Below are 112,005 nucleotides of genomic sequence, written 5' to 3'. Positions count from 1 at the left end.
GGTGGGGACGTCGTCGTTCTCGACGGAGTGAAGATCGTCGGGAACATCGGCGCGATAGTGCGGACGTCGCTCGCGCTCGGCGCTTCGGGGATCATACTTGTCGACAGCGATCTCACCAGCATCGCCGACCGGCGTTTGCTGAGGGCCAGCCGAGGCTATGTCTTTTCACTTCCCATAGTCCTCTCCAGCCGCGAGGAAGCGATCGCCTTCATGCGAGACCGCGGCATGCCGTTGATGGTGTTCGATGCCGAAGGCGAGCTCGAGGTGAATGACCTCGGCGCCAACGAGGACCAGCTGGCTCTGGTGTTCGGCAGCGAAAAAGGCGGGCCTTCCGACCTGTTCAGTGAAGCGTCTTCTGCTTCGGTCTCGATTCCGATGATCAGCTCCACCGAGTCCCTCAATGTTTCGGTTTCGGTGGGGATTGCGCTACATGCCAGGATTCGCCGAAATTTCGCAGCCAATCGGTGAGTAACTCGCGCATCAGGCGGTGACGCGCGGCTGAAACGCCTTGATCACCTCGGACTCCGAGGTGAAGGAACCGCCGAACCTGTCGACCTGCCAGGCGTCGAGGGACTCCTGGTCCGCTTCGCCGTGGGCGATGAACTCGGCCAGCACCCTGGCATACCCCGGTCCGAAAGTGATGCCCGCCTCGTTGTCGCCGGTCAGCACGTGCAGTCCGGTGAGACCCGGGACCTGGCCGACGAGCGCGCGCCCGTCCGGGGTGTAGCAGGGCGCGCCGTGCTTGAGCCGGATGCTCGTGGCCTGCCCCAGGACCGGGATGAAGCTCGCCGCCTGCTCTCCGACCCGCCGCACCTGCATCACGCCGTCGAGGGGGATCTCGTCGAGACGGTCGGGGACCTCGGCGTCGAGGAGGATGTCCCGTGGATAGCTCCGGTACGTGCCGCCCCACAGCAGTGCGCCGTCCTGACCGCGGAGCCAGAGCGGGATGTCCTCCGCGGGATTGCCGGGAATCACGCCCATGACGATGAGCGTGGGCAGAGATTCGGGAATCCCGATCGGCCCGGTGGTGATGCGCGAAGTGAGCCGCGGAGCCAGGGGCAGGAAGGCGCCCAACGGTTCGAGCAGCCGGTTGCTCCAAGCTCCGGTCGCCAGGACCACGTCATCGCATTCCACGAGCCCTGTAGGGGTGTCGACGGCCACGACGCGTTCACCGTTGAGGCGCAGGCCGGTAACGGGTCTGCGGGTGTCGATCACGCCACCCCGCGCGAGGAAGAGTTCGGCCAGAGCCGCGCCCAGCAAAGGAGGATGAACATGGGCGCCGTTCGGGTCGAGCAGACCGCCGACGACCCTGTCGCCGGCCACGAGGTCGTTCGTCAATTCCGCGATTCGCGCCGGATCGACGAGCACGTTGCCCTCGGCTCCCATCCGGAGTCCCTGCCACGACCGCTCATCCGCGGCCACGTAGAGCGTGCCGTTCCGCCGGAAGCCGATGTCGTGACCGGCCGCCTGCGTCTTCTCGTAGAAGTCCAGGGCATAACCGGCGGAGGCCGTCTCCGGCGGGTACGCCGCCCAGCCCGAGAGAAAGCCTCCGCCCGCGGCACTGGTGCCCTGAAACACGCCGTCCCGCTCCAGTAACCGGACCCGCTCCACGCCCTGCTCGACAAGGTGGAGTGCGAGCAGGCAGCCCATGACCCCACCACCTACGACAACGACATCGGCCCTGTCGGACATCGGCCTACTTCCTTCCCACGGTCCACTTGGTTGGCGCGCAAGGGGCGCATGACCGGCATGCGCTCTGCGGCTGAATGGGCATTCCTGCAGTTCGCTCACCCGGCACGGGACCGCTCCCCGTGGTCGGAGATCTGGTCGGTCAGCTCGGCCCGTCGCACCAGCAGCTGTCCGACGGAGGCATCCCCGCCGACCGGAGTCGCGGACGTGACCAGGCCCGTGAAGTGCCGGAGAATGTTCTCCCACTGTTCGTCCGGTGCGACCGTCCTCCGCTCCAGCCGCCCCTTGCTCTCCAGCAGAATCACCGGCCGGTGCTCGGACGGAGTGGTGAACACGTGCTCCACGGTGAGCGATCCCCGGCTGCCCAGGAACTGGTACCCGGAGGCGTATCGCGTCGTCATGCCGAACAGCAGCCGTACGTCGACATCGTCCGGTGCGGCCAGCCGCGCAGCGCCGATCAGGTCCACCCCGACAGCGTGGTCGTACCTCAGCACGGCGTCGGTCACCTTCAGGTCCGTGCCGAGGAAGTGAAGTGCCGCACGGAGGGGATAAACGCCGACGTCGAGCAGTGCGCCTCCGCCGAGTTCGGGCTTGAGCCGGATGTCCCCGGGAGGGCGGGGCGGCACCGCGAAGGCGGCTGTGAACCCGCGTAGCTCGCCGATCTCGCCCCCGGCCAGCAACTGACGCACTGCGGCATGCTGCGAGTGGTGAACGAAGGCGAAGTTCTCCATGAGCGTCAGCTTCCTGGCCCGTGCCAGTTTGACCAGCCGGTGAACCTCCTCGCCGCCAGTGGCCAGGGGCTTCTCGGCGAAGACGTGCTTGCCCGCCAGCAGGGCACGCTCGATCCACCGGGCGCGCAGCCCCGCGGGCACGGGCACGTAGACGGCGTCCACGTCGTCCCGCTCCAGCAGCCGCTCGTACCCCGTGACCGGCGTGCCCCCGAAGCGTTCGGCGAACGCCCGCGCTCTGGAGGGCGATCGGCTGGCCAGCGCCACCAGCTCGGCGCCCGCCACGCTGGCCAGCGCGGGCAGGAACCGGCGATCGGCGATGTCGGCGCAGCCGAGCACCCCGAAGCGCACGCTGTCAGACAATGTGTACCCCGGGCACGTACATGATCCACTGGCCGCCGTGTTGCCTGAATGCCTGCTCCTTGGCCATGATCTCCTCGGCGTGGTTCCAGGCGAAGAGCAGGGCGTAGTCCGGGTAGGGGTCGGCGAAGCTCTCCGGAGCGAGCACGGGGATGTGAGAGCCGGGAGTGAGCCGTCCCTGCTTGCCCGGTGTCGAATCGCAGATGTACGGGATCAGGTCGGGCCCGATGCCGCAGTAGTTCAGGATGGTCGCGCTCTTGGCTGTCGCGCCGTAGCCGACCACCCGGCGGCCCTCCTCACGGAGCCGGGTGAGCAGCGTCACCAACTCGTCGCGGATGTCCGCGGCCCGCCGCGCGAAGTCATCGAAGACGGAGAAGTCGACGGGCTCCGACGCGCGCAGCCTGCCCACCTCCGGGCCGATCACACGCCGGCCCGGGCGGCTGATCGTGTAGCGGATCGTGCCACCGTGCACGGGCAGGTGCTCGATGTCGGACAGCTCCAGGCCGTGCAGCTGCACCAGCGCCTGCACCGACCGGACCGAGAACAGGTAGAAGTGCTCGTCGTAGATCTGGTCGAAGGCGGTCTGCTCGAGGATGTCGCCCAGGTACCGGTCCTCGATCACGAAGACTCCGTCCTCGGCCAGGAGCTTGTCCACGCCGCGGAAGACGGAGTCGAGATACGAGATGTGGCTCACCGTGTTGGCCGAGTAGATGACATCTGCCTGCCCGTCCCTGGCGAGGATGGTCCCGGCCGTCGTCTCGTCGAAGAAGTCGACCTGGACCCGCACTCCGGACTCGGCGGACGCCTCGGCGGCGCCGCCGGACGGATCGACTCCGAGGTGCCGGATCCCGGCCTCGCTGATCGTCTTCAGCATGACGCCGTCGTTGCTGCCGATCTCCACGATGAACGGATCGCGGCCGGACAGCTCGGTTGCCAGAAAGCGCCGGGCGACCGCCTCGAAATGCTGGCGCATCAGCGCCGAGCCGGAGGATCGGTAGGGATAGTCGGCGTGGAACATCTTCTGCCGCGGGATCTCCTCCGCCTGCTGAACCATCATGCAGGACTCGCAGACCCCCACCTGTAGCCGATAGAGGAACTCGTTCTCACGCGCGGCCGGTAGGAGGAAGGCGTCAGAGATGGGCTGAGGCCCCAAGTCAAAGAATTTGCGGACATTTCCGGAACAGATGCGGCATTTCACGACTGTCTCCTAGGAAAGCGCGAAGAGGTTGAGCTTGTAGCTGTCACGGTTCCTTCCGCCTCCCGCCAGCCCCCACCCGACCCGGTACAGCGTCGGCAGCCTCTTGCTGACGGCCGGGGGCAACTGGGCCAGGTTGCACGACTCCAGCAGCGTGGCGCCCACATCCCACCGCTCCACCTCGGCGGGGTCGTCGCACACCCAGCTCATCGTGACGTTGGCCCGCCTGGCCACGTCGCGGGCGCCGAGGAACTCGACCATGGTGCGCCCGAACGTGTCCAGGGCGAACCGGGCGCCGGGAAAGCGCTCGCTCATCCGCCGCACCAGCGCGCGGACCTGCTCCTCTTCCAGGTAGACGAGCACCGCTTCCGAGACGAAGAAGTACGGCCCAGGCCGCTTCGCCACCTCCGCCGGCCACGAGTCGTCCAGCACGGAGGCGGCCACGAGCGCGCGCCGGTCGGACTCCTCGAAGAAGCGGCGGCGCAACGCCATCGAGTCGGGCAGGTCCAGGTCGATCCAGTGCACGCTGCCGTTGTCCACCCGCTCGAAGCGGGTGTTCAACCCGGCGCCGATCTCGACCACGGTGCCGGAGGGGTGCTCCTTGAGGAAGCCTCCCACCCACTCGTCCAGGACGGCGGTACGGAGCGCGCAGGCGAACAGAGAGTGGGGATTGGCATCCAGACTGGCGAAGTCGTAGTCGATTGCCGCGACCATCTCCACCGCCTTGGGGTCGTGCAGAACACCGCGGGGTTTCGCGGTCTCCACGGCCCTGCCGTACAGGGGGATGAGCATGGTCTCCTGGATCGTGCTCAGCTTCACCAAGGTGTTCTCAGACATGGGAGAGCCTTTCGACGGAGCCCGACAGGCTGTGCAGGCATGCGACCAGACTGCGCGACTGGATGTTGAGGTAGTTGCTGTGCCGGAGGAGATCGACCAGTTGCGCCAGCGTCATCCAGCGGAAGGCCGGCCCTTCGAGGCCCTCGGCCGACGGCACCTCGACGACGAGGTAGCGCGTGCGGGTCTGGTAGAAGCGCCCACCCTCCTCCGACAGCGTCACGTCGAGCCTGATCTGGTCGGGGTGGGCCGACAGCACCTCGGCGACGAACGGCGGCAGCCGCTCGTGGTTCCTGGGCGTGCATTGCACGGTCGGCGCCAGCTCGATCACGTCCACGTACCCGGGCTCGACCCGGGCCTGCATGAGGGCGTGCAGCACGCCGTCGATCCTGGTGACGACCAGCGCCGCCAGCCCCGGCTCGGCAGCCGAGATCATGGGCTGCATCCACCGATCCACTTCGCGGCCGGCCGCGGTGACGTTCACCCCGACCACCTCGAAGAACAGTCCGCGCTCATGGGAGATCCGCCCGTCGGCGCGGCGCCATTGCGTCAGCCGGTTGATGGGCACACGCCTCGCGGTGATCCGGGTGAGGGAGCGGAGCTCGGTGATCCAGCTCAGGATCGCGTTCGTGCCGTGCCGGCTGCGGGGGTCGCCGTCGTAGGAGCGGATCAGGGCATCCTGGAAGCTGTCCGCGGGCGGAGCGAACGAGGGCAGCAGGCCGGTTCCGGCGAACGGCAGGCAGGACAGCACCGTCCGCGTGTCCATGTTCACCAGATCATCTCTTGCGAGCAGCTGGTGCAGGTCGCCCAGGGTGAGCCAGTGGAACCCGTCCAGGAGCTCGACGTCCTCGCGGACCTCCACCACCATGTTGCGGTTGCGCTTGTGGTAGAACCAGGCGCCCTGCTCGGACTGCCGGACGTCGGAGATGACGACGTGACCCTCGGTCCTGCGGAAGTAGTCCAGGTACGGCACCTCCCGCCCGCCGTGTAACCGCGTGTAGTTGCTCCGGGTGGCCTGGACCGTGGGGGAGAGCTGGGTTCCGTTGTGGTTGCCCGGCTCGGCCTTGGCCTGCATCAGGCAGTGCAGGACCCCGTCGAACTCCTTGACCAGGATGCCGAGCACGCCGATCTCCGGCTGGTGGATGATCGGCTGGTCCCAGTGAGAGATCGGGCGATCGGGCACGTGGACGTCGAGGCCCTCGATGGTGTAGAAGCCGCCGCTCTCATGCCCGATGTTGCCGGTGACCGGATCGGTGTGCCACCCCTTCAGCTCTTCCAGCGGGACCGGCTCCACGTGCATGAAGCCGGTCCGGTGGCTGGCTTCGTACCAGCTGTGGAAGTCCTCCAGGTCCGAGCGGGTGAGGACGGACTCGGCTATCCGCCGCGATATCACCGCGACCTCCTGGCGATGGATTCCCGCAGCGCGGTGACGACCGTCTTCAGGTCCGTGTCGCTCAGGGCCTGGTGCAGCGGCAGGCAGAGGGTCCGGGCCGCGGCCTGCTCGGCCCCGGGCAGCGGCCCGTCGGCGCCGTAGATCGCGACCTTGTGCAGCAGCGGGTAGCGGAACGTCGTGTACACGCCCTGCTCGTACAGGTCGCGGGCGACGGCGTCACGCAGCTCCGCGGGCAGTTGTACCCAGTAGAAGTAGTGGGAGCCCTCGTGCCCGGCCGGCAGCGGCGGGGGCAGCTCCAGCCCGTCGATCCCGGCCAGCTCGCGGTCGTAGTAGTCGACCACGAATCGGCGGCGGCGCAGGAAGTCGGGCAGTCTGCCCAGCTGGACCCCGCCGATCGCGGCCAGCACGTCGTTCATGATCGAACGACGGGAGAAGGAAGAGACCTCGATCTCCCACCAGCGGTTGGCGCTCTTCTCCGCCTGGGAGAAGCCGGTGAAGTGCTCCAATCCGAGATAGGCCAGTTTCGCGGCGCGTTCGGCGAGCTCGGCGTCCCTCGCGTAGAGCATTCCGCCGTCCACCGCCACAGCGATCTTCCCGTGATCGAAGCTCCACAGCCCGATGTCGCCGAAGGTTCCGCAGGCTCGGCCGTCCACTCGGGAGGCGACGGCGTTGGCGGCGTCTTCGATGAGGTGGATTCCGCGCCGTCGGCACAGCTCGGCGATCGCCGCGATCTCGCCGGGATATCCGCCGAAGTGCAGCACCAGTACGGCCTTGGTGGCCGGGGTCAGTGCCGCTTCGATGTCCGCCACCGTCGGGTTGAGCGTCCTCTCCGCGACGTCGCAGAAGACCGGACGGGCGCCGTGGGCGGCGATCGCGTTGGCCGCGCTGACGAAGCTCACCGTCGGCAGCACCACGTCGTCACCGGGGCCGAGCCCCAGCAGCTGCACGGCCAGGAAGGTCGCCTCGGTGCAGGAATTGACCGAGGTCACGTGTTCGGTGCCGACACCGATGTGTTCGGCGAAGGCCTGCTCGAACTGCTCCACTCTCCGGCCCTTGCCGATCCAGTTGCTCTCGAAGACCTCCTTGACCGCCGCGAGCTCCGCCTCGCCCAGCATCGGCTGAAAGACGTTGATCATTTTGCCTCCGCGAGCACCTTCTCGATCTGGTCGGCGGCGAGCTCACCGCCACCGGAGTCATGCAGGGCCTGCCGCATCGCCGCGGCACGTGCCGTGGTCTCCTCGTCGCCGAGCAGCCGCTCCACCGCCTTTCGCAGCAGGTCGCCCCGGATCTCCTCGGGCTCGAGCACGTAGCCGAGGCCCATCTCCTTGACCCGCTGGTGGATGTCCACCAGTGGGGTGACGGGCGCTACCACGATCGGCCGTCCCCAGTGGAAGGCCTCCATCACGCTGCCCAGCCCGCCGTGGGTGACCAGCACGCGGGCGTGTTCCAGCACCCGCAGGTGCGGAACCCAGCGGTGCACCTCGACATTGGGCGGCAGCGGCCCGAGGGTGGCAGGGTCCACCCCTTCCCCCAGCGAGATCACCACGTGCAGCGGGGCGTCGGCGAACGCCTCGACGCAACCGCGGAAGAAGCCGGGGTGGGCGTTGTAGACGGTGCCGAGCGAGATCAGGATCACGGGCAGCCCGGTGCCTGGAGGCTGCCAATCGCCGAGGAAGGACCGTGTGCCCAGGCACGGCCCCACGAAAACGTAGCGACGGTCCGCCTCGCCCTTGTGGAAGGAGCGGGGCAGGAAGACCAGGTTGTGCTCCTCCACCGGGGTCCTGAGGTAGTCCTCGATCGCCAGGTCGATCCCGTGGGCCCGCAACACCTCGGTCATCTTCGCCCGTGTGTCGGCGAAGGCCGAGGGCGCCGCCTGCCGGGTGCGGGGCCTGCCGCCGCTGGTGTTCTGCGCCCAGAACTGCCTGGCGTAGACGGGGGTGGGGATCGTCTGCACGGCGGGCACCGCCCAGGTCCCGGCCAGCATCCGGCCGGGACCTGAGGCCATCTGGTCGTAGACCACCGCGTCCGGCGGGCCGCCGGGCAGCCCTTCCCGCGCCGCGGCCACGATGGCCGCGGTCTCCGAGACCATCAGCTCGAAACCCTTCATGGGGTCGGACTTGGCCAGCATCGCGGACAGGTCGCTGGCGGCCATCTCCGAGGGATAGCGGATGGGGTGTCCGCCCGCGCCCCGCACCGCCTCGGCGTACTTGTCGGCGATCAGATAGCTGACCCGGTGCCCCCGCCGGGCCAGCTCCTCCACCACTCCCAAGGTGGGAAGGACGTGGCCGTGCACAGGCATGGCCACGAAGGCGATGTGATGCCCCATCGGACTCTGTCTCCCTACCACGTGACCAACAGCTCGCGCGGGTACTGGTTGAAAAGGTTGGCGTTCATCGGCACCTGCCCGACGTCCACGGCGGGGGCGAGGCCCGGCCATCGCGCCAGCAACCGCCCGAAGCCCTCCTGCAGCTCCACCCGCGCCAGCGGGGCGCCCAGGCAGAAGTGCCGTCCGTAACCGAAGCTCAGGTGGTGCCGGGCCGCGCCGCGGCTGAGGTCGAACTCCTCCGGCCGTTCGAGGTGCGCCTCGTCACGGCCGGCGGAGTCGACCGAGATCAGTACGGCGGAGCCGGCCGGAATGGTGACTCCGCCCAGCTCGACGTCGGCGGTGGTGTACGTCTTGCCGGCGAACCCGGTCCCGGACTGGGCGTAGCGGAGGATCTCCTCCACCGCCGGCACGATGAGCGCGGGATCCTTGGCCAGCTTCGCCAGCTCGTCCGGATGCTGGAACAGCGCCAGGAACCCGTTGCCGAACTGGACGGCCGCGGTCTCGTAGCCGGCGACGGTCATGAGCATGACGGTGGTGCACCGTTCCTTCTCGGACAGACCGGCCTGCCGCAGGTCGGCGAGCGGGCCCTCGTCGACTCGCGCGACCAGTTCCGACGCGGTGTCGTACAGGTGCCGCATCGCCTCGCCGAAGGCGGCCATGGACCCTCCTGCTCCCCGCAGCGCGCGGGCCCAGGACTCGAATCCCGGCCGCAGGTCGGGCGGCACCCGGAACAGCCGCAGGATGACCTTGAGCGGCAGGTTGAAGGCGAACGCCGCCATCAGGTCCACGGGCGCGGGCAGCCCCGCCATCTCGTCGAGCACGTCCTCGACCAGCTCGCCGATGGGACCTCGCATGGTCTCGGCCTGTCCCGGGCTGAAGACGGCCCCGACTGTGCGCCGCCAGCGCAGGTGCGCCTCCGGGTCGGCGATGGACAGGCCGAAGTCGAACGGCCCGTCGCCGGCGGCCCGCTCGCGGACCTCCCGGCGGCTGAAGCGCTCGTCGGCGAAGACCTGGCGCACGTCGTCGTGGCGGGTCACCAGCCAGGCGGTGGCGCCGTTCCGCAAGGCCACCTGGCTGACCGGCGCGTTGCGGCGCAGCCACGCGAACTCCTCTGGCAGCTCGAAGGGGCATTTCCTGGCGAAGGGATAAGCACGCATCAAGTCCTCCCGTGGTACTGCGTGTAGGGCAATCCGCTGACCGTCTGGGAGAAGGGGTCGCTGGTGACCCGCATCGCCGCGGCGTCGACGCGGAGAGGGTCGGCCGCCAGCGCGCCGAGCGCCTCCGCGATCTGATAGCGCGCGCTGGTCGCGCCGAGGCAATAGTGCGCGCCCTTGCCGAAGGTGAACGTGGTGGTCCTGCCGCGGGCCGGGCAGAAGCTCTCGGGGTCGTCCACGCGGGCGGGGTCGTTGTTGACGGCTTGAACGTCCACCACGATCGCGGTGCCGGGCTCGAGCCGTACGCCGAGGCAGTCGCAGCCCTCGGTGGTCCAGCCATGGATCGTCAGGAAGGGCGGGTGGATCCGCATCGCCTCCTCGGCCACCTGCTCGACCGTGACCTCGCCCCGCGTGACGCTGTCCAGCACCTCGGGCCGGCCGAGCAGCGCGTGGCAGCCGACTGCGAGGCCGGTCGTCACCTGGGGCACCCCGGCCGCCAGCAGCTGGCCGACGAGGGCGACGTCCGCCCACGGATGCGCGGCGGGCGCGCGCAGGACCTGCATGAGGGGCACGTCCTGCGCTCGGCCAAGGGCGGACCGCAGGAACACCAGGGCGCTCTCGAACGCCTGCCCGGCCCGTTCCCCCAGCTCCCGCTCGCCGCGGAACCGCTTCCGCACGGCGAACATGAGCACGTGGTAGACCTTGGTCAGCGTCGCCCAGTCCTCCTCGGCGAAGCCCATGAGGGCGAAGGTGCTGTCCAGGCAGTAGGGCGCCACGAAATCCTCGACCAGGTTCCCGCTGCCGAGCAGCCGGGCACGCCTTTCGGCGGCGAGCTTGCCGAGGACCGGGCGGAAGCCGGCCAGCGGACCGGCGTTGTAGACCCTGCGGAGATCTGGGGCGACTTCGGGGTGATTGGCCCCGCGCAGGTACCACAGATTGAAGAACCGCGACACGGACGGGACCTCGTCCGTGTGATCGGTGTCCGCGACCCCGTTGGCGGGCAGCGTGCCGACGTGTGGATCTCGCAGCACGATGTCCGCGAGCGCCTGCGTGCGCACCAGCCAATGCCGGGTTTCCGGGTTCCACTCCAGCCCATCAGGCAGCGCCATCGCTCACGGCCTCCGCAGTTCTGCGGGCAACGCGGTGAATCCTCTCGTCATGAACTCGGGGAACGCCTCGGCAGGCCCAGCGGGCGCCCACTCGGCCACCGCCTCGACCAGGGCAGCCAGCATGTACGTCAGCGCCTTGCGCGACATGGCCGCGCCCAGGCACGAGGTGGCGCCGTGGCCGAAGCCCAGATGCCTGGAAGCGCTGCGCTGCTCCCTGGTGACGTCGAAGGTGGCGGCGTCCGGCCACTGCCGCTCGTCCCGGTTGGCCGACCCGACCATGAGCACCAGCAGGCTTCCGGCCGGGACGCGGGCGGCGCCGATCGTGGCCTCCTCCCTGACCAGCCGGCCCAGTGCCTGGGTGGAGGAGTCGTAGCGCAGTCCCTCCTCGACGGCCCGCGGCACCAGGTCGCTCTCCTTGCGCAGGAGCGCGTACTGGTCCGGCCGGGTGAGCAGGGCGTTGGCCAGGGTGGAGAAGCTCAGCACGAGCCCCTGGTGGGGCACCATCGAGATCATCAGCGCCGCGCCGAGCACGGACTCCAGATGGCGCTTGACGTCTTCGCGCATGGGGTTGGCGGCGAGATACCCCAGGAAGTCGTCCTTCGGCTCCCGCAGCCGGTCCACGGCACGCTGGGCGAACAGCCGGCGGATGTCCATGGCGACGACGCGCCGCCGTTCCTCGTCGAGGTCCTGCTCGTAGCCGCTGTCCACCCAGGCGCTGAAGACGGGCAGTTCCTGCGGGCTCACCCCCATCAGGCCGGCCAGCAGGCCGGTGACGACGGGCTTGGCGTAGTCGCCCACCAGATCGACGGGGCCGCCTCTGCCGGCCAGCGCCGCGGCGGTCTCCCGGCAGGAAGCCGCGAAACCGGGCCAGAGCGTGTCGACGAACTCCGTGCTCAGCGCGCGGCCGTTGACCCGGCGGCCGGCCGCGCGCTGGTCCTCGTATCCCTCGGGCAGGGCGGGAGCTTCGGGCACCCGCCAGGAGCCGGCGCCCCGCCGTACCTCCGCCTGCAGCATGCGCAGGTACGGCTGGCCGAGCGAGTCACGGTTGACCGCTGAGGAGAAGACCTGCTGGCAGTGGTCGTATCCGGGCACGAGCCAGACGTCCCATTGCTCCGAGTACTGCGGCCCGCCCTTGGCTCGGAGCCCGGCATATGTCGGGTAGGGGTCGGTCACGAGTTCGGGGGCCGACAGGTCCAGCGGATCGGCGGCGACGGCCATGTCAGCTCCTGCGTACCATGCGGTACCACGTGGGTCCCGCGTCCGGGGTGCGCCGCACGCTGCCGGGGACGGCTGAGATCAGCTCCCAGTACGGCGAGAAACACGTGTCGATCTCTTCCCTGCGCACGCTCAGCGGCCCCTTGGTGAACGCGTACAGGTAGAGGGTCGCGCCCGGTTTGGCCAGCTTCGCGACGGCCGCCGCGTAGGGGCCCTTGGCCTCGTCGCGGAGGCTGTGCGAGCATCCGAAGTCGAGCAGGAAGTCGAAGCCGTCCTCGATGCCTTCCTCCGGGAGGTTCAGCAGGTCGTACCGGACGAAGTCGACCTCGACCCCGCTCGCCTCGGCGCGTTTCCTGGCCTTCTTGATGGCTTCGGGCGAGAGGTCGACACCGGTGACCCGCCACCCCTGCTGAGCCATGTAGACCGCGTCGCGGCCGGTGCCGCAGCCGAGGTCGATGGCCCGTCCAGGGGTGAACTCCTTGAGGATCTCGATGAGCTCGTCCATGGGCGGGCCGTTGTCCCACGGGGCCAGGCCCAGCTTGTACGCGGTGTTGTACGTGGCCGAGACCAGCTTGGATGACTTGGCGGTCATGCCCCGGCGCCCCCGTCGGACGCGCGGACGCTGTCCTTCAGCTCGGTCCAGGTCCGCGCCCGGTCAGCGACTGTGGTCAGCACGACCACGTACCCGTCGGGGTCGGTCGCCTCGACGTCCACCGTGTTCCACGGAGTCGCCAGCGGGCCCTTGACGGTGCCCTGGGGCAGCTTCTCCAGCCGCTCGGCGATCTCCTGCATGGACGCCTCGGTCTCGGCGTTGACCGTGAAGCTGAGGCGGACGCCGCGCCCGAGCGGCCCCTCCAGCGGCTCCCTGGCAGGGCGCAGCAGCATGTCCCGATACTGCGCGCGACGCAGGTGAACCACCGCGAGCTGCCCGTCGGGGCCTTCCAGCTGCTTCTCGACCCAGAAGCCCAGGCCGTCGACGTACCACTCCAGCGACTTGCTCAGGTCGCTGACCACGAGGATGGCGAAGTTGGGCATGTCCGGGATCTCATCCGGGTCCACGCCGGTGGGCTGTCCCTGGTGGCTGGGGTGGTTGGGGTGGCTCATCGGCCGTCCTTTCACGTAGGGGAGAGAGCGCACTTCTTTGAGGTTGTTCATCGTGTCGATGACCATCCCGTCCGCATTGACGGCGATCGCGGGCTCGGCGGTCACGAGCCGGTGGACGGCGATGGAGATCTGCAGCCGGGCGCTGTTGGCGCCCAGGCAGTAGTGGAGGCCCTTGCCGAAAGTCAGCACGTCGCTGGAGCGCAGCGGGCAGCCCTGGCCGAGGGGGCGAGGAGGCACGCGCTCCTGGTTGATCGCGGCGATGTCGATGGCGAGGACCGTGCCGGGCGAGAGCGGCACGCCGAGGCAGTCACAGGGTTCTGCGACGAAACGGAAGATGTTCCCGAAGGGCGGGTGGTGCCGCATGACCTCCTCGGCCACCTCCCCCGGATCGAGGGCACCCGTGCGCAGCCCGTCCAGCAGGTCCGGATCGGACCAGATCCGCCGGCAGGTGACGCTCGCTCCCGTGATCATCGGTTCGATGCCCGCCATCAGCAGCTGGCCTATCAGCGCGGCGATCGGCCAGTTCCCGTCCTCCGCCCGCACCAGCCTTCTCGCCGCCTGCACGAAGGGGGTGTCGGCGGGCCCGGCCAGGAGCTCGTCGGTCAGCGCCTTGAGATAGGTCATCGCGATGGCGAACGCGGACCGCTCCTTCTCGGAAGGTTCCGTGTAGCCGCGAAGCTGCTGTTTGAACAGGTGGATGACCAGTTGGGAGACCTTGGCGAGCCGCGGCCACTCCTCTTCCGGCACGCCCAGCAGCAGGAAGGTGCTGTCCATGATGTACGGGCCGAGGTAGTCGGCCGCGAGATCGCCCTCGCCCGGGAGCCCGTCCAGACGCGAGTCGGCCAGCCTGGCCATACCGTCGGCGAACCTCTCCACGGCCCGCGTGGTGAAAGCCTTGCGCAGCTCACTGTTGAAGCGCGCATAGTCGTCGCCCACCGTGTACCACATCTCGAAGAAGCCGGCCACATCGGGCGTCTCGCCTTCCCCCGGCAGCCGCCCGATGCCCTCGCCACGGCCGTGGCTTACCCCGGTGACGATGTGCGGATCCTTCAGCGCGACCTCGGCGAGCTCGGGGGAGAGCACCATCAGGCGGTCACGCGCGGAGTCCCAGCGAATCCCGTCCATCACCAGGCGACCATCAGCTCGCGTGGGTAGTAGGTGAACAGGTTGCTGGCCAGTACGACGTCCTCCAACGAGCCGGCGGGCCGCAGCCCGGGGAAACGGGCCAGGAGCCGGGAGATCCCCTCCTGGAGCTCGATCCGGGCGAGGGCCGCGCCCAGGCAGTAGTGCGGGCCCGCGCTGAAGGCGAGTTGCCGCTGGGCCGAGCGCCGCCCCAGGTCCAGCACCTCGGAGTCGGAGCCGAACAACTCCTCGTCCCGGTTGGCCGAGCCCAGCGAGATGAAGACCGTCGAGCCCTCGGGGATCGTGGTCCCGGACAGCTCGATGTCCGCGGTGGCGAACTTCGCCACCGCGAAGCCGGTGCCCATCTGCGCGTACCGGAGAATCTCCTCGACCGCCGTCTCGATCAGCTCCGGCTCGCTCTTCAGCCGCTCCAACTGCCCGGGATTGTGGAACAGGGCGAAGAAAGCGTTGCCGAACTGCACCGCCGTGCTCTCGTAACCTGCGGTGAGCAGCAGGATCACGGTGGCCACGAGCTCCTCGTTCGACAGGGTGCTCTCGTCTTCGTCGTGCAGATCGATGAGCGTGCTGAGGAGGTCGTCGCCGCGGTTGCGGCGCTTGCGGGAGATCAGCGTGGCCGCGTACCGGCCGATGCCCTGCAGTGCCTCGCCGAAGGCCGCGTGTCCCGTCTTGAAGTCGCGGCGGGTCAGCTTGCTCGCCAAGGCGATGAACTCGTCATGTCCGTCCCGCGGGATCCCCAGCAAGTCGCAGATGACCCGGATCGGCAGCAGATAGGCGTAGTCGGCCATGAGGTCGGCCGGCGCGCCCTTGGCCGCCAGGTCCTCCAGGACCTCGTCGGCGTGCGCCGCGATGCTCTCCCGCATCCCGTCTGCCTGGCGCTGGGTGAAGGCCTTGTTCACGATGCGCCGCCAGCGCGTGTGGCCGGGGGGCATGGAGATCGAGCCGCCGAAGTTGAAGACCGGGCTGGATCTTCCCACGTTGAAGCCGGTGTTGACCCGGGCCGCGCCCTCCCTGTTGATCGTGCGGCTGAACCTCGGGTCGGCGAGCGCGGCCCGCACGTCCTCGTACCTGGTCACCAGCCAGGCGGGGTCCCCGCTGGCCAGCTTCACCTGGCTCACCGGGGCGTTCGACCGGAGCCAGCCGAACTCCTCCGGCATGTCGAAGGGGCGGTGCCGTTGGAAGGGGTAGGTCTTGGCCGTCACATCCATGTCAACCTCCACTGGTCAGTAGCTCGCGTACGCGCCCAGGCGGGACTCGCGGTGCCTGCGGACGCTCTCGATCAGGTCGCTCACCGGCGGCCGGCCGGCACACTCGCTGAGCACGTGGTGTCCCAGGAAGCCGAGGAACGCCTCCTGCTCCGGGATGAGCCCCAGCCGGTTGTTGTGGGTGTGCAGGTAGCTCGCCATGAGCACGCGCTCGCGGCGCTCTCTCGACGCGTCGGCCCCGGCCAGTACGACCTGGGGCAGCACGACCTCCGCCGCGTCCGTCACGCCGGCCCACGCGGTGGCGACCGCGGCGCCGAACGGATCGCCGCGCAGCTCTCCGGCGTGCGAGAGCAAGGTCTCCACATGCGCGCGCGTCGCGTCGTGGCGCTCCTTCAGCAGGTCAGGCCAGGCCTCCAGGAACCGGGTGAAGACGTAGGGCGACCACAGGACGCAGTAATGGGCGAAGAAGCCGGCCATCGCCTCGGCGGTGAAGCCCGCGGCGCACATCCCGCGGACCATCATGGACAGCCCGGCGCCCAGGCGGGCCGGTGATCTGCCGCCGACGTCGCCCAGCAGGTCGAGCACGATCCTGCTGCTCGCGGCGAACAGCCGCTCGGCGATCGCCACTCCTTCGGGACCGCCGTACTTGTCATATTCCGGCTCGTACGGCACGCGGCGGATGGTGTCGCCGGGGTAGACCTCCTCGGTGCCGGCGCTCTCCAGATCGGCCATGGTGGCCTGGGCCTGGCGGAATCCCTCGACGTCGAAATCGCCGACGGGCCGGGAGGCCAGGAAGCCGGCCAGCCGCTCGGTGAGCCGGCCGAGCGCCGGCTCGGCGAGGTCGGAGTGGAGCTTCACCCGGACCCGGATGTGCGGGCCGCCCTGCCAGTAGCGCAGGAAGAAGAAGTCCTCGATGGAGGTCAGCGCGGGCGCCAGCCCGTCGACCAGGAGTTCGTCCTGGCGCTCGTGCCTGTACACGTGCAGCGCGTGCCACTCACCCGATGACATGGCCGGCTCCTCCCAGCGTGTATTCGATGAAGAACTCCTCGGCGCTGTGCGGCCCGTCCTGTCCGTACTCGGCCAGGGCGGGCAGGCACTCGTGGATCACGAGCGTGCCGCCGGGCGCCGCGGTGGCCTGCTTCGCGAGCACGTGCAGCAGTAGCGGTTGCCGGGCGTCCAGGAAGTGTGGTTTGTGCAGTCGTGCGCTCCTGGCCTCAAGGGCCCAGCGCCTGGTCTCCTCCAGGAAGTCGCCGGGCTCGACCGGCGGCTTGACCGGCCGCAGGATCCGGAAGAAGCCGTAGCGCGGGATGCCCGCCTCGCGCCGCCAGCGGTCGAAGCGCTCGAGCGCCGCCGGCTCCCCGCGTTCGAGCCCGTCGAGCGCGGGCACCTCAGCCAAGGGGACACACCACGAACGCCGGTCGAGGACGAGATCGCCGAGCACCACCCGGGGCCGGCCGGTCGGCGGGCCGAACCGGTCGCGCTGCTCCCACAGCCCGCCCCGGTAGGTCCTCGTCGGCGCGAAGGCGCACAGGAAGCGATAGAGCGGCGGCGCGGCCGCGGGATAGAGGAAGTTGAGCGGGACCAGGTCCAACGTCTCGCCGTCGATCTTGGAGACCAGGCGCAGGCGCCTCGTCGTCGCGTCGGCCCGCACGGCGACGTCGGCGAGGGTGAGCGAGGGCCGGCCGTCATCACGCGCGATCGCGCCGGGATAGACGAGTTCAAGATCTGTCAGCCGGGGATGCAGATTGAAGTTCAACGCGAGCACGGCGTTGAGATCGACCTGGCGCGGGTTGGTCTCGGCGATCGTCCGGGCCAGCTCTTCCCCGAGATCCCAGCCGCCCGGCTCGGCGAGCAGATGGCAATAACGCGAGAAGAACACACCGTGACCCGTCGTGACCCCGTTGACCACGGCCAGGCGGCGTCCCGCCGTACGGCTGAACTGCACCCGGTACGCGGCCGACCGCCAGGGCGGGAGCACGGCCGTGACCTCGTCGGCGAAGGCGCGCAGCCGGTCGGGATCGATCCTGACCTCTTCGCGGGCGGGATCGTCGTCCAGCAGGTCGAAGAAGCGTTGACGCAGGTGCAGAACCTGGCGTGCCTCGGGGGAGCCGACGCCGCTCATGAGCTCGCCCGCCTGCTGGGGCGGCAGCGCGGCGAAGGCCGCGTAGAAGTCGATGAGGTCCGCCTGTCCCTGATACCGCTCGGTGAAGAAGCGGTAGAGCGCCTCCTTCTCCAGAGTCGCGCTGTCGAGGACGGGCAGGATCCGCTGGAACAACTCCAGGTGTTCGCCATTGGCCTCCAGCAGGTCCGGCTGCCAGACGGCCGGAGCCGATCCGGTGCCGACGTCCTCGTAGACGACGGCACGCAGCGCCTCCTCGCCGGGCGCCCGGCAGCCGAGGGTGGCGGCGTAGTTCCGCACCAGGTCACGCAGTTCGGCCAGGAGCCCGGCGCGCTCTTCGGCCGTGGCCCGGCCGAACGAGTCCTCGATCCGCTGCAGCGACTCGAAGGTCTCGGCCAACGCGCTGCCCGCCTGCCTCAACAGCGCGGCCACTTCGCCGGCGAACCCGATCGTCTGGTCGGGCAATCCGATGCCGCGGTGGCACAGACCCAGCCGGACGAGCTGATCGATCGTCGTGGTGGCCTGCTCGGGGGTGAGCCCGGCCTCGACGAGCCGCTCGCACAGCGCCCGCTGAGTCACCTCGCCCGCGCCCAGGGTCTCGACCAGCAGCCGTACGAGATCCGTCTCTTTGGCGTTGACGACCTGGTCCTGGGCGAAGGAGAAGACGTCCTCCTCGCCCTCCAGCGGCCTGCGGATGAAGACCGCGCGCTCGCCGTCGGTGCGCAGGCTGTTGTTCAGCCGCACCTTGAGCAGGTCCTGCCAGCCCTCCGTCAGGTGGAGCCGATGTGTCATCCAGGCCAGCAACCCGGTGCTCAACCGCACCAGAGATCGGCGCCGGTCCGCACCCGTGCCGGTGGCCGACTCCCACGGTCCCGCCCCGATCTCCGTGAACGCGCCGAAGGGCGAGGGCTTGAAGACCACCCGGTAGGCGTAGCTGGTGATCGTGCTCTCCACGCGCCGGCGCTTGCTGGGCTTGCGCCCGTAGCCGAGCGGGTCGGCGGCGTAGGCCATGACCTCGCGGTAGACGTCCTCGCCGGACATCTGGATGCCCCGCTGCATGTTCTCGTCCCTGGCCACCTCGGCGAGCGTCTTCCGCGCGGCCTCCGACTCGGCTGCCAGCGTCTCCTCGACCTCGGCCAGGAGCGCCGCCTCCGCCTCGTGCTCCCGCTCCCACTCGGCCAGCAGGTCCCGGCAGTGCCCGGGCAGCCTCCCGTGGTCGAGCCGGGCGCGCGGACGGCGGCCGTTGTGCAGGTCTCTGCGCATCCGGAGCAGCTCACGGCGGTCCTCGGCGGGCATCGAGGGGATCACCTGGTAGAGCTCGTCGGCGAGCCGCTCGCCGACCGCGGCACGGCGGGCACTGACGTGTTCGGCCTGCTCCAGCAGAGCCCAGGTCCGGACGGGGACCAGACCGTCAAGGGCGGAAATCCCCAGGGTGCCCCTGCGGAACAGGACGTATGGACTGAATCTGTTCATCGCTGGGTCACCGAGATCTCCCACGTGACGGTGCGCCGTGTCGGCCCGGCGCATACCTGTGCCTGTACGGCCCGGTCATCCGGCAGGTCGTAGTGCTCGGCCACGCGGGTCACGTCGAAGCCGAGCAGAGTGTGGCTGCCGAGTCCGGCACTCGTCGCCGCCAGCGTCAGAGCATCGACGGCCACGCCCACACCCAGCTGCAGCTGCCGGTGGGCCCGGGCGCCGCCGAGCGGCCGGACGTCGCCGGGCGCGGCGACGTGCACGGTGAACGCGGCCAGCTCGACGTTGATGTTGTCGGCGAACACCGCCCGCTGCAGTTCGCGTGCGGGGTCGCCGCCCTCGGCGAGCGTGAGGCGCCCCTGGCGGTAGTGGTACCACCCGGGGGCCACCTCCTCGACCGCGCGCACGGCGCAGTGCAGCGTCACCAGGTCCGGCACGTCGCTGACGGCCCGCAGCTCCGCCAGCGCCTGCTCCGCCCGCAGCAACACGGTCAGCAGCGCCGCCCGCCCCGCGGTCCGGCCGTTGAACAGGCTGCCGTTCGAGGTGCGCCGCACCATGTCGGCCGGCGACGGAGCGGCGGACCGGCCCGCGCTCTCCTCGCTGAAGTCCCTCGGGCTCGGCGGCTCCCGCCGCCGCGCCGCCGCCTGGATCGCCTCGAACACCGGCGACCTCTTGATCCGCCGGGAGCGCTCGATCAGTACGGGAGGCCGCTCCTGGTTCACGGCGGTGACGGGCGAGTCCTGGGCGGGACCCAGTCCGATCACGGCGTAGGCGCTCTCATCGCGGCCGTCCAGCCCGAGGCCGTCGTTGAGCACGGCGTCGGCGAACTCGGTACGCACGTCCACCTTGCCGTATTCGGCCCGGCCCAGCGTGACCAGCCTGCCCAGGGCCACCCCCGCGTCGATCCCGCCCAGCCGGTAGGCGAACTCCCCGTACTTGTAGAAGTTCTTCCAGAACCGGCTGGTCAGGATGAGCACCGTCGTGGGCAGGAGTGCGCGGTCGTCCAGTCCCAGCGAGCGCCGGAGCGCGGTCGCCGCCTCCGGTCGCCCCAGGCCGGTGAGCTCGTGACGGTAGGGGTCGTAGTGCCAGGCGCGAGAGCCGGACTCGAGCACGTAGCACTCGGTCGGGTACATCGAGCCGCCGGAAGGGATAGGCCGGCGCATGACCAGCCGCGGACCCTGGGGCGCGGTACTGCGGCCTGAGGGCGTCGGCGCGAGCCCGCCCGGGGCGAAGCGGACGCGGGCCACGGCCAGGCTCAGGTTGAGCAGCTTGCTCAGCGGTCCCGGCTTGAGCGGCACGCGCTCTCCCCGTGCGTACACCTTGATCGGCCAGGGACCGTCGGCCCAGTCGATCCGCCAGTCCGGCGGATTCACCGAGGTGGGCTCGCGCAGGAGGGCGGTGAGATGCTCGTGGGCCTCGTCCGCGGTGAAGGTCAGGGGAACGGATGGGGAACGCATCCCACCTCCTCGTCCGGTTCCAGCCGGCCGGGGTAGGGCAGACCGGCGCCCTCCGTCAGCCGGGGCAGGTGGCGGGTCCGCCTGTTGCGGTGTCCGAAGGTCATCGGCACCAGGCCGGGGACGATCACCCGTACGCAGGTGAGCCCGTTGCGCCGCAACTCCGGCATGGTCTGGTCGACGACCAGCACGTCCATGCCGGCCTTGCGCAGCCCGCCCACCGCGACGTCGAGGTCCGCGCGCAGATCGGGTTCGTCCCGGCGGATCGTCGCGCGGACCTCCTCCAGGGGGATCCGCTCCCGCTGCTGCAGGAACGCGAAGCGCTCCCGCGCCTCGGGCAGTGCGGCGACCAGCGAATGGTCCTCCATCCGCCGGATCAGCGCCGGGTCCTCCAGCATGCGCAGCGCCTCTGGCCTGCGCTCCTCGTAGGAGTGCCGGGTCGCCAGGATGATGCCGACGAGCTCGTGCAGGCCGCCGATGAGCGCCTGGACGGGATCGGGGTGGGCGCCCGATCCCGCGAAGGTCGCCGGCCCCAGGCCGGTGCGGTTCTCCGCCAGCAGCCAGAAGGACGGCATGCCGTACTCCATCGTGGTGGCGAAGGCGCGCAGGTCGAAGCCGGTGAACAGGCTCGCCTTACGCAGCAGGTCACCCAGCGGTCCGGTGGCCTGGGTCAGATCGACCTCCGGCACGGCCAGCCGCCGGTACCAGGTGAGCAGGAACGAGTCGCGCTCGGCGACCTCTCGCAGGCCGTGCAGGACCGCTTCCTCCACGGAGGAGCCCAGGGCGCAGCCGTTGGAGGTGTCGTAGAAGAAGGAGGTCTCGCCATCGTGCCTGGGCCCCCAGAACGCCGCCCGTTCCGGCACCAGGACCGGGCCGTCCCGCTCGAACGAGTAGGCCTCCACCCAGTCCACCACCGTGTCGGGGTGGAACTCGCGATACCTGAACCCCTCGCTCCGGTAGCACTCCTCGGGGTGAACGCCCAGCTCCAGCGGGTTGAGCGCACGATCGGCGAGCTCCGCGTAGCTGGCGCGGACCGTCCGCCGCCCGCCGCCCCTGTGCAGCCCGGCGTAGCGTTCCAGGCCTTCGAGCACGGCGATGGACCGGCTGTCGCGGTAGGTCGTGGCCCGGCCGATCGCGGGCTCCCGCCGGCCCCATTGGGTGGGCAGCTCGACCGAGCAGGCGCCGAACGGACTCTGCAGGTCCTGCTTGAGCTCCTTGAACAGGCCGAGCCCTGGGAAGAGGTAGTCCCGCGTGATCATGTCGGGGTCGATCCGCCTGACGCGCAGCGTGCCCGGGTCGCTCTTGGGCAAGGGATCGCCGGTCAGCTCCGGCACGCTTCCCGCGCCGGTTCCGCCGCAGGTGGGACAGGTCGAGTCGGGAAGCAGGACCTGGAGCTCGGCGGTGCCCGCCGAGCCGTCCACCACCAGGACCTGCCCGTCGTCCAGCAACTGGCCGGCCAGCCCGCCGCGGACGCTGAGCAGGATCTGGTGGAACAGGCCCGGCCCGAGCACGGACGCGCCACGTCCCGGTCGTGCCGGCCGGCTGAAGTCGTCTCCCGACCTGTCCGGGCCGTAGGCGGAGTTGGCCACCCTGCTGACCAGGCACATCGGGCAGCCCGCGGTGCCCGGCCGCCAGAAGGGGCCCACGTAGACGATGGAGCGCCAGGTGCCGACGAAGCACACCGGGCGGCCGTCTCGCGTCGACTCCTCCAGCAGCGGCGTGAGATCGCCCAGCTCGGCCACCATGACCGTGGCGTCCGTGTCCAGCTCGCGGGCGAGGTGATCGGCGAGCAGGCCCGTTCCCCGCACGCTCATCCGGCCTCCCCTGCGGGCACGACCGCGATCAGGTGTGCCCGGCCGTCGAGGAAGGGCAGCAGAGCCCCGGCATCCAGGACGCGCAGGCCGGAGAGGTCCGCCTGCTTGGCGATGGCGGCGACCGCGTCGCTCCAAGTGGCCGCCGGTGGTGCGAGGTGCGCGGCCTCCTCCTCCGCCACGGCCCGCAGCAGCGCGTTGTCCACGGCGTGCTCCTCATCGACGCCCAGGCCCCGTACGGTCGCGTCGCCCGTGCGCACGTGTGCGGAGAACAGCCCGGTGGGCAGCCGCTCCACTGCCGTCGCCGACCACGGGCGGCCACCGTCGCGCAGGGTGTCGGCGAGGAAGCGACGTACGGTGGCCTCTGCCGGCTGGGCGGCGGGCTCCCAGACGCGTACGTCACCGTCCAGGGCCTCGGAGGCGGCCAGCAACGCGCGGTAGGCGGCCTCGGCCGGGGTCCATCCGGCGCCGAAGAACGCCTTCCCCGGCCTGTCCGCGTCCCCGTACCGTCCGGCCAGCCACTCCAGCGCGATCAGCGCCACCTGGTTGCGTGCCTCGCGCGCCGAGATCGCCCGGCACACCACGTCCCTGGCGACGCTCCCGTCGGAGACGCGGCACGTGCTGGCGGCCAGCGGCAGCTGCTGCTCGTCCTCCTCGCCCAGGGCCAGGAAGGGGCCGGTGACCCGGTCCACCCACGAGGTGGTCACCGCGACGATCCGGTCATTGATCGCGACCAGGTCTTCGGGATCGTGGGAGGCGGGTATGTCGGGCCTGACCAGCTCTCCGTCGAGCGACTCCAGGTCGCCCGCCTCGCGTGGCGCGCCGTACTCGTGCCGGCGGCAGCCGGGGTGGCGCCGCCTGGCGTGTGAGCGCACCACGGGGGCGAGCGGTTCGACGGAGGTGATGGTGTCGCGGCCCCCCAGCTCGACCTCGGCGGCCCGGGTGAAGGCGTTCTGAACCAGGTGGAGCGCGGCGATCGTGGCGGGGGCCGCGGCAGGCGGGAGCCCGGTCGGCTGGCCCGTGACGGGGGCGGAGAACCATCCCGTCACGCACTCCCAGCACCAGTCGGAGACCGAGGTCACGAACTCGCCGCACCGGCCCAGCACGCCCACGCTCTGCCCGCGGGCCGACAACAGCTCCTGCGCGTCGGCCACATCAGCCACGTCGTCCCCGTCCACGGCCAGCAGGACCTGTGCGGCCCGCCTGACCTCGGGATGCCGGGCCGCGGCGCTCAGGCCGGACTCTTCCAGGGCGAGTGTCCGCCACCCGTCCTCCAGCAGGCCGGAGAGCTCCGCCAGGTCCTCGGCGGCGCCGGCGACCAGCACGTCCGCGAAGCCGAACTCGGACAGGGCGCCGACCACCGCACGCAGCGCGGCGCCCTCGCCGACGCAGGCGACGGGGGTGGAACGGGCCCGGAGGAACCGTGCGACGGGCCGGTCGGCGTGATGGTCCAGGTAGGCCAGATGTGCCTGGTACCGCTCGGCCATCCACCCGGGGACCTCTTCGGGATCGTGCTCGACCTTCCTGATGAACCCATTGGCCTGAAGCTTCTCGATCAGCTGCGACACCGCGCGCTTGGCGCCGTCCGGCAGCGGTTCCAGGATCTCCTCGGCGTCGCGTCCCTCCTCAAGGGAGGTGAGCAGGGTGTGGACCAGCTCGTAGCTGCCCGCGCCGCGGACGGAGAACGAGCCGGTGTTGTTTCGCAGCCACACCCCTTCCTCGGTCCGTACGTAGAAGGCGTCAGCGGTGATCTTGAACATGCTCAGAGCTTTCCGTTGGCGCTGTAGACGGTCGCGGCCTGCTGTTCGGAGACGCATTCGATGCGGGTGGGGCGTTCGATCTCCGCCAGCGCGAGGCAGTGCTCACGGACCGCCGCCTCGGCGACCTCGCCCACCACCTTCGCCAGCAGATGCTCCAGGCCGGCCTCGGTCCGCTGGACCAGCACCCGGGCGTCGGCCACCCCGTCCAGAGTGAGGAGATGCCGCTCGATGGCACGCGGGTAGACGAGGATCCCCCTCAGCTTCTCTCCTCCGTCGACCCGGCCCTCCAGGCACAGGTTGCCCTCGTCGTCGAAGCGCCCGTAGTCGGTGCTCGCCACGCGGCCCGCGGTGGGCACGGGATCGTGCCCAGGAGTCCAGATGAACTGGCAGCAGTCGGGCGCGGCCACCGTGACCTTGCCCACCCCGTGCTCGCTGACCTCTTCGAGCCAGACGGCCTTGCCGGGAATGGGCCGGCCGACGTGCCGGTTGTGCCCCGGCCGGTAGTCGACGCTGATCGCGCCGGTCTCGGCCGTGCCGTACAGGTTGGCGATGGAGATCCCGGTGAAGTGCCGCTCGATGAGCCGGACCCGGCTCTCGCTGACGTGCCCGCCGCCGAGGAACAGCGCCGCCCTGGACATGTCCACCGGCTCGTCGGTGTTCAGGCACGCCGCGGCGGCGAGCGCGGGGACGCCGAGGACGAACACCTCGTGCTCCGACGCGACCTGCTGGACCGGGCGCCAGTTGTGCGCGGGGAAGATCAGCAGGTCCCGCTGGAGGAACATCGCGGGCAGGACGGTCATGAAGAACGCCGCGGAGAACTGCAGGGGCAGGCACGTGGCCAGCGTCGTGGGAGTGCCGCCGCCGAACGCCGGCCGGAACATGGCGCTCTCGTAGTGGAGCGCGATCAGTTCCCACACGTCCGCGTGGCCGATGGCCAGTTTGGGCGTGCCGGAGCTGCCGGAGGTGGCCACTCCCCACATGGGCCGGTCGATGGGCCCGGGCAGCGGCGAGTCCACTTCGTACAGACCGGGGGCCAGCTCCTTGCGGGGGATGCCGTCGGCCGCCGACCACAGAAGAATCGTGTCGGGCACGGTCGCCACCGCGAACAGGGAGATCAGCGCCTCCATGCCGACGCTGGGGTCGACGAGATAGCTGCCCTGCGGGCGCACCTGGCGGGAACGCTCCTGGCCCTGCGCCAGCAGCGTGCGCCAGGAAGCGGTCCGCTCGCCCCAGCGAACCGAGCCTTCGCGGTCTGTCGTCAGGAATCTGGTGAATGCCGGGCGACCCATGCAACCCACCCTTCGATCGTCTGGGGGCGGTCGGCGGCATCGGCGCCGACGTCCAGCCGGTTCTTGTCGAGGTAGCTCAGGACCACGACGGTCTCCAGGGAGTCCAGAGGACGCTGCGGGTCGCTCTCCTGGAGCAGCTCGTGCAGGTCCTGGCGGACCTTCGTGGTGTCGGGGAACGGCTTCACCGTTCGGGGTCCTCCATCCAGAACGCCTTCACCGCCGCGTTGAACGCCTCCGGAGCGTCGTGACCGGCGATGTGGCCCGCGCCTTCGAGCACGAGGCCGCGGATCTGGTCACCGAAGTCGGCCGCCTGCTCGGCGGTGGCGCGCTCGATCGACTTGAGAGAGCCGTTGATGATGAAGGTCGGAACGCTGAGCTTGCCGAGTTGCTCCGCGCTCACTCCTATCCATTCGTCGTAGGCCAGAGCCGTGTGTGCTGTGAACGCGGCCAGCGTGTCCCTCCAGCGGGGGGTGTGCAGGCGCTCGAACTCCGCGACGAGCTCAGGGTTGTCCCTGGTCAGCCGGTGGAATCCCTCGACCTGGCCGAGGAACGCCTCTTTGTCCATCCCAGTGCCGAATCCGGTGAGGACCAGGGAGGAGACCAGGTCTGGCCGCTCGGCCGCGCAGCGCACCGCGAGCGGCCCGCCCAGGTAGGAGGCGGCGACGAGCCGCCCCCTGCCGAAGCGCTCCATCAACGCCAGGACGTAGGCGTAGGCGTCGTCGAAATAGTCCTCGCTCGCATGGATCGGGCAGCGCCCGTGCCCCGGCAGATCGATGGGCACCAGATTGTGGTCCTGCCCCCATGCCTTGATCTGCTGGCCGAAGTGTCCGTATGCGGTGCCGAGCAATCCGTGCAGGATGTAGACGGGACGCTTGGGGAGCATGGCGGGTCAGCCGACGGGAGCGTTGACCGGGGCGTCGAAGTGGGCGACCTTCGTCCCGCGCTCCTCGATCCTGCTGAGGATGTGCCGCGGCCTGCGCAGGTCGGCGATGAGGAACTGGGAGCTCTTCTCGTCGTTGCGCGCCTGAGCGTCGCGGCGGTACGGCGCCACGTCCGGACTGCCCGGGCTGATGACGCCGGCCAGGCCGATCGCCTGGTCCTGGAACTCCTGTGGCTCCCTGGTGGTCAGCACCAGGCGCTGCTCGGGACAGGTGAAGGCGATGACCGCCATCATCCGCAGGTAGTCGTCGTCCTTGACCCGCGTGGTGTCCTTGGACGACATCGCCGGTCGCATCCTGGGCAGGGACAGGTCGACGACGGCTCCGCGCTCGCGCAGGTGGGCCCCGTGCGCCACCAGCCGGACGATCTCCAGCTCCACCTCCTCGTGCAGCCCCACGAGCACGCCGGGGTTGACATACCGGTAACCGGCGTCCAGCCAGCGGTCGAAGGAGACGATCCGGCGGTCGTAGTCGGCCTTGGGCACGCCCATCGAGGTCTTGCCCATGAACTTGCGGTAGGACTCGCGGTGGTAGGTCTCCTGGAAGACGCACATCGTGACCGGCTCTTCCTTGCCGATCCAGTCGCCGAGCACGTCGATCTCGTCCGGCTCCATGCTGCCGATGTTGAAGTAGACCCGCTCGAAGCCCATGTCCAGCGCGGTGCGGATCGCCCAGCCGATGCGGAAGGCGGTGGTCTGGCGAACGTACTTGTCCTCGTACTCGCCGGTCAGGAAGCCGACGCCGCGTACGCCCTCGTGGTGGTAGAGGATTTCGAGCTGCTCCTCGAGCTCGCGCTTGCCGGCGAACTTGCGCTCCAGGCGCGCGTTCCCCTTGCGCATCGAGCACATCTTGCACTCGGAGTCACAGTGGTTGGTCGTGTACAGCGGCACGAACGTGTGCAGCCGGGGCATCCGCGTGGCGATTCGCTGCTCGGCCGCGGCCTGCAGCTCCGCGGTGCTGATCTCGCGGTCCTGCCACAGTGCGAGGGCGATGGCCGGCCTGGAGTGGGACGGTTCCTCGTCCGCCGCCGCGGCCAGCACGGCACGAGTGTCGATCGTGCTCGCTTCGGCCTGGATGTCCGCCAGCTCGGGCAGCACGAAATCGGTCGATCCTGTCATGGAGCGGCCCCTTCCAGAGGGAATGGCGCTGATCGATGAAGGGAGCCGACGGAAATTCGTCGACCGCAGGCTCACGGCCTCATTTCTACCTGCCCCGGCAAAGCAATGACAAGGAATTCAAGGCAACTCGGAAAACGCGCTCGACCTGCATTTTTGCGACGTTCCTTAGCGGTGCGCGAGCGGTTCTCTAGTCGCTTTATAGTGACTTTTGAGCGTTCTTCTAGCACTTCTCTGGCGCTTCTATGGCGCTTGTCCACTCAATTTCCTTGACCTCAACTCGGTCCTTCATTAATTTCATCCCTCGGGGCCGCCGAGGAATAATAAGGGGAAAGAAGGTGTTCCATGGCTTCCAACCTGGCCAGCCTGAACATTGAGGCGCTCGAGATCTCGGAGTTCCTGAACGACAACCACCTGCAGGACGGGGAGGTCGTCGCCAAGGTCATGTCAGCCTCCTGCACGACCTGCGAGTGCTGCTGCAGCTGCTCCTCCTGAGCATGGACCGCCGTAGCGCGGTCACCCACTGAGTAGTAAACAGCTCCACTGCGAAGACGCCTCTCGGCCTGAACGGCCCCCTGGCAAGAGGCGTCTTCGCGCGCTGCACCATTTCTGACACGCGCCTGCTGGGAGGACCACAATGCCCGCGACAGTTGACGTGCAACGGCTTGATCTGCCATCGAGCACGCCAGAGCAGCGCGCGCTCATGATTTACGTCCACGTGCCGTTCTGCCATTCCAAGTGCACTTTCTGTGACTGGGTCCAGGCCATCCCGACTGCTGATCTGCTGCGCAAGCCGGAAGATTCGGTGCGGCAGAACTACATTCGCGCCCTCTGCTCGGAAATCGAACTCCGCGGGGCCGAGCTCGCGGCGGCCGGCAGCCACGTTCCGTACGTGGTGTACTGGGGCGGCGGCACCGCGAGCAGCCTGAACGAGGACGAGTCGGCCGCGATCATGACGGCGCTGCGCGAGTCCTTCGACCTGAGCACGGTCAGGGAAGCGACGATCGAGTGCAGCCCCGACACCTTGGACGAGCGTAAGCTGCGCTTCTATCGAGAGCTCGGATTCAACCGCGTGTCCAGCGGTGTGCAGTCCTTCGACGACACCCGGCTGCGGCGGCTCGGCCGACGTCACAATTCCGGCCAGGCCGAGCGGGTGGTCCACGCGGCGCGCGAGGCCGGCTTCGACGAGGTCTCCATCGACATCATGTCCGGCTTCCCCGACCAGGAGCTGGACGAGCTCAACCACACGGTGGAACGGGCCCTCGCGTTGCCGCTCAGCCATCTGTCCCTCTACTCCTTCCGCCCCACGCCCGGCACCTTCATGCGTCGCAAGGTGGATGCCGCGGAGAAACGCGAGTACCTCAAGCGGCAGAAGATCCTGTTCACGGTCGCCAGGCGGCGTATCGAGGAGTCGGGACTCAGCGAATACGCCTCGGGCTATTTCGGCAAGGTCTCCCCGTTCGCGGCCATGTACTTCCAGCTGCGCGCCGACACCGTCGGCCTGGGCTCAGGCGCGATCTCCGTGGTGAACAAGCGCTTCCTCTCGCACACGAAGGGGCGTCTCCATGACTACATCGCCCGTCCGACGGGCTTCGACATCTCGGTCGACGCCGGGCAGGACCGGGTGCTCGTCTCCTTCCTGCAGGCCGGGCTGGCGATGTTCGACGGGATCCTGCGGACGGAATGGCAGATCACGACGGGAACCGAGCTGGGGGAGGTGCTCACCCGTCCGGCCATCGCCCCGCTCGCGGACTTCCTGCGCACCCGGGGCCTCGTCGAGGACGAGCGCGGCATCCGGCTGGACCCCAAGAGCGCCGGCCTGACCCTGATCGAGCTCGCCTTCGAGATGGCGATGTCGCAGCCGGAGCTGGCATGACCTGGGTCGAGTTCGAGCTGGAGGCGCCCGCGGCGCTCCACGACCGGGTCCTGATCGACGTCGTCGCCTCCCTGCCCGGCGCGGGGTTCTTTCTGCGCAAGGACAACGCGGTGGCAGTCCAGGTCCAGGACCCGGGCGAAGAGATCAGAGCCCGGCTGAGGACGGCGGGCTTCAAGGAGTCCTCCTCGCCTGCCGGCGATCCGGTGACCGGACCGGTGTTCGGCGGCGAGCACCTGGCTCCGGTCACGCGCAGGTTCCTGTCCGAGGTCAGCCCCGCGCTCCTGGACCTGCTCCGCGCATCGACCGCCAACCGGTCCGACCGGCTGGCCGCCGCGCTTGACCTGATGGCCGCGCACCTCATGGCCGTCAGCGGCGCGCTGCGCATCGACGGGATACCCCCCGAGGTCCCCCTGGGCTTCCTCAGCTTCCGTTCGCACGCCGAGGCGTTCTTCGCGACGAGTGCGAATCCCGGGCTGACACGGGTGCGGATGGACGAACGCTTCGAAGCGAACCGCTCCGCCATACAGGACCGGATCCTTGCCGTCTTTCAGCAGCTCAAGGGGGAGGGGCCGGAGGTCTCGGCCGAGGCCGGCGCGTGGTACGGGGCCGCGCGCGACACCAAACCCGTCATCGCCGAGCACATCAGGACCGGCGGGATCACCGCGGACACCGCCTACGTGGATGACCATCTGAGAGAGCGGGACGACTTCGCGGACAGCGCCTTCCACACGGCGGCCGGGTCATCCACGGAGTTGCAGCGCTTCCTCCGCCACGACCCGGCATTTCTCGCCGGCCGACTGCTCACCAGCATGCTCTATCTCAGCCTGCACGGCATGGGCGTCACCCTGGTGGAACGCTACTTCCTCTGTCACGCGATGAGCAGGGCCTGCGAATTGATCTTCGAAGTGGACGCCATGGCGGTGCTCGGCAAGATCGCCGACCACGGCGTCTGAGGGGGAGGAACGACAGGGTGAGCTACAGCAACGAGCACGCGGAGCTTTACGACATCGTTTTCCTGAGCCGGGGGAAGAGCTGGGAAAAGGAGGCGGAGCTGCTCGGCCAGATGATCAAGTCACGGAACCCTGCGGCGGCGTCTCTGCTTGACGTGGCCTGCGGTACGGGAGCTCATCTGGAGCACTTCGTCAAGGCGTTCGCGCACGTGGAGGGGGTGGAGCCGGCCGAGGCGATGCGGGAGGAGGCCGAAGCGAGGCTGTCCGGCCCCTCGGTGCACGCGGGCGACATGCGCACGTTCGACCTGGGTCGCACCTTCGACGCGGTGACCTGTCTGGGATTCGCCGTGGGCTACATGACCTCCCAGGACGAACTGGACACCGCCATCTCCCGGATGGCCGCCCACCTGTCGCGGGACGGCGTGCTGATCGTCGAGCCGTGGTGGTCCCCCGAGCGCTTCATCGAGGGGTACGTCGGCGGCCACATGGTCCACGAGCCGAACCGGGTGATCTCCCGGATCACCCACTCCACCAGGCAGGGCAACGCCACCAAGATGACCATTCACTTCGTGGTGGCGGAGGCCTCGGGCATCCGCGAGTTCTCCGAGGTGGAGGTCGTCACCCTGTTCACCGACGATGAGTACACAGCCGCGTTCGAGCGAGCGGGCCTCGACGCCGAACGGCTGCCCGGTCCGGCGAACCACCCGGGCTACCTCGTCGGAAGGCGACGTTGACCATGCGCGTACTGTTCTGCTGCACTCCCGGGACCAGCAAGCTGTTCTCGCTGGTCCCGCTCGCCTGGGCGGCACAGAGCGCCGGCCACGACGTTCTGGTGACCTTCGCCCAGCAGACCGACGTCGCCGCGACGACGGGTCTCCAGGTCGTCGACGTCGCTCCCGGATACGACTGGGCGGCCATGTTCCGCGGGCCCAAGGGCAGCGTCCCGCGCGAGAGCGTGACGTCCGCGCACGCGCCCATGGACCAGAACACCGCCTACGCGATGACGGTGGCCGCGATGAACCGGCCGCTCGTCGACCGCGCTGTGGAAACCGCCCGGCAATGGCGCCCTGACCTCGTCGTCTACGAGCAGACCGCGACGTACGGGCTCGTTGTGGCGGCCCATGTCGGAGTGCCCGCGGTGCAGCGCAACCTCGGCATCATCCGGACGAACGACCTGCATGCCACGACGGGTGAGCTGCTCGGCGCTCCCGCATTGCCGCGGCCCGGGCTGATCCTTGAGTACGTTCCTCCCAGCATGCTGCCCCACTCCGAGCCCGAGGGCGTCTTCATGCGATACCTGCCCTACGTCGGCGGTGGCATGACGGACCTGCCCGAACCGCACCCCGACCGGCCGCGCGTCGTCATCACGATGGGCGCGACCAAATCGGTGGCACACCGTCTCCACGGGCTCTCGAAGACCCTCACCGCCGCAGCCGAACTGGACGCCGAGTTCCTGCTCGCACTCGGCGGCGTCGACCCCGGCCAGTTGCCGCCGAATGTCCTTCCGATCGGCTGGACGCCGATGAACCTCCTGCTCAGAACGTCCACGGCGGTCATCCACCACGGCGGCGGAGGCACCACGATGGCGGCTGTGGCAGCGGGGACACCTCAGTTGCTCGCGGGCGATCCCCGCTTCCTGGACCACCAGACCATGGGCGCCGCCGTACAGTCATGCGGCATCGGCATTGTGGCGTCGCAGGACGAGGTCACGCCGGAAATGCTGACGCGGCTCATCACTGACGAGAAACTACGCAAGGCCACCATGGAAGTGCGTGAAGAGTGGGCGTCCCTGCCCTCTCCCGCGGAATTGCTCCCCCGACTGCTCGAACTCGCCCAGCCGGGCGGATGAGCCTGCTCTCTGCGCCATCGGAGGCTGCCGCCCATTCACCGCGGTGGTGGCTGACCGCCACCAGTTCGGCACTCCGCGTTGACCGACATCTCTCGTCAGACTGAACCTCATTCCGTCGCCGCCGGTCACATCGCCCGAGCCATTTGCGCATTGCCCGCGATGCCGGCTCTGACCCCAAGATTCTTCACTTGTTGATATAGCCGAAAAATCGGACAAAACTTGAAATTTCGGATCTTGGCTGCGAAGGACCTTGTAGGCTGAACTCAACGCCGCCCCTCGGGGTGTAGATGGGGGCGCGGCGCGAAGCACGGGGGCTTCGGATGGTGCGCAGGCATCTGGTAACGGGGCGGAGTCATTTGGTCTGCGTTTTGTATCCGAGATATCCCTCGGTGTCGATTGACAAGGTGGACATTTCGGCTGACGATCAGTTAGCCTCATCCGAGACTCCGCTGAGGGCAAGAGGAACGGAATCGTTGGATATTAAACTACTCGGGCCGCTATCAGTGGCGCACAACGGGGAATCCATAACTCCTACCGCAGCAAAACCGCGTACCGTGCTCGCAATGCTCGCAATGAATGCCGGTAAAGTAGTCCCCCTGGAATTGCTCTCCGAAGAACTGTGGCACCGCAATCCGCCGAAAAGTGCCAAGACCACGATTCAAACCTACGTCATGCAGGTGCGCAAACTCGCCGAGTGTGCCATTCGGCGATGTCCGGAGGGGGCCGGACAGGCCAAGGATATTCTGGTCACCCTGCCTGGCGGCTACCTGCTCAACGCCGAAACACACGATGTCGACATGTGGGAGTTCGAAAGACTGGCGGAAGAGGGGCATCGCGCTCTGGAGGCGGGGAATCTGCAGCTCGCGGCGGCAAAGTTCGCCGGCGCGCTGGACAAGTGGCGCGGTCCTGTCCTCATGGACGTCCAACTCGGGCGACACCTCAAAGTCCACGTCCAACGGTTGCAGGAGGGGCTGCTCAGCGTGCTGCAGTGCCGCATCGACGCGGATCTGCGGCTGGGTCGGCATCACGAACTCATCGGCGAGCTGATGCAGCTGGTCCAGGAATGCCCCACCCATGAGGGTTTCTACAAGAGTCTCATCATCGCTCTGCATCGATCCGGGCGTCGCCGGGAAGCCCTGAGCGCTTATCGGGAGCTGCACACCGCGCTGACCAGAGAGCTCGGTCTCGAACCATCACTCACGCTCCAGCGGCTGCACCAGTCCATCCTCCTGGCCGACCGGGAAACGGAAGAACTGGTGGACACCGCGTATTGGCTCAACACCGCGATGGCGTCCAAATAAACATATCACTCGCGGCCTGTCACTTCATCACGCTTTATCTGCCCGGCCTGCGGTAATCACTTGGTGCAGCAGTCCCGTTTCTTTTCGGGATCTCGTACGGCGTGATCGCCGCCGGGGGACCAACAGGGGGCACCATGAAGGGAATCGTCCTGGCGGGCGGTAGCGGAACACGCATGCAACCGCTCACGCTGGCCACGTCGAAGCAGTTGTTGCCGGTTTATGACAAGCCGATGATCTATTATCCCCTGGCCACGCTCATGCTGGCCGGCGTCCGGGACATCCTGGTCATCTCCACGCCCGCGTCGTTGCCGGACATCCAACGTCTCTTCGGCGACGGCTCACGCCTGGGCTTGTCGCTCAGTTACCGGGCACAAGCAGAGCCCCGAGGCATCGCCGACGCCTACATCCTGGGAGCCTCACATGTGGCGGGAGAACGCTCCGCGCTCATCCTGGGCGACAACTTCTTCCACGGCTCGGGGTTCCGCAGCCTGCTCCGGAGAGGCTGGGAGATTCTCGACGGATGCACGCTGTTCAGCTATCCCGTCACCGATCCCGAGCGTTACGCGGTTTGCGAGTTGGACGAGCACGGCAACCTGGTCGCCATCGAGGAGAAACCGGCGCGACCCCTGTCCAAAAATGCTGTCACCGGATTGTACTTCTATGATTCCGACGTCACGGAGATCGCCCGGCTCCTGCAACCTTCGGAGCGTGGGGAGCTGGAGATCACCGATATCAACCAGACGTACCTCAAAGAAGGCCGGGCGAAGGTGATCGAACTGGGCAGGGGTTTCACGTGGCTGGACACGGGGACCCATCAGTCATTGCTGGAGGCGAGTGAATACGTCCGTATGCTGGAAAACAGGCAGGGCGTCCGGGTGGCCTGCATCGAGGAAATCGCGTTGCGAATGAATCTGATCGACGCCGACGCCTGTTATCGGCTGGGCGCGGAGATGAGTAATTCAGAGTACGGAAAATACGTCATGAGCATCGCCGGCTCTTTCACCTGAGGCGGCACTTTCGCCTGAGGCCGCACTTTCCCTGAGGGCACTTTCGCCTGAGGCGAAGCTGGCCGTCCGTCCGTCCGGACAAGCGCTCCGTCCGGCGCCGTTACACCGGCGCCGGACCCCAGCTGCCCGGGCCACCGCCCGGATGCCGTCATGTCCCAGCACCCGGGCGTCGGCCCCGTCAGCAACCTCCGCCACCGCTCGTTCGAGCCCTCAGTCCTTGGACCGGCTCGGGCGCAGGAGGGCCTCGGCCAGGGCCAGCATGGTCTCCTCCAGGGCGCCCAGGCGCTTGGTGAGGTCGTCGGTCGCGGGCTGCACGATGCCGGTGACCGTCTCGGCCAGCTGGTCGCGGTCGGGGCGGGACGTGACGAGCTCCGTGAGGGCGTTCGTGGCGGCGGCGAGGCGTTCTGCCTGGTCTCCCGTGTGCGTCTGGAGCAGCTCGCCCTGGGTGGCCAGGGTGGTGGGGAGCTGTCCCACGCGCTCGCTGACGGCCTCGATGCGGTCGTCCACGGACTCCAGGTGGGCGCCGGCCTGCTCGGCGCGGGCGGCCAGGCCGTTCATGTGCGTGTCGAGCCCGTTGAAGCGGGTGTCGATGCTGTCGAAGCGGCTGCTCAGGTGCTCCTCGGCCTCGATCAGGCGCTCGTCGATGGCGTCGATCTGGGTGTCGAGCTTGTTGAAGCGGCCCTCGTTGCGGGTGGCCGTGTCGTTGAGGCGCTGGTCGGTCGTCGCCATGCGCTCGTCGAGCGAGGCGAAGCGGGCGTCGATGCGTACGTCGAGCGCGTCGAACCTGTCGTCGTGGCGGCCCAGATGGCCGTCCATCGTGCCCAGCCGCTTGTCGACCCCGCTGAGCTGGCTGTCCACGGATGTGAGCCGCTTGTCGACGCCGCCCATCCTGCCGTCGATCCCGTCGAGCCTGGTGTCGATGTCGGCCAGGCACTCGTCGGCGGACTCCAGCCGGCTGTCGAACCCGGTGAGCCTGGAGTCGAGGCCCATGAGCTTGCCCTCCACCCGGTCGAGCCGGGAGTCCACGCCGCTGAGCCTGGCGCTCAGGCGCTGCTCGCTCTCGCCGAGCTGCACGGCGAGGTGCTGGTCGGCCTCGTCGAGCCTGGTGGTGAGCCGCAGCTCGACGTCGGACAGGAGGCTGGAGAGCTGGTCGTCGGACTCCTTGAGGCGGCTGGCGAGCCGCTCGTCCGCCTCGACGAGGCTGGTGGCCAGGCGCTGGTCGGTCTCGTCCATCCGGGTGGTGAGGCGCTGGTCGGTCTGGTCGAGCCGCGCGGTGAGCCGCTGGTCGGTCTCGCCGAGTCTCTTGCTGAGGCGCTGGTCCGTTTCATCGAGCCGCGTGCTGAGGCGCTGGTCCGTTTCATCGAGCCGCGTGCTGAGGTGCTGGTCGGTCTCGTCGAGCCGCGTGGTGAGGCGCTGGTCACTCTCGTCGAGCCGCGTGCTCAGGCGCTGGTCGCTCTCGTCCAGGCGGGTGGCGAGATGCTGGTCCTGCTCGTCCAGCCGGGCCGTCAGCTGCTCCGACAGGTCGCCGACCACGACCTCGACCCGGTCCGTACGGGTGGTCAGCTCGGCCATCGACTTGTCGAGCCGGGTGAAGCGGCTGGCGGCGGCCTCCATGCTGGTGTTGAGAGTGGCCAGCTTGGCGGCGAAGTCGGACATTCCCTTCGTGATGCCATCGGTGGTGTCGAGCACCGATTGCAGGCGGTTGAGGGCTTCCTCCACGCTGTCGCCCACCGTGCCCAGGTCTGCCCACAGGCTCGGCAACTCGCTCACCGGGGCGACGCGGGCGTCCACGTGGCCCACTCTCTCCCCGACGGCGTCCACGTGGTCGCGCACCGCCTCCACGTGCTGGGCCAGCCCCTCGGCCCACATCGGCGGCTTGGAGGTGATGTCGTCGAGCCGCCCGCTGACCGCATGCAGCGTGCCGCTGAGGCCGCCGAGCTCGCGCTCGCGCACCTCACGCAGGAGCCACTCCATGCCTTCGAGTCGCTGGCGGATCTCGTCCAGCACTGCCCCCTGAGTGCGCTGCTCGTACACATGATCCTGCGCGGCACGCGCGAGCAGATCCCGCATCCTCTCGGAGATGCCGGATTGGCCTCCTGCCTGGAGAAGGGTGGTGTGGTTGGAATGGTCCACCGAAAGCTCCTTTGGCTCGCCGACGATCTGCCGCGCAGCGGTGGGGATAGGTCCGATTTGCAGATGAAAGAGCGAGAACGCGGTTAACCGCATCAGGGGGAGAACTCCCGCCCGCCCACCTTAGTCCTTCGATCAAGGTCCGGAAGCCGCGAATTGAAAGATCGTTGTTAACGGACGAATGCCCGGTTTATGCAGGTAGGCCGGTGTCGCAGATGATGACCGATGGCTTGTCGAGGATCCTGGTAAGGATGATTACCGCGGATTTTTCGCCGTTCAGTCGTAGGTCGGACCTGAGGCGCTCGATGTCGACGGCGGAGCCGCGCTTCTTGATGGTGACATTGCCGATTTTCCGCTCGCGGAGCAACGCGCGCAGCTTTTTCAGCGAGAACGGGAGGACGTCGGATATTTCGTATCTGGTCGCCCAGGGGGTGTCGATCGCATCGTCACCGGTGATGTATGCGATCAACGGGTCGGGCAGGCGTCCGCCCACGATCTCGCACACCTCGCCCACGAGGTGCGCCCGGATGGCCGCGCCGTCCGGCTCGTACACGTACCTGCCGATCGGGCCGACCGGGGCCTCGGCTCCCGTGGCGGTCAACGTGTGCCCGCCGGGCAGCAGGGTGGCGCGCCGCGCCGCCCCCTGGAGGCCGGTCCAGAGCGCGGCCTCCTTGACCTCGCCCTTGTACGAGACCCACTCGGCCTCGGCGCCGCCCGGGATGAACTCGTACGGGATGCCGGGGGCGACCTTGACGCACGCGCGGGCGGCCCTGGAGACCAGGTCGAGCACCACCGGCCAGGGCGGGGAGTAGGCCATGGGGTCGAACGTCCTGCCCCTGCTCGTCCGCCTGGCCGGGTCGGCGAACAGCACGTCGTGGTCCTCCGGCCTGACCTCGGCCGCGTCCGCCACGGACACCGTCACCCGGTCGCCCAGCCCGAGCGCCTCGGCGTTGGCCCTGGCCACGGCGGCGGTCAGCGGGTCGGTGTCCACAGCGGTCACGGTGCAGCCGGCGCGGGCCAGCGCGAGGAAGTCGCCGCCGATGCCGCAGCAGGCGTCCACCACGCGGGGCGGACTCGGCTGTGACCCGGTCAGGCGGCGGGCGCGGTGCTCGGCGACCTCCACCCGGGTGGACTGCTCCAGCCCGTGCGGTGTGAAGTACATCCGCTCCGCGTCCGCGCCGAACTTGGCCTTGGCGCGCTCCCTCAGCCCTGCCTGGGTCAGCGCGGCGGAGGTGAGGGCGGCGTCGTACGTCCTGCGAAGCTTTGTGGCGGCCGCGACCGGATCGGCGCCCACCAGCCCCCCGGCCTCCGACAGGGCTCGCTGCCCGCGCGGGGTCAGCAGCTCGTTGAAGGCGTCGAGGTCCACATAACCTGACGTTAGCGCCACGCCCGGGCAGGTCGAGCCGAGGACGTACTGTGGAGTGGGCAGTCGGAGGTCTGATCGCTCTCAGCAGACGCGTTCGTGTTGACTGTCAAGCCCCTCTTGCATATGTTTCCTGTTGGCACTCTCCCCTTGAGAGTGCCAACGTGCGACGAGGCAGGTCTGACACCCGCGACGGCAGGCCCAGCTGGTCGCCTCTTCTAGATCATTCAAATCTGAAGGGGAGGTCCGATCGTGACGACCGCCACTAAGGTTCCCGTTAAGCCGCTCGGCGACCGCATCGTGGTTCAGCCGCTTGAGGCTGAGCAGACGACCGCTTCCGGCCTGGTCATCCCAGACACCGCCAAGGAGAAGCCGCAGGAGGGCAGGGTCCTCGCGGTGGGCCCGGGCAACTGGGACGAGGACGGCGACAAGCGGATTCCGCTCGACGTCTCTGAGGGCGACATCGTCCTCTACAGCAAGTACGGCGGTACCGAGGTCAAGTACGGCGGCGAGGAGTACCTCGTGCTCTCCGCCCGCGACGTTCTCGCGATCATCGAGAAGTAAGCCGGATGTGTCGGGCCCCGGGCGCTCTTCAGGGCGGCCGGGGCTTTCGACGCTAGGAGAGGACTTTCAGCAATGGCGAAGATCCTGGAGTTCGACGAGGGCGCCCGCCGCGCGCTCGAGCGCGGTGTGAACGCCCTCGCGGACGCCGTGAAGGTAACCCTCGGCCCGCGTGGCCGCAACGTCGTCATCGACAAGAAGTTCGGTGCGCCGACGATCACGAACGACGGTGTGACCATCGCTCGTGAGATCGAGCTGGAGGAGCGCTACGAAAACCTCGGCGCCCAGCTCGCCAAGGAAGTTGCCACCAAGACCAACGACATCGCGGGTGACGGCACCACCACCGCGACCGTCCTGGCCCAGGCCATGGTCCGAGAGGGCCTGCGCAACGTGGCCGCCGGCGCCTCGCCGCTGTCGCTCAAGCGCGGCATCGACAAGGCCGCCAGGGAGATCAGCGACAAGCTGCTCGCCAGCGCCCGCCCGGTCGAGGACAAGAAGGAGATCGCAAACGTCGCCACGATCTCCGCTCAGGACGCCCAGATCGGCGACCTGATCGCCGAGGCGTTCGACAAGGTGGGCAAGGACGGTGTGCTCACCGTCGAAGAGTCCAACGCCATGGGCATGGAGCTCGAGTTCACCGAGGGCATGCAGTTCGACAAGGGCTACGTGTCCCAGTACATGGTGACCGACCCCGAGCGGATGGAGTCCGTCCTCGAGGACGCCTACATCCTGCTCACCCAGGGCAAGATCTCCTCCATCGCGGACTTCCTGCCGCTGCTGGAGAAGATCGCCCAGACGAAGAAGCCGCTGCTCGTGGTCGCCGAGGACGTCGAGGGCGAGGCCCTGGCCGTCCTGGTCACCAACAAGATCCGCGGCACCTTCACCTCCGTGGCCGTCAAGGCCCCGGGCTTCGGCGACCGCCGCAAGGCGATGCTGCAGGACATGGCCATCCTCACCGGCGGCCAGGTCGTCAGCGAGGAGGTCGGCCTCAAGCTGGAGCACGTCGGTCTCGAGGTGCTCGGCCAGGCCCGCCGCGTCGTCGTCACGAAGGACAACACGACCATCGTCGACGGCGCCGGTGACCAGGCGGCCATCGAGGACCGCGTCAAGGAGATCAGGCTCGCCATCGAGCAGTCCGACTCCGACTGGGACCGCGAGAAGCTGCAGGAGCGCCTCGCCAAGCTCGCCGGCGGTGTGTGCGTGCTGCGCGTCGGCGCCGCCACCGAGGTGGAGCTGAAGGAGAAGAAGCACCGCCTCGAGGACGCGATCTCCGCGACGCGCGCCGCGATCGAGGAGGGCATCGTCTCCGGCGGTGGCTCCGCGCTGATCCACGTCTCCAAGAGTCTCGACGACCTCGGCCTGTCGGGCGACGAGGCCACGGGTGTCGGCGTCGTCCGCCGCGCCCTGGTGGAGCCGGCCCGCTGGATCGCCGAGAACGCCGGTCTCGAGGGCTACGTGGTCACCCACAAGGTCGCCGAGCTGGAGGCCGGCCACGGCCTCAACGCCGCGACCGGCGAGTACGGCGACCTGATCGCGCAGGGTGTCATCGACCCGGTGAAGGTCACGCGCTCCGCCGTCCAGAACGCGGCGTCGATCGCGGGCATGCTGCTCACGACCGAGGCGCTCGTGGTCGACAAGCCCGAGGAGGAGGCCCCGGCCGCCGGCCAGGGTCACGGTCACGGCCACGGCCACTGACTCGTCCCCCTTCGCTCGTCACGGCCCGCACCCTCAGGGGGCGCGGGCCGTTCGGCTTTCGGCGGGATTCACCGGACGATCGATTGCCCCCTGCATATGATGAACATATGAGCACCAAGCCGATCACCATCACGGTGGATGAGAGCCTGCACGCATACGTGCAGGAGCAAGTCGAGGCAGGGCGGGTCCGCTCCGTGTCCGCTTACTTCAACCACGCCGCACGCCACCAGATGGAAACCGAACGGCACGCCGACCTGGCCTGGCGAGCCGCCGTCGAGAAGGCCCGACAGGATCCGGCCGTTGTGGAACGTGCCCAGCGCCGAGCCCGCAAGGCGCAGGAGATCCTGAATGGCCGCTGACGGCTACGTCCTTGACGCCGCCCTGCTGGCCGAGGTCGGCCGCGGTGACAATGACGTGATCGCGCTGCTTCAGCAACTCGACGCAGCGAACATCTCGATTATTGTGCCTGCGCTGGCCGTCACCGGCGCCACCGTCGAAACGGTCGCCACCAATGAGCAACTTGCCGTCATACGCGGTGTAGGCCGGCTCGATTCGACAACTTTTGCGGCGCTGGTGGCCTTTGATGATGTGACGGATCTGGCGCGGATGCGGCTGGAAGTGCGCTCGCCCGAGGAACTGTGGGACGTCCAGACGGCGCTCCACGCCGTGCTCAGAAACTGCCCGATCTTGACTACTGACGCCAAGAGATGGCAGGCCACACTTGACGAAATGGCTGGTCAGCTCTTGGTAGTCGAGGTGTCCCTACTCGACGACTAGGTGTCCGGCGTGGTCGAGGCGCAGTTCTGTCCGGCTTCCCGACGAAGCGCACGCAGCTCAGTCCCGCACCCGGCCCAGTCGAGGCTGCGTGTGGGACTTGCTGTTCGGGGCGCCAGATGGGCTGTACGAGCTTGGCCTGCTCACAGGAGTGCCATCGGAGAGCATCCGGCCAGGCGGTAATCGGGGTCGCGTCCGAGGGGTGTGGGGACCGGCAGGTCCCCGTCCGGGGGTGTGGGGGCTTGCCCCCACAGGGCGCTGCCCGGAGCCCCGTCCGCGCGAAGCGCGCCCCTGCGGAGGACCATGCCGTTCCCCTGGGGCCTACTGGAGCCGTCTTGGGGCCTCCTGGGGCCGCCTCGGGTCTCCAGGGATCCCCCCTTGGAGTGTCGGGATTCGTCCTGGCGGCTTGGGGAGAAGTGGGGGAAAAGGTGGATTATTGGAGTAAACCGGAAGTAGGGGATAAGCGTCTGGGGTCTGACAATTGACGCGCATTTCGGGTTATGTGGTGAAACATTATGTCAGTTGATAAGGCTTAGTGTGGTCAATTGATTACTGCTGGTTATCGTCGCTTCAATGTGACCAATCCGTAGCCGTTCGCCATGACGACAGGCCGGATCAGTGCGGGCATCATGCCTATCGTGAGCGAGGGAAGCGTCGCCGACGCCAAAATTGGGGTAAGGCTCGCGTCGAGACTTCCGGCACGGACGGATGACTCCGACCTTAGGGAACTGACGAGCCTCGCCGTGCAGGGGGATCGCACTGCGATCGAATCCCTGCTCGGTGAGTTGCGTCCGATGGTGGTGCGGTATTGCCGCGCCCGGCTGGGCAGGGTTTCTGGGCAATATCACATTGCCGATGACGTAGCCCAGGAGGTGTGCATCGCGGTCCTGTCCGCGCTGCCGCGATACCGCGACATGGGGCGGCCGTTCGCCTCCTTCGTGTTCGGGATCGCCTCGCACAAAGTGGCCGACGCGCTGCGGAGTTCAGTGCGTTCGGCCGTACCGACTCAGGATCTGCCTGACGGCCCGGACGACGGGCCGGGGCCCGAGGAGACGGTGGTCCGCTACATCGAGGTGGAGCACGCGCGCAGGCTGCTGGCCAGGCTGCCCGACAATCAGCGCGAGTTGCTGCTGTTGCGAGTGGTGTCTGGGTTGTCTGCGGAGGAGACCGGTAATGTACTCGGTATGTCACCGGGTGCGGTCCGCGTCGCCCAGCATCGGGCGCTGGCCAGGTTGCGGCAGATGGCCGAGCTGGAGTCGGCTTGACGCCAGCAGAGGAGGAGACCGACGCGCTGCTCGATGCGCTCGGTCGTGGAGAGATGCCTGACTCAGGCGATCCAGCAGTGCGGTTGCTGGCCGCGCTGCTCGATGATGTCGGTCAGCGGCGCTCCTCCGTGTCGATGACGCCGTCGACATAGCCTCTGGCGTACTCCCAGCTGACGTAGTCTGCCGGGTCAGGGTGAAAGGCCGGCTCGTGGACCTGCGGCTGGCCTTTCTCGATCATTTGTCGTAGGTTGCCGCGCAGCAGCTCCCAATCGAAGAAGTGCTGCTCGCCGCATTCGGGGCAATCGAGTACGAGACCCAGCACTCCCTGTGGTTCGAGCAGGGAGCGAAAGACCTCGACGTCGGCGAGGTCCGTGATGGCCTCGTCACGCTCGGCCGCGGTGAGCGGCTCGGCGTCGTCGAGCGCGCCCATCGCCGAGGAAGGGTCGTTCGGGTCGTCCGCGAACGGGTCGCGGGGGACGTCTTCCAGCACCTTCCCACCATATGACCGAAGCGGCCCGAGCGGTGGACATTACCTCAGCCATCCGCGCCTGGCGGCCTCCACGCCGGCGTGGAAACGCGATTGAGCACCCAACTCGGTCATGGCGTCCGCGAACCTCGCCCTGACCGTTCGGACCGAAACCCCTAGCTGGCGGGCTATGGAGTCGTCGCACATCCCCTGAGCCGCCAGGCGGAGGACCTGGACCATCCCCTCGCTCCTGCGGCCGCCCCACGGCAGCGGCACGGCCCTGGCCCACAGCTCCTTGAACAGCGCCTGGAGCAGGCCCACGACGACGGGCGTGCGTACGAGATAGAAGTTGTACGCGTGATCGGGCAGGTTGCCGCCCCAGAACGGGGGCAGGCCCGCCACCTCCGACCCCACGGTCATGAACCAGCTCGGCACCCGGTCCAGCGTGCGTACCTTGCCGCCGGCCTCGAGCAGTCGGGTGAGCTGGTCGCGGACGCCCGGCAGAACCAGGGTCGTCACCGGGACGATCGCATGAACCGCGAGAAGTTTTCGTTTCTGCGCATCAATCCATGGATCCGCAAATTTCCGGGCAAAATCTGTCATGGTGCGCTCGTCGGGAAGCGCGGTCATTAATGCCATTGGCGGGGACTGTACGGCTATGCCGACCACGCTCTCGTACAGCACGTCCGCCCCGTTCACCAACTCCACGGTGAAGGTGCCGCTCTGGTAGTCGCGCCCGGCGTCGTAGTCGCGGATCAGCGACCGGATCGAGCCGAGCGCGGTGTCGATCCTGCGGCTCTCCTCCGCCAGCCGGTCGAGCCGCTCGGCGATCACCCGGCCAAGGGCCGCTGCTGGGTGTCTGGCCAGGTATTCGCCTGACTGCTCGTCGACCACGCCCAGCTTGACGAGGTCGTCGAGCTGGCGGCCGACCTTGTCGACGGGACCGTCCATGGCCTGGGCGAGATCGGTGAGTGTCGCTCGATGCAGGCGCAGCACCGCGGAGTACAGCGCGGTCTGCGCCGGGTCGAGGCCCAGAGTCTCAAAGGGATCAGACACTGTACGGGACTGATTGCGCATTACGGGCGGCTCCGTCGGGGGGACACGGGCGTGCCGTGAGAATAACCCCGCAATACGCTCGTGTCCCCCCATTGCCGGGACTGGACGGAGGCGGTGTGCAACTTCGTGCACTTGCACGTTTTCACATTGCATTGCTCCGTTGAGTAACGCAGGCTTTACCTAGCGTCGGCATCCTGCAAGGGCTGTGGTGGCACCGGCCATCAGGACGCGGAGGGGGGTTCGGTGGCGCGGGGCGCTGCCTCACCCGGATGCCGGTGGCCGGGGGATGGGACGGATCACCGACCGGCCCATCCCCCGGCACTTTTCATGCCGGGGGTACGACGGGCCGTGGGGGTCATCGTGCTCCCGGCATCCCTTTCCCCGCCATGGCGAGGCACGGCCGGCGCGCGGCGTGTCCAGGGCGTGGGCGCTGGGGCGCGGTTTGGAGGCAGGGCCTAGACTTGGCTCAATCAGAGCAACGGCAGGAGGGGGCCGCAGCATGTCCAAGTTCACCGAGAAGGGTTTGACCTTCGATGACGTGCTGTTGGTGCCCGCATATTCAGACCTGCAGCCGGGCGAGGCCGACACCAGTTCGCGCCTGTCCCGCAACATCACGCTGTCCATCCCGCTGGTCTCGGCGGCCATGGACACCGTCACCGAGGCCCGCATGGCGGTCGCCATGGCCCGCCAGGGCGGCATCGGCATCCTGCACCGCAACCTGTCGGTAGAGGAGCAGGCCCAGCAGGTCGACCTGGTCAAGCGGTCCGAGGCCGGCATGGTGACCAACCCCGTGACCTGCAGCCCCGACGACACGCTTGCCGACGTCGAGCGGCTCTGCGGCACGTACCGGATCTCGGGTGTGCCCGTCACGGACGTGGACGGCACGCTGCTCGGGATCGTGACAAATCGCGACATGCGCTTCGAGACGGACCACTCCCGCCTCGTACGCGAGGTCATGACCAAGATGCCACTCGTCACCGCCCCGGTGGGCGTGTCGCGCGACGAGGCGTTCGCGCGGCTCCGGCAGAACAAGATCGAAAAGCTGCCCCTGGTCGACTCCGACGGCAGGCTGCGCGGCCTGATCACGGTCAAGGACTTCACCAAGAGCGAGCAGTACCCGCTGTCCACCAAGGACGCCGACGGCCGGCTTGTCGTGGGGGCGGCCGTCGGCGTCGGCGGCGACGCCGAGCTGCGGGCCAAGGCGCTGATCGAGGCCGGGGTCGATGTGGTGGTCATCGACGTGGCCCACGGTCACTCCAAGGGCCTGGCCGACATGGTCGGCAAGATCAAGGCCAACAGCAAGATCGAGGTCGTCGCGGGCAACATCGCGACCAGGGCCGGGGCGCAGATGCTGGTCGACGCGGGCGCCGACGCGGTCAAGGTGGGCGTCGGGCCGGGCTCGATCTGCACCACGCGGGTGGTGGCCGGGGTCGGCGCGCCGCAGGTCACGGCCATCTACGAGGCCTCCAGGGCGTGCGGGCCCGCGGGCGTGCCGGTCATCGGCGACGGCGGCCTGCAATACTCCGGCGACATCGTCAAGGCCATCGCGGCCGGCGCGGACACGGTGATGCTGGGCTCGCTGCTCGCCGGGTGCGAGGAGTCGCCGGGTGAGCTGATCTTCATCAACGGCAAGCAGTTCAAGTCGTATCGCGGCATGGGCTCGCTCGGCGCGGTGCGCAACCGCGAGCGCGGCGGCACCTCCTTCAGCAAGGACCGCTACGCCCAGGCCGACGTCGGTGGCGACGACAAGTACATCCCCGAGGGCATCGAGGGCCAGGTGCCCTACCGCGGCCCGGTCGCGGCCGTCGCCCACCAGCTCATCGGGGGCCTGCGCCAGGGCATGTGGTACGCCGGCTGCCGCACGATCGAGCAGATGCACACCGACTGCGAGCTCATGCCGATCACGTCGGCGGGCCTCAAGGAGAGCCACCCCCACGACATCCAGATGACCGTGGAAGCTCCGAACTATCACAGAAGGTAAGTTCATGACTCAGCAGGTGGAGATCGGCCGGGGCAAGGCCGGGCGGCGGGCATACTCGCTTGACGAGATCGGCCTGGTTCCCTCACGGCGCACCCGGGACCCGGAGGAGGTCTCGATCGCCTGGCAGATCGACGCCTACCGGTTCGAGCTGCCGGTAGTGGTCGCCCCCATGGACAGCGTGGTGTCGCCGGTCACCGCGATCGAGATCGGCAGGCTCGGCGGTCTCGCGCCGCTCGACCTCGAAGGGCTCTGGACGCGGTACGAGGACCCGTCTTCGCTGCTGGAGGAGTGCGCCGCCCTCGACGCGGCGGCGGCCACCAAGCGGCTCCAGGAGATCTACGCCGCGCCCATCCAGGAGGAGCTGATCGGCCGGCGGATCGAGGAGATCCGGGCCGCCGGCGTGACCACCGCTGTGCGGCTGTCCCCGCAGCGCACGGTCCAGTACCACAAGGCCGTGATCGACGCGGGCATCGACATCTTCGTCATCCGCGGCACCACCGTGTCGGCCGAGCACGTGTCGGGCCGGGCCGAGCCGCTCAACCTCAAGCAGTTCATCTACGAGCTCGACGTGCCGGTCATCGTGGGCGGCTGCGCGACCTACACCGCGGCCCTGCACCTGATGCGCACGGGCGCGGCGGGCGTGCTGGTGGGCTTCGGCGGCGGCGCCTCGCACACGACCCGCAACGTGCTGGGGGTGGCCGTGCCGATGGCCACCGCGATCTCGGACGTGGCGGCGGCGCGGCGCGACTACATGGACGAGTCGGGCGGCCGCTACGTGCACGTGATCGCCGACGGCGGCATGGGCACCTCCGGCGACATCGCCAAGGCCATCGCCTGCGGGGCCGACGCCGTGATGGTGGGCTCGCCGCTGGCCCGGGCGGCCGAGGCGCCCGGCCACGGGTTCCACTGGGGCTCCGAGGCACACCACCCGGACCTGCCCCGTGGGCGGCGGGTCGAGTTCGGCACGGTCGGCACGCTCGAGCAGATCCTGCACGGGCCGTCGAGCGTGGCGGACGGCTCGATGAACCTGATGGGCGCTCTCAAGCGGACCATGGCCTCCACCGGCTACTCGGACATCAAGGAGTTCCAGCGCGTCGAGGTCGTGGTGGCCCCGATCCAGCGCTGACGCCCATGCCGGAGGCCGCGCCCGATCCAGCGCTGACGCCCATGCCGGAGACCGCGGTAGAGCAGGTGTTCCGCGAGGAGTACGGCAGGGCGGTCGCCGTCCTCGTGCGGGTCTTCGGCGACATCGACATCGCCGAGGAGGCGGTGCAGGAGGCGTTCAGTGTGGCGGTGCGGCAGTGGCCGTCCGCCGGGGTGCCGCCCAGCCCGGCGGGGTGGATCATCACGACCGCGCGTAACCGGGCCATCGACCGGTTGCGCAGGGAGTCGGCGCGGCCTGGCAAACATGCCCAGGCCGCGCTGCTGCAGGCCGTCGGCGAGCCCCAGGACGTGGGGCCCGTACACGACGACCGGCTGCGGCTGATCTTCACCTGCTGTCACCCCGCGCTCGCCATGCACGCGCGGGTCGCTCTCACGCTCCGGCTGCTCGGCGGGCTGACGACGGCGGAGATCGCGCGCGCGTTCCTGGTGCCGGAGCCGACCATGGCGCAGCGCCTGGTGCGGGCGAAGAGCAAGATCCGCGCCGCCCGGATCCCGTACCGGGTCCCGGAGCAGGCCGATCTGCCAGAACGGCTGCGGGCGGTGCTGGCGGTGGTCTACCTGATCTTCAACGAGGGCTATACGGCCAGCTCCGGCGATCGGCTGGTCCGGGAGGAGCTGTGTGCCGAGGCCGTCCGGCTCGGCCGGCTGCTGGCCGCGCTCATGCCGGACGAACCCGAGGTCATGGGGCTGCTCGCGCTCATGCTGCTGACCGAGTCGCGCCGTGCGGCCCGTACCTCCGGGGACGGCGGGCTGGTGCCGCTCGCCGAGCAGGACCGGGGGCTGTGGGACCGCGCGCTCATCGCGGAGGGGCAGGAGATCGTACGGCGGTGCCTGCGGCGCGACGAGCCCGGCCCGTACCAGATCCAGGCCGCGATCAACGCCGTGCACAGCGACGCGACGGCGGCCAAGGACACGGACTGGCGGCAGATCGTGCAGCTGTACGACCTGCTGGCGGCGTTCGATCCCGGGCCGGTCGTGGCGGTGCACCGGGCGGTGGCCGTGGCCGAGGTGGAGGGTCCTGAAGCGGCGCTGGGGCTGCTCGAAGGGCCCGACGACTACTACCTGTTCCATGCCGTGCGGGCCGATCTGCTGCGGCGGCTGGGGCGCGAGCAGGAGGCCGTGGCGGCGTACGAGGCGGCGATCGCGCGGGCGGGTAATGAGGTGGAACGGGAGTTTCTCCGCAGACGGGGGGAATCATGACGAGGGTCTGTGTGGTCACGGGGGCCAATCGGGGGATCGGGCTCGAGGTGGCCCGGCAGCTCGCCCTGGCCGGCGACACCGTGGTGCTGACGGCCAGGGATCCGCGCAAGGCCGAGAAGGCCGCCGCCGGGCTGAGCGGGGCGGTGGAGCCCAGGCAGCTCGACGTGTCCGATCCCGGGTCCGTCGAGAGCTTCGCCCACGAGCTGGCTCATGAGCGGGTGGACGTGCTGGTCAACAACGCGGCCATTCACTACGACACCTGGCAGCGGGCCTGCAGTGCCGATCTGGGCGTCGTCCAGGAGGCGCTGGACACGAATCTGTTCGGGGCGTGGCGGCTGACGCAGGCGCTGCTGCCGCTGCTGCGGGCGAGCGGGCACGGCCGGGTGGTGAACGTCTCCAGCGAGATCGGATCGCTGGCCTCCATGGGCGCAGGGACGCCGGCTTACGCGGTCTCCAAGGTCGCGCTCAACGCGCTCACCAAGATGCTCGCCGCCGAGCTGCGCGGCGAGGGGATCCTGGTCAACGCGGTCTGCCCCGGGTGGGTCGCGACCGACATGGGCGGCCTCGGCGGGCGGCCGGTCGCGGAGGGCGCGAAGAGCGTGTTGTGGGCGGCCGACCTGCCGGACGGCGGTCCGACCGGCGGGTTCTTCCGCGACGGGCACGCGCTGCCCTGGTGATCACTGCTGGGTTGGGCGGGGAAGAGATCCACAAGCGCCTGACCTGCGCTGTTGAGAGGTCGGTGGCCTAGCATGCGGGCATGGCCGACCTTCGCCACACGCACGAGCTGGCCTTCGCCGGCGACGTGGTCATCAAGCGCTACATGGACAGCAAGCCCGGCGCGGCCGAGCGCGAGTGGCGCGCGCTGAACCTGCTGGCCGAGTACGCCCCGGGCCTGGCCCCCGAGCCGATCGGCTACGAGGCGGGCGTGGTGACGATGTCCCGGATCGAGGGGGTGTCGCTGCGCGGGCTGTTCGCGAAGGCCACGCACGTCGCGGCGCTGGTCGAGGCGCTCACCGAGCTGCACACGGCGGTGCCGCCCCAGGTGCTCGAGACCGTCCCGCTGCGCCCGTGGCAGCTCGAGGCGATCGCCGAGTGGGTGCGGCGGCGCGGCGCGAGGTGGGAGGCCAGGGACCCGCTGGCGGACCGGGCGGTGAAGGAGGGCCTGCGGTGGCTGGGGAGCTGGTCGCCGGGGGAGTCGGGGATCACGCCCGTGTTCGGGGCGGGTGACGGCAACCTGGCGAACTTCCTGTGGGACGGCGTACGCGTCCGCATCGTCGACTACGAGGACTCGGGGCGCAGCGACCTGGCCTTCGAGCTGGCGGAGATGGCCGAGCACGTGTCGATGTGGGTGGACGGCGAGGTGGAGATCGCCCACCGGTTCGAGCTGGACCCGCGCGAGGAGCGGCGGCTGCGCGAGTGCCGAAAGGTGCACGCCCTGGCCTGGTTGTTCCTGCTCTCGCACGAGCACCCACGCAATCCGCCGGGCACCTTCCGGCGGCAGGTCGAACGCGTGCTGGCAACATTGGGCGCATGAGACTGGCCGGAGCCGCCGACAAGGCCGCCGTGGAACGCCTGGTGCACGACGCCTACTCGCCGTGGATCGAGGTCGTCGGCATGCGGCCGCTGCCGATGGAGGCCGACTACGCCGCGCTCATCGACGCGGGCCTGGTGCACGTCACAGACGAGCTCGACGGGCTCATCGTGCTTGTCCTCGAGGACGGCGTCCTGCTGGTGGAGAACGTCGCGGTGCGCCCCGGCCGCCAGGGCAAGGGCCTCGGCCGCGCGCTCATGGCCTACGCCGAGGAGGAGGCGCGCAGGCTGGGGCTGCCCGCGCTGCGCCTCTACACGAACGTCAAGATGGCCGCCAACATCGCCCTGTACGAGTCGCTCGGCTACGTCGAGACCGGCCGCCAGGGGATCGAGGGCCGCTCCGCGGTGATGATGCGCAAGCAGCTCAACCGGTGAGGACCCCCAGGAGGTGGCTGACCTCCCTGGCCACCGCGTCCCGCCCCGCCTTGAGGTATTTGCGGGAGTCGACCACGCGCTCGTCGTGGGCCAGGTAGTCGCGCACCGCGCCGGTGAACGCCTTGTTCAGGTGCGTCGCGATGTTGATCTTCTTCATGCCGTTCCGCACGGCCTCGCGGAGCACGTCGTCGGGCACCCCTGACGAGCCGTGCAGCACCAGCGGCACCGGCACCGCGGCCCGCAGCTCGGCGATGAGCTCCAGGTCCAGCACCGCGTCCTTGGTCGTCATGGCGTGGGAGGTGCCCACGGCCACGGCGAGCGCGTCCACGCCGGTCCTGGCCACGTAGTCGACCGCCTCGTGCGGCTTGGTACGCGCGCCGGGGGCGTGCACGCCGTCCTTGCCCCCGACCTCGCCCAGCTCGGCCTCCACCCACACGCCCCGCTCGTGGCACCAGGCGGCGACCTCGGCGGTCGTGCGGACGTTCTCCTCGTCGGGCAGCGCCGAGGCGTCGTACATGACCGAGCCCAGGCCCAGCGCCACCGCCTCCTCGACGAGCGCCCGGTCGGTGGCGTGGTCGAGGTGGACCGCGACCGGCACCTCGGCACGCCTGGCGACCGCCAGGGCGGCCAGCGCGACGGGCTCCAGCGCGCCGTGGTAGCGGACGCAGTTTTCGCTGATCTGCAGGACGACCGGCAGGCTCAGGGCCTCGGCGCCGGCCACGATGGCGGTGGCGTGTTCGAGCTGGATCACGTTGAACGCGCCCACCCCTGCGGGCGACTGGCGGACGATGTCGCCGATGGCGGCGAGGGGCATGCCGGGCTCCTTACGTGATGATGATCTGGGGGTGTATGTCGGCGTACACGTCGGGGTCGAAGTCGCCTGCCACGGGCGCGGCCACGGCGGCCGCGCCCAGCGCCGCGGCCCGCCTGAGGCGGTCGGGCCACGGCGCCGACTCCACCAGGCCCAGCGCCAGCCCGGCGACGAGCGAGTCGCCCGCCCCCGTCGGGTTGCCCTGCACGGTGTACGGCATGCGTGCCGTGAACGTCCCCTCACCGGTGACCGCGAGCAGCCCTTCGGCGCCCATGGACACCACCACGGCCTCGGCACCCTGGCTGCGCAGCGCCTGAGCCCCCTCGGCCGGCGTGCCGCCGGGCACGGCCCTGGCCAGCTCTTCCTTGTTGGGCTTGACCACGGAGGGGCGGCCCTTGGGGGCGTGGCGCAGGGGGTCGCCGTCGGCGTCCACGATGGCGGGCACCGCCCTGTCGGCCGCGATGGCCGCCAGGGCGGCGTAGGTGTCGGCGGGGACGCCCCGGGGGAGGCTGCCCGAGATGACGACCGCGTCGGCGGTGGCGAGGAGCGATTCGTAGCGCCGCACGAAGCCCGCCAGCTCGGCGGTGGTGACCTCGGGACCGGGCTCGTTGAAGAGCGCGGTGCGCGTCCCCTGCTGCTCCGAGACGGCCAGCGTGGTGCGGGATTCGGTGGCGATGGGGTGCAGCGCGCTTGGCAGGCCCGCCGCCCGCAGGTCGTCCTCGATCGCCTGGCCGGTGGGCCCGCCCGCCAGACCGGTGACCAGCACGTCGTGGCCGAGCGCGGCCAGCACGCGGGCCACGTTGACGCCCTTGCCGCCCGCCCGCCTGTGGACCGCGCCGACCCGGTTGACCCCGTCCCAGTCCACCTCCGGAACCTGGTAGGTCACGTCGAGCGCGGCGTTGAGCGTCACGGTGAGGATCATCGGGGCTCCGTGACCCAGACGCCGTCCTTCATCACCCCGGCCACCTCCAGCGAGTCGGACAGCACCACCAGGTCGGCCGCCTTGCCCACGGCGATCGAGCCGATCCTGTCGGCCAGCCCCAGCACCCGCGCGGGCGTCAGGGACGCCACCTGGACAGCGTCGGGCAGCGACATCCCGACCTCCTGGACGCTGCGCCGGAACGCGACGTCCATGGTCAGCGTGGAGCCCGCGATCGAGCCGCCCTCGACCAGCCTGGCCACGCCGCCGTCCACCCGCACCCGCATGGAGCCGAGCAGGTAGTCGCCGTCGCCGAGCCCGGTGGCCGACATCGCGTCCGTGATCAGCGCCGTCCTGCCAGGCCCCGCCACCTCGTACGCCAGGCGCAACATGGCCGGATGCACGTGCACGCCGTCGTTGATCAGCTCGACCGTCACCCGCTCGTCGTCGAGCAGCGCGGCCACCGGGCCGGGCGCGCGGTGACCGAGCGGCGGCATCGCGTTGTAGAGGTGGGTGGCCACGCTCGCGCCCGCCTCGATGCCTTCCAGCGTCGTGTCGTAGTCGGCGTCGCTGTGGCCGAGCGCCGCGATCACGCCTTCGGCGGCGGCCATGCGGATCGTGTCGAGCGCGCCGGGCAGCTCAGCCGCGATGGTCACCATGCGTACGTGCCCGCGCCCCGCCTTGAGCAGCCCCGCGAACTCCCGCGGCGACGGCTCCCGCAGCAGCGTCGGGTCGTGCGCGCCGCAGCGGGCCTTGGCGATGTACGGGCCCTCGAAGTGGATGCCGGCCAGCAGCCCTTCCTCGCACAGCTCGGCCAGCGCCGAAGCGGCCTTGGTCAGGCCGTCGAGCGAGTCGGTGACGAGGCTGGCCATCGTCGTGGTAGTGCCGTGGCGCCGGTGCAGCTCGACGGCCTCACGTGCCTTGTCCTGCTCGCCGGTCGGGAACGAGCCGCCCGCCCCGCCGTGGTTGTGGATGTCCACGAACCCCGGTATGACGTGCCGCCCGCCCACGCTCAGGCCCTGACCTGGGGCGGATCCGCGGCCGACATGCGTGATGCGGCCGTCTTCGATGGTCAGCCACCCCTCGTGAACTCCCTCGGGAGTCACGATCCTGGCGTCGGCAAGAGTAAGGCTCATGAAGAAAGGATCACAGATCGCGTGAGGTGCATGGGCTCGTCCGGGTTCAGCCCTTGGGCGAACGCCCTGGCGACGGCCACCCGCTGCGCCCTGATCAGCTCGGCCATCGGGTCGAGCGTGGTCTCGAAGAACGTCCCGCCGGTCTCCTCGACCTGTGCGCGCAGGCCCTCGGGCGCGGCGCCGAGCATCCACGTCACGCGCCCGGGGGCGGCGATGCTGATCGGGCCGTGCCGGTATTCCATCGCCGGGTACGCCTCCGTCCACGAGCGGGACGCCTCGCGCATCTTCAGCGCGGCCTCCTGAGCCAGCCCGACCGACCAGCCGGTGCCGAGGAAACTGAACTGCTCGGCCTTGACCAGCTCGTCAGGCAGCGGCGCGGCCAGGGCCGCCTCGGCGTCCTCGATGGCCTGCGTGAGGTCCTCGCCGAGGCTGGCGCGCAGCAGGGCGAGCTGCGTGGTCGCGAACCTGGTCTGCACGACCGACCGCTCGTCGGCGTAATCGAGCACGACGACCTCTTCGGCGGCCTCCATGATCGGCGTGTTGGGGTCGGCGGTGATGGCCGTGGTCTTCGTGGCGGTCCTGGCCAGTAGCTCCAGCACCTCGGTCGTGGTGCCGGACCGGGTCAGGGCGAGCACGCGGTCGTACGAGCGGTCGATCGGCGCCTCGGAGGCGGCGAAGGCGTCGGTCTCGCCGTGCCCCGCCCGCTCGCGCAGCGTGGCGTACGCCATCGCGATGAACCACGACGTGCCGCAGCCGACGACGGCGACCCGCTCGCCCCGGCGCGGCAGCGCGTCGGAGTGAACGCCCGCGACGGCGCGGCGCCAGCACGACGGCTGCGACGCGATCTCGGCCTCGGTGTTGGTGGTCACCACTTGCCTCCCCGCAGATTGATTGTTTCTGCTGGTTTTATACCAGGAAAGTGCAGTAATGAACACTGGTGGCTCTGTCCTGTGCCGTTGTGCCACGCTTGCCCTTGTCCCCATTGCCTAGGAGGCCTCGTGTCCCGCTACGACCGCTGGAACGCCATCCTTGAGCTGCTGGCCCAGGAGGGCAGGCTGTCGGTGGAGGAGGCCGCCCAGGCGCTCGACGTCTCCACCGCGACGATCAGGCGGGACTTCGATCAGCTCGCGCAGCAGCAGATGCTCATGCGCACGCGGGGCGGGGCGGTCGCGCAGAGCGTGAGCTACGACCTGCCGCTGCGCTACAAGACGGCCAGGCATGCCGACGAGAAGCACCGCATCGCCAACGCGGCGGCAGAGCTGGTGACGCCCGGGGCAGTGGTGGGGCTCAACGGCGGCACCACCACGTCGGAGCTGGCGCGCACGCTCGCGACGATGTCGACGCTGGAGAGCGGGTTCACGGTCGTCACGAACGCGCTGAACATCGCGGCAGAGCTGACCGTCCGGCAGCACGTCAAGATCGTCGTGACGGGTGGGGTGGCCAGGCAGCAGTCGTACGAGCTCATCGGGCCGCTGGCGACCGGGGTGCTGGAGCAGGTGACGCTGGATGTGGCGTTCCTGGGGGTTGATGCGCTGGACGTCGAGGTGGGGGCCTCGGCGCACCACGAGGGCGAGGCCAGCGTCAACCACCTGCTGATCAGCCGGGCGGCGCAGGTCGTCGTGGTGGCGGACTCCTCCAAGATCGGCAAGCGGGCCTTCTCGCGGATCTGCCCGATCGGCCAGATCGACACACTGGTCACGGACGCCCGGCTCTCGGATGCGCTGGCCGGGGAGCTCGCCGACGCGGGCGTGAAGGTCATCCGCGCCTGACCCCTGGCGGGGTGAAGGCCGCACGCGAGCTGTCCCGCCGACGTCCCTTCTGTCCCCTTGGCGGAGAGGGGGGAGGGCGGCGGTGGGCGGGCGGCTGCGACCAACCGTCCCTCTCCTCCCACCTGAAGGGACCAGCCGTCCCTCTCCTCCCACCCGAAGGGACCAGCCGTCCCTCTCCTCCCACCCGAAGGACGGAAGGGACGACGGCGGGCTGGACGCGTGCGGCGGTTCGCGCGGCGCTGGGGCGGGGGCGGGTCCGCACTTGGGCGGTGGCGTTACAGGGCGAGGGGCCCGAGGGTAGGTATGGAGCGCAGGCGACAAAGCCGTACCAGGGGGAAATATGACACCGGGAAGGTGTGTGGCTCGGCTCGGGCCCGCGGAGCGGACCGAGGCGCTGGAGCGCATGGCCGCGCAGGACTTCGACGTGGTCGTGGTGGGCGGCGGTGTCGTGGGGGCGGGGATCGCGCTGGACGCCGCGACCCGGGGGCTCGACGTGGCGCTGGTCGAGGCCAGGGACTTCGCCTCCGGCACGTCGTCTCGCTCGTCCAAGCTCATCCACGGCGGCCTGCGTTACCTGGAGCAGCTCAACTTCGAGCTGGTGCGCGAGGCCCTGCAGGAGCGCGCGCTGCTGCTGCAGCGGATCGCGCCGCACCTGGTCAGGCCGGTGCCCTTCCTCTTCCCGCTGACCCACTTCGTGTGGGAGCGGCCGTACGTCGGCGCGGGCGTGGCGCTCTATGACACGCTCGGCATCGCGACCGGGATCACCCGCGGCGTGCCGGGGCACCGGCACCTGTCCAGGTCGCGGGCGCTGCGGCTGGCCCCGGCGCTGAAGAAGACCGCCTTCACGGGCGCCGTGCAGTACTGGGACGCGCAGGTGGACGACGCGCGTTACGTGACGACCCTGCTGCGCACCGCCGCGACCTACGGCGCCCGCATCGCGCCGCGGGCGCAGGTGGTGGGGTTCCTGCGGGAAGGCGAGCGGGTCACCGGCGTACGCGTGCGCGACCTGGAGCTGGGCGACGAGCTGGAGGTACGCGCCCAGCAGGTGGTGAACGCCACCGGCATCTGGACCGACGACATCCAGCAGCTCGTCGGCGGCCGCGGCCAGATCCACGTACGCGCCTCCAAGGGCATCCACCTCGTGGTGCCCAGGGACCGGATCCACTCGCTGACCGGGATCATCCTGCGTACGGAGAAGTCGGTGCTCTTCGTGATCCCCTGGGGCCGGCACTGGATCATCGGCACCACCGACACCGAGTGGACGCTCGACAAGGTCCACCCGGCCGCCTCCCGCCTTGACATCGACTACCTGCTCGACCACGTCAACGCCGTCCTGTCCGTCCCCCTGACCAGGGACGACGTCGAAGGCGTCTACGCGGGGCTGCGGCCGCTGCTGTCCGGCGAGTCCGACGACACGTCCAAGCTGTCCAGGGAGCACGTGGTGACGCACCCGGTGCCGGGCCTGGTGATGATCGCCGGGGGGAAGTACACGACGTACCGGGTCATGGCCAAGGACGCGGTGGACACGGTGGTGCACGGGCTCGACCAGCGGGTGCCGGGCTCGTGCACGGACCGCATCCCGCTCGCCGGCGCCGAGGGCTACCAGGCGCTGTGGAACTCCAGGCACCGCCTCGCCCAGACCTCGGGACTGCACGTGGCCAGGATCGAGCACCTGCTGCAGCGCTACGGCTCGCTGATCGACGAGGTGCTGGAGCTGATCGAGCGCGACCCGTCGCTGGGCAGGCCGCTGTCGGGGGCCGACGACTACCTGCGCGCCGAGATCGTCTACGCCGCCACCCACGAGGGGGCCAGGCACCTCAACGACGTGCTGACCCGGCGTACGCGCATCTCCATCGAGACCTTCCACCGCGGCCTGGCAGTGGCGCAGGAGGCGGCCGAACTGCTGGCCGGGCCGCTCGACTGGGACGGCGAGCAGGTGAAGAGGGAGGTGGAATACTACGCCAAGCGTGTCGAGGCCGAGCGGCGCTCGCAGGAGCAGGACTCCGACCAGGAGGCTGACGCGATCAGGCTCGGCGCGCCGGAGATCGTCCCCGTCGTCCTTCCGGAGCATTCATGAGTGAACCGTCGAAGAAGTTGTCCGACCCCCGCCAGTTGCTGGAGGGCTATCTCGACCACTACCGCGAGGAGATCCTGCGCAAGCTGGACGGGTTCCCCGAGCCCGAGGTGAGCCGGGTGCCCACGGGGTGGACGCCTGCCGCGATGCTCAAGCACCTCGCGTACGTGGAGCGGCGCTGGTTCCAGTGGGACTTCGCGGGCGAGCAGGTGGCAGATCATATGGGAGACCGTGACGAGGAGGGCGCGCTCGTCGCGACCGAGTCGCTGGCGGAACTCAAGGACGTCTACCTGGCGGCGTGCGAGCGGTCCAGGCAGATCGTGGCGGAGGCGCAGCTGTCCGACGTGGCCTCGCAGATCGGCAGGTTCCAGCCGCCCAAGGAGCCTCCGACGCTGGGGTGGATCATGTTCCACGTCCTGGAGGAGTACATGCGGCACGCCGGGCACCTCGACATCGCCCGCGAGCTGGCCGAGAACTGAAGGGGGGCGGGCGGCACGCGGTGCTGCGGGATCCGCGTACCGCCCTTCCGGGATGGTCCTCTAGTACTGCGTGGAGTCGTGCACGTCGAGCAGCGGCTCCTTGACGCCGTCGCCGGAGTCGTCGGTCCAGTTGGAGTTGCCGGTGGAGATGAGCTTGGTGCGTACGGCCAGTGCGCCCGTCCTGGTCGTCGGCTTGCGGGCGCCCGACGTCAGGATGCCGGCCGCGCCCGCCACGTGGGGGCTGGCCATCGAGGTGCCGCTGATCGTGTTGTAGCCGCCGTTCCTCCACGTCGAGTAGATGCAGGTGCCCGGTGCGGTGATCTCGACGGTGGCGCCGAAGTTGGAGTAGAACGCCGAGGTGTCGTCCTGGTCGGTCTCGCTGCGGCACGAGAGCGTGCTGCCGCCCGCGCCGCCGGGCAGGCCGTCGTTGTCGGTCAGGGCCGAGACGGTGACCACGTCCGGGTGGTTGGCGGGGAAGAACCCGGAGGTGTTCGCGTGGCTGTTGCCAGCGGCCACGACGACCACGATGCCGCGGTTGACGGCGTTCGTGATCGCGCTGCTGATGGCGCTGCTCGAGCAGCCGTTGCAGCCCAGGCTCAGGTTGATGACCTCGATGGTGGACGAGCGCGCCACGACCCAGTCGATGCCGGCGGCGATGCCGGACAGGGTGCCGGAGCCGGCCGCGTTGAGCACCTTCACGCCGTGGATGCGGGCGCCGGGCGCGACGCCGACCGAGCCGGCGGTGTTGTCCTTGGCGCCGACGATGCCCGCGACGTGAGAGCCGTGGCCGTTGTCGTCGGTGCCGCTGTTGTTCAGGCAGATGCCGGTCACGCAGTTGGCGCGGGCGACCACGTTCAGGTCGGGGTGGGTGTGGTCCACGCCGGTGTCGACGACCGCGACGTCCACGTCGACACGCACGTCATCGACGCCGTCGATGTCCAGGTTCGGGTTGCTGGGGGCGAAGATGCGCTTGACGCCCGTGGGCGTGGTCTGGGCGAATGTCGTCACCACGGCGTCGGGCTCGACGCTGAGCACGTTCGGGTTCTGCTTGAGCTGCTCGGCGGCGGTGGCGCTGAGGCGGGCGGTGTAGCCCTTGAACGCGTGCTCGTAGACGCCGACGAGCTCGCCGCCGTGCTGGGACACCTGGTCCTGGGCGGCGGAGCGGGGCGCCGCCCGCAGTGTCGGCTTGAGCTGGACGATGTAGGTCTCCTGTGCGGCCTGGGTCTCTTGGGCGGCGGCGGAGGCGGCGGGCGGCGTCAGGGCTAACGCCAGCGCGCTGACGAGCAATGCGAGCAGGGGGGTGCGTGATCGCATGGCAGCGTGGGCCCTTCCTGGTGATGGGGCTGGAGAGGTCTGCGGAGTGACAAACCTGACCAATCCGACATTACATGGTTAGTAAAGTTTTCATCACGTGTCGAGGGCTGTCCATGGAGAAAAGTGCCAATTTCGTACGAAATCAGCACCTTTTCTTGCTTAACGCAGCGGGATCCAGGCCTGTTGCGCCAGCGTGGCGGCGTCGTTGACCTGGACGCCGTCGTACGAGAGCGTCCAAAGCGTGTCGCCGATGACGATCGTGCGCTCGATCCCCGACTGGTTCGCCGGATGCTTGATCATGCCCACCTTCGACACGCCCGAGTCGTCGATCTTCAGCACGAGCGCGCCCGACTCGGTCCGCTGGAACAGCGGGATCACCGCCAGGCCGGTCTTGGGCCAGTACAGGAACGCGTGCGGGTCCCACTCGGCCGTCGAGCCCGAGTCCTTCTGAAACAACTGCGACAGCCTGCGGGGACTGGCCGGGTCGCTGACGTCGAACAACGAGACCTGCGTGCCCAGCGTCCTGCCCTTCTCGCTGGCCTCCTGGCCGATCCCGATCAGCCGGCCCTCGGCGCCGGGGTGCAGGTACGCGGAGTAGCCGGTGATCTTCAGCTCGCCCGTCACCTTGGGCGCCGCCGGGTCGCGCAGGTCCAGCGTGTAGAGCGGGTCTACCTGCTTGAACGTGACGCAGTAGCCGACCGGCCCCATGAACCTGACCGAGTAGATGCGCTCGCCCCGGCCGAGGCCGCCGACCTCGCCCGTCTTGGCCAAGGTGTCGGCCTTGAGCACGTACACGGCGCTGGAGCTGTTCTGGCCGTCCTGGGTGCTGAGCGTGGTCGCGACGCGGAGGTGGCCGTCGTACTCCGACAGCGAGTACTGGTTCAGCAGCCGCCCGGGAACCTTGCCCGAGGCCACGTAGGAGGGAGGGCCGGGCGAGACGATGTCGAACCGGTGGACCTCCGTCTCCTCCGGCGGGACGGTGGGCGTCGGGCTGGGCTCGGTGGAGGCGGATGCGGACACAGAGGGATCCGTGGGCGTGGGCTCCTCGGCCGGGGCCACGCTCGACGAGGTCGGCGTGGTCGCCGGGGTGTCCTCCACCGGCTGGGGCGCCGGCATCCACCAGCGCGGGTTGCTGGCGACGTAGAGGCTGCCGCCGGTGCCGTACACGGTGTCGCCGTCGGCCGCCAGGCTGATCGGGTCGGTGCCGGCCGCGGTGACGCCCTGCGCGAGGTCGAGGGTGTGCACGGTGAGCAGCGACGTGCCGGTGTAGTCGGCGGGGTGGCTGATCCGCTCGCACTTCACGGAGTCCTTCTTGACGGTCCCCGACGCGTCCGTGATCTCGATCTTGGGGAGCCAGGCGTCGGCCGGGGCCTTGCGTACCGCCTCCTGGTTGCGCTTGACGCGCTCGGCCTCCGGGACATCTTCTTTGATCTCGGGGAAGGCGATGTCCGGCTGGCTGCGGGTGACCAGCCTGACCGTGGAGCCGACCATCCGGGCGTCCACGTACGAGCCCTGCGGCTTGATCGTGCTCAGCACCTTGGGCTGCCCCGAGAGATCGACCAGCACGTATCTCGTCTCGCCTGGCTGGACGAAGCTCCTCGCCTTGTACATGATGTCGCCGCCGCGCATGAACACCAGCGCGCGGTCACCCGAGACCAGCAGGTCGGCGGCCAGGCCGGGCTGGTCCTTCTCCGTCAGCTTGAGCGATCCGGTGACCTTCCTGGTGGCGGTGTCGATGATCCGCAGGATGCCGTTCGAGACGGTGATGACCCGGTTGCCGTCGGTCTTGACCATGTCGGGTTCGTCCACGCCGGCCTCGTGCACGTTCGTCGTGGAGTGCTCTGGCGTGTCCGCCTTCGCGACGGACGAGCGGGCGGAGTCCTCCACCGCGTAGGGCATGATGCCGCCGCCGAAGCCGTACGCGGAGACGTTCCTGGCGGCGTGCTCGCGCAGCCCGGACAGCAGGTCGTCGCAGCTGGTGTAGGCCACCAGGCGGATCGCGCCGAGCGGGCTCGTCTTCGGCTCAGTAGGCGGTCCTGCGGCCGTGGAGGTGCAGGCGGCCGTTACCGTCGCGAGCGCCGCGGCGGTCGCGGCCGTACGGATCAGCGTCTTCATGCCCTCATTGACGGCTGCCTCGCCCGGATGGTTCAGGAGCCCCCGTCGGGATTGACGGTGAAGACCGGGCTGAAGTCGATCTCGTCGGGCACTTCCAGCAGCTTGCGCACCAGCTTTCCGTTGAAGCCGACGACCTGGATCTCGTCGTTGGCGCCGTTGTCCTGCTCCCAGCAGTAGAGGTGGGTCTCGTCGTAGAAGCCGAGGGCCTTGTCGCAGTCGGAGGAGAACTTGCGCAGGCGGTCGCCCGACTGTGAGTCCCAGATGCAGTGGTCGCCGTCGCCGCCGTTGGGGCAGTTGGTGACGAACGTCTTGCCCGAGGGCGAGAAGATGTCCTGCGTGCCGGCGGACAGGGTGCCGATGCCCGTGGCGGAGCGCGTGGCCTTGCCCTCGGAGTTGAAGAAGCGCAGGCTGCGGTTCTTCTCGTCGCCGTAGGCGTTCACCGTGCCCTCGTCGTCGTCGTCGAAGCCGAAGGCCGTCTGGCGGATGGAGGTGTCGGAGACGTTCACGGTTTCGGCTTGCTTCTTGGCCACGTCGACCAGCACGAACCCCACGTAGATCCAGTCCTTGCCGTTCTTCTTCTCGACGTTGAGCAGGATCTTGGAGCCGTCCCTCGACCATGCCCTGATGCTGCTGATCAGGGGTTCCTTGACGGTCTTGATCGTCGTACGCTCGTCGGTCTGCCTGTCGGTGACGACGATGAAGTCGAAGTCGTCCGAGCTGTAGCTCCGGCCCCTGGTCGCGAGGTAGCGGCCGTCGGGGGAGACCATGGACTCCCAGTTGGCGGCGTACTTCGTGAACGTGCCGCGCAGCGAGCCCCTGGCGTAGTCGATCCAGTCGTCCTTCTTCTTGTCGTAGACCTCGTAGGACGTCAGGACGACCGCGTCGCGCGGGTTCTCGTAGAGGTACATGCCGCTCGCGCCGGGGATCGACACCCTGGCGCCCGTCGTCGGCACGGGCGGCGGGCTGGGGGTCTGGCTGGTGCTCGTCCTGGACCTGGTCGGGCTGGGCGTCGGAGTGCGCTGAGGGTCGGCCAGCGTGCCCTTGTCGACCCGGATGATCACGACCACGCCGGCCAGGATCAGTAGCGCGATCGCCACCGTGATGCCGGCGATGAGCGGGGCCCTGCTCTTCTTCTGCGGTGGGTGCGGCTGGTTCATCCAGCTCGGGTGGGTGGGCTGTTGCCCGTAGGGGCCCGGAGGATGCCAGGAGGGCTGAGGGGACGGCGCGACCGAGCCCGTGTGCGGGACCGGGCCCGAGTACGGGGCGGGGCCGGACGGCGGGCCCGCGTACGGTCCTGATGCGGGCCCCGGCATAGGTCCCGACGGGGGCCCTGACAGAGGTCCCGACGGGGGCCCTGACGGGGATCCCGAGGGCGATGCGAAGGGGGAGGCGGGCGCGGGCGTGGGGGCGGCCTCGGCGGCGGCCTGCGCGAGGATGCCGGGGGTCGGCGCGGAGCCGGGCGCGGGGTGCCGCAGCAGGCGCATGATGACCTGCTCGGCCGTCGGCCGCTGCGCCGGGTCCTTGGCCAGGCACGCGGCCACCACGTCACGCAGCTGAGCGTCCAGCACGCCCAGGTCGGGATGGTTGTTGAGGACGCGGTTGATCACCGCGGGCATCGTGTCGCTGCCGAACGGCGCCTGGCCGGAGGCGGCGAAGATCATCGTGCTGGCCCAGGCGAACATGTCGGAGGCCGGGCCGACCGTGTGGCCCATGATCTGCTCGGGCGACATGTACGCGGGCGTGCCCACGACCATGCTGCTGATCGTCGCGGTGGCGTTCAGTGCCCGCGCGATGCCGAAGTCGATCACCCGGGGCCCGTCGGCGCCGATGATCACGTTGGCCGGCTTGAAGTCGCGGTGCACGATCCCCGCCTGGTGGATCGCGGCCAGCGCGGTGGCTGTGCCGATGGCCAGCCGGTGCAGGACGGAGCCGGTGCGCGGCCCCTCCTCCTGCACCACCCGGTGTAACGAGGGCCCCTCGATGAACTCGCTGATGATGTACGGCCGATCCTGCTCGACCCCGGTGCCGAGGACGGCCGCGGTGCAGAACGGCGCCACCTGCTGGGCCACCTGGACCTCGCGCAGGAACCTCTCGGCACTCACCTGGTCGCCCGACAGGTCGGGCCGCAGCCACTTGACGGCCACGCGCGCGTCATTGTGGCCTTGGGCGAGGTAGACGACGCCTTGACCGCCCTCGCCCAGCCGGCCGAGGAGATCCAGGCCCGCCAGCCGCTGTGGATCTCCGGGGCGCAGCGGAGCGAAGGTTGCCATGAAAGGGATTCTGGCCCTATGCCGCGCATCCGCAAAAACTACCCGCCGGTAGCTCGGCGGAATATCCTTCTGTCATGCACGTGACGTCCAGCGGTAGGACACGGCACATCATCGCCCCGTTTACCGGCGAAACCCTCGCCGAGCTGCCCATATCGGACGTTGACGACGTCCGTCGGGCGTACGCGAAGGCCAGGGCGGCCCAGGCCGAGTGGGCGGGCAGGCCCGCGGCGGAGCGGGCGAAACCGTTCCTGCTGCTGCACGACGCGATTCTCGACCGCAGGGACGAGATCCTCGACATCGTCCAGAACGAGACGGGCAAGGCCCGCAAGCACGCCTTCGAGGAGGTGCTCGACGTCGCGGGCTGCAGCCTCTACTACGCCCGCCGCGCCCCCGGGCTGCTCGCCCCGCGCGCCCGCAAGGGCATCTTCCCCGTGGCCACCCGGGTGGCGGAGCTGCGCCAGCCCAAGGGCGTGGTCGCGCTGATCTCCCCGTGGAACTACCCGCTCGCGCTCGGCGTCACCGACGCGGTGCCCGCGCTGCTGGCCGGCAACGCGATCGTGCACAAGCCGGACACGCAGACCGCCCTGTCCACGCTGTGGACCATCGACCTGCTGGCCGAGCTGGGCATGCCGCGCGAGATCTGGCAGGTGGTGCTCGGCGAGCCGGCCGAGATCGGCGACGCGCTGCTCGACCACGCCGACTACGTCGGGTTCACGGGCTCCACGCGCGGCGGCAGGAAGATCGCCGAGGAGGCGGCCAAACGCCTCATCGGCTGCTCGCTGGAGCTCGGCGGCAAGAACCCGATGGTGGTGCTCGACGACGCGGACCTGGACGCTGCCGTGCAGGGGGCCATCCGGGCCTGCTTCGCGAACGCCGGGCAGCTCTGCCTGTCGATCGAGCGCCTGTACGTGCACGCGTCCGTGTTCGACGCGTTCGCCGAGCGGTTCGTCGCCCAGGTCAGGGGCCTCAAGCTGGGCGCGGGGCACGACTGGTCGGTGCAGATGGGCTCGCTCACCTCGCAGCGCCAGCTCGACACGGTCAGCGCCCACGTGGACGACGCCCTGGCCAAGGGCGCGACCCTGCTGACCGGCGGCAAGGCGAGGCCCGATCTCGGCCCGCTGTTCTACGAGCCGACCGTGCTCACCGGCGTCGGCGAGGACATGGAGCTGTGCCGCAACGAGACGTTCGGACCGGTGGTCGCGCTCTACCCGTTCTCCTCCGACGACGAGGTGGTCGAGCTGGCCAACGACACCATCTACGGCCTCAACGCCTCCATCTGGACCGCCAGCCTCCCGCGCGGCCGCGCGCTCGCCGCCCGCGTCAGGGCGGGCACGGTCAACATCAACGAGGGGTACGCCTCGGCCTACGCCTCCTACGACGCGCCCATGGGCGGCATGAAGGCGTCCGGTCTGGGCCGCCGGCACGGCGCGGAGGGCCTGCTGCGTTACACCGAGTCCAAGACCGTGGCCGCGCAGGCGGGCTGGCTGGGCTTCGAGCCGCCGTTCGGGCTGCCGTACGAGAAGTGGGCCGCCACCTTGGCCACCACGCTGAAGACCATGCGGCGGCTGCGCCTCAAGTGACGTCTACGCTGTAAACATGAACGACCAGGGCACGGCCGGGCGCATCGTGGCCGTCGCGCAGCGGATCCTCATGGAGGAGGGCGCCGACGCGGTCAGCATGCGGCGCGTCGGCGACGCCGTGGGCATCACTGCCATGGCCATCTACCGGCACTACCCCAACAGGGACGCCCTGCTGCGCGCCGTCGCCGACCGCAGCGCCGGCGAGCTGGCCACGACGTGGACGCGGCGCTCTCCCTCGGGGTCCTGGGACGAGCGGGTCTCGGCCGCCCTCGACGACTTCCTCGACTTCGCGCTCGGGAGCCCGCATCTGTACCGGTTCCTGACCCTGGACGCCTGGGCGGGGGCGCGGCGCTTCCCTGAGGACTTCCGCGACGGGCAGGGCCCGCCCTTCAGCGTCGTCACGGGGCTCGTGGAGGAGGGCATGCGTACGGGACGGCTGCGCGCGGACGACCCGCTGGAGACGGCGATGACGGTCACGTCGAGCGCCCAGGGGCTGGTCCAGCAGTACCTGAGCCGGCGCATCGGGATGGACGAGGCCGACTTCCGCGCGCTCTGCCACCGCTCGACGCGGCGGATCATCAACGGGCTCCGCGCGGAATAACCGGTCATGGCGCGGTGTCGTTGACGACCATGGAGATTCGTTACGTCGGAGGACCCACGGCGGTCCTGGAGCTCGGCGGGGTGCGCCTGCTGACCGACCCCACGTTCGACGCGCCGGGCGACTACCCGATCGGGAACAGGGCGCTCACCAAGACCGCGGGGCCCGCCGTCGAGGTCTCCTCGCTCGGGCCGGTGGACGCCGTGCTGCTCTCGCACGACCAGCACCCGGACAACCTTGACAAGGCCGGACGGGGCTACCTGGCGTCCGTGCCGCTGACCCTGTCCACGGGGTCGGCGGCCTCGCGGCTGGGCGGCTCGGTACGTGCGCTGCCCAACTGGACGTCTGTCACGGTGGGCGACGGGTTGCGGGTGACCGGGGTCCCCGCGCAGCACGGGCCGGACGGGACGGAGCACCTGGTGGGCGAGGTCACCGGGTTCGTGCTCAGTGGTGAGGGGCTGCCGACTGTTTACGTGAGCGGGGACAATGCCTCGCTCGACGTCGTGCGGGAGGTCGCCGGGCGGGTCGGCCCGGTGGACGTGGCGCTGCTGTTCGCGGGCGGGGCCCGGACGCCGCTGGTCGACGGCTACCTGACGCTGACCAGCGACGACGCGGTGGCGGCCGCCGAGATCCTGGACGCTCGGTACGTGGTGCCGCTGCACTTCGAGCACTGGGCGCACTTCACGCAGGGGCGGGAGACGGTGGAGAAGGCGTTCGCCGGGTTCGGCGACCGGCTGCGGCTGCTGGCTCCCGGCGAGAGCACCCAGCTCTCCTGACCGGCTTCGGGCGGGCGCGCGCTTCACTGGTGTGGGCGCTCGCCTGACTGCCCCCGGGATCGGCTCGTGGCGAACGGGCGCGACCTTCCCCGTCTACGCCTGGCAGGGTGAAGGGGTGAGCTGGAACGCGCGTGCGCTCGACGTGCTGGCGGCGGGGGAGCCCACCCCGCTGATCGACTTCCCGGTGCAGGCGCCCGGGATCAGGCTGCTGCTGAAGGACGAGTCCGCGCAGCCCACCGGGGGCCTGCGGCACCGCCATGCCAGGGCGCTGTTCCGCCGGGCCGTCCTCGACGGGCTGGTCACCGAGGGCACGACCGTGGTGGAGGCGACGGGCGGCAACGCGGCCGTGGCGCAGGCCTGGTTCGCCCGGCGGCTCGGGCTGCCGTACATCGTGGTCATGCCGGGCGAGCGGAGCGAGCCGCGCGCCCGGGGGGTGGAGGCACTCGGCGGGGAGTGCAGGTTCGTGACACCGCCGCTGGCGATCTACGACGCGGCGCGCGAGATCCCGGGCCATTTCCTCGACCAGTTCGGGCGCGCGGCCGAGCACGACCTGGGGGAGGAGCTGTTCGCCCAGGTGCGGCCCGACTGGGTGGTGACGGGGGCGGGCACGGGCGCCACGTCGGCGACGCTCGGCCGCTGGATCCGCGACCACGATGTGCCGTGCCGGGTCGCGGTGGCAGATCCCGATAATTCGGCATATTTCCCGGGATGGACCCTCGACGTGCCCGACTACGCGACCGGGATGCCGTCGCGCATCGAGGGCATCGGCCGCCCCCGCATCGAGCCCGGGTTCCGGCCTGACCTCGTCGACCTGGTCGTTCCCGTGCCCGACGCGGCGAGCGTGGCGGCGGCCAGGCACATCAGGGAGGTGACGGGGCTGCCGGTGGGCGGTTCGTCGGGCACGGCGCTCTGGGCGGCGCTGGAGCTGGTCGAGCGCATGCGGGCCAGAGGCGAGACCGGCACGGTGGTGTCGCTGCTCGGAGACGCTGCCGATCGGCATCTGGCGACATATCACGATGACGCGTGGGCCGCAGGAAAGGGGCTGGACACCGGGCGGCACAGGGACGAGCTGCGGAGCCGTACCGGCGTCTGAGGTCGCTCAGCTCAGGGGATGGACGACCCAGACGTTCGGCTCCACGTACACCGCGTGGTCGTGCTCCACGTCGCAGTGCACCGGGGTGAGCGCGCCCGGCACCTCCAGCGGACCCGAGCGGTCGAACGGCAGTCCCGTCCACTTGCGCCACTCCGCCAGCGTGCCCGCCACCACCATCGAGCGGGGCGCCACCTTGGCGATCTTCCCGCCCGCCCGCACGTGCACCCGCAACCACGCGTCATGGGGCAGGCCGTCGGCACGGGTCCTGAAGGCGTACTCGGACATGGGGGTGTGCGGTTCGAGGTGCTTACTGTTGGGCCTGACGGGCGCCACCAGCTCGCGGTAGCCGAGGCGGGCGGCGTGGTCGCGCATGGCCGCCAGCATCACCGAGGACAGGCCCGTGCCCTGCAGGTCACGGCGGACGCTGATCTCCAGGGCGGAGATGGCGTCGGGCCGCGTGCCGCGCTCGCGGGCCAGCCAGCCGGTCCTGATCACACCGTCCCACCCGTCGTCGGGCAGCTCGGAGCCCTCCCAGCGGAACGGGGTCATGCAGCCCCGCGCCACCAGCCGCCCGGGGTCCGTCTCGTCGTCGGCCACCAGCACGTACTCGGCATGGGTCGTGGTGGCGAAAGGGTAGAACAGGTCCGCGATCTGGTCATGCAGCACGAACTCCTGCCACGTGTCGTCCATCTCGAACAACGACGGCGCGAACTCGGGACGCTCCGCGAGCGTCGTGATCTTGATAGCCATGCGGATCATTCTCACATTGCGGCCGACCGGCACGCGCGCGAATAAACCGGGCAAGAAAGCGTGCGCTAGCGTCGGCCGCATGACAGAACTTGACGCCAGGCTGCGCGCCATCACCGACCTGATCGTGGCCGAGGCGCGCGAGGGCGGCGGCAGGCACGAGTACGACGGCCGGATCCAGGACCTCTCACCCGAGGGCGTGCGATCCGGGCTGGCGCGGCTCGGCCAGGGCGCCGCGCCCGAGGACGCGCATGACGCCGAGCACCTACAGGTGTTCGAGGAGAGCCTGCGCACCCAGTTCGGCGAGCTGGAGCTGCATCGCAAGAACCCGCTGATCCACCTGTCCAACCTCGACCTCGCCTGCTACGACCGCGACTACGCCCCCGAGGCGGAGCGCGCCGCGGCCAAGTCGGCCCACCTCGCGCTCTGGCCCGACGCCGTGGACCAGGCGATCGCCTCGCTCGACCAGGTCCCGGCGCCCGTCGCGAAGTCCCTGCTCGCGGCGGTCAAGGGCCTGGCCGCCGGGGTCACGGACGAGGCCGCGCTCAAGGCCCACGGACGGCTCGTCCAGCATGTCGAGCGGGCCGCGGCCGAAGGCGACCCCCACGCCGCGCTCGGCGGCGAGGCCCTGGCCAGGCTCATGGGTACGGCCGAGGGCCTGCCGGTCGACCTGGACAGGCTGGCCGAGCGGGCGGACGCCGAGCGGGACCGGCTGATGGCGCTGCTCGCCGAGTCCTGCGCCAAGCTGGGGGAGACGGGCAGGGCGCCGCTGGACGTCGTACGTGAGCTGGTCAAGGACCACCCCGACGCGGACGGCGTGATCGAGGCGGCGCGGATCGGCACGGAGAAGGCCATCGCGTTCACCCGCGAGAAGGATCTCGTGCCCTACCACGACGGCGAATGCCTGGTCGGCCTCGCGCCCGAGTCGCGGCGCTGGGCGATGGCCATGATGGCGTGGAACTCGCCCGGCGAGCCCGAGGGCCCGTCCTGGTACTACATCACGCCGCCGGAGCCGTCCTGGCCCGAGCAGGACCAGGAGGAGTGGCTGGAGATCTTCAGCCGCACGACGCTGCCGGCGATCAACGTGCACGAGGTCGCGCCCGGACACTTCTCGCACGCCCGCGCGCTGCGGCGGGCGAAGTCCGACGTGCGCAGGCTGCTGCAGTCGATGGCGTTCATCGAGGGGTGGGCGCATTACGCCGAAGAGCTGTGCGTGGAGGAGGGCTTCGAGGCGGACGACCCACGCTTCGAGATCGGGGTGTGGGTGGAGGCGCTGATCCGCGTCACCCGGCTCGCGTGCGCGATCGGCGTGCACACCGGGCAGATGACGGTCGAGGAGGGGGCCAGGCGCTTCGAGTCCGACACCCATCTGGCCGGGCCCGCGGCGCTGTCGGAGGCCCGGCGGGCGTCGTTCGACCCGACGTACGGGCGTTACACGTGGGGCAAGCTGCTCATCCTCGACCTGCGGGAGCGGGCGCGCAAGGAGTGGGGCGCGAGCTTCAGCCTGCAGCGCTTCCACAAGGCCCTGCTCGACCTCGGCTCGCCGCCGCTGGGCCTGATCGACCGCATCCTCTGAACCCGCCGGCGAGTGTGCGCGCCTGTTTCCTCGCCTTCCCCCAAGAGTCCTCCGCCGGAGTACGGCGCAGGGCCGGCCCAACGCGGTGGGATTCCCTGGAGCGGCGGCAGCGCGTCGGGTAGCGTCGGTCGCGAGCGAGGGAGGTTGGGCCTGTGCGGGAGCTCTCTGGCAAGATCGCCGTCGTGACGGGCGCGGCCAGCGGCATCGGGCGGGCGCTGGCGCTCAGGTTCGCGGCCGAGGGCATGACGCTGATGCTCGCCGACGTCGACCCCGGCGGTCTCGCCGAGACGGCCGCCCAGGCGGGCGACGGCAAGGTGCTCACGCAGGTCACCGACGTGTCCGACGCGGCGGCCGTGCAACACCTGGCCAACCGCTGCTTCGGCGAGCTCGGCGCCGTGCACGTGCTGTGCAACAACGCCGGCGTCTTCCAGGGCGGCCACATGTGGACCCGTGGCGAGGAGGACTTCGCCTGGTTGCTCGGCGTGAACCTGTGGGGGGTGCTGCACGCCGTCCGCGAGTTCGTGCCGCGCATGATCGAGCAGGACACCGAGGGGCACATCGTCAACACGGTGTCGGTGGCCGGGCTGTTCGCCACGCCGGGGGCCGGCGCGTACGCGGTCAGCAAGTACGCCGCGCTGGCCGCGTCCCAGGCACTCGCCCAAGATCTGGCCGCCGCGGGTGCCAAGCTCCGCGTGACCGCGCTCTGCCCCGGCGCGGTCAGGACGCGCATCGCCGACTCGGCGCGCGTACGCCCGCCCACCCTGATCAACACCCCCACCCAGGACGAGGCGGCGGTTCAGGAGTCCGTCGGCAGGGCGTCGGAGCGCGGCATCGAGCCGTCACTGGTCGCCGACCTGGTCGTGGAGGCCATCCGGGAGGAGCGGTTCCTGGTGCTGACCGATCCCAGGTACGCCGCCCGGCTGCGCCTGCAGACCGAGACCCTGCTCACCGGCAACCTGCCGCCCTACCAGTGACGTTCGTGGCCGAGCACCCGGGCGACCCTGCCGGTGCGCGGCTTGACCAGCAGCCGGACGAAGTCGCCCGGCAGCACGTCGTGGTAGACCCCCTCCTTGATCAGGTATGACGTGGCCTTCTCCGAGCTGCCGTCGTGGAGGGCGACGTAGTACGAGCGCCTGCTGCTCATCGAGTCGGCATCCGTGTCGACGACGGCCCAGCGCTTGACGATGTAACCGGAGACCTCCTGCCGTCCTGGGACGGCAGCGGAGGAGCCGGGCGGCTCGAGCTCGACGCCGCGCCAGCCGCTGCCGGTGTAGATCCACTCCTGCTGGGGGTTCACCGGCGCGCGGTCGGGCCCGGCGATCTCCCGCCCGGTCTCGGTCAGCAGGAAACCCCTTCCGGCCAGGAGCAGGCTTCCTCCGGCCACGAACGACACCATTGTCGCGATCATCCCCGGCCACGACAGCCCGGCTGCCGAAATGGTGGCGTACCAGGGGACCACGAGCCCCACGGCCAGGAGCAGCGGCACGATCATGGTCTGCCAGCGCCTGCGTGCCAGGCCGAGTTCGATGGCCGTCTGCCGGACGAGCGGGACGAGGTCGCTGTCCAGGTCGGACCCTTCGGGCATGAGCGCCATCACGGGCGCGTACGGCTTGCCTCCCAGGCGGGCGGCCACCCGTTCCAGGACCCACCGCTCATAGTGCCGGAGCGGCTCCTGCCGCTGGGGGGCCAATGTGAGGCGGTCGCCCTCGATCGTCACCCACCCGCGGCCCGCCAGGTCGAACAGCGCCGCATGGAACACATCCTGGGACCGCATCCCGCGTAAAAGCTCGACCACGGGCGCGGGCACCTCGTACCAGGGCGCTTCCCGGGTGCGCTCGCGGCTGGACACCTTGAAGGCGGCGGCCAGCGCGGTCACCCAGAGGGCCCACGCGGTCACCGGCCAGGCAAGATCCATTGTTCTGTGTTAGCACGAGTGCCGTTGGCAGGCCAGGTGTAATGCGCAGGGCCGATAGACTGTGGTTACCGCATTTCGCCTTTGGGGGGTTCTCAGGTGTCTGAATTCGACACAGTGCTGGTGGTCGACTTCGGCGCACAGTACGCGCAGCTGATCGCCAGGCGCGTGCGCGAGTGCCACGTCTACTCCGAGATCGTCCCCTCGACGATGCCGGTCGAGGAGATGATGGCCAAGAATCCCAAGGCGATCATCCTGTCCGGCGGCCCCTCCTCGGTCTACGCCGACGGCGCGCCGCCGGTGCCGGACGGGCTGTTCGACACGGGCGTGCCCACGTTCGGCATCTGCTACGGCTTCCAGGCCATGGCGCAGACGCTGGGCGGCGAGGTGGCCCGCACGGGCGTCGCCGAGTACGGCGGCACCGCGCTGGAGGTGCTCAACGAGGGCGTCATCTTCGCCGGGCTGCCGGCCGCCCAGACGGTCTGGATGTCACACGGCGACAGCGTCGCAGCCGCCCCCGAGGGATTCACGGTGACCGCCTCGACGCGCGAGACGCCGGTCGCCGCCTTCGAGCACCCGGAGCGCGGCCTCTACGGCGTGCAGTTCCACCCCGAGGTGCTCCACTCCGAGCACGGCCAGACCGTGCTCAAGCACTTCCTCGACGCCGCCGGCTGCCGCCCGTCGTGGACCATGCTCAACATCGTCGAAGACTCCATCGAGGCCGTGCGCCGCCAGGTGGGCGACGGCCGCGCCATCTGCGCGCTGTCGGGCGGCGTCGACTCCGCGGTGGCCGCCGCGATCGTCCAGCGGGCCATCGGCGACCGGCTGACCTGCGTCTTCGTCGACCACGGCCTGCTGCGCAAGGGCGAGGCCGAGCAGGTGGAGCGCGACTTCGTGGCCGTCACGGGCGTGAAGCTCCGCGTGGTCGACGCCGCCGACCGCTTCCTCAAGGCCCTGGACGGCGTCTCCGACCCGGAGGAGAAGCGGAAGATCATCGGGCGCGAGTTCATCCGCGTCTTCGAGGACGAGCAGCGCGCCATCATGGCCGACGGTCCCGTCGAGTTCCTGGTCCAGGGCACGCTCTACCCCGACGTGGTGGAGTCGGGCGGCGGCACCGGCACCGCCAACATCAAGTCCCACCACAACGTCGGCGGCCTGCCTGAGGACCTCCAGTTCAAGCTGGTCGAGCCGCTCAGGGCGCTGTTCAAGGACGAGGTCCGCCGGGCGGGCGAGGAGCTCGGGCTGCCGAGTGCCATGGTCTGGCGCCAGCCGTTCCCCGGCCCCGGCCTCGGCATCCGCATCGTCGGCGAGGTCACCCGCGAGCGCCTTGACCTGCTGCGCGAGGCCGACGCGATCGCCCGCGAGGAGCTGTCCCGGGCCGGCCTTGACCGGCAGATCTGGCAGTGCCCGGTGGTGCTGCTGGCGGATGTGCGTTCGGTGGGGGTTCAGGGAGACGGGCGCACGTACGGGCACCCGGTGGTGCTGCGGCCGGTGACGTCGGAGGACGCGATGACGGCGGACTGGGCACGGGTGCCCTACGACGTGCTGTCGCGCATCTCGACCCGGATCACCAACGAGGTCCGCGAGGTCAACCGCGTGGTGGTCGACGTGACCAGCAAGCCCCCCGGCACCATCGAGTGGGAGTGATTCCCCTTCGGGCGTAGCTCTGCCTGAGGGAGCCGCTGAGCTGGTGGTTCGCGATTCGGGCTGCCCGGAGTGATTGATCGCGCAGGACCGCCCGGCGGCGATCCGGTTTGCGGAGCCGCCGGGCGATCTTGGTTGGTCACCTTACGCTTCGCCCGTATCGGGTGAGGACGGTGGCGCCGGTCTGCTCGGCCGCCAGGCACTCCAGGTAGGCGGGTGGCCTGCCGTCGGGGAAGAGCCGCGCGCCGGTGCCCAGGATCGTGGGGAAGGTCAGCAGCCGGTATTCGTCGATCAGGTCCTCGGCCATCAGCGCCTGGACGACGCTCAGGCTGCCGAGGACGATCACATCGCGGTCCTCACGCTTGACGGCGTCGACGAGGTCGCCGTCGATGACCTTCGAGTTCGCCCACGCCGAGGTGTCGGTCAGCGTACGGGAGGCGACCAGCTTCGGCGTGGCGTTCATCCGCGTGGCGAACAGGTCGTCGCGACCGGGCCAGATCTGCGAGAACAGCTGCCAGGTTGCCCGCCCCAGCAGCATGACCCCGTCGTCGAGGGTGCGGCCGAGCCGGAACTTGTCCCCGGCGACCGCTTCGGGGCCGTGCCGGAACGCCCAGCCGCCGGTCGCCGTGCCGGCGGACCCGTCGGGGTCGGAAACGATCCCGTCCAGGGTGATGAACTGAATGACGATGACGCTCACGATGATGTCCTTTCGTGTGATGCTCGCCGGTATGTACCAGCGGCACCGGCCCGACTCATCGCGCCCGGCGGAACTCGCCTAAAGAAGTCTGCTGTGCAGGTGGAAGGCCTCAAGCACGTGCGGATCGGCGAACACCACGTTGTGCGCGACCCGGCCGCCGGTGACTGTGAAGACCTGCAGCGTGTGCAGCCGGTGCCCGCCACCGGGCTCTGGCGCGTACGCGGCGAGTGCGGGCTGCCCGTTGGCGGTCAGAAGCTTCGTTCGCCAGCCGGTCCCGTGCATGTCGAACACCCGGCGCATGAACAGTCCATAGTCGCGGCTGCCCTGGTACCACAGCGGCACCGGCGGCATCTCCATGATGGCGTCGTCGGTGAGGAGCCGCACGAGGGCGGGGACGTCCGCCGCCTCGAATGCTCGCGCGTACCGCTGGATCGCCGCGCGGGCCTCGGGATCGTCCGGCTCGGCCACCCCGCTCACATCGCCCACGTCCGCGAGCACGGCGCGGGCCCGCTGCAAGGCGCTGTTGACGGCCGGGACCGTGGTCGCCAGCTGCGTGGCGACCTCGGCGGCGCTGAACTGCAGAACCTCGCGGAGCACGAGCACCGCCCGCTGCCGCGGCGGCAGCAGCTGCATCGCCGCCACCAGGGCGAGCCGCAGGTCGGCCCGCATCTGCAGGTCGTACCGAGCGTCGGGAAAAGGCTGCAACCAGGGGATGTCCAGCGCCGGTGTGAGCGGCGCCCCGGGATCATCGCTCGGCGCGCCCAGCCCGGTCGGCAACGGCCGCCGCGCACGCCCCTCCAGCGCGGTCAGGCAGGCGTTGGTGGCGATCCGGTACAGCCACGTGCGTACCGACGCGCGAGTGCTGTCGTACCGATCGCGGGCCTTCCACGCCCGTAGCATCGTCTCCTGCACCAGGTCCTCAGCCTCGTGGAAAGAGCCCAGCATCCGGTAGCAGTACGCGACCAGCTCACCCCGATAAGGCTCGAACTCCACCTGCTCATCTTGGTGCACACGGCATTCCAGCATCGCACCGGGCCCTGTGGAGGCCGTCTGCTCTTCCGCGTGTGGAGTCCTCGCAGGTCACGGCGTAGCGTGGGGGTAGAAGGTAGGGACTATCTGATACCTGCGGGGTGATCGTGATGCCCCTTACGGCGCGGGTGACGCAGGACTCTGATCGCTGCATCGTCGCTCTGGACGGTGAGCTGGACATCTGCTCGGCTCCCTGCCTGCTGGCCGCTGTCGACGAAGCGCTGGCGGGTGAGCGGCGCAACCTGCTGGTGGAGGCAACCGGGCTGACCTTCTGCGACTCTCACGGGCTGGAGGCATTGCTCCAGGCCCAGCGCGAGGTCACCGACGCGGGCGGCACCATGGAGCTGGCCCACCTGCATGACAGGGTTCGTCGCCTCTTGGAGCTCACGGGACTGACCCGGGCCTTCACCATCACCCCGAAACGATCTAAAGACCCTTAAGACGCCAGATGAGTGACGAGACGACTACGAAGGGTAGGTTCACGGCGTTCCCAACTAGGAAAGGACGCTTCATGGAACAGCAGCAGGCCCAGCAGATCGAGCAGCAGTTGCGGCAGAACTGGCAGCAGATCAGGTACCAGATTCTGGACCAGTTCGCGGAGGTCAGCCCGTCCGATCTCGACTTCGCCCGTAACGTCAACGATCTCGTTGAGCGGATCGCGGACAAGTCTCACCACAGCGACAGGTACGTAGAGACGCGACTGCTGGAACTGGTCGGCGTCGGGGGCACCTCGATGGGGCCGCAGGGGCAGCCGTTCGGCACATCGATGAGGCAGCAGGGCGGACAGGTCGGACCGCAGCGTCTCGGCGGTCAGTGACGTAGCGCGCGCGTCCACAACGAAACGATGAGCTGGTCGGGCGGTGGAGATCCGATCCACATCGGAAGCTCATGCCTGGCCAGACCATCGGACGGATACGCCTCCGAGGAGAACGCGGCAGCCGTCTCCGGTCACGCGGCACCGGCCAGAAGATCAGGAAGCCTGCTTGGATCGGTGGTCCAGCAGACCACGGTAGTCCAGTAGATCGTCGATCAGTTCGGTGACGAACTGGTTGCGAGGCATCTGGCGCAGTTCCGCCAGCATCGCATCGACCTGTTCGAGCGTCGGCCGACCGTCCACTGACGCGGCCAGTGTCACAAGATTGCTCATGGCACCTCCAGGTTGCCCCAGTTTATCCCCTTCTCGTAATAAATGTCCCATTTTCGTTTGCGGTACGGGATCGCGCTCCCTGTATGTGCCGCCAGTGCTGAATGCCAGGCTCATCGATCGCTGCCGATGCAGCCAGAGGAGGGTGCTCCGTGGCCGTGCGGGCGCCTAGCGTTCGGGCGGCTCGGCGCCCGGGGCGTCCACGTGCTCGCCGATCAGCGGGACGAACCGGGCGGGTGTCAGCAGGCGCTCCTGGATCAGGCGGCCGTGGCGCTTGCCGAAGAGCGTGACGATCTCGTTCAGGTCCTTCTGGATCGGCATGACCAGGCGCCCGCCCTCGGCCAGTTGCTCGGCGAGCGGGGCAGGCACCGCCGGGGCCGTGGCGGACACGACGACGGCGTCGAAGGGCGCGTGCTCAGGGAGGCCGGCGGTGCCGTCACCGACCACCACCTCGGCGTTGCTCACCCCTGCTGAGGCGAGGTTGGCCCGCGCGTGCTCGGCCAGATCGGCGTGGCGCTCCATCGAATACACCTGGCGGGCCAGGCGGGCCAGCAGGGCGGTCTGGTAGCCGTACCCGGTGCCGATCTCCAGGACCGTCTGGGTGCCTGACAGCTTCAGGGCGTCGATCATCTGCGCGATCAGGGACGGCTGGGAAGTGGGCTGGCCGTGGCCGATCGGGATGGGCTCGTCCTGCCAGGCACGTGCGGCGTGGCGCGGCGGCACGAAATGGTCACGCGGCGTGGTGGCGATGGCGGAGAGCAGCCGCGGATCTTCCACCCCTGACCATCGGGCGGCCTCCACCAGCGTGTCGTACCTCATCGGCGGTCACCGGGCGCAGGCTCCCGCCGGCGCGCTTGTCCGAGCCATGCCCACCTGCTTCCCCGCAGGTCAGGTTCGATACCGCGCGGATGACGCAGGCACCACACCGCGGAGGTGTGGTGCCCGGTCGTGCGCGTCAGCAGTCCTTGCCGCTGTTGATGCAGCCGACGACGGTGCTCATGAGCTTCTCCGACATCACCCCGATGGAGCCGGCGTGGTCGGTGCTCGGGTCGTGCTGTTCGCTGGCGAACCCGTCCACCGCGAAGGGGACGTCCGCCGTGTTGGGCACGTTCTCGTAGGTCAGCGTCATCCGGAGTTGCGGCACGGCCTCGGTGCCGCTCGGGCAGGCGCCGGTCTCGTCAGGGAAGACGAGGTGCGTGCGGTGGTCGGCGCTGTCGAGGTTCTGGCCGTCCCAGCAGCTGGGCATGTCGAAGACACGGACCAGATCGCTGCCGGTGGGACAGATCGGATACTTGTCGGTCAGGCGGTCGGTGAAACCCGTGCAGGTCCACGTCGGCCGGGCGTCGGCGGCACCGTTGGTGGCCGCCCTGGCGTCGCCGGAGACCATCCTGAGGAACCGTGGTGCGGCCGTGACCTCCGAGGTGGGGTTGCCGCGGTATTCGAGTCTGACTGTCGATGGCTGTACGGCGGTGCCGACGTTGTTCGTGCCGGTCTGGCCGCTCTCGTCATCGGACCCGCGTACGCGCAGGGTCGGCCAGAAGTAGGCAGACCGGTCGGCGCTCGTGCGGCAGGTGGTGTCCGCGGCGGCGAGGGTCTCGTTGGTCGAGAAGGCGTCGGTGGACGTGTTGCCCACGTAGTCCAGCTGGAGTTGGGCCCCATCGGACATGCCCGGGGCGAGAATGACGTTGTCGGCGTTGGAATGGCCCGCGCTGTTCGTACCGCATTGGGATACGAACGTGCCCGTTGATCCGTTCTCGCCCGCTTGAGGCTGCTCAGCCTCGGGGACCTGGCGGATGTCGACGAAGTCGTCGGCCGAGGGGCCGACATCCGCCGCGTTCGTGGCGGCGTCGCCGGCCGAGTCGCCGAGTGTGCAGGTGTCGAGTCCGTTGAGGCCGGTGGGGCGCTGCGCGACGCGTCCGATGGCGATGGAGATGCGGTCGATGGTGGCGGCACGTTTGCCGGCGAGCGGGCCGAGGATGGCGTTCTGGACGAAGTTCGGGCCGCCTTGCCCTGCCGAGCGGGACAACCGGTCATTGGCCTCCTGGATCTGCTTGTCGAGCAGCGCGAGGTTACGGTCGACCTCGGCCTTGGCGGCCGCGGGGACCTCGGTCAGCTTGTCGGCCACGTTGGGACAGACGATGGACTGTGCCGCGGCCGTACCGAGGTGGACGTTCACCGTGCCGGCCTGCGCGGACAGCGGCGAGCCCCACAGGACGACTGCGACGCTTCCGCCCAGGGAAACGGCCCCCAGCCACGGTCTGAATCGTCTTCCCCCCGATGGACTTCGCATGCGACCACTCCCTCCGGTCTTGTGACGTGGGCGAAGAAGTCTGATCTTCGAGAGGTACGCGAGCCCGTACCGGAGGGTTCATGCGACGGTGAGCGATCCCTTCCGGAGCGGCGCGGTCAGGCCACCCCCGACCAGCTCGGATGCGTATTTATACACATTTAAGGATTGAACCCGGCAGGAGCTGGCGGCCGTACAACCGGGCATCGAGCACCGCCAAGAGCCTCGCACTGAGGCAGCTGAAAGGGTCAATCATGACGAAGCGCATCCTCACCGTCCCCGGCCTCGCGCTCGCCACCACGCTGATCGCCGCCTCCTTCAGCCCCGCCACGGCGCAGGCCGAGACGGGCACCGCCGTGTACCTGGCGGCGACGCTGCTGGGCGAGAACGAAGTGCCTGCCCCGGGGGTGAAGGCCGGTGACCGGAACGGCAGCGCGATCGCCGTCTTCCGCATCCACGGGCAGCAGGTCGACTACGCGATCCGGTGGCGGAAGGTGGCCGCCCCGACCGCGTTCCACATCCACCAGGGCAAGGCCGGCAAGAACGGCGACGTCAAGATCCCGTTCTTCGGCGCGGCGCTGCCCGGCTCGCTCAGCGCCGTCAAGGGCACCGTCACGGTCAAGGACTCGGCCCTGCTCGGCAGGATCGCGAACAACCCGATGCGCTGGTACGCCAACCTGCACACCAGCGAGTTCCCCGGCGGCGCCGTCCGCGCGCAGTTGCACCGGATCCGTCCTGTCTCCCTCGAGTCGGTGCTGGCCGGCGGCTCGCACGCCACGCTCACCGCGCGAGCCGACGGCCGCCAGGAGGTGCCCGCGCCCGGCACAAAGGTCGGCGACAAGGACGGGCGGGCCGCCTGGCTCGTCTGGGTGCAGGGCACCAAGGTGCACTTCGCCGCCGCCTGGAGGGGGATCGCCCAGCCGACCAACGGCCACGTCCACCGCGGCGTGAAGGGCAAGAACGGCCCGGTGGTCGTCGACTTCTTCGCTGCCAAGAACGGTCTCCCCGCCGGCGTCAACGGCATCGCGGGCACCGGCAGCACCACGCCCAAGGTCGCCCTTCGCCTCAAACACAACCCCAAGGGCTGGTACGTGAACCTGCACACGAGCGAGTTCCCCGGCGGCGCGGTGCGCGGCCAGCTCCACCGGGGCGGTTGGTAAGCGGACAACCGCGGACTCGCCGTACGGGGTTCCGCACCCGTACGGCGAGTTCGCGTGTGACGGCTCTGCAAGTCAGCGTAAGGACTGGATGACCAGTCCGTTCATCGCTGATTCCCTGCGCGACGTTGAAACCGGCCATGGACATGAAGCCCACCAGCACCCAGGCGATCAGGATGACCCAGGGCAGGGCGTACAGCATGGCCATGAGGAAGATCATGCCGACGAACAGCGCGCCGATGCCGATGCCGCCCGCCCCCACGGCGGCGGCAGCGGTGGCCTGGCTCTGTACGGCGCAGCCGGTATCTGGACCCGGACATTGTTCGCTACTCGTCGTCGTTGACGCACACCACGGTCTTGGTGGCGGTCACGCCGTAGTTCTTCTCCCACCAGATGCGGCCCCAGGCCAGAACGCAGCCATGCGTCAGAGTCAGTCGGACGGTGTTGGACCGGCCGGTGTACCAGCCCCGGTCGGCGACGGACTTGCGCTGGCCGATGCACTCCCCGAAGCCGTCGCCCGCCCTGGAGCAGTGCTTCAGCATGATGGTCATGTGCTTGCGCTGGCCCCAGGTGTCATTGGTGGAGTTGAGGTAGGCGCAGGCGGTGGCGGTGCGCGTGTCGAAGAAGACGTGGATGTAGGCCGACTTCCCTGCCTCGGTGTAGAGCTCCTGATGCGCCACCCGCTCGCCCGCACAGGTCGGCAGGCTGGACTGCGAGGCGGCGGAGGCCGTACCCGCGGGCAGACCGGCGAGCGTCGCGGCGGCGGCCAGGCCGACGATGAATGAACGCATGTTTCCCTCCAAATCGGTGTGGTGAGTGGTTCCCAAGCGTGGCCGGTGCGAGGAGACGCCCGCCAGATCTCCCGACCGGTATGATCTTGCACTGCAACTTGAACAGGCGTTCACCTGCGCTGATGCCGCTGGTTGAACAGTTGCGCAGGAGGGGTTACACGGCCTTGCACAGCTTTGGACAGCTCGTGGACGACCTCGCCAAGGCGCTGGACGAGGCCGCGGAAGGTTTACGCAAGGCCCTGGGCGGGCGTCAGCAGAAGGTCCTGGCGAACCGCGTCACCGGTGCCAGCGCTTCGCTCGTCTCCCGATGGTTGTCGGGTGCCAGGCAACTCACCGAGCGCAACCGCCTGCCGGGCTACGAGGTGATGGTCGAGATCGTCGCCGCGCTCGATCTGCCGACAGGACAGGCCAATCAGCTGGTGACGCTGGGAGAGCGCATCGACATCCTGCGCGAGCAGCTGGAGCAGGCCGAGCGGGGCTGGCGGGCCAAGGCGGGCGAGCACTACGCCGCGAGCAGGGCGGCGAACGGTCAGGCCGGCCTGTCGAGCAGGGCGGCGGACGAGCAGGCCCACGCGCCGCGAGAGGCGGCCGACGAGCAGGCGGACGGGCCGCAGGAGTCTGCCGAGGAGGCGCGGGAGGCGTGGCGGGCGGTTCCCGTGTGGGCCCGGATCACGGGAAGGTGGAAGGTCCTGCTGGTGGTCGCCGTTCTGGGCTGCGTGGTGCTGGCCGGAGCGGCGTTATTCGCCGGCCACCTCTCGACAGGCACGTCCGCGTCACCGTCCGGTGGTGAGGTGTGCCGCGGGAATTACCAGCCGGTCAGCCGGGCGGGAGTGGGGATCAGGCCGTGCCTTGAGCTGAACGAGGGCAAGGCGCGGATCAGCGTCTACATCAAGGCCCTGCAACGGTCCGGAACGAGCGGGACCGTGACCGCCTACGTGTGGCTGGGCCGCCTGGAAACCAAGGAAAAGTACCGGGAGAGCCTGCGCACCTGCCCGGTCTCACTGGCCGATGACAAGCAGGTCACCACCTGCGTGCACGTATTCACCCCACCGCAGCCAGGTTCCTACTACACCGCCGCGAGTGCGCAGATCGGCACGGACCCGCTGCCGCCGGAGTGGTCCCCGAGACACACCGGCATCCAGAGCCCCTGGCTGCGCTGGAATCCCTGATGCGGCGGGGAATCGCGTCTCCCGTGGCACCTACGTAGCCAAGAAATAGGTACTCATATGGGGATTTCTCACCTCTTCTCCTGGTGGCGTGGTGCGGCATTCTCATGGTGTGAGCGATCCGGGCTCACCTGAAGAGAGGACCGGGGGTGAACCGGACGGCGGCGTCAAGGCTTCAGCTGCCGCTCGGGGTGTAGGGCGATGAACAGGGTTTCGTGGAGCAGGATCTGGACAGCGGCGATCGGCCGCGGCTCGGTGGCGCGCCGGACGGCCTCGTGGTGGCTGTCGCCCGACCTGGGCTCGGTGTCCAGAGCACGTCGGCTGACGCGTGAGAAGCTTGCCGACTGGGGCCTGGAAGACCAGATCGAGGTCGCGGAACTGCTCGTCAGCGAGCTGGTCTCCAACGCGCTGGAGCACGCGTACGGACAGGTCCGCCTCAGCATCTGCGCCAAGGACGGGCTGCTGCGTTGCGAGGTCGAGGACGAGAATCCCGAGCTGCCGAGCATGCGTACCGCTGACATGGACGCGGAGGGCGGCCGAGGGCTGTTCCTGGTCGACGCGCTCTCCGGCTCCTGGGGCGGTGTCCGCACCCCTCGCGGCAAGGCCCTGTGGTTCGAACTGCCGGTGTTCGCCCACACCGAAGCCGTCCCCATCGGCGCTCTGGCACCGGTTGCCGCCTGAACGCTGTTTCTGGAGCAGAACTCGCCGAGGTTCTTCCTGCACATGACGTGCATGATGTACATCCTGTGCGTATCGTAAAGCCATGACGATAGACTCGCTGGGCATCGTGGAGGCCCGCAACAAGCTCGGCGTCTTGGTGTCCCGCGCTGTTCACGCTCACCGGCCCACCAGGATCAGCCGCTCCGAGGACGAGCGTGCCGTGCTCATCTCCGAAGAGGAATACGAGGAGCTGCTACGGCTCCGCCAAGAGCGAGAAGCCGACCAGGTTCGCGAAGCCATCGCTGCCCGTGAGAGCGGTGAGATCCGTTTGCACCGCTACGAGAGTCGTGACGAGCTGTACACGGACTTCGGCCTGCCTGCCCCGGGTGACCCCTCTTGAAGCGCCCCCTCGAACTCGCTGACGCCGTTCGCGAGGCTCTCAAGCAAGCAGCACCAGGCCTGCGTACCGTTGTCATCGACACCTTGCTTGAGTTGACCGAGGAGCCTGAACCGCTGGGTGCCCGTCCCTATGGAGGCATCCCGAGCGCATTCGAGCTGCGTACCGACACCTTCCGCATCATCTACACGCACGGTCCCGACCATTTGTCGGTGTGGGTTCTGCAGATCAACACCTGATCGTCCGCGTGAAGCGACACCAGGAATGACTCGGCCACCGCGTCAGCCCTGGTCGCGCCCTGGGCCGGGCGAGTCTGGGCCGCTCGGCGAGGGGTCGCTCGACAAAGGGTCGGCCATCGAAGCTTCTGTTGGTGGCCCGGTCGGCGAGGGCGCGCCTGTTGACGGTTCTCCCGGTTCAAGATCGTGTGGTTCGGGCTCCGCCGATGAGGGCTGAGGTTGCCTGAGACGCGGGCGTGGCGTGCGCCGGGCCCGCCGTACCGAGGCGACCGCCAGCCGTCCCACACTCCCCAGCAGCAGCGGCACCAGCAGCACCCCGACGAGGATGGGCGAGGCCATGTACCGGAAGTCCTGCGCCGAGATGTTGGCCAGGATGGCCAGCTGCTGCCCGGCCACCACGGCCGCCACCCCCAGCACGTACCGGTTCCGCAGCGCCCAGGCCGCCAGCCCCACGGCCAGATAGGACACGTACGCCCACAAAGCCCCCCGCCACAGCAGCCAGTCGTACTGTGGCGCCAGCGCGCCGGCCAGCCAGGGGTCGGCCACCCGGTTCAGCTCCCACGACAGCGGCCGCAGCGAGTAGACCGAGCGCCCGGGGAAGTCGGGCACCTTGTTCGGCCCCACGTAGCTGTCGGCGTTGGGCCGCCGCGAGAACCGGTACGTCATCCCCCCGATCGCGAGATCGTCCTGCACGGGTTTCCACGCGATCGCCCCCCGACACAGGCGGGTGTCGATGATCATGCGGGGCTCGCTGGTCAGCAGCCGCTTCCACAGGTCCAGCAGCTGGGAGGCGTGCGCGTCGGCCTGCTGCCAGCTGAAGTCCCGCCGCCAGATCAGCGGGTTGACCGTGTAGCAGGTCCCGCCCGCCCACCACCGCGTCAAGGGCGCCACGGAAGCCATCAGCGTCTTGTCCTGTTCGCTGAACAGCTCGGGATGGTCCCGGTACGCAACCGCGATGTCGCCGAAGGCCGTGTGGTACACGTACGTCTTGGATGGGGCCGAGATGCCGAAGTGCGGCAGCACCAGGTTCGTGAGCGCGAGCGGGAGGGCGGCGGCGAAGGTGCCGACCAGGAGCAGTCGCACGCGCATGGTCGTGACGATCACCAGCAGCGCGACGACGGCGACGCCCACGACCAGGAAGCCGTTCGCCCGGAACAACCCGAGCAGCGTGAAGAGCACCCCGAGCCCGGCCAGCGCCGGCACGGTGACGGCGCGCCTGGCCGCGATCCGCGCGCACACTCCCGCGATGGCGATCGCGCAGATCGTGAACGGCACGTCCTTCCACAACGTCACCGAGAACGCCCCCACGGGCGGCGCCAGCGGCATCAGCATCGCGACGAGCGTGGTCAGCAGGCGGGGCGCGCCGAGTGACCGCAAGGACTGCGCCAGATACGTCAGCGCCGCCGCCATGGCGGTGGTCTGCGCTAACGTGACGGCGCCCAGGTCACCGGTCCTGGTGAAGCTCAGCCACAGCAGTGCGTCGTAGAGCACCGAGTGGTCGCTCACCCAGGGACCGACGACCGTGTGACTGAGGTACAGGACCGAGTCGCGGCTGAACAGGCCAGGGTAGAAGGCCGCCCACCAGCATCCGAGCACGGCCTGTATGACCAGGAAGGTCGCGAGTGCGACCCACGGTCTCCGCTTGCCCATGGTCCAGCTCAGGGGTAACTGACCCCAGCCTGCAGTCTCTTGCCGCGTAGCAGCGTCGGGACCGTGACGAGGTGGTAGCCGCGCTTCTTGAGCTCCTTGAGGATCTCGGGCATGGCTTTCACGGTCGCGGGGACCGTGTCGTGCATGAGGATCACACCGTTCCGCTTGGCCAGCCTGAGCACGGCGGCCTTGATCTTCTTCGTGTCACGTAGCTGCCAGTCGAGCGTCGTGCCCGTCCACATCACCTGCGCCAGGCCCGCCTCGCCGGCCAGCTCTAAGACGCGGTCGTCGGTGTCCCCGTAGGGCGGGCGGAACATCTTCGGCCGCAGCCCCGTGGCCTGCTGGATCGCGCTCTGGGTGGTCTTCAGCTCGTCGAGGATCTGCCCGTCGGGCAGGGGCGTCAGCGAGGCGTGCGAGTAAGTGTGGTTGCCGATCGCGTGCCCCTGCGCGAGCACCTGCCTGGCCACCTTCGGCCGCAGCTCCACCTGCTTGCCCACCAGGAAGAACGTCGCCTTGGCCCCCGCCTTGTCGAGCGTCTTGAGCAGGGTGGGCGTGGTCGCGCCGGGGCCGTCGTCGAATGTCAGGGCCAGGCACTTGACGCGGGCGCAGTCGACCGTTTTCGCCTGGGCGGGCAGCGAGGTCATGGCCAGCGTGACCGCGAGCAGGGCATGAATCACCACGGCTCACAGCCTAGGGCCAATGTCCGCAGCCCGTGGCAAGCCAGTACGTCTCGTTCTGAATACGCTCATCTCGCGAACCGGGAACAGCGTCACCTGATGACGGTCACCAGTCGCGTGAACTCCGCCGGGAGGTCGAACCCGTCCCACACCCGATGGAAGGTCAACGCGCTCCCGACCGGCACCATGCGATCGACGCCGCGCCCGGCCAACGCTCTGGCCAGCTCCTCCAGCTCGTCCTTGCCGAACCCGAAGTGCGTCATCGTCTGGTCCCGCCGCTCGACCAGCGAGACCAGCTGCGCCAGCGAGCCGAGCCTGGCGTGCGCGAACGTTCCCGCCCCCAGCCACTGTCTCGGCGCCGCGGCGGCCGCCGCCAGCGTCACGTTGGCCAGCGCGTTCCCCCGGAACTCGACGCTCTCCGCCAGCCCGTCGGCGGCCAGGCCGTAGGTGGACACCCGCTTCTCCACGGCCATCGCCGCATCGACGCCCCACCCGCGTACGGCGACCACCCGCCCCACGTGCTCGCAGAAGTCGGCCCGCGCCGCGTCGCAGTCGCCCTCCGCGCCCACCCAGAACACGGTCCTGGGCGAGGAGCAGGCGGCCTGGTCGAACCAGTAGGTGTCGTTCACGAACCCCTCGGCCACGGTGACCCGCGCGGCCCTGGGCGCGCACAGCCAGGCCGCCGCGCGCACGACGGCGAACGAGGAGCGGTCGGGGAAGACCAGGTCGCGGGCGTGCGGGGCGAGCGGGTGGCGCCGCAGCTCGCGTACGGTGCCGTCGCCGCCCCACACCACCCGCAGGTCGCAGGCGACGGAGAGCGCGGCGGTGATGCCGTCGCTGCGGCCGTAGGAGACGATGCGCTGGGTGGCCGCTATGACGGGATCGGCGCCGGCCAGCGCCTCGTGCAGGGTCTCCAGGATGACCTCGGCGACCGCGCCGGAGCGGGGCGAGAGGCGCACGATGTTGCGGTTTCCCATCAGGGCCGACAGGGCCCAGGAGTAGACGAAGACGGTGTCGACGTTCGCCGGCGGGATGTGGAAGACCAGGCCGCGCGGCACGCGTACATGCTCGGTCCTGAGCCCTTCCACGGTGCGGGCGAGCTCGCTCGGGCGCAGGAAGAAGCCGAGCGAGCCCAGCTCGGGATGGCGCCGGGCCAGCGCGGGACGCAGCAGCCGCCTGCCGAAGGCGGCGAGGAACTCGCGGATCCGCTCGTCGCCCACGTCGAGCCCGCCGCCCAGCTCACCGAGCAGCTCCTCGACCGGCACGTGGCCCCCGGCGGGGAAGCGGACATCCAGCTTCGGGTCGTCCAGCATCAGCCCTGCCCCATGGTGTCGCTGCAGCCGCGCGCCTCCGCCCTGGGCAGCCTGCCCAGGACCTCGAACCGCTTCCCCGGGCGGCAGCCGTCATCGACGCCGCGGACCACGCCCAGGTCCTCGGTCAGCAGCACGTGGCCGGGGTATGACGTGGGCAGCGTGCTGACGACCTCGATCAGGCCAGGCTCGCCGACGGGCGCCTCCTGCCAGGTCTCCGGATCACGGATCACGACATCGGCGAAATCGGGGCAGTAAAGCCCATCGCCGTCCGGGCCTTCCAGGAAGACGGTGCCGATCTGCTCGACCATCCCGTAGAAGTTGTGGATCTGGCTCAGCCCGCACTCGGCCGCCAGCCGCCGCCGGAACTCGGCGTTGTCCACCGCCTGCTCGGCCAGCCGCTTCCACCCGCCGGAGTGGATCAGCACCCCCCGCGACAGGTCCGCCCCGAGCCCGCGCAGGTGGAGCCAGACCATGAACGTGAACCCGAAGACCAGGAACCGCTCGCTCCCGTGGCGCGCCAGGAACGCCTTGACCGCCTCCGCGTCCACCCGCCCCTGCTCGTCGAGCACGAACGTGTGGTCCCTGCCGAAGTTCATCATCCCGAGCACGCCGGCGCCCCGGGCGCTCAGCGTCGGGTCGCGCACGACGGAGCGGCTGTCCACGATCAGCATCGGCAGCCGCCGCTCGCCGAGCACCTCCCTGAGCGTGGCCGCCAGCATCCGCGTCTGCGCCGCGGCCGCCTCGCGGTCGAGGTAGACCCTGCTGGGCTCCTGCCCGGTGGTCCCGCTGGAGGTCAGCACCCTGAACACCTGGTCCTCGCGCACGCTGCGCAGCTCGTGCGTCTTGAACAGCCGCACGGGCAGCCAGGGGAGGTCGGCGAGCCGCTCGTACGGGGGGCGCGCGCCGATGGCGTCGAGGATCCTCCGGTACGGCAGGCACGCCTGCCTGTGCCGCTCGGTAAGCGCCGCCAGCTCGCTCACCAGCACCGCCTCCCGCTCGGGCTCGGCCAGGCTGAAAACGCTCACCTGCCACCCTCCGGCTCGCCCGCGTGGCGCTCCTCGGCCGTCATGTGCGCGACTCCAGGTCCCGGTAGTCGACCTTGCCGGTGGGCAGCAGGGGCAGGCTGTCGATGCCGCGCACGTCGAACCCGCTCCAATGCACCCGCAGCTCGGCCCCCAGCTGCCGCGCCAGGCCCGCGCAGGCGGCCGGGCCGAGGCCCTCGGCCCACACGGTCACCCGGTCGTCGCCGCCGGTGGCCGCCACCGGGAACGAGCCGCGCAGCAGGTGCTCGACGTCGTCGAGGTTGACCCGCACGCCGAAGACCTTGGCGATCCGCCTCAGCCGCCCGGTGAGGTAGAGGAACCCGTCGGAGTCGAGCCGCCCCAGGTCGCCCGTGCGCAGGACGCCGCCCAGGTCGTCACCCCTGGCGAGGTCGGCGGCCGTCTCCGCGTAGCCCATCATGACGTTGGGCCCGTGGTAGACGATCTCGCCCTCGTCGACGGTCAGCCGCCCCCCGGGGATGGCCGGCCCGGCGGAGCCCGGCTTGTCGGCCAGCTGGTCGGGTGGCAGGACGGTGATGCGGGCGGTGGCCTCCGTCTGCCCGTACATCACGAAGAACCGATCGGCCTTGGCCGCGAACTCCGTGACCAGCTCCGGGCTGAGCCGCCCCCCGGCCTGGGTGAGCGTGGCCAGCGTCGGGTGCTCCGAGCGCTCGTAACGAAGCCGGCGCAGCATCTCGTACTGGTAGGGAACGGCGGCCAGCGACGTGCACCGGTGCTCGTCGAGATGTGTCCAGAACGACCGCTCGAGCAGCCCCGCCTCCGTCAGCATCACGGTCGCCCCCGCCGCCAGATGGCTGTTGAGCACCGACAGCCCGTAGCTGTAGTGCAGCGGCAGGCTGGTGGGCGCGATCTCGTCGGGGGTGATGGACAGCGCCGTGGCGATGGCGGCGGCGTTGGCCAGCACAGCTTGGCGCGACAGGCGTACGAGCTTGGGGTTGCCCGTCGAGCCGGAGGTGGCGAGGAGCACGGCCAGATCGGGATGCGGGTCCGGCGCGTCCCCGCGCGGCGGCGGCGAGCCGTCGGCCGCGTGCGTGAACCCGAGCAGCGCCGTGGGCCTGAACCGCCCCACCAGCTCGGCCAGCGCCCCCGGCGACAGGTCGGGATCGAGCAGCGCGACCGGCCGGCCCGACCGCCACGCGGCGAGATAGCGCAGGACCGAGGTGAGGTTGTTGCGCATGCCGCAGAACAGCGGCCCGGGCCGCAATCGGGCCAGGGCCTCCGCGGTGCGGTCGACGTGGTGCAGCAGCTCGTCGCCGCCGAGGCTCGTCGGCCCTCCCGCGACGGCGAGGCGGGCCTGTGGATGCGGGAAGATCACAGCACCAACCCCCCGTCCACGCCGATGACCTGGCCGGTTATGAACGCGGCGGCCGGCGAGAGCAGGAACGCGACGGCGCCGGCGACGTCGGCGGGCGTGCCGAGCCGCCTGAGCGGGGTCGCCGCGACGGTGGCAGTGCGGGCGTCGTCGTCGAGCGTGGCGAGCATGTCGGTCTTGATGTAGCCGGGGGCCACGGCGTTGACCCTGACCCCGGTGGGACCCAGCTCCTTGGCCGCGGCCAGGGTGAGGCCGATCATGGACGCCTTGGTGGCGGAGTAGACCGCCTGGCCCGCGCCGCCCATGCGGCCCATCACCGAGGAGACCAGCACCACGGCGGGAGAGATGCCGCGGCGCAGAAGCCTCAGCGAGGACTGCAGCGTGTACGTCGCGCCCACGGCGTTGACCTGGAAGAGCCGATCGACCGTGTCGTGGCGGGTCATGCCGAGCGGCCCGCCGGCGTGGACCCCGGCGTTGATCACGAGGGCGTCGAGACGGCCGTGCCGCTGGTAGATCTGCCGCATCACGGCCGACACGGCCCCGGAGTCGGCCACGTCGCAGGCGACCGAGTCGGTGAGCGCGCCGGTCTCCTCCGCGAGCTCGGCGGCGGCCTTCGCGGCCCGCTCCTCGTCGCGCCCGTGGAGCACGACGGCATGGCCGGTCGCGGCCAGCGTGGCCGCGACGGCCCGGCCGATGCCCGTCGTGGAGCCCGTGACGAGGACGACCCTGGCCTCAGACGGCGGCGCCGATGCCATGCTTCTCCAGCAGCTCGGCCGCCTTGGCGAACGAGCTCATGTCGATCATCTCGTCAGTGTCGATCATGATGGAGAACTCGTCCTCCATCGCGGCGATCAATGCCATGTGGGCCAGCGAGTCCCACTGGGGGATGGCGCGGTATTCGAGCCCGTCGACGCCGGCGTCGGCAGGAAGGTTGAGCGCGCTGCGGAAGACGGCCCGCAGCCGGTCGAGATGACTCATGATCACTCACTCTCTGTCCTCAAGCCGCGACACAGTGTAGCGGCATCTGGGCAGTGAGGAAAAACCAAGACCCCGTCTCCAGTAATGGAACCGTATAACGGCGGGTGGCGCCCGTTGCGGGCTGGGAATGTCGGACGGGACGCGGTCCACCGTACGGGGGGAATGATGGACGAATCCAATCACTGGTACGGGCACTCACGCATACTCAGCAGATACTGCGGCCTGCCGGAGGAGTCGCCGAAACGCATCCAAGGATTCCTCCAGCACGGCTGGAACTATCTCCACGGATTTCCGCCCAACGACCACTGGTGCAGCCCCGGATATCCCCGTTTCATCTGGTCTGACGTGCTGCGCCGCCGCGGCTGGTCCATGGGCCGCAGAGGACACTACCTCATCGGCGCGCCCTGGATTTACCTGCTTCACCTGGAGCCTGAACTGGGCGTGGTACCCGAGCGCAAGGGTACGATCTGGTATCCCTTTCATGGCTGGGAAAAGCATTCCGTCAGCGGCGACCACTCCCGCTTGGCCGACGAGATCCGAAATGTCGAGACCGGCCGGGTCACGGTCTGCCTTTATTGGCTGGAATTCGCGAATCCGGACATTCGGCGGGCGTACGAATCGAGGGGGTTCCGGGTCATCTGCCATGGCGAGCGTGGCTCCCGCTGGGAGGGAAAGGGCCGCGACTTCCTGCGCAAGCAGCTGGTCCAGTTGCGGCGCCACCGCAGGGTGGCCTCCAACCGGCTCGGCAGCGCGCTGTTCTACGGCGCCTCGGTGGGGTGCGAGGTGGCCGTGTACGGGGATCCGATGCAGTTCGAGGACGAACGTCCCGAGTACGGCGGGACGGCGCGCCGCATGCGGCTCTGGCCCGAGCTGCACGGCACACACGTCGACCGTGAGCTGGCGGCGGAGGTGGCGCGGCGCGAGCTGGGATTTGACTATCAGGCGACACCTGAGGAGCTACTGCGAATGTTCGGATGGAAGCGAGTGCGGTCTGTATGAGCACGCATGAGGCGCCCGAGAACGTCCGGCTGATCGGTGGGGAGATGCTGCTGTGGTCCGACCTGTCCAACATGGGCGGCATCACGGACTGGCGGGGCGCGGCGTTCGAGCTGATCAGACGGCTCATCCCGGCGAGCGGCCGGGTGCTGCTGGCCGGGCCGCATCCACAGGGACTGGTGGACGAGGTGGTCTCGCGGGCCCCGTCGGCCGCCGTGCTGCTGCGCTCCTACCCGGACGCCTGCGCTCTCGGGGAACGGCATCCGGGGCTGGCGGTCTACTGCGGGCGGCTGGAGGTGTTCGACGCGGAGGAGCCGTACGACCTGGTGCTGGCGCTGGACGGGCTGCTGCGCACGCACTCCGCTGAGGCGCCCGCGGCGGCCTGGCGCGAGTCGCTCGGGGCGCTGGCCGGGCTGATCGCGCCCGGGGGGCGGCTGGTGCTCGGCGTGCGCAACGACCTGGGCGTCGACCGGTTCATGGAGGCCAGGCCCGCGGACCGCGAGGGCGGCGACGACCAGTGGGCGCCGCACGGCTTCGACCCGACCTACCCCGGCGGTCCCGCGGCCCTCGACAGGGGGCTGGAGTCGGCGGGGCTGAGTGTGCGGCGGTGCTACGCGGCCTATCCGGTCAGGCAGGCGCCCCGGGCGCTGCTGTCCCGCGAGGCGCTGGCCGCCGACCTCCCGGACGCGCTCACGTTCCCGCTGAGCGCGCGGGGCGGCGACCGCATGCTGGTGGCCGACCCGCTCCGGCTGACCCGCCTGGTGTTCCGGCACCGCCTGGGGGAGGAGCTGGCGCCACTGTGGCTGGCGGTGGCGACAAGCCCGCCACATGACAGCGAAGCCGCTGGCGCGGAGCTGCCGCTCGGGCTCGTCGAGGAGGGGGCCGCGCTGTACGAGCTCACTCCCGTCGGCGCCAAACGCCTCCCGGACGGCGACGAGCGCCCGATCCCGGCGGGCCGGGTCGTGGAGGAGATCCTCGTCGAGGCGTGCGCCCGCGAGGACGTCAAGACCGTGCGCGAGCTGCTGCAAGAGCTGGCCGAATGGCTGGAGGCGGGCGGCGACGTGTCGGCCGCGACCGACAGCCTGGTCTACGACGGCGAGCGCTTCGCGGCCATCAGCCCCACGGCGGGCCCGTCCACGCCGCCCGAGCCGAGAGTCGTCCTGTGCAGGATCCTGTGGCGGTTCGCGGTGCGGCTGCTGGCCGCCGGCCATCACCACCCGTGGCCGTGGCCCCTGGAGGCCGACCAGCTCACGCTGACCCTGTGCGGCATGGCCGACCGTCCGTGCGACCAGGGCGACCTCGATCGTGCCCGCAAGCTGGACGCCGAGCTGGGCTGCCCCGCCGACGAGCACGTGCCCACGTACCGGGACCTGCTCGGGGCCCGCGACCGCCTGGCCGACCAGCTGACCGCGGCCCTGGCCCGGATCTCGCGCCTGGAGACCAAGCTCTCCTACCGGGAGCGCGAGCTGGTGCGGGCGAAGGCCAAGCTGCGCAGGAGCCAGCGCAAGGCGTCCGCCTACCGCAAGACGCTCGGATACCGCCTCTCCCGCCGCCTGGCCCGCCCCCGCAAGGTCGCCCGCCGGGTCATCCGCCTGCTGTCCGGATAGCCACAGAGAAACGGATAACCACCCAGAAAGAGGAAAGCGTGTGCCGGTTCTTTCGGTGATCGTCCCGTTCTACAACGTCGAGAGGTACATCGGACCCTGCCTGGACTCCATCGCCGCCCAGACGCTGGACGACCTGGAGGTCATCTGCGTCGACGACGGCAGCGTCGACGGCGGCCCGGCGGTCGTCGAGTCCAGGCTTGCCGATGACCGCCGGATCAGCCTCATCAGGCAGGACAACCAGGGCGTGGGCCGCGCCCGCAACGTCGGGGTGCGCCGGGCGACCGGCCGCTACCTCGCCTTCGTGGACGGCGACGACACCGTGCCGCGCGACGCGTTCAAGCGCATGGTGTCCTCGCTCGAAACCACGGGCTCCGACCTGGCCTGCGGAAACGTCATGCGGCTCTACCGCAACCTGCTCATGCCGTCGTGGGCCCACAGGGAGGCGTTCGCCAGGCCGATCAAAGGCACCCACATCACCCGCCACCCGCTGCTGATCCGCGACCGCATGTTGTGGAACAAGGTCTACCGCCGCTCCTTCTGGGAGCGCCTCGGCCTGAGCTTCCCCGAGCGCATGTACGAGGACCAGCCGGTCGCCGTGGCGGCCCACGTGGGGGCGGAGAAGGTGGACGTGCTGGCCGCGATCGTCTACCACTGGCGGCAACGCGACGAGGAGGGCACCTCGATCACCCAGCGCTGCCTGGAGCCGGACAACCTGCGCGACCGCCTCCTGTCCGTGCTCGAGACCGCGGCCATGTTGAGCCGCGGGGCGCCGGACCTCAAGACCGACTTCGACCGCGACACGCTGGACATCGACATGTCCGTCGCCGTGGAGGCCATGGCCACCCTGGGCGCGGCGGCGGACCCCTCCCTGGTGGACCTGGCCGTCCGCTACCTCGACGGCGTGTCGCGCGAGGCCTGGCAGAGCATCCCGTACGGGCTGCGCCTCCAGGCTCACCTGCTGCACCGGCGCCGCCTGGCCGAGCTGGCGTACGTCTTCGCCCAGGACCGCTGCGGGCAGCTGCAGCCCCGGGTGGGCTCGGCAGGGCTGCTGCGCAGGCGCTGGTACGGCAGGCACCCGTCGATGCCGGAGCACCTCTCGGAGGTCTCCGGCGAGCTGGCCCTGGTCGCCAGGCTGGTGAGCCTCGACTGGCGCGACGGCGTGCTCCACGGGGCGGGCCGCGTGGGGTTGGGCAGGTTCGATGTGGGAGAGCTGCGCCGGATGCGGGTCAGGGTCTGGCTGGAGGAGCGCAGGACCGGCGAGAGCGTGCTGCTCTCCGACGAGGAGAGCGCGCCCACCTGGGAGAGCGTCGCGCAGGAGGAGGGCGGCGCGCTGCCGGAGCACGCGTTCCCGTTCAGGTTCGCGTTCGACCCGGCCGCACTGACGCCCGCGCAGCTGGCCAGGCGTGGCCGCTGGGACCTGTGCGTGCGGCTCAGGGGCCACGGGCTGCGGCTCGACGGCCGGGTCGCGGGACCGCGCTGGTTGCCGCCCCTGATCCCCGCGCCGCGGCTCAGCAAGGGCGTGTGGCTGGTGCCGGTACGCAGCCCCAGGGGCGCCTGGGGCCTGCGTCTTCGCACGGCGCAGGCGATCATCGGCGAGTGCCGGGTGGACGACGGCGACCTGGTGTTCTCGGGTGAGCTGTCCGACTTGGGCGACGGGGAGCCGGTGGTCAGGCTGCGGCGCAGGAGCGACGGCGAGGAGATGTACTTCCCGGTGACGCTGGCGGGCCAGGACTTCCAGGCGCGGGTGCCGCTGGCCGACATCGACGAGAGCGTCGGCCACGAGTCGTGGTGGGAGGTCGTCATCGACCAGGGCAAACCCATCCGGCCGCTCGTACGGACCAGGGAGCGGCCGGTCGCGACCGTCGCGGACCGGCGCTTCCTCGTCGACCGGGGTGAGGACGGCTGCCTGCTGCTGGCCGAGCGCTAGTCAGGTCAGGATGCCCGTGAGCGTCTCCACGACCCGGTCCTGCTGGGCGTCGGTCAGATCGGGGAACAGCGGCAGCGACAGCTGCTCGGCGTAGTAGGCCTCGGCCCGCGGGCAGAGCCCCCGCCGGTAGCCGAGGTCCTCGAACACCGGGTGCCAGTACGCCGGCAGGTAGTTGACCTGCACGCCGATGCCGGCGGCCCGCATGCGGTCGTAGACCTCGCGCCGCCGGCCGTCGCGGACCCTGACCGGGTAGAGGTGCCAGCTCGGCCGCACGTACGCGCGCTGGGCCGGCAGCGTCAGCCCCGGCACGTCGCGCAGCAGCGTGTTGTAGCGCGCGACCAGCTCCGACCGCCGCTCGCGGAAGGCCTGCAGACGCCCGAGCTGGCTGAGCCCGAGCGCGCACAGCACGTCGGGCAGCCGGTAGTTGAGCCCGAACTCGTGCACCTCCTGATGCCACCCGCCCACGTCCGGCTCGCGCTGGCAGGCCGGGTCCCTGACCAGGCCGTGGTTCATGAAGCGGGCGGCCCGCAGCAGCAGCGCGGGATCGGCCGCCGCGACCGCGCCGCCCTCGGCGGTGGTCACGGTCTTGGTCGGGAAGAAGGAGAACGTGGTCAGGTCGGCGACCGCGCCCACGGGCCGGTCCTTGTACGCGGCCCCGATCGAATGCGCCGCGTCGGCCACCAGCACCGCCCCGGCCCGGTCAGCGGCCGTGCGCAGCTCGTCGTAGTCGGCGGGGTGGCCCGCGTAGTCCACGGCCGTGACCGCCCGCGTCCGCCGGCCGACCAGCGCGGCGACCGCGTCGGGGTCGAGGTTGCCCGTGTCGGGCTGCACGTCGGCGAAGAGCACCCGCGCGCCCAGCAGCGCGGCCGTGGCCGCCGTGGCCACGAACGTCAGCGGCGAGGTGACCACCTCGTCGCCCGCCCGCACCCCGGCCGCCACGTACGCGACGTGCAGCGCGGCCGTCCCCGACGTGACGGACACGCACGGCACACCGCCCGTCCAGCGGGCGAGCTCCGCCTCGAACCGGCCGACGGCGGGCCCGGTGGTCAGCCAGTCGCCGCGCAGCACCTCGGCGACCGCCTCGACGTCGGACTCGGCGATCGACTGCCGCCCGTAGGGGAGCATCAGCCGGCCGCCATGGCACGCAGGTCGTCCACCGAGAGCCACTGGTCGTTGGTGTCGGAGCGGTAGGTGAACCCCTCCGGCAGCACCTCTCCGCCCGGCGGCGTGTAGCCCCAGGTGGCGATCGTGGGCTGGACGATGTACCGGTCGGGCAGGCGCAGCGTCCGGCGGCCGTCGTCGGGCGCGATCATCTCCTCGTGCAGCTTCTCGCCCGGCCGGATGCCGATCTCGTAGATCGTGCTGTCGGGCGCCAGCGCCTCGGCCAGGTCGGTGATGCGCATGCTGGGGATGCGCGGCACGTAGAGCTCGCCGCCCCGCATCAGGTCGAACGAGTCGACCACGAACCTGACGGCGTGGTCGAGTGTGATCCAGAACCTGGTCATGCGCTTGTCGGTGATCGGCAGGCTGGTGCCCTGCTCGGCCAGGCGCAGGAAGAACGGCACCACCGAGCCCCTGCTGCCGACCACGTTGCCGTAGCGGACGACGGAGAAGCGGGTCTCGTGTGCGGCGGCGTAGTGGTTGGCCGAGACGAAGAGCTTGTCCGCGACCAGCTTCGTGGCCCCGTACAGGTTGATCGGGCTGGAGGCCTTGTCGGTGGAGAGCGCGACCACCTTGCGCACGCCGCAGTCGATGGCGGCCTCGACGACGTTCTGGGATCCGGCGACGTTGGTGCGGACGTACTCGAACGGGTTGTACTCGGCAGTGTCGACCTGCTTGAGCGCCGCCGCGTGGACCACGTGGTCGACGCCGTGCATGGCGCGGGTCAGCCGGTCGCGGTCCCTGACGTCGCCGATGAACCAGCGCAGGCGGTCGTCGTCGCCGAAGAGCTGCCTGAGCTCGTACTGCTTGAGCTCGTCGCGGGAGAAGACCACCAGGCGGCGCACTCCCAGCGAGTCGAGGGCGTGGCGGATGAACGCCTTGCCGAAGGATCCCGTGCCTCCGGTGATCAGAATCGACGAACCACTGAGAATGCTCACGTGCCCCCCTGAAATCGCGTTTACACGCTGTAGTCGTTTGAGCAGGCGGTAGCATAGCGCGATCGATTGACCACGCAGAGCCACACGGGGGAATGGGGCTTCGGTGCGTATTGTCGGGGTTGTTCAGGCACGCATGGGCTCGACCCGCCTGCCGGGCAAGGTGCTGCGGGAGCTGGGCGGCAGGTCGGTGCTGGGGTGGGTGGTCCGCGCCGCCCGCGAGGCCGGCGTGCTCGACGATCTCGTGGTGGCCACCACGACCGAGGAGGCCAACGACGCGGTGGTGGCCGAGTGCCGCCGGCTCGGCGTGGCGTGGCACCGGGGGCCCGTGGACGACGTGCTGACGAGGTTCATTGAGGCGCTGGCAGGGCGGCGCGGGGACGCGGTGATGAGGTTCACGGCGGACTGCCCGCTGCTGGATCCCGCCGTGATCAGGGAGGCGGCGCTGGTGTTCCGCGCCGTGCGCGGGCTCGGCTATCTGAGCACGAGTCTGGCGCGTACGCTGCCGCGCGGGCTCGACGTCGAGATCGTGAGCAGGGGCGCGCTCGAGCGGGCCGACGCCGAGGCCACCGGGTTCCACCGCACGCACGTGACCTCCTACGTCTACTCGCATCCTGGTGACCTGCGGCTGCTCGGGCTGGCATACCAGCCGGTCGCCGACGACCTGCGGGTCACGCTCGACACGGAGGACGACTGGCGGCTCATCTCCCGGGTGGTGGACGCGCTGGGCGACCGGTGCCTGCCGTTCGACAGGGTGGTGGGGTGGCTGCGTGCGCGGCCGGAGGTGTGCGGGCTCAACGCCCACGTACGGCAGAAGGCCCTCCAGGACGCGTGAGCGGGGTCGGCTTCCGGTGCGACGCCGGCGTCAGGAGCGGCGTCGGCCATCTGGTGCGATGCGTGGCGCTGGCCGAGGAGCTGTGCGCGCGGGGCGTGCCGGTGGTGTTCCTCGGCGAGGTGAGCGGCTCCGACTGGGCGCGGGCCCAGCTCCGGGAGCGCGGCCTGCCGCTGGTGCCCGCTCCAGGGCAGCCGGCACGTCTGGCGGCGCTGGCCCGCGAGCTCCGGCTGGACGCCGTGGTCCTCGACTCGTACGAGCTGCCGGACGGCACGGGCGCGGCGCTCAGGGGAGCGGGTCTGGCCGTGCTGGCGATCGTGGACGGCGACCCGCTGGGCCAGGAGGCCGATCTCTATCTCGACCAGAACCTGGGCGCCGAGCGCCGCCCCTTCCCCCGGCCCGCCCGCCGCCTGGCCGGGGCCCGTTACGTGCTCCTGCGGGACAGCGTGCGGCGGCGCAGGCGGGCGCGCCGCGCCGGGCCGGTGCCGCGCGTGCTGTGCTTCTTCGGCGGCACCGACAGCGCGGGCGTGGCCCCCGCCTGGGCAGAGGCCCTGCGGGCGACCGGGGCGGCGTTCGAGGCCACGGTCGTCAGCCCGGTGCCGTTCGAGGCGGACGGGCCGATCACCGTGATCCCGCCGACCGACCGGCTGCCGGACCTCATGGCCGAGGCCGACCTCGTGGTCACCGCGGCCGGGTCGGCCATCTGGGAGCTGCTCTACCTCGGCGTCCCCACCGCCCTGAGCTGGGTGGCCGGCAACCAGCTCATCGGCTATGAGGAGCTCGTGGGCCGAGGTGTCGCTGCCGGGCTCGGGCGCACGGCCGACGCCCGGGCCGTCGGCGTGCTGGCCCGCCTGCTCGCCGACCCCGCCGCCCGCGAGGAGCACGGGCGGCGGGGCAGGGGTCTGGTGGACGGCAGGGGCAGGGAACGCGTCGCGGACGCCCTCCTCAGATCAGATCCCAGCTGAGCGGCGTGCCGAACGCGACATCGCGGGTGAAGCGCCGCCCCATCACCTCTCCGGCCGCGTCGGGAGGCAGGCCGCCAGCGGGCCGGATCGAGCGTACGTTCTCCGGGGTCACGGCCTCGCCCGCGCGCACGTCCCGCACCACGTACAGCGACCGGCGGAACCGCAGCCCCTCCCGCTCGGACGGCCGCGGCCCGATGGCCACGCCCCCCAGCGACTGCCACGCCCGCCCGCTCTCCACCACGAGCGCCGCCAGCTCGGCGGGCTCCAGCGAGAAGGCCGCGTCGACCCCGCCCTCGGCGCGGGACCAGGTGACGTGCTTCTCGATCAGGCACGCCCCCAGCGCCACCGCTGCCAGCGGCACCCCGATGCCCGGCGTGTGGTCGGAGACCCCGACCACCTCGCCCGTGAGCGCCGACAGCAGCGGCAGCGACCGCAGGTTGCTCTCGGCGGGCGCGGCGGGGTAGGAGGCCGTGCAGGAGAGCACGGCGAGCTCGGTGCAGCCCGCCTCGCGGGCGGCGGCCAGCGCGGCGTGGATCTCGCCGATCGAGGCCATCCCCGTGGAGATGACGAGCGGCTTCCCGGTGGCGGCCGCGAGCCGGATCAGCGGCAGGTCCACGATCTCCGAAGAAGCGATCTTGTACGCCGGCACGCCCAGCTTCTCCAGGAAATCGACGGCCGTGGGGTCGAAGGGCGAGGAGAACACGATGAGCCCGTGCTCGCGCGCCCGCTCGAAGATCGGCTCGTGCCACTCCCAGGGCGTGTGGGCGCGCTCGAAGAGCCGGTAGAGGGTCTCGCCGCCCCACAGCTCGTGCCCCTCGCCCACGCGGAACGCGGGCCCGTCGCAGTCGATGGTCAGCGTGTCGGGCCGGTATGTCTGCAGCTTCAGCGCGTGCGCCCCGCTCGCCGCCACCGCGTCCACGATGGCCAGCGCCCGCTCCAGGCTCCCGTTGTGGTTGCCGGACAGCTCGGCGACGACGAACGGCGGATGATCGGCGCCGATCGCCCGCCCCGCGATGGAGATCATGTGTGCTCCTTCCTGAGCCGGATGGTCACGACGTCTCGCGGCACGCCGTCGACGTCCCGCAGGTAGGCGCCGACCTCCACGAACCCGAACCGCCTGTGCAACTGCCTGACCGGCTCATTGCAGGCCAGCACCTCGCCGCGCAGCGTCGTCAGCCCGAGCGGCCCGAAGGCGTACTCGATGGCCGCCTGCTCCAGGCCGATCCACGCCCGCAGCAGCGCCCCCGACTGCTCCAGCCCGTTCAGGTCCAGGTAGAAGCCCCAGGTGGCGCTCTCGGACGACAGGCCCGAGTAGGTCACCACGCCCGCGGCGCTCTCCTCGTGCTCGTAGATCAGCACCTGCTTGCGCGTGTCGGCGCGGGTGGCCTCCCACCAGCGGGCGTGCTCGTCCTCGGAGATCTCATGCGTGGTGAAGCTGGCCGCCCGCACGCGTGGATGGTTGCGCCATCGGCGCATGACCGGCAGATCGTCGTCCCGGACGCTTCTCAGCACCGCTCCCCCTACTGATCGTGCTCACCTCATTGCCCAACGTAGCGGATTACGCGTCCGGTAAAGAGCTGATCAGGGCTGCGGAATCCGCGGGGCGGCCGGGGCATGCTGCCCCTGTAGCCGTCCCGAGAGCCAAGGAGCAATTCGGAATGATCCCCCTGCTCAGCGTGGTCGTCCCGGTCTACAACGTGGAGCCGTACATCACGGAGTGCCTGAAGTCGCTGGCCGCGCAGACGCTGGATGACATCGAGGTCGTCCTCGTGGACGACGGCTCCTCCGACGGCAGCCGGCGCGTCGCCGAGGACTTCGCCGCGAGTGACGACCGCTTCGTCCTCCTCGGCCAGCGGAACCTGGGGCCAGGACCGGCCCGCAACGCGGGGATCCGGCAGGCTCGGGGCACGTACCTGGCCTTCGCCGACAGTGACGACGTCGTGCCGCCCGAGGCGTACCGGCGGCTCGTCGGCACGCTCGCGGAGACCGGCTCGGACCTCGCGTGCGGCGCGGTGGGGCGGCTCGTGGACGGCGTGCTGGAGGAGTCGATCCTGCACGAGAAGGCGTTCAGGCGGCCCCAGCTGTGCACCCACATCACCGACAAGCAGGTGCTCATCAGGGACCGCACGGTCTGGAACAAGGTCTACCGGCGCGACTTCTGGGAGCGCAGCGGCCTGGCGTTCGCCGCGGGCATCTACGAGGACGTGCCCGTCGCCATGCAGGCGCACGTCCTGGCCACCAGCGTGGACATGATCGGCGACGTGGTCTACCACTGGCGCAAGCGCGACGCGGGGGAGACCTCGATCACGCAGCGCCGCGCCGAGCTGCCCAACCTGTACGAGCGGCTGACGGCGATCCGCGCGGTCCGCGCCTTCTTCGACGAGCGGGCGCCCGAACTGCTCGACGGCTTCGACGCGCTGGTGCTGGAGAAGGACATCGTCTTCCTGTTCCAGGCGCTGGAGGCGGGCGAGGAGAGCGGCTCGCTGCTGGAGCTGGCCGACGCGTGGCTGGCCGCGCTGAGCCCGAAGGCGCTGGCCACCGCGCCGTCGCTGCGCCGCCTGGAGCTGCACCTGCTCAGACGCGGCATGGTGGCCGAGCTGTGCAAGGTGCGCGAGTTCCGGCGCGCCTGCGAGGACGGCACCCGCATCGTGCCGCGCGGGCGGCGCAACACCAGCTGGTACGGCGACTACCCCTTCTTCCGCAAACGCCGCCGGCTCGGCATCCCCGACGAGGTGTTCGACGCCCGCGACGAGCTCAAGCTGGTCGCCAGGGTCGAGGAGTGCACCTGGACGGGCGGCCGATACCAGCTGCGCGGCCAGGTCGCGATCCACCGGGTCGACCGCAAGGTGAGCAAGGTCAACCTGTGGCTCAGCGACGGCCGCCGCCGCGTGCCGCTGGAGGTGCGCCGCGCGGGCCGCTACGGCATGTCCGCGGTCATCGACCCCGAACGGCTGGAAGGCGGCGGGCCGAGCTGGCGGCTGCAGGTGCGCGGTGAGACCCGCGGCCTCGTGCTCAAGGGCTGGGCCAGGGACGGCGACGCGAACTCGGCGTGGCGGCTGTCCGTGCCGGCTTGGTCAAGAAGCGGCATGGACATGCCCCAGTAGTTCCAGAGAGTAATCGCTCGGGCGCGTCGCGTCGTCATGCTGGAGTCCATGAGGACCTATTCGCTCGATGACGTCTACGAGACACGCAAGCGGAGAGACTCCTGGTGGACCGTCTATTTCGTGGATCCGGTCGCCTGCCGGGCCGCTCTCCCCGTCGCCAACCACACCCGGCTGACGCCCAACGGCCTCACCGTGTTCTCGCTGGTCCTCGGCGCGGTGTCGGCCGCCTGTTTCGCGACGAACTACCTCATAGCGGGCGCGGTCATCTTTTATCTGAGCTTCATGATCGACTGCGTGGACGGCAAAATCGCCCGGCTCAAGGGCACGGGCACGCCGTTCGGCCTCTGGCTCGACTACGTGGGGGACCGGATCAGGGTGGTCCTGTGTGCCGGGGGGCTGGCATACGGGCAGTACGCCCTCACGTCGGATGTGCGCTACATCCTGCTCGGGGCGGCGGTGGCCGTGCTGGACCTGTTCAGGTACGTCAACGCGCCGCAGATGAAGCGGGTACGCGAGGCCGTCAGGGAGGAGCGGGGGGAGCGGGAGCCCGACGAGGATTTCATCGAGCCCCTGGAGCGGGTGCCGCTCACCGAAAGGACGCGGCGACCGCGCAGCTTCCCCAGGCGGCTCAACAGGTTCCTGGCCCGGCACAGGGTCCGCTCGCACCTGATCAGCGGCATCGAGTTTCACGCGGCGGTGTTCGTGGTCGCGCCCCTTGCGGGGGCATGGGCGCTGATCCCGCTCGCCGCGCTGGCCGGCGTGCTGCTGCTGGTCAACGAGATCTTCCTTGTCTACCGGATGTGGCGCTTCACACGCAGGCACGGCGTCGCGTCCTCTCAGGAGAGCCGAGAGCAGGTTCTCGTCTAAGTTTTTCGGGGGTTACAACGAAATGTCCGACCGGCCAGTCTTCGTCATCGGATGTCCGCGGTCCGGCACCACGATGCTCCAGCTCATGCTCCACTCGCACCCCCGCATGGCGGTGCCTCCGGAGACGCGCTTCCTCATTCCCGCCTATTACCGGCGCCGCACGTGGGGCGATCTGCGGACCGTCTCCCGCCGTCGCGCCCTGGCGCAGTGGATCGCGACCGACCGCAGCACGAAGTTCCGCGAGCTCAAGATCGACAAGGACGAGTTCATCAGGCAGGTCGTCGAGGGGCCCGGCTCGCTGGGATCGGTGTTCGGTACGGCCTTCCGCATGTACGCCGACCGGTTCGAGAAGGTCCGCTGGGGGGACAAGCGGCCGAGCTACGTCAAGCAGGTGGACCTGCTGCTCAGGCTCTTCCCCGACGCCCAGTTCATCCACCTCATCAGGGACGGCCGCGACTGCGTGGCCTCGCTGAAGGAGATGCCCTGGTACACGCTCGACTCCTTCCACGCCATCTCCACCTGGGCCGAGGCCATCGACGCGGGCGGCCGCCTCAGGCGCACGCTGAGCGATGACACGTACTACGAGCTGCGTTACGAGGACCTCACCGACGACCCGGCGACCGAGCTGAAGAAGCTCTGCCACTTCCTGGACGAGGAGTTCTCGCCGGCGATGATCTCGCCGCGCGAGGCGGCCAGCGTGGCGGTGCCGCAGCACAAGGTCTGGCACAGCAACACCCACGGCGAGGTCACCCGCAGCCGGGTCGGGAGCTGGGCCAAGCGGCTGGACGACTGGGAGATCGCGGTGGCCGAGCACCTGCTCGGCGACCGCCTGGAGTCCATGGGGTACGAGCTCACCGGCGCTCCCAAGCCGGCCAAGGAGCACGTGACGGCCTGTCACAAGACGATGCAGAAGCGCAGGGCCAGCCGCATGCGCAAGCACATGCGCGACCGGCTCAACCGCCTGCGCGAGCCCAGCCCCGTGGCCGCGATGCTCACCTCGGGCCAGCGTGCCCTGGCGGGCCTGCCCCAGCAGCACCCGGAGCTGACCGAGCCGGTCTAGGGGGCCGGTCTAGGGCCGGTCTAGGGGCCCGTCTAGCGCTCGATGTGGGCGAAGAGCCGCTCCCAGCCATCCAGCACGTGGTCGAGGCGGAACGCCTCGGCCCGTGCGCGCGCGTCGGCCCCCAGCCGCCGCCGCTCATCGGGGGAACCGGCCAGCTCGCCCAGCACGGCGGCGAACGCGTCCACGTCTCCCGGCGGGACCAGCACGGGCCCCGCGCGGCGCACGCCGCCAGACACGTCGAACGCCACCGACGGCACCCCGTGCGCGGCCGACTCCAGCAGCACGATGGGCAGGCCCTCGTGCTCGCTGGTCAGGCCCAAGACGGAGGCGTCCAGATATTCGGCGGGCATCCGCGCCGCCGGCACCGGCCCCCTGAAGACCACCCGATCGCCGACGCCCTCCCTGTGCGCGTGCGCGCGCAGCCGGTCCAGCTCGCCGCCGTCGCCGATCAGGTGCAGCTGCCACGGCGGCGGCACGCCCGAGCGGGCGAACGCGCTGATCAGCCGGTCGAACCGCTTGACCCCCTCCAGGCGGCCCACGCCGAGCACGCGGGGCGCGGCGAGCGAGGAGAGCCGCTGCGGCCAGTGGGGCAGGGGGTTCGGCAGCGTCCAGGTGTTGGGCAGCAGCGCGTGCTCGGCGAACAGCCGGGCGTCGTCCTCGCTGAGGAAGACCGCCTGGTCGAGGTGGAGGTAGTGGCGCCTGATCGAGGCGAGGTGCCGGCAGCCGAGGGCGTGCTCGTACGAGCCGTGGTACTGCCCGATCGGCCGGAACGCCGCAGGCAGCAGCTCCGACAGCCGGGCCACCACGGACGGCGAGGTCATGACGGCGTAGCCGGGCTCGATCGCGCCGAGCAGCCGCCTCAGCCGCCACCCCGGCCCGATCACATGCCGGCGGTACAGCGGCCGGTCCACGTACCGGAACGGTGAGCGCGAGCGTTCCAGCCCGATCACGTGCACCTCGTGCCCGCGTCCGGCCAGGCCCTGGGCCAGCGTGTGCGTCACCTGCTGGACGCCGCCCAAGGTGTCGGCGTCCAGGCAGGCGAACACGACACTCATGGGAAGAAGTCCGCCACGATGCGCGCGGACGCGTCGCCGCGCTCGTCGGCGCACCACAGGGCGCGGAAGGCCGCGTACCGCCCGGCGAAGGCCGCGTGGGCCTCGGGCAGCCGCCTGATCACGGCCACCAGCTCCTCGGTGGTCGTGACGCACGGCCCGGGCGCGATGGCGGGCAGGTCGTGGTAGACGCCGCGCTCCGACAGCCGGTAGTCGTCCCAGTCGTCGACGAAGAACACCATCGGTTTGCCGGTGATCGCGTAGTCGCACATCAGCGATGAGTAGTCGGTCAGCAGCGCGTCCGAGGCCAGCATCAGGTCGTTGATCTCGGGGTAGGACCCGGCGTCCCGTACGAAGTGCTTGAGGTGCTCGGGCGGGTCGTAGCGCTCGACCGGATGCGTACGCAGCACCACCACCCATTCGCCGGCCAGCTCGGCGGCCAGCAGCTCCAGATCGACCCGTACGGACCTGCCGCCGCCCTTCGCCCGGTCCCGGTACGTGGGCGCGTAGAGCAGGATCTTCCGCCCGCGCGGGATCTCCAGCCGCTCCCGCACGTCTCCGGCCGCCTCACCCCTGACCAGCGCGTCGCAGCGCGGCGTCCCGTACCGGTAGACCTTGCCCGTGTACCCGTTGGCGGGCAGGAACAGCCGCGAGAACTCCGCGCTCGGCGAGACCAGCGCGTCCCACCGCGCGACCGCGGCCCGCCATTGCGCGCGCGGCTGGTCGAAGTCGGTGCGCAGGTCGGGCGCGTCGAACCCGATCGACTTGATGCCCTGCCCGTGCCAGGTCTGCAGGTAGCGGGTGCCACGCGGCTTCGGGTAGTCCAGCGGGAAGCCGTGGCTGTCCACCCAGATCCCGGCCCTGGCCATCGTCCAGATGTAGGCCCAGCTGCCCCTGCGCACGAGCCGGGCGCCGGGCGGGAAGTTCTTGCGCCCTCTGGCCACCGACCAGACCACGTCGATCGGCAGCTCGCGCCGGCGCAGCTCCTCGTAGATGGCCCGCGGGCTGCCGTCGCAGCCCTTGCCGACGTCCGACTCGAACAGCGCGAGGTTCCGCCGCGGCGGCAGCACCTTGATGAGCAGCTTGTACGCACGCAGCTTGTTCTGCGGCGTGTTGAGCCGCCTGACCAGCGCCCGCCCCGCCCGCCACAGGAACGGCCGGGCGCAGGGCCGCACGCACAGGTACGCGGCGTACCCCTCGACCGTCACCGTGCAGCCGGGCAGCTCGATGGGCTCGGTGCGCGGATCGGCGATGAGGCGGTCCGTCGTGGTGTGCCCGTCGGAGGTCCTGGTGAAGCCGATGCGCGGCGCGCACTTGCCCGTGGGGGTGAAGGTGACCTCGCTGACGTACCCGCCTTCGCCTGACGGCTCCGGCTTTATCGGGATTTTTTCGGTTCCGAGCTGGAGGAACGCCGTCCAGTCCAGCGGCAGCGCCCCGAACGGGTCGTACGTACGCACGACCATCCGCACCCGCTCGCCGCCGGAGGAGGGGATGTCCGAGCAGATCTCCGACACCTCGTGCCGCAGCCTGGACTCGGAGAAGGGCAGCTCGGCCAGGTGCAGCTTCGTGATGTCCATGCCGGGCGAGACCGACGTCCCCCAGTACGTGCGCCCGTCGAGCTGCACCGCCGCCCGCGGCGCGGACCGCGCCCCGTTGAGCGAGGCCGCGGCCACCCGCAGCTCCTCGGTCCGGTCGTCGAGGATGAGCTGGCAGCAGACCCGGTCCAGCGGCTCCATCCCGTCCAGCACCCAGCCGGGGATCTCCTCCAGGTACGGCCGCACGACCGAGGCGAACTCCTTGACCCACACCAGATCCCGCGCGGGCAGCGGGTTGAGATAGACCCGCAGGTCCTGCCGGAGGAACCGGCGCTGCCGGTGCGGCACCAGGTCCCCGGCTCCGCGCGCCCGCAGGACGTCGTCGCTCAGCCGGGCCGCGACGACCCGCTGCCGCACGTTGTCCAGGTCGCCGACGCGCTGCGAGATCGAGTCGTTCGCCGGTGCCCGGTGCCAGTGGTAGACCACCCACGGCACGATCGCGAACCTGCGCGAGACGGCGTACAGCTCGGCCGCGAAGACATGGTCCTCGTAGAGGACGTTCTCGGGGAAGCGCACGAGACGGTCCCGCAGAAGGCGTACGTCGTAGAGCTTGTTCGTGCTGAAGCAGTCGAGGAAGAGCTCCGGCTCCCGGCGGATTCCCGCCACCACCCGCCGCCTGGCGAAGAGCGAGGGATAGTACGGCTTCAGCCGCCCGCTCGGCTCGAACAGCCGCGAGATCTGCCCCGACACGAAGTCGGCCCCGGTCCGCTCGATCTCGGTGAGCAGGCTCTTGCACGCGTGCCTGGGCAGCTCGTCATCGCTGTCGAGGAACATCACGTACGGCGAGTCCGCGGCGTCGATCCCGTAGTTCCTCGGCGCGCCGCAGCCCCCGCTGTTGACCGGCCTGCGCAGGTAGCGCACCCGGCGATCGCGCTCCATGAGCCGGGCGGCCACCTCCGGCGTGCCGTCCGTGCTGGCGTCGTCGACGACGAGCACCTCCAGGTCGCGCAGCGACTGGCCGAGCACGGAACGCACTGCCCTGGGCAAGCGGGCCGCGTCGTTGTAGGAGATCACGACAACGGTGCAGTCCGGCATCCCAACCCCCCGCTGGTCCAATCACCTGCGGGAATGGCACTTCCCCCGGACTGGGGGAAGTGTCCGGACTTGATGGAGTGTTTGCTGGAAAATCAGCGCATAAGCCGACGAATCACCCAAGCGATGACAACCAGGGCCGCGAGTGCGCCCGCGACGGGCGCCAGGCGCTTCAGCAACGGCTGACCCGCGATCTCCAGCAGGTCGAGTGCCTCCTCCTCGGGCGTGCGCGAGGTGCGTATCGTCCCCGCGGGCCGCGCCTCCGGCTCGGGGACCGGCGGCACCGCACTCAGATGCCGCTCCTCCTCGTGGCTCGCCACAGAGGCGGGTGCCGGGACGGGCTCGACCGTGGACTCGGAGAGCAGCTCGGCCAGGTTGGCGGCGAACTTGTCGATGAGCTTGCCGCCGACCTCGGCCATCACGCCGCGCCCGAACTGGGCCGGCCGCCCGGTCACGTTGAACGTCGTCTCCACGGTCACCGTCGTGGCACCGTCGCTCGGCTTCAGCCGCGCCCTGACCGTGGCCGAGGCCGTGCCGGAGCCCCTGGCCTCCTTGCCCGACGCCTGGATGGTGAGCGAGTAGGCGTCCTTGTCCACGTCCTCGAATCTGGCCGAACCCTTGTAGGTCACCACGATCGGGCCGACCTTGACCTTCATCCTGCCGGTGAACTCGTCGCCCTCGAAAATGTCCAGCGTCGCCCCCGGCAGGCACGGCGCGACCCGTTCGACATCGAGCAGCACGGCCCACGCCTGCTCGATCGGGACTGGAACAGTGAACTCGTGCTCGAACCGCATCGCCATCGATACGCTCCTTCCCGGTGGTTGCGACACTACGTCTGGACGGGGGCGCCCCGGAAGAGGCGCCCCCTCTTACCGGCTCAGGGTGCGCCGGCTGCCGTGCGTACCGCGCGGTGGGTCAGGACCTTGGCCAGGTGCCGGCGGTAGTCGGGCTGGGCGTGCAGGTCCGCCGGGGGCGAGGCGCCCGCGGCCGCCTCCTCGCACGCCTGGCGCACCTGGTCGCCCAGCTCCATGCCCTCCAGCGCGGTCTCCGCGGCGCGGGCGCGCAGCGGCGTCGGGCCCATGTTCGTCAGCCCGATCCTGGCCTCGGCGATCGACCCGTTGGAGCGCTTGACGGCCGCGGCCACGCCGACGATGGCCCAGGACTGCGCGGTCCTGTGGAACTTCTCGTAGTGGAAGCCCCAGCCCGCGCCCAGCTTCGGGATCTTCACCCCGACCAGGATCTCGCCGGCGTCCAGCGCCGACTCCAGGTAGTCGACGAAGAACTCGGCGGCCGGGATCTCCCGCTCGCCCCGCTCCGACCTGGCCACGAACACGCCGTCCAGCGCCAGCACCACGGCGGGCAGGTCACCTGCCGGGTCCGCGTGGGCCAGCGAGCCGCCGAACGTGCCCCGGTGCCTGATCGCCGGATCCGCCACCGTGGCGGCGGCCACCGCCACCAGCGGGCAGTCGGCCCGCACGACGCCGGAGTGCACGACCTCGTCGTGGGTGGCCATCGCGCCGATGAAGACGTGGTCGCCGCGGTCGTGCACGCCCTTCAGCTCGGCCAGCCGGCCCACGTCGACCAGCGTCGACGGGTAGGCCAGCCGCAACCGCAGCAGCGGCAGCAGCGACTGCCCGCCCGCCAGCACCTTGGCGTCCTCGTCAGAGGCGAGCGCCCGGCAGGCCTCGTCCAGCGAATCCGGACGAACGTAGTCGAACTGCGCGGGAATCATCGCCGCACTCCTTCCTGCGCCCGTTCCTCCATGGCTCTCCAGACGCGTTCGGGCGTGCACGGCATCTCGACGTCGTGGATGCCGTGCGGGCGCAGGGCGTCCACGATGGCGTTCACGACGGCCGGCGTCGAGGCGATGGTGCCCGCCTCGCCCACACCCTTGACGCCCAAGGGGTTGCTGGTCGCCGGGGACTCGGTCCTGTCGAGGCTGAACGTCGGCAGGTCCGCCGCCGACGGCAGCAGGTAGTCGGCCAGCGTGGTGGTCAGCAGGTTGCCCTCGGCGTCGTAGACGGCCTCCTCGAACAGCGCCTGCGCGATGCCCTGCGCGATGCCGCCGTGCACCTGGCCCTCGACGATCAGCGGGTTGACGACCTTGCCGACGTCGTCCACCGCCACGTACGAGCGGATCTTGACCATGCCCGTCTCGGTGTCCACCTCCACCGCGCACAGGTGGGTGCCGTGCGGGAAGGAGTAGTTCTCCGGGTCGAACGTGGCGTCGGAGTCGAGCCGCGCCTCCACGCCCTCCGGCAGGTCGTGCGCCGTGAACGCGGCGTAGGCCAGCTCCTGGATGGTCTTCTGCTGGTCCGTGCCCCGCACCTTGAACGCCCCTGACTGGAACTCCAGGTCGTCGGGCGAGCACTCCAGCACGTGCGCGGCCAGCTTGCGGGCCTTCTCCTTGACCTTGTCGCACGCCTTGAGCACGGCCACGCCGCCGACGACCAGCGAGCGGGAGCCGTATGTGTCCATGCCCTTGTGGGCGATGGCCGTGTCGCCGTGCAGCACCGTGACGTCCTCGAACGGCACGCCGAGCGCGTCCGCCACGATCTGGCTCCACGAGGTCACGTGCCCCTGCCCGTGCGGCGAGGTGCCGGTGATGACCTCGACCTTGCCGGTGGGCAACATGCGTACCGAGCCGTGCTCCCAGCCGCCCGCGCCGTAGTTGGACTCGCCGAGCATCCTGGACGGCGCCAGGCCGCACATCTCCGTGTACGTGCTGACCCCGATGCCGAGCTGCACCGGATCGCCCCTGTCGCGCCGGTCGGCCTGCTCCGCGCGCAGCTTGTCGTAGCCGAACAGCGCCAGCGCCTTGTCCGTGGCCGCCTCGTAGTTGCCCGAGTCGTACGTCAGGCCCGAGATCGTGGTGTACGGGAACTCGTCATGCTTGATCCAGTTGCGCCTGCGCACCTCCACCGGGTCCAGCTTCAGCTCGGCGGCCAGCTCGTCCATCACGCGCTCGATGCCGAACGTGGCCTCGGGACGGCCCGCGCCCCGGTAGGCGTCCGTGGGCATCTTGGTGGTGAACACGCCCGTGCAGCCGAACTCGTACGCGTCCATCTTGTAGATCGCGTTGAACATCGACGCGCCGAGCAGCGGGATGCCCGGCGTCACCAGCATCAGGTACGCGCCCATGTCGGCCAGCAGGTCGACCCGCAGCCCGCGGATGCGCCCGTCTGCGTCGGCGGCCAGCCGGATGTGCTGGATCTGGTCGCGGCCGTGGTGCACGGTCAGGTTGCCCTCGGAGCGGGACTCCGTCCACTTGACCGGTTTGCCGAGCCGGCGCGCGAGCAGCAGGCAGAGCACCTCTTCCGCGGTGACCTGCAGCTTCGAGCCGAACCCGCCGCCCACGTCGGGGGCGATCACGCGGATCCTGTGCTCGGGGATGCCGGTCACCACCGCCAGCATGACCCGCAGCACGTGCGGGATCTGCGTGGACGACCAGATCGTGAACGCCTCGCCGTCGGTGTCGGCCAGCACCGCGCGCGGCTCCATCGCGCTGGGGATGAGCCGCTGCTGCCGGTACGTGCGGTCGATGACGACGGGAGCGTCCCTGAACGCGGCCTCGATGTCACCGGAGTTGATCTTGACGCTGAACGCCTTGTTGCCCGCCTCGTGCACCTTCGGGCTGTCGTCTGTCAGCGCCTCGCGCATGTCGAGGACCGCGGGCAGCGGCTCGTACTCGACGTCGATCGCCTCCAGGGCGTCGGCCGCGCGGTAGCGGTCGGTCGCGATCACGCAGGCCACGGCCTCGCCGACGTACCTGACCTCGGACACCGCCATCGGCGGATGGTCGGGGATGACGATGTCCTCGCTCACCGGCCACGCGCACGGCAGGCTGCCCTGCTCGGCGGCGAAGTCCTGCCCGCTGAACGCGGCCACGACCCCGGGCAGATCGCGCGCCCCCGACACGTCGACCCTGGTGATCCTGGCGTGCGCCATCGGGCTGCGCAGGAACGTCACGTGCAGCATGCCGGGGCGGGAGAGGTTGTCCGTCCACTGGGTGCGCCCCGTCAGCAGCCTGGTGTCCTCTTTCCGCTTCCGCGGCCGGCCCACCTCTTGCTGGATGGTCATGGCTTGCTCACCGCCTGACCCATCTCCTGCGCGCCCCGGCGTACGGCCTTGACGATGTTGCAGTAGCCGGTGCAGCGGCAGAGATTGCCTTCCAGGCCCTGCCTGATCGCCTCCTCCGACGGCTCGGGATTGTCCCTGAGCAGGTCTATCGCGGCCATGACCATGCCGGGCGTGCAGTAGCCGCACTGCAGAGCGTGCTCTTCGTGGAAGGCTCGCTGCATCGGGTGCATCGACCCGTCCACGCCCAGGCCCTCGATCGTGACGACGTCGCAGCCGTCGGCCTGCACGGCGAGCACGGAGCAGCTCTTGACGCTCTTGCCGTCGAGCATGACCGTGCAGGCGCCGCAGTTGCTGGTGTCGCAGCCGACCGGTGTGCCGGTCTTGCCCAGCCGTTCTCGTAGGAGATGGACGAGAAGGAGCCGCGGCTCCACTTCCTCCTCGTACTTGATCCCGTCGACGGTGACGGTGATTCGGGGCATACGTCCTCCCTCAGGAGCAGGGGATCAGCGGACACACCCGAACCTACGCCGGTGTTTATCCCGGTCAAGGGTTACTTACCGCGAAACACCCTGGCGATGATCGCCACCAGCCCCGCGAACGCCAATCCCAGCACCAGGACCCCGATCAGAACCAGCCAATCCGTGATCGCGCCTGTCACAATCAAGATGCCCAGAACAACGAACAGCACACCGCTGAGCAGGGCCATCCAGTCCGTCCTGTGGAGGCGTCGGACCCGCTCGACCTCACGCGGCACGCCGCACCTCCACGTCGCCGATGCCGCCCCTCAGCTTGAGCACGATGGTGGAGACCTTGCCGTCCGGTTTGATCTCGGGCTCCAGGATCTTGTCGCAGCGCACGTCCACGCCGCTCTTGACCGAATGGTCGAGCGTGATGTCGCCGATCTTGTTGGTGGCGTGCACCTCCACCCGCGCCGTCGGCGGCACGATCACCTGCAGCTCGCCCATCGTCACCGACGCCTTGAACGTCACTGTGGCCCCCGGGGCCAGCGCCAGGTCCGACAGGTCCAGCCGGCCGTCGCCGATGCCGACGTCGTACGGCGTGCTCGCCTCCGCCACGCTGGTCGGGGCCCATTCCGACTCGCCGACGTTCCGCGGCACGCTGCCGAGCATCAGGCCCAGGCCCATGATGAGCGCGATCATGGTCCCCCAGGCCACCAGGCCGGCGCCACGCCCCCACCAGGCGGCGACCAGCAGCCCCGCGCCGATCGTGATGAGCATGGCGCCACCGACGATGGTCGGGCTCACTCCGGCGGCCGACCTGGCTTGGACCGCCACGACGATCCCTCCAATGATGATTGTCAGCAGGATGGTGATGGCGCCGATGAACGACCTCGGGCGCGGCTTCCGCTCCGTTCTGGGGATCGGGCGGCCGTACAGGACGGGGTCGTAC

General features: G+C 69.9%; 105 protein-coding genes (2 of these 105 cut by a window edge). 45 read left to right on the top strand and 60 right to left on the bottom strand.

Annotation, left to right across the window (positions count from 1 at the left end; all coding sequences use genetic code 11):
• On the top strand, positions 1 to 468 hold the 3' portion of the coding sequence (gene nshR, locus ACIBVN_RS27075; RefSeq protein WP_397140924.1) for an NshR/TsnR family 23S rRNA methyltransferase. The gene continues 342 nt to the left of window position 1, outside the view; the window shows 468 of its 810 coding nt (coding positions 343-810); its start codon lies beyond the left edge, outside the window; it ends in the stop codon at positions 466 to 468.
• 12 nt (positions 469 to 480) lie between these two features.
• Here nshR and ACIBVN_RS27070 read toward each other — a convergent pair whose 3' ends face one another.
• From ACIBVN_RS27070 to nocL, 22 genes are all read right to left on the bottom strand, one after another.
• Positions 481 to 1,692 (bottom strand): NAD(P)/FAD-dependent oxidoreductase, encoded by a 1,212-nt coding sequence (locus tag ACIBVN_RS27070; RefSeq protein ID WP_397140922.1) that lies wholly within the window; start codon positions 1,690 to 1,692, stop codon positions 481 to 483.
• Between the two features lie 95 nt (positions 1,693 to 1,787).
• Positions 1,788 to 2,768 (bottom strand): Gfo/Idh/MocA family protein, encoded by a 981-nt coding sequence (locus tag ACIBVN_RS27065; protein WP_397140920.1) that lies wholly within the window; start codon positions 2,766 to 2,768, stop codon positions 1,788 to 1,790.
• 4 nt (positions 2,769 to 2,772) lie between these two features.
• The gene (locus ACIBVN_RS27060) at positions 2,773 to 3,975 is read right to left on the bottom strand and encodes a methyltransferase domain-containing protein (protein WP_397140918.1); all 1,203 of its coding nucleotides are present in this window, start codon (positions 3,973 to 3,975) and stop codon (positions 2,773 to 2,775) included.
• A 9-nt stretch (positions 3,976 to 3,984) separates the two neighbouring features.
• Positions 3,985 to 4,809 (bottom strand): class I SAM-dependent methyltransferase, encoded by an 825-nt coding sequence (locus ACIBVN_RS27055; protein WP_397140916.1) that lies wholly within the window; start codon positions 4,807 to 4,809, stop codon positions 3,985 to 3,987.
• The gene (locus tag ACIBVN_RS27050) at positions 4,802 to 6,199 is read right to left on the bottom strand and encodes an NDP-hexose 2,3-dehydratase family protein (RefSeq protein WP_397140914.1); all 1,398 of its coding nucleotides are present in this window, start codon (positions 6,197 to 6,199) and stop codon (positions 4,802 to 4,804) included. The genes ACIBVN_RS27055 and ACIBVN_RS27050 overlap by 8 nt, the downstream gene beginning before the upstream one ends.
• Entirely contained in the window at positions 6,196 to 7,335 is a 1,140-nt protein-coding gene (locus ACIBVN_RS27045; protein ID WP_397140912.1) for a DegT/DnrJ/EryC1/StrS family aminotransferase, read from the bottom strand. The genes ACIBVN_RS27050 and ACIBVN_RS27045 overlap by 4 nt, the downstream gene beginning before the upstream one ends.
• Complete coding sequence (locus tag ACIBVN_RS27040) at positions 7,332 to 8,525, bottom strand: macrolide family glycosyltransferase (RefSeq protein WP_397140910.1); 1,194 nt, start codon at positions 8,523 to 8,525, stop codon at positions 7,332 to 7,334. The genes ACIBVN_RS27045 and ACIBVN_RS27040 overlap by 4 nt, the downstream gene beginning before the upstream one ends.
• A gap of 14 nt (positions 8,526 to 8,539) precedes the next feature.
• The gene (locus tag ACIBVN_RS27035) at positions 8,540 to 9,682 is read right to left on the bottom strand and encodes a cytochrome P450 (RefSeq protein WP_397140908.1); all 1,143 of its coding nucleotides are present in this window, start codon (positions 9,680 to 9,682) and stop codon (positions 8,540 to 8,542) included.
• On the bottom strand, positions 9,682 to 10,788 hold the full coding sequence (locus ACIBVN_RS27030; RefSeq protein WP_397140906.1) for a cytochrome P450: 1,107 nt from the start codon (positions 10,786 to 10,788) through the stop codon (positions 9,682 to 9,684). The genes ACIBVN_RS27035 and ACIBVN_RS27030 overlap by 1 nt, the downstream gene beginning before the upstream one ends.
• 3 nt (positions 10,789 to 10,791) lie before the next feature.
• Positions 10,792 to 12,006, bottom strand: coding sequence for a cytochrome P450 (locus ACIBVN_RS27025; RefSeq protein WP_397140904.1), 1,215 nt, complete (start codon positions 12,004 to 12,006; stop codon positions 10,792 to 10,794).
• 1 nt (position 12,007) lies between these two features.
• On the bottom strand, positions 12,008 to 12,595 hold the full coding sequence (locus ACIBVN_RS27020) for a class I SAM-dependent methyltransferase (protein WP_397140902.1): 588 nt from the start codon (positions 12,593 to 12,595) through the stop codon (positions 12,008 to 12,010).
• Positions 12,592 to 14,232, bottom strand: coding sequence for a VOC family protein (locus ACIBVN_RS27015; protein ID WP_397140997.1), 1,641 nt, complete (start codon positions 14,230 to 14,232; stop codon positions 12,592 to 12,594). Before ACIBVN_RS27015 ends, ACIBVN_RS27020 begins: the two co-directional genes overlap by 4 nt.
• Entirely contained in the window at positions 14,232 to 15,455 is a 1,224-nt protein-coding gene (locus ACIBVN_RS27010) for a cytochrome P450 (RefSeq protein WP_397140900.1), read from the bottom strand. Before ACIBVN_RS27010 ends, ACIBVN_RS27015 begins: the two co-directional genes overlap by 1 nt.
• Positions 15,456 to 15,470: 15 nt before the next feature.
• On the bottom strand, positions 15,471 to 16,460 hold the full coding sequence (locus ACIBVN_RS27005; protein ID WP_397140898.1) for a thiopeptide-type bacteriocin biosynthesis protein: 990 nt from the start codon (positions 16,458 to 16,460) through the stop codon (positions 15,471 to 15,473).
• Entirely contained in the window at positions 16,447 to 19,044 is a 2,598-nt protein-coding gene (locus ACIBVN_RS27000; RefSeq protein ID WP_397140896.1) for a lantibiotic dehydratase, read from the bottom strand. Before ACIBVN_RS27000 ends, ACIBVN_RS27005 begins: the two co-directional genes overlap by 14 nt.
• Positions 19,041 to 20,501: a nitroreductase family protein gene (locus ACIBVN_RS26995; RefSeq protein ID WP_397140895.1), complete on the bottom strand. Its 1,461-nt coding sequence runs from the start codon at positions 20,499 to 20,501 to the stop codon at positions 19,041 to 19,043. Before ACIBVN_RS26995 ends, ACIBVN_RS27000 begins: the two co-directional genes overlap by 4 nt.
• A complete protein-coding gene (locus ACIBVN_RS26990) occupies positions 20,477 to 22,312 on the bottom strand; it encodes a TOMM precursor leader peptide-binding protein (RefSeq protein WP_397140894.1) in 1,836 nt (611 codons plus the stop codon). The genes ACIBVN_RS26995 and ACIBVN_RS26990 overlap by 25 nt, the downstream gene beginning before the upstream one ends.
• Positions 22,309 to 24,069 carry a hypothetical protein gene (locus ACIBVN_RS26985; protein WP_397140893.1) on the bottom strand — a complete coding sequence of 587 codons (1,761 nt, stop codon included), beginning with the start codon at positions 24,067 to 24,069 and terminating at the stop codon, positions 22,309 to 22,311. The genes ACIBVN_RS26990 and ACIBVN_RS26985 overlap by 4 nt, the downstream gene beginning before the upstream one ends.
• 2 nt (positions 24,070 to 24,071) lie before the next feature.
• Entirely contained in the window at positions 24,072 to 25,358 is a 1,287-nt protein-coding gene (locus ACIBVN_RS26980) for an AMP-binding protein (protein WP_397140892.1), read from the bottom strand.
• A complete protein-coding gene (locus ACIBVN_RS26975) occupies positions 25,328 to 25,543 on the bottom strand; it encodes a hypothetical protein (RefSeq protein ID WP_397140890.1) in 216 nt (71 codons plus the stop codon). Before ACIBVN_RS26975 ends, ACIBVN_RS26980 begins: the two co-directional genes overlap by 31 nt.
• The gene (locus tag ACIBVN_RS26970; protein WP_397140888.1) at positions 25,540 to 26,241 is read right to left on the bottom strand and encodes an alpha/beta fold hydrolase; all 702 of its coding nucleotides are present in this window, start codon (positions 26,239 to 26,241) and stop codon (positions 25,540 to 25,542) included. Before ACIBVN_RS26970 ends, ACIBVN_RS26975 begins: the two co-directional genes overlap by 4 nt.
• Before the next feature lie 6 nt (positions 26,242 to 26,247).
• Positions 26,248 to 27,414, bottom strand: a complete 1,167-nt coding sequence (gene nocL / locus ACIBVN_RS26965; protein ID WP_397140886.1) for a 3-methyl-2-indolic acid synthase — start codon at positions 27,412 to 27,414, stop codon at positions 26,248 to 26,250.
• Positions 27,415 to 27,756: 342 nt separating this feature from the next.
• Here nocL and ACIBVN_RS26960 point away from each other — a divergent pair, with 342 nt between their 5' ends.
• The 7 genes from ACIBVN_RS26960 to rfbA all read left to right on the top strand — a co-directional run bounded on the left by ACIBVN_RS26960 (position 27,757) and on the right by rfbA (position 34,394).
• On the top strand, positions 27,757 to 27,906 hold the full coding sequence (locus ACIBVN_RS26960) for a thiocillin/thiostrepton family thiazolyl peptide (RefSeq protein ID WP_349446744.1): 150 nt from the start codon (positions 27,757 to 27,759) through the stop codon (positions 27,904 to 27,906).
• A 142-nt stretch (positions 27,907 to 28,048) separates the two neighbouring features.
• Positions 28,049 to 29,287: a coproporphyrinogen-III oxidase family protein gene (locus tag ACIBVN_RS26955; protein ID WP_397140883.1), complete on the top strand. Its 1,239-nt coding sequence runs from the start codon at positions 28,049 to 28,051 to the stop codon at positions 29,285 to 29,287.
• Positions 29,284 to 30,240 carry a lantibiotic dehydratase C-terminal domain-containing protein gene (locus ACIBVN_RS26950; protein WP_397140881.1) on the top strand — a complete coding sequence of 319 codons (957 nt, stop codon included), beginning with the start codon at positions 29,284 to 29,286 and terminating at the stop codon, positions 30,238 to 30,240. The genes ACIBVN_RS26955 and ACIBVN_RS26950 overlap by 4 nt, the downstream gene beginning before the upstream one ends.
• Positions 30,241 to 30,257: 17 nt before the next feature.
• Entirely contained in the window at positions 30,258 to 30,971 is a 714-nt protein-coding gene (locus ACIBVN_RS26945) for a class I SAM-dependent methyltransferase (protein WP_397140879.1), read from the top strand.
• Positions 30,972 to 30,973: 2 nt separating this feature from the next.
• Complete coding sequence (locus tag ACIBVN_RS26940; protein WP_397140877.1) at positions 30,974 to 32,086, top strand: nucleotide disphospho-sugar-binding domain-containing protein; 1,113 nt, start codon at positions 30,974 to 30,976, stop codon at positions 32,084 to 32,086.
• Positions 32,087 to 32,589: 503 nt separating this feature from the next.
• Complete coding sequence (locus ACIBVN_RS26935; RefSeq protein ID WP_397140995.1) at positions 32,590 to 33,387, top strand: BTAD domain-containing putative transcriptional regulator; 798 nt, start codon at positions 32,590 to 32,592, stop codon at positions 33,385 to 33,387.
• A gap of 134 nt (positions 33,388 to 33,521) precedes the next feature.
• Entirely contained in the window at positions 33,522 to 34,394 is an 873-nt protein-coding gene (rfbA, locus tag ACIBVN_RS26930) for a glucose-1-phosphate thymidylyltransferase RfbA (protein WP_397140875.1), read from the top strand.
• Positions 34,395 to 34,604: 210 nt separating this feature from the next.
• Here rfbA and ACIBVN_RS26925 read toward each other — a convergent pair whose 3' ends face one another.
• Positions 34,605 to 36,527: a hypothetical protein gene (locus ACIBVN_RS26925; RefSeq protein WP_397140873.1), complete on the bottom strand. Its 1,923-nt coding sequence runs from the start codon at positions 36,525 to 36,527 to the stop codon at positions 34,605 to 34,607.
• A gap of 187 nt (positions 36,528 to 36,714) precedes the next feature.
• Positions 36,715 to 37,890 (bottom strand): methyltransferase domain-containing protein, encoded by a 1,176-nt coding sequence (locus ACIBVN_RS26920; RefSeq protein ID WP_397140871.1) that lies wholly within the window; start codon positions 37,888 to 37,890, stop codon positions 36,715 to 36,717.
• Between the two features lie 246 nt (positions 37,891 to 38,136).
• Between ACIBVN_RS26920 and groES the strand changes: the two genes are divergently transcribed.
• From groES to ACIBVN_RS26895, 5 genes are all read left to right on the top strand, one after another.
• Entirely contained in the window at positions 38,137 to 38,451 is a 315-nt protein-coding gene (gene groES, locus ACIBVN_RS26915; protein WP_205315022.1) for a co-chaperone GroES, read from the top strand.
• A gap of 72 nt (positions 38,452 to 38,523) precedes the next feature.
• Complete coding sequence (gene groL, locus ACIBVN_RS26910) at positions 38,524 to 40,143, top strand: chaperonin GroEL (protein WP_397140869.1); 1,620 nt, start codon at positions 38,524 to 38,526, stop codon at positions 40,141 to 40,143.
• Between the two features lie 107 nt (positions 40,144 to 40,250).
• The gene (locus tag ACIBVN_RS26905) at positions 40,251 to 40,502 is read left to right on the top strand and encodes a type II toxin-antitoxin system ParD family antitoxin (RefSeq protein ID WP_397140867.1); all 252 of its coding nucleotides are present in this window, start codon (positions 40,251 to 40,253) and stop codon (positions 40,500 to 40,502) included.
• On the top strand, positions 40,492 to 40,920 hold the full coding sequence (locus ACIBVN_RS26900) for a hypothetical protein (protein ID WP_397140865.1): 429 nt from the start codon (positions 40,492 to 40,494) through the stop codon (positions 40,918 to 40,920). Before ACIBVN_RS26905 ends, ACIBVN_RS26900 begins: the two co-directional genes overlap by 11 nt.
• 626 nt (positions 40,921 to 41,546) lie before the next feature.
• Positions 41,547 to 42,182: a sigma-70 family RNA polymerase sigma factor gene (locus tag ACIBVN_RS26895; protein WP_091102327.1), complete on the top strand. Its 636-nt coding sequence runs from the start codon at positions 41,547 to 41,549 to the stop codon at positions 42,180 to 42,182.
• Between the two features lie 112 nt (positions 42,183 to 42,294).
• On the opposite strand, the gene ACIBVN_RS26890 is transcribed toward ACIBVN_RS26895, so the two are convergent.
• Entirely contained in the window at positions 42,295 to 42,672 is a 378-nt protein-coding gene (locus ACIBVN_RS26890; protein WP_090930411.1) for a DUF5319 domain-containing protein, read from the bottom strand.
• A 39-nt stretch (positions 42,673 to 42,711) separates the two neighbouring features.
• A complete protein-coding gene (locus ACIBVN_RS26885) occupies positions 42,712 to 43,704 on the bottom strand; it encodes a LuxR C-terminal-related transcriptional regulator (RefSeq protein WP_397140863.1) in 993 nt (330 codons plus the stop codon).
• A 499-nt stretch (positions 43,705 to 44,203) separates the two neighbouring features.
• Between ACIBVN_RS26885 and guaB the strand changes: the two genes are divergently transcribed.
• The 6 genes from guaB to ACIBVN_RS26855 all read left to right on the top strand — a co-directional run bounded on the left by guaB (position 44,204) and on the right by ACIBVN_RS26855 (position 50,014).
• A complete protein-coding gene (gene guaB / locus ACIBVN_RS26880; protein ID WP_397140861.1) occupies positions 44,204 to 45,685 on the top strand; it encodes an IMP dehydrogenase in 1,482 nt (493 codons plus the stop codon).
• A gap of 4 nt (positions 45,686 to 45,689) precedes the next feature.
• Positions 45,690 to 46,811, top strand: coding sequence for a GuaB3 family IMP dehydrogenase-related protein (locus ACIBVN_RS26875; RefSeq protein ID WP_397140859.1), 1,122 nt, complete (start codon positions 45,690 to 45,692; stop codon positions 46,809 to 46,811).
• A gap of 5 nt (positions 46,812 to 46,816) precedes the next feature.
• Complete coding sequence (locus ACIBVN_RS26870; protein WP_397140857.1) at positions 46,817 to 48,049, top strand: RNA polymerase sigma factor; 1,233 nt, start codon at positions 46,817 to 46,819, stop codon at positions 48,047 to 48,049.
• Complete coding sequence (locus tag ACIBVN_RS26865; protein WP_397140855.1) at positions 48,046 to 48,726, top strand: SDR family oxidoreductase; 681 nt, start codon at positions 48,046 to 48,048, stop codon at positions 48,724 to 48,726. The genes ACIBVN_RS26870 and ACIBVN_RS26865 overlap by 4 nt, the downstream gene beginning before the upstream one ends.
• A gap of 80 nt (positions 48,727 to 48,806) precedes the next feature.
• A complete protein-coding gene (locus tag ACIBVN_RS26860; protein WP_397140853.1) occupies positions 48,807 to 49,583 on the top strand; it encodes a phosphotransferase family protein in 777 nt (258 codons plus the stop codon).
• Entirely contained in the window at positions 49,580 to 50,014 is a 435-nt protein-coding gene (locus ACIBVN_RS26855; RefSeq protein WP_397140851.1) for a GNAT family N-acetyltransferase, read from the top strand. Before ACIBVN_RS26860 ends, ACIBVN_RS26855 begins: the two co-directional genes overlap by 4 nt.
• Here ACIBVN_RS26855 and ACIBVN_RS26850 read toward each other — a convergent pair.
• The 4 genes from ACIBVN_RS26850 to ACIBVN_RS26835 are packed head-to-tail and all read right to left on the bottom strand — an operon-like array spanning position 50,004 to position 53,749.
• Positions 50,004 to 50,828: a ketose-bisphosphate aldolase gene (locus ACIBVN_RS26850; protein WP_397140849.1), complete on the bottom strand. Its 825-nt coding sequence runs from the start codon at positions 50,826 to 50,828 to the stop codon at positions 50,004 to 50,006. The two genes, ACIBVN_RS26855 and ACIBVN_RS26850, sit on opposite strands and share 11 nt — an antisense overlap.
• 10 nt (positions 50,829 to 50,838) lie before the next feature.
• Positions 50,839 to 51,747, bottom strand: coding sequence for a 1-phosphofructokinase family hexose kinase (locus tag ACIBVN_RS26845; protein WP_397140847.1), 909 nt, complete (start codon positions 51,745 to 51,747; stop codon positions 50,839 to 50,841).
• Positions 51,744 to 52,880, bottom strand: coding sequence for an N-acetylglucosamine-6-phosphate deacetylase (gene nagA, locus ACIBVN_RS26840; protein ID WP_397140845.1), 1,137 nt, complete (start codon positions 52,878 to 52,880; stop codon positions 51,744 to 51,746). The genes ACIBVN_RS26845 and nagA overlap by 4 nt, the downstream gene beginning before the upstream one ends.
• On the bottom strand, positions 52,877 to 53,749 hold the full coding sequence (locus ACIBVN_RS26835) for an SIS domain-containing protein (RefSeq protein ID WP_397140843.1): 873 nt from the start codon (positions 53,747 to 53,749) through the stop codon (positions 52,877 to 52,879). Before ACIBVN_RS26835 ends, nagA begins: the two co-directional genes overlap by 4 nt.
• Positions 53,750 to 53,878: 129 nt before the next feature.
• Here ACIBVN_RS26835 and ACIBVN_RS26830 point away from each other — a divergent pair, with 129 nt between their 5' ends.
• From ACIBVN_RS26830 to ACIBVN_RS26820, 3 genes are all read left to right on the top strand, one after another.
• Positions 53,879 to 54,649 carry a DeoR/GlpR family DNA-binding transcription regulator gene (locus tag ACIBVN_RS26830; RefSeq protein WP_397140841.1) on the top strand — a complete coding sequence of 257 codons (771 nt, stop codon included), beginning with the start codon at positions 53,879 to 53,881 and terminating at the stop codon, positions 54,647 to 54,649.
• Between the two features lie 403 nt (positions 54,650 to 55,052).
• Positions 55,053 to 56,726, top strand: a complete 1,674-nt coding sequence (locus ACIBVN_RS26825; RefSeq protein ID WP_397140992.1) for a glycerol-3-phosphate dehydrogenase/oxidase — start codon at positions 55,053 to 55,055, stop codon at positions 56,724 to 56,726.
• Positions 56,723 to 57,202, top strand: a complete 480-nt coding sequence (locus ACIBVN_RS26820) for a DinB family protein (protein WP_397140839.1) — start codon at positions 56,723 to 56,725, stop codon at positions 57,200 to 57,202. Before ACIBVN_RS26825 ends, ACIBVN_RS26820 begins: the two co-directional genes overlap by 4 nt.
• Positions 57,203 to 57,262: 60 nt before the next feature.
• Here ACIBVN_RS26820 and ACIBVN_RS26815 read toward each other — a convergent pair whose 3' ends face one another.
• From ACIBVN_RS26815 to ACIBVN_RS26805, 3 genes are all read right to left on the bottom strand, one after another.
• Positions 57,263 to 58,516, bottom strand: a complete 1,254-nt coding sequence (locus ACIBVN_RS26815; RefSeq protein WP_397140837.1) for a S8 family serine peptidase — start codon at positions 58,514 to 58,516, stop codon at positions 57,263 to 57,265.
• A gap of 159 nt (positions 58,517 to 58,675) precedes the next feature.
• Positions 58,676 to 60,631 carry a beta-propeller domain-containing protein gene (locus tag ACIBVN_RS26810; protein WP_397140835.1) on the bottom strand — a complete coding sequence of 652 codons (1,956 nt, stop codon included), beginning with the start codon at positions 60,629 to 60,631 and terminating at the stop codon, positions 58,676 to 58,678.
• Positions 60,632 to 60,663: 32 nt separating this feature from the next.
• Positions 60,664 to 62,901 (bottom strand): protein kinase, encoded by a 2,238-nt coding sequence (locus ACIBVN_RS26805; RefSeq protein ID WP_397140833.1) that lies wholly within the window; start codon positions 62,899 to 62,901, stop codon positions 60,664 to 60,666.
• Between the two features lie 74 nt (positions 62,902 to 62,975).
• Between ACIBVN_RS26805 and ACIBVN_RS26800 the strand changes: the two genes are divergently transcribed.
• Genes ACIBVN_RS26800 through ACIBVN_RS26785 form a run of 4 tightly spaced genes read left to right on the top strand, consistent with a single transcriptional unit; the run spans position 62,976 to position 66,948 of the window.
• Entirely contained in the window at positions 62,976 to 64,481 is a 1,506-nt protein-coding gene (locus tag ACIBVN_RS26800) for a succinic semialdehyde dehydrogenase (protein ID WP_397140831.1), read from the top strand.
• Positions 64,482 to 64,497: 16 nt separating this feature from the next.
• The gene (locus ACIBVN_RS26795; RefSeq protein ID WP_397140829.1) at positions 64,498 to 65,082 is read left to right on the top strand and encodes a TetR/AcrR family transcriptional regulator; all 585 of its coding nucleotides are present in this window, start codon (positions 64,498 to 64,500) and stop codon (positions 65,080 to 65,082) included.
• A gap of 29 nt (positions 65,083 to 65,111) precedes the next feature.
• Entirely contained in the window at positions 65,112 to 65,855 is a 744-nt protein-coding gene (locus ACIBVN_RS26790) for an MBL fold metallo-hydrolase (protein WP_397140827.1), read from the top strand.
• Positions 65,856 to 65,886: 31 nt separating this feature from the next.
• Positions 65,887 to 66,948 carry a PLP-dependent cysteine synthase family protein gene (locus ACIBVN_RS26785; RefSeq protein ID WP_397140825.1) on the top strand — a complete coding sequence of 354 codons (1,062 nt, stop codon included), beginning with the start codon at positions 65,887 to 65,889 and terminating at the stop codon, positions 66,946 to 66,948.
• A gap of 6 nt (positions 66,949 to 66,954) precedes the next feature.
• Here ACIBVN_RS26785 and ACIBVN_RS26780 read toward each other — a convergent pair whose 3' ends face one another.
• Positions 66,955 to 67,698 (bottom strand): N-acetyltransferase, encoded by a 744-nt coding sequence (locus ACIBVN_RS26780; RefSeq protein ID WP_397140823.1) that lies wholly within the window; start codon positions 67,696 to 67,698, stop codon positions 66,955 to 66,957.
• 79 nt (positions 67,699 to 67,777) lie between these two features.
• Here ACIBVN_RS26780 and ACIBVN_RS26775 point away from each other — a divergent pair, with 79 nt between their 5' ends.
• A complete protein-coding gene (locus tag ACIBVN_RS26775; protein ID WP_397140821.1) occupies positions 67,778 to 69,271 on the top strand; it encodes a DUF885 family protein in 1,494 nt (497 codons plus the stop codon).
• A 152-nt stretch (positions 69,272 to 69,423) separates the two neighbouring features.
• A complete protein-coding gene (locus tag ACIBVN_RS26770) occupies positions 69,424 to 70,245 on the top strand; it encodes an SDR family NAD(P)-dependent oxidoreductase (protein ID WP_397140819.1) in 822 nt (273 codons plus the stop codon).
• On the opposite strand, the gene ACIBVN_RS26765 is transcribed toward ACIBVN_RS26770, so the two are convergent.
• Entirely contained in the window at positions 70,236 to 71,186 is a 951-nt protein-coding gene (locus ACIBVN_RS26765; protein WP_397140817.1) for a hypothetical protein, read from the bottom strand. The two genes, ACIBVN_RS26770 and ACIBVN_RS26765, sit on opposite strands and share 10 nt — an antisense overlap.
• A 96-nt stretch (positions 71,187 to 71,282) precedes the next feature.
• Here ACIBVN_RS26765 and guaA point away from each other — a divergent pair, with 96 nt between their 5' ends.
• Complete coding sequence (gene guaA, locus ACIBVN_RS26760; protein ID WP_397140815.1) at positions 71,283 to 72,830, top strand: glutamine-hydrolyzing GMP synthase; 1,548 nt, start codon at positions 71,283 to 71,285, stop codon at positions 72,828 to 72,830.
• 136 nt (positions 72,831 to 72,966) lie between these two features.
• On the opposite strand, the gene ACIBVN_RS26755 is transcribed toward guaA, so the two are convergent.
• Together ACIBVN_RS26755 and ACIBVN_RS26750 are read right to left on the bottom strand one after the other, a co-directional pair.
• Positions 72,967 to 73,524 (bottom strand): dihydrofolate reductase family protein, encoded by a 558-nt coding sequence (locus ACIBVN_RS26755; protein ID WP_397140813.1) that lies wholly within the window; start codon positions 73,522 to 73,524, stop codon positions 72,967 to 72,969.
• A gap of 78 nt (positions 73,525 to 73,602) precedes the next feature.
• The gene (locus ACIBVN_RS26750; protein WP_397140811.1) at positions 73,603 to 74,550 is read right to left on the bottom strand and encodes a sigma-70 family RNA polymerase sigma factor; all 948 of its coding nucleotides are present in this window, start codon (positions 74,548 to 74,550) and stop codon (positions 73,603 to 73,605) included.
• A 113-nt stretch (positions 74,551 to 74,663) separates the two neighbouring features.
• Here ACIBVN_RS26750 and ACIBVN_RS26745 point away from each other — a divergent pair, with 113 nt between their 5' ends.
• Both ACIBVN_RS26745 and ACIBVN_RS26740 read left to right on the top strand, forming a co-directional pair.
• Positions 74,664 to 74,993 carry an STAS domain-containing protein gene (locus ACIBVN_RS26745; RefSeq protein WP_397140991.1) on the top strand — a complete coding sequence of 110 codons (330 nt, stop codon included), beginning with the start codon at positions 74,664 to 74,666 and terminating at the stop codon, positions 74,991 to 74,993.
• Between the two features lie 71 nt (positions 74,994 to 75,064).
• Positions 75,065 to 75,370 (top strand): hypothetical protein, encoded by a 306-nt coding sequence (locus ACIBVN_RS26740; RefSeq protein WP_349446780.1) that lies wholly within the window; start codon positions 75,065 to 75,067, stop codon positions 75,368 to 75,370.
• Positions 75,371 to 75,523: 153 nt separating this feature from the next.
• Here the strand turns inward: ACIBVN_RS26740 and ACIBVN_RS26735 are convergent, their stop codons facing one another.
• The 3 genes from ACIBVN_RS26735 to ACIBVN_RS26725 all read right to left on the bottom strand — a co-directional run bounded on the left by ACIBVN_RS26735 (position 75,524) and on the right by ACIBVN_RS26725 (position 77,987).
• Positions 75,524 to 75,700: a hypothetical protein gene (locus ACIBVN_RS26735; protein ID WP_397140808.1), complete on the bottom strand. Its 177-nt coding sequence runs from the start codon at positions 75,698 to 75,700 to the stop codon at positions 75,524 to 75,526.
• A gap of 165 nt (positions 75,701 to 75,865) precedes the next feature.
• The gene (locus ACIBVN_RS26730) at positions 75,866 to 76,516 is read right to left on the bottom strand and encodes a protein-L-isoaspartate(D-aspartate) O-methyltransferase (protein WP_397140806.1); all 651 of its coding nucleotides are present in this window, start codon (positions 76,514 to 76,516) and stop codon (positions 75,866 to 75,868) included.
• A 136-nt stretch (positions 76,517 to 76,652) separates the two neighbouring features.
• Positions 76,653 to 77,987 (bottom strand): DUF1996 domain-containing protein, encoded by a 1,335-nt coding sequence (locus ACIBVN_RS26725; RefSeq protein WP_397140804.1) that lies wholly within the window; start codon positions 77,985 to 77,987, stop codon positions 76,653 to 76,655.
• Between the two features lie 251 nt (positions 77,988 to 78,238).
• On the opposite strand from ACIBVN_RS26725, the gene ACIBVN_RS26720 reads away from it, so the two are divergent.
• Entirely contained in the window at positions 78,239 to 79,144 is a 906-nt protein-coding gene (locus ACIBVN_RS26720) for a CHRD domain-containing protein (RefSeq protein ID WP_397140802.1), read from the top strand.
• Positions 79,145 to 79,232: 88 nt separating this feature from the next.
• Positions 79,233 to 79,484, top strand: coding sequence for a hypothetical protein (locus tag ACIBVN_RS26715; protein WP_397140800.1), 252 nt, complete (start codon positions 79,233 to 79,235; stop codon positions 79,482 to 79,484).
• On the opposite strand, the gene ACIBVN_RS26710 is transcribed toward ACIBVN_RS26715, so the two are convergent.
• Complete coding sequence (locus ACIBVN_RS26710; RefSeq protein ID WP_397140798.1) at positions 79,468 to 79,932, bottom strand: hypothetical protein; 465 nt, start codon at positions 79,930 to 79,932, stop codon at positions 79,468 to 79,470. The two genes, ACIBVN_RS26715 and ACIBVN_RS26710, sit on opposite strands and share 17 nt — an antisense overlap.
• A gap of 122 nt (positions 79,933 to 80,054) precedes the next feature.
• Here ACIBVN_RS26710 and ACIBVN_RS26705 point away from each other — a divergent pair, with 122 nt between their 5' ends.
• From ACIBVN_RS26705 to ACIBVN_RS26690, 4 genes are all read left to right on the top strand, one after another.
• Positions 80,055 to 81,101, top strand: coding sequence for a hypothetical protein (locus ACIBVN_RS26705; protein WP_397140797.1), 1,047 nt, complete (start codon positions 80,055 to 80,057; stop codon positions 81,099 to 81,101).
• Positions 81,102 to 81,299: 198 nt separating this feature from the next.
• Positions 81,300 to 81,779, top strand: a complete 480-nt coding sequence (locus ACIBVN_RS26700) for an ATP-binding protein (protein ID WP_397140795.1) — start codon at positions 81,300 to 81,302, stop codon at positions 81,777 to 81,779.
• Positions 81,780 to 81,861: 82 nt separating this feature from the next.
• On the top strand, positions 81,862 to 82,158 hold the full coding sequence (locus tag ACIBVN_RS26695) for a type II toxin-antitoxin system prevent-host-death family antitoxin (RefSeq protein WP_397140793.1): 297 nt from the start codon (positions 81,862 to 81,864) through the stop codon (positions 82,156 to 82,158).
• A complete protein-coding gene (locus ACIBVN_RS26690; protein ID WP_397140791.1) occupies positions 82,155 to 82,394 on the top strand; it encodes a type II toxin-antitoxin system RelE/ParE family toxin in 240 nt (79 codons plus the stop codon). Before ACIBVN_RS26695 ends, ACIBVN_RS26690 begins: the two co-directional genes overlap by 4 nt.
• Positions 82,395 to 82,436: 42 nt before the next feature.
• Here the strand turns inward: ACIBVN_RS26690 and ACIBVN_RS26685 are convergent, their stop codons facing one another.
• From ACIBVN_RS26685 to ACIBVN_RS26655, 7 genes are all read right to left on the bottom strand, one after another.
• Positions 82,437 to 84,041, bottom strand: a complete 1,605-nt coding sequence (locus ACIBVN_RS26685) for a hypothetical protein (RefSeq protein ID WP_397140790.1) — start codon at positions 84,039 to 84,041, stop codon at positions 82,437 to 82,439.
• A gap of 8 nt (positions 84,042 to 84,049) precedes the next feature.
• Positions 84,050 to 84,721 carry a polysaccharide deacetylase family protein gene (locus tag ACIBVN_RS26680; RefSeq protein ID WP_397140788.1) on the bottom strand — a complete coding sequence of 224 codons (672 nt, stop codon included), beginning with the start codon at positions 84,719 to 84,721 and terminating at the stop codon, positions 84,050 to 84,052.
• Positions 84,722 to 84,810: 89 nt separating this feature from the next.
• Positions 84,811 to 86,031, bottom strand: coding sequence for an acyl-CoA reductase (locus ACIBVN_RS26675; protein ID WP_397140786.1), 1,221 nt, complete (start codon positions 86,029 to 86,031; stop codon positions 84,811 to 84,813).
• Positions 86,031 to 87,056 carry an acyl-protein synthetase gene (locus ACIBVN_RS26670; protein WP_397140784.1) on the bottom strand — a complete coding sequence of 342 codons (1,026 nt, stop codon included), beginning with the start codon at positions 87,054 to 87,056 and terminating at the stop codon, positions 86,031 to 86,033. Before ACIBVN_RS26670 ends, ACIBVN_RS26675 begins: the two co-directional genes overlap by 1 nt.
• 40 nt (positions 87,057 to 87,096) lie before the next feature.
• Complete coding sequence (locus tag ACIBVN_RS26665) at positions 87,097 to 88,407, bottom strand: AMP-binding protein (protein ID WP_397140782.1); 1,311 nt, start codon at positions 88,405 to 88,407, stop codon at positions 87,097 to 87,099.
• Positions 88,404 to 89,159 carry an SDR family NAD(P)-dependent oxidoreductase gene (locus ACIBVN_RS26660; protein ID WP_397140780.1) on the bottom strand — a complete coding sequence of 252 codons (756 nt, stop codon included), beginning with the start codon at positions 89,157 to 89,159 and terminating at the stop codon, positions 88,404 to 88,406. Before ACIBVN_RS26660 ends, ACIBVN_RS26665 begins: the two co-directional genes overlap by 4 nt.
• On the bottom strand, positions 89,137 to 89,382 hold the full coding sequence (locus tag ACIBVN_RS26655) for an acyl carrier protein (protein WP_397140778.1): 246 nt from the start codon (positions 89,380 to 89,382) through the stop codon (positions 89,137 to 89,139). The genes ACIBVN_RS26660 and ACIBVN_RS26655 overlap by 23 nt, the downstream gene beginning before the upstream one ends.
• Before the next feature lie 162 nt (positions 89,383 to 89,544).
• On the opposite strand from ACIBVN_RS26655, the gene ACIBVN_RS26650 reads away from it, so the two are divergent.
• The 3 genes from ACIBVN_RS26650 to ACIBVN_RS26640 are packed head-to-tail and all read left to right on the top strand — an operon-like array spanning position 89,545 to position 93,912.
• The gene (locus tag ACIBVN_RS26650; RefSeq protein ID WP_397140776.1) at positions 89,545 to 90,381 is read left to right on the top strand and encodes a hypothetical protein; all 837 of its coding nucleotides are present in this window, start codon (positions 89,545 to 89,547) and stop codon (positions 90,379 to 90,381) included.
• Positions 90,378 to 91,985, top strand: coding sequence for a hypothetical protein (locus tag ACIBVN_RS26645; RefSeq protein ID WP_397140774.1), 1,608 nt, complete (start codon positions 90,378 to 90,380; stop codon positions 91,983 to 91,985). Before ACIBVN_RS26650 ends, ACIBVN_RS26645 begins: the two co-directional genes overlap by 4 nt.
• Before the next feature lie 40 nt (positions 91,986 to 92,025).
• Entirely contained in the window at positions 92,026 to 93,912 is a 1,887-nt protein-coding gene (locus ACIBVN_RS26640; RefSeq protein WP_397140772.1) for a glycosyltransferase family 2 protein, read from the top strand.
• On the opposite strand, the gene ACIBVN_RS26635 is transcribed toward ACIBVN_RS26640, so the two are convergent.
• Both ACIBVN_RS26635 and pseB read right to left on the bottom strand, forming a co-directional pair.
• A complete protein-coding gene (locus tag ACIBVN_RS26635) occupies positions 93,913 to 95,037 on the bottom strand; it encodes a DegT/DnrJ/EryC1/StrS family aminotransferase (RefSeq protein ID WP_397140770.1) in 1,125 nt (374 codons plus the stop codon).
• Positions 95,037 to 96,011 carry a UDP-N-acetylglucosamine 4,6-dehydratase (inverting) gene (gene pseB / locus ACIBVN_RS26630; RefSeq protein ID WP_397140769.1) on the bottom strand — a complete coding sequence of 325 codons (975 nt, stop codon included), beginning with the start codon at positions 96,009 to 96,011 and terminating at the stop codon, positions 95,037 to 95,039. Before pseB ends, ACIBVN_RS26635 begins: the two co-directional genes overlap by 1 nt.
• 103 nt (positions 96,012 to 96,114) lie before the next feature.
• Between pseB and ACIBVN_RS26625 the strand changes: the two genes are divergently transcribed.
• Complete coding sequence (locus tag ACIBVN_RS26625; protein WP_397140767.1) at positions 96,115 to 96,843, top strand: cytidylyltransferase domain-containing protein; 729 nt, start codon at positions 96,115 to 96,117, stop codon at positions 96,841 to 96,843.
• On the top strand, positions 96,840 to 97,805 hold the full coding sequence (locus ACIBVN_RS26620; RefSeq protein WP_397140765.1) for a PseG/SpsG family protein: 966 nt from the start codon (positions 96,840 to 96,842) through the stop codon (positions 97,803 to 97,805). Before ACIBVN_RS26625 ends, ACIBVN_RS26620 begins: the two co-directional genes overlap by 4 nt.
• Here the strand turns inward: ACIBVN_RS26620 and pseI are convergent.
• Together pseI and ACIBVN_RS26610 are read right to left on the bottom strand one after the other, a co-directional pair.
• A complete protein-coding gene (gene pseI, locus ACIBVN_RS26615; RefSeq protein ID WP_397140763.1) occupies positions 97,786 to 98,829 on the bottom strand; it encodes a pseudaminic acid synthase in 1,044 nt (347 codons plus the stop codon). The genes ACIBVN_RS26620 and pseI overlap by 20 nt on opposite strands.
• Positions 98,826 to 99,317 carry a GNAT family N-acetyltransferase gene (locus ACIBVN_RS26610; RefSeq protein WP_397140761.1) on the bottom strand — a complete coding sequence of 164 codons (492 nt, stop codon included), beginning with the start codon at positions 99,315 to 99,317 and terminating at the stop codon, positions 98,826 to 98,828. Before ACIBVN_RS26610 ends, pseI begins: the two co-directional genes overlap by 4 nt.
• A gap of 146 nt (positions 99,318 to 99,463) precedes the next feature.
• On the opposite strand from ACIBVN_RS26610, the gene ACIBVN_RS26605 reads away from it, so the two are divergent.
• From ACIBVN_RS26605 to ACIBVN_RS26595, 3 genes are read left to right on the top strand one after another with little or no spacing between them, the layout of a single operon-like run.
• Complete coding sequence (locus tag ACIBVN_RS26605) at positions 99,464 to 100,909, top strand: glycosyltransferase family 2 protein (protein WP_397140759.1); 1,446 nt, start codon at positions 99,464 to 99,466, stop codon at positions 100,907 to 100,909.
• A gap of 48 nt (positions 100,910 to 100,957) precedes the next feature.
• Entirely contained in the window at positions 100,958 to 101,776 is an 819-nt protein-coding gene (locus ACIBVN_RS26600; RefSeq protein ID WP_397140757.1) for a CDP-alcohol phosphatidyltransferase family protein, read from the top strand.
• A gap of 22 nt (positions 101,777 to 101,798) precedes the next feature.
• Complete coding sequence (locus ACIBVN_RS26595) at positions 101,799 to 102,836, top strand: sulfotransferase family protein (protein WP_397140755.1); 1,038 nt, start codon at positions 101,799 to 101,801, stop codon at positions 102,834 to 102,836.
• A gap of 32 nt (positions 102,837 to 102,868) precedes the next feature.
• Here ACIBVN_RS26595 and ACIBVN_RS26590 read toward each other — a convergent pair whose 3' ends face one another.
• The 8 genes from ACIBVN_RS26590 to ACIBVN_RS26555 all read right to left on the bottom strand — a co-directional run.
• Positions 102,869 to 103,891: a glycosyltransferase gene (locus ACIBVN_RS26590; RefSeq protein WP_397140753.1), complete on the bottom strand. Its 1,023-nt coding sequence runs from the start codon at positions 103,889 to 103,891 to the stop codon at positions 102,869 to 102,871.
• Positions 103,888 to 106,518: a CDP-glycerol:glycerophosphate glycerophosphotransferase gene (locus tag ACIBVN_RS26585; RefSeq protein ID WP_397140751.1), complete on the bottom strand. Its 2,631-nt coding sequence runs from the start codon at positions 106,516 to 106,518 to the stop codon at positions 103,888 to 103,890. Before ACIBVN_RS26585 ends, ACIBVN_RS26590 begins: the two co-directional genes overlap by 4 nt.
• 92 nt (positions 106,519 to 106,610) lie before the next feature.
• Entirely contained in the window at positions 106,611 to 107,315 is a 705-nt protein-coding gene (locus tag ACIBVN_RS26580) for an SRPBCC family protein (RefSeq protein WP_397140749.1), read from the bottom strand.
• A gap of 77 nt (positions 107,316 to 107,392) precedes the next feature.
• Positions 107,393 to 108,247: an FAD binding domain-containing protein gene (locus tag ACIBVN_RS26575; protein ID WP_397140747.1), complete on the bottom strand. Its 855-nt coding sequence runs from the start codon at positions 108,245 to 108,247 to the stop codon at positions 107,393 to 107,395.
• Entirely contained in the window at positions 108,244 to 110,595 is a 2,352-nt protein-coding gene (locus ACIBVN_RS26570; RefSeq protein WP_397140745.1) for a xanthine dehydrogenase family protein molybdopterin-binding subunit, read from the bottom strand. The genes ACIBVN_RS26575 and ACIBVN_RS26570 overlap by 4 nt, the downstream gene beginning before the upstream one ends.
• Positions 110,592 to 111,074, bottom strand: coding sequence for a (2Fe-2S)-binding protein (locus tag ACIBVN_RS26565; RefSeq protein ID WP_397140743.1), 483 nt, complete (start codon positions 111,072 to 111,074; stop codon positions 110,592 to 110,594). Before ACIBVN_RS26565 ends, ACIBVN_RS26570 begins: the two co-directional genes overlap by 4 nt.
• A gap of 71 nt (positions 111,075 to 111,145) precedes the next feature.
• Positions 111,146 to 111,301 carry a hypothetical protein gene (locus ACIBVN_RS26560; RefSeq protein ID WP_397140741.1) on the bottom strand — a complete coding sequence of 52 codons (156 nt, stop codon included), beginning with the start codon at positions 111,299 to 111,301 and terminating at the stop codon, positions 111,146 to 111,148.
• A 37-nt stretch (positions 111,302 to 111,338) separates the two neighbouring features.
• Positions 111,339 to 112,005 carry the final stretch of a PspC domain-containing protein gene (locus ACIBVN_RS26555; protein WP_397140739.1) on the bottom strand. 929 nt of this gene lie beyond the right edge of the window, so the window shows 667 of its 1,596 coding nt (coding positions 930-1,596); the start codon falls outside the window, past its right edge; it ends in the stop codon at positions 111,339 to 111,341.

Origin of the sequence: Nonomuraea sp. NPDC049400 (assembly GCF_044466425.1) — a bacterium.
GTDB lineage: Bacteria > Actinomycetota > Actinomycetes > Streptosporangiales > Streptosporangiaceae > Nonomuraea.
The sequence above is the reverse complement of the archived record's forward strand: the minus strand, read 5'-3'. Positions and strand labels throughout refer to the sequence as shown.

Coding starts and splice junctions, on each gene's coding strand:
- ACIBVN_RS26860 (WP_397140853.1), top strand. CDS start 48,807: ATGGCCGACCTTCGCCACACGCACGAGCTGGCCTTCGCCGGCGACGTG.
- ACIBVN_RS26705 (WP_397140797.1), top strand. CDS start 80,055: ATGCCGCTGGTTGAACAGTTGCGCAGGAGGGGTTACACGGCCTTGCAC.
- ACIBVN_RS26650 (WP_397140776.1), top strand. CDS start 89,545: ATGATGGACGAATCCAATCACTGGTACGGGCACTCACGCATACTCAGC.
- groL (WP_397140869.1), top strand. CDS start 38,524: ATGGCGAAGATCCTGGAGTTCGACGAGGGCGCCCGCCGCGCGCTCGAG.
- ACIBVN_RS26985 (WP_397140893.1), bottom strand. CDS start 24,069: ATGTTCAAGATCACCGCTGACGCCTTCTACGTACGGACCGAGGAAGGG.
- ACIBVN_RS26745 (WP_397140991.1), top strand. CDS start 74,664: ATGCCCCTTACGGCGCGGGTGACGCAGGACTCTGATCGCTGCATCGTC.
- ACIBVN_RS26905 (WP_397140867.1), top strand. CDS start 40,251: ATGAGCACCAAGCCGATCACCATCACGGTGGATGAGAGCCTGCACGCA.
- ACIBVN_RS27055 (WP_397140916.1), bottom strand. CDS start 4,809: ATGTCTGAGAACACCTTGGTGAAGCTGAGCACGATCCAGGAGACCATG.
- ACIBVN_RS26865 (WP_397140855.1), top strand. CDS start 48,046: ATGACGAGGGTCTGTGTGGTCACGGGGGCCAATCGGGGGATCGGGCTC.
- nocL (WP_397140886.1), bottom strand. CDS start 27,414: ATGACAGGATCGACCGATTTCGTGCTGCCCGAGCTGGCGGACATCCAG.
- ACIBVN_RS26995 (WP_397140895.1), bottom strand. CDS start 20,501: ATGCGTTCCCCATCCGTTCCCCTGACCTTCACCGCGGACGAGGCCCAC.
- ACIBVN_RS26775 (WP_397140821.1), top strand. CDS start 67,778: ATGACAGAACTTGACGCCAGGCTGCGCGCCATCACCGACCTGATCGTG.
- ACIBVN_RS26735 (WP_397140808.1), bottom strand. CDS start 75,700: ATGAGCAATCTTGTGACACTGGCCGCGTCAGTGGACGGTCGGCCGACG.
- ACIBVN_RS26825 (WP_397140992.1), top strand. CDS start 55,053: ATGGCCGCGCAGGACTTCGACGTGGTCGTGGTGGGCGGCGGTGTCGTG.
- ACIBVN_RS26715 (WP_397140800.1), top strand. CDS start 79,233: ATGACCAGTCCGTTCATCGCTGATTCCCTGCGCGACGTTGAAACCGGC.
- guaB (WP_397140861.1), top strand. CDS start 44,204: ATGTCCAAGTTCACCGAGAAGGGTTTGACCTTCGATGACGTGCTGTTG.
- ACIBVN_RS26700 (WP_397140795.1), top strand. CDS start 81,300: ATGAACAGGGTTTCGTGGAGCAGGATCTGGACAGCGGCGATCGGCCGC.
- ACIBVN_RS26815 (WP_397140837.1), bottom strand. CDS start 58,516: ATGCGATCACGCACCCCCCTGCTCGCATTGCTCGTCAGCGCGCTGGCG.
- ACIBVN_RS26600 (WP_397140757.1), top strand. CDS start 100,958: ATGAGGACCTATTCGCTCGATGACGTCTACGAGACACGCAAGCGGAGA.
- ACIBVN_RS26800 (WP_397140831.1), top strand. CDS start 62,976: ATGCACGTGACGTCCAGCGGTAGGACACGGCACATCATCGCCCCGTTT.
- ACIBVN_RS26795 (WP_397140829.1), top strand. CDS start 64,498: ATGAACGACCAGGGCACGGCCGGGCGCATCGTGGCCGTCGCGCAGCGG.
- ACIBVN_RS26895 (WP_091102327.1), top strand. CDS start 41,547: ATGCCTATCGTGAGCGAGGGAAGCGTCGCCGACGCCAAAATTGGGGTA.
- ACIBVN_RS26710 (WP_397140798.1), bottom strand. CDS start 79,932: ATGCGTTCATTCATCGTCGGCCTGGCCGCCGCCGCGACGCTCGCCGGT.
- ACIBVN_RS26580 (WP_397140749.1), bottom strand. CDS start 107,315: ATGGCGATGCGGTTCGAGCACGAGTTCACTGTTCCAGTCCCGATCGAG.
- ACIBVN_RS26725 (WP_397140804.1), bottom strand. CDS start 77,987: ATGCGAAGTCCATCGGGGGGAAGACGATTCAGACCGTGGCTGGGGGCC.
- ACIBVN_RS27045 (WP_397140912.1), bottom strand. CDS start 7,335: ATGATCAACGTCTTTCAGCCGATGCTGGGCGAGGCGGAGCTCGCGGCG.
- nagA (WP_397140845.1), bottom strand. CDS start 52,880: ATGAGCCTTACTCTTGCCGACGCCAGGATCGTGACTCCCGAGGGAGTT.
- ACIBVN_RS26845 (WP_397140847.1), bottom strand. CDS start 51,747: ATGATCCTCACCGTGACGCTCAACGCCGCGCTCGACGTGACCTACCAG.
- ACIBVN_RS26750 (WP_397140811.1), bottom strand. CDS start 74,550: ATGCTGGAATGCCGTGTGCACCAAGATGAGCAGGTGGAGTTCGAGCCT.
- pseI (WP_397140763.1), bottom strand. CDS start 98,829: ATGATCTCCATCGCGGGGCGGGCGATCGGCGCCGATCATCCGCCGTTC.
- ACIBVN_RS26980 (WP_397140892.1), bottom strand. CDS start 25,358: ATGGGTCGCCCGGCATTCACCAGATTCCTGACGACAGACCGCGAAGGC.
- ACIBVN_RS26645 (WP_397140774.1), top strand. CDS start 90,378: ATGAGCACGCATGAGGCGCCCGAGAACGTCCGGCTGATCGGTGGGGAG.
- ACIBVN_RS26720 (WP_397140802.1), top strand. CDS start 78,239: ATGACGAAGCGCATCCTCACCGTCCCCGGCCTCGCGCTCGCCACCACG.
- ACIBVN_RS26655 (WP_397140778.1), bottom strand. CDS start 89,382: ATGAGTCATCTCGACCGGCTGCGGGCCGTCTTCCGCAGCGCGCTCAAC.
- ACIBVN_RS26805 (WP_397140833.1), bottom strand. CDS start 62,901: ATGGCAACCTTCGCTCCGCTGCGCCCCGGAGATCCACAGCGGCTGGCG.
- ACIBVN_RS27025 (WP_397140904.1), bottom strand. CDS start 12,006: ATGGCCGTCGCCGCCGATCCGCTGGACCTGTCGGCCCCCGAACTCGTG.
- ACIBVN_RS26950 (WP_397140881.1), top strand. CDS start 29,284: ATGACCTGGGTCGAGTTCGAGCTGGAGGCGCCCGCGGCGCTCCACGAC.
- ACIBVN_RS26875 (WP_397140859.1), top strand. CDS start 45,690: ATGACTCAGCAGGTGGAGATCGGCCGGGGCAAGGCCGGGCGGCGGGCA.
- ACIBVN_RS26780 (WP_397140823.1), bottom strand. CDS start 67,698: ATGGCTATCAAGATCACGACGCTCGCGGAGCGTCCCGAGTTCGCGCCG.
- ACIBVN_RS26565 (WP_397140743.1), bottom strand. CDS start 111,074: ATGCCCCGAATCACCGTCACCGTCGACGGGATCAAGTACGAGGAGGAA.
- ACIBVN_RS26590 (WP_397140753.1), bottom strand. CDS start 103,891: ATGAGTGTCGTGTTCGCCTGCCTGGACGCCGACACCTTGGGCGGCGTC.
- ACIBVN_RS27010 (WP_397140900.1), bottom strand. CDS start 15,455: ATGGATGTGACGGCCAAGACCTACCCCTTCCAACGGCACCGCCCCTTC.
- ACIBVN_RS26955 (WP_397140883.1), top strand. CDS start 28,049: ATGCCCGCGACAGTTGACGTGCAACGGCTTGATCTGCCATCGAGCACG.
- ACIBVN_RS27030 (WP_397140906.1), bottom strand. CDS start 10,788: ATGGCGCTGCCTGATGGGCTGGAGTGGAACCCGGAAACCCGGCATTGG.
- ACIBVN_RS26960 (WP_349446744.1), top strand. CDS start 27,757: ATGGCTTCCAACCTGGCCAGCCTGAACATTGAGGCGCTCGAGATCTCG.
- rfbA (WP_397140875.1), top strand. CDS start 33,522: ATGAAGGGAATCGTCCTGGCGGGCGGTAGCGGAACACGCATGCAACCG.
- ACIBVN_RS26575 (WP_397140747.1), bottom strand. CDS start 108,247: ATGATTCCCGCGCAGTTCGACTACGTTCGTCCGGATTCGCTGGACGAG.
- ACIBVN_RS26740 (WP_349446780.1), top strand. CDS start 75,065: ATGGAACAGCAGCAGGCCCAGCAGATCGAGCAGCAGTTGCGGCAGAAC.
- ACIBVN_RS27040 (WP_397140910.1), bottom strand. CDS start 8,525: ATGGGGCATCACATCGCCTTCGTGGCCATGCCTGTGCACGGCCACGTC.
- ACIBVN_RS26660 (WP_397140780.1), bottom strand. CDS start 89,159: ATGGCATCGGCGCCGCCGTCTGAGGCCAGGGTCGTCCTCGTCACGGGC.
- ACIBVN_RS26675 (WP_397140786.1), bottom strand. CDS start 86,031: ATGCTGGACGACCCGAAGCTGGATGTCCGCTTCCCCGCCGGGGGCCAC.
- ACIBVN_RS27015 (WP_397140997.1), bottom strand. CDS start 14,232: ATGGACGGGATTCGCTGGGACTCCGCGCGTGACCGCCTGATGGTGCTC.
- ACIBVN_RS26790 (WP_397140827.1), top strand. CDS start 65,112: ATGGAGATTCGTTACGTCGGAGGACCCACGGCGGTCCTGGAGCTCGGC.
- ACIBVN_RS26695 (WP_397140793.1), top strand. CDS start 81,862: ATGACGATAGACTCGCTGGGCATCGTGGAGGCCCGCAACAAGCTCGGC.
- ACIBVN_RS26560 (WP_397140741.1), bottom strand. CDS start 111,301: ATGGCCCTGCTCAGCGGTGTGCTGTTCGTTGTTCTGGGCATCTTGATT.
- ACIBVN_RS27035 (WP_397140908.1), bottom strand. CDS start 9,682: ATGCGTGCTTATCCCTTCGCCAGGAAATGCCCCTTCGAGCTGCCAGAG.
- ACIBVN_RS26820 (WP_397140839.1), top strand. CDS start 56,723: ATGAGTGAACCGTCGAAGAAGTTGTCCGACCCCCGCCAGTTGCTGGAG.
- ACIBVN_RS26570 (WP_397140745.1), bottom strand. CDS start 110,595: ATGACCATCCAGCAAGAGGTGGGCCGGCCGCGGAAGCGGAAAGAGGAC.
- ACIBVN_RS26765 (WP_397140817.1), bottom strand. CDS start 71,186: ATGGATCTTGCCTGGCCGGTGACCGCGTGGGCCCTCTGGGTGACCGCG.
- ACIBVN_RS26900 (WP_397140865.1), top strand. CDS start 40,492: ATGGCCGCTGACGGCTACGTCCTTGACGCCGCCCTGCTGGCCGAGGTC.
- ACIBVN_RS27005 (WP_397140898.1), bottom strand. CDS start 16,460: ATGTCATCGGGTGAGTGGCACGCGCTGCACGTGTACAGGCACGAGCGC.
- ACIBVN_RS27000 (WP_397140896.1), bottom strand. CDS start 19,044: ATGAACAGATTCAGTCCATACGTCCTGTTCCGCAGGGGCACCCTGGGG.
- ACIBVN_RS26870 (WP_397140857.1), top strand. CDS start 46,817: ATGCCGGAGGCCGCGCCCGATCCAGCGCTGACGCCCATGCCGGAGACC.
- ACIBVN_RS26940 (WP_397140877.1), top strand. CDS start 30,974: ATGCGCGTACTGTTCTGCTGCACTCCCGGGACCAGCAAGCTGTTCTCG.
- ACIBVN_RS26685 (WP_397140790.1), bottom strand. CDS start 84,041: ATGGGCAAGCGGAGACCGTGGGTCGCACTCGCGACCTTCCTGGTCATA.
- ACIBVN_RS26585 (WP_397140751.1), bottom strand. CDS start 106,518: ATGCCGGACTGCACCGTTGTCGTGATCTCCTACAACGACGCGGCCCGC.
- ACIBVN_RS26970 (WP_397140888.1), bottom strand. CDS start 26,241: ATGCTCCCCAAGCGTCCCGTCTACATCCTGCACGGATTGCTCGGCACC.
- ACIBVN_RS26990 (WP_397140894.1), bottom strand. CDS start 22,312: ATGAGCGTGCGGGGAACGGGCCTGCTCGCCGATCACCTCGCCCGCGAG.
- ACIBVN_RS26605 (WP_397140759.1), top strand. CDS start 99,464: ATGATCCCCCTGCTCAGCGTGGTCGTCCCGGTCTACAACGTGGAGCCG.
- ACIBVN_RS27070 (WP_397140922.1), bottom strand. CDS start 1,692: ATGTCCGACAGGGCCGATGTCGTTGTCGTAGGTGGTGGGGTCATGGGC.
- ACIBVN_RS26635 (WP_397140770.1), bottom strand. CDS start 95,037: ATGCTCCCCTACGGGCGGCAGTCGATCGCCGAGTCCGACGTCGAGGCG.
- ACIBVN_RS26850 (WP_397140849.1), bottom strand. CDS start 50,828: ATGCCCCTCGCCGCCATCGGCGACATCGTCCGCCAGTCGCCCGCAGGG.
- ACIBVN_RS26855 (WP_397140851.1), top strand. CDS start 49,580: ATGAGACTGGCCGGAGCCGCCGACAAGGCCGCCGTGGAACGCCTGGTG.
- ACIBVN_RS26730 (WP_397140806.1), bottom strand. CDS start 76,516: ATGAGGTACGACACGCTGGTGGAGGCCGCCCGATGGTCAGGGGTGGAA.
- ACIBVN_RS27020 (WP_397140902.1), bottom strand. CDS start 12,595: ATGACCGCCAAGTCATCCAAGCTGGTCTCGGCCACGTACAACACCGCG.
- ACIBVN_RS26595 (WP_397140755.1), top strand. CDS start 101,799: ATGTCCGACCGGCCAGTCTTCGTCATCGGATGTCCGCGGTCCGGCACC.
- ACIBVN_RS26810 (WP_397140835.1), bottom strand. CDS start 60,631: ATGAAGACGCTGATCCGTACGGCCGCGACCGCCGCGGCGCTCGCGACG.